We start from the raw sequence: 101,750 nt of genomic DNA on the forward strand, positions 1-101,750 counted from the left end.
CTTGCGACCCTCGTGAAGAACAGGCTTCAAGAGTTTTGCGCACATCAGCACCTTCTGGCACATCGAATGCGATCGTGTAGATTTGGATGCCTGCAGCTTTCGCATTGTTACACGTTTCCAGCATGTGTGCATCCATGACCTGACGATAGGTGTCGAAATCATCCGACGGGTTCGCAATAGCGGTAAATCCTTCAAACAGGCGCTTGCGTAGCGGTGTTTCATAGTCGCCGCCGTTGAAAGCGTGCGAGCCATAGATCGAAGGATTTTTGACAATGTTGTCGTCAACGAATTGCGAATACGGATAATAAGTGTTGTTGCCATCCGTCATCACAACCATGATCTTCTTGTTGTCTGCAACATTGTAATCACGACCTTCAGTCAGCGGCTCGCCAGGTGAAAGCGCGCGCCAGCCCCAAGCAATACCTTGCTGAATGTTGGTTGCACCTTCGGCCTCCATTGCCGAGATCGCTGCTTTGGTTTGGCCATGTTGCGTGCTCAGCTGACGCAGAGGCGTGGTCGTGCAGTAGAAGTTCGGACCGCCTTGCAAACCGGCAACGCTTGGGAAACCACTTTGGTTGTCGTTCACGTCATAAACAGTTGGGTTGTTGAAATATTTCCAAGTCCAACGCTGGCGCTTATATTGGTCGCTCTGACGTCCGGTGTGTTCTGGCGCATATTTAGGCGGATTGTTGCCGCTTGATGGACGCCCACGCTCGTCTTCCAGATAATTGTTAGCATACTCGTCTTCAGTTATGACGGGACCGTTGTTGTCGATCGAGTCACCACCCGTGAAAACGCCGTTGGAATCGTAGTCGCCGTTCCAGCGGTTGGCATAGCCAGCAACCGGGTGATAGGCGCCCCAATATTTGTAACCGTAGTTCGCACGCTGCCAGCGGGGATCGTTCCACTCGTAGCAATAGCTTTGATATGGCCAGTTGTACCATCGCAGGCAGTAGATTGTCGTCTGCGAAACATCGACACGCACCTGCTCACGGCGACCAGAATAATCATCCGGCTCGTCCGGCGCAAAAGATGGCACGAACAGAGTATCGGGCTGAGTGTTGCTCGGTGCCTCATCGGTTGTGTGATGCGGATAAGGACGCTGCTCGACACAACCTTGCCAGTTTATGCCCAGGTTGTTGTAGAGTGAGAAGCGGGTAATTTTGTTGCCGCTGCTATCGAAATAGATACCGTTGCTTTTCGTGACATCGTCATTGGAATCCCAATCGAAATGCTCGTGGTGGTAGCTGGCGATACCGTCTTTATCCATCCAAGTTGCGTTGGCGTTAGAAGGACCAACGTTGACCATGCCCGCGAACGGGATGACTGCAAATTGGACCGGCTTGGGCACAGATTGCTGGCCGACAGTGTCTGCCAATGTATCAACCATGTTGCGCGCAGCGCTTTTTAGCGTGCCGAGCTTACCATCGTCGCCCATCGAACCCGAATTATCGAGCACCAGCGCGATTTCCACCGTGTCGCCGCCGCATTTAACAGTCGCGGACGTCGAAAGGTTTGCATAGCCAGGGTCATCCTGGACGCTGAATACTTTGTGAATTTTATCAAAGAACATCGGGTGACGCAGTGTGGCCGTCGCCGTCACGCCGTTGGATGAGCAATCTCCGTTACCGGTGTTGATCACCACTGATCCCTGCGATCTGGGCAGGTTTGCGATATTCGCTGTGAAGATCTCTTCACCGTGCGACCGCGATTTCGCAGTATCGCCTGTGCGGGTCAGGGTTTTGGCAGCACCAAGAGCTGCGGCATCAACCGCCGCCTGAAATGACTGTTTCGCACGATACAGTTCAGATGCATCCACTGCTACACCCACACCAACCAACATTGGCAAAAGCGCGCCCCCGGTCATCAGTGCCACGTTGGCGCTGGTGTCTTTGAAAAACTTCTTCAACATATCCGTACTCCATTTTCCGCCCCCCTGAACTGCATGCGGAGTCCACGCGCAGTAGGGGTGTTGGATCAGAATATGACGGAAGGGAATTTAGGATGGCTTGAGAATAACGGTTAAATTTTACCTATTATTTCTTTTCTCACGATGCCGTTTTGGCGTGCCGTATTCGTGCAATCGACTTGGCTAAAGCTATACGCCGTCTTTCTTAGCGAACGCTGAACGCTTCTTCGCCGGATTTTAGAAGCGCCGCTTCTTGACTCGCAACAGCCGAGACACTATCTCGCCTCCACCGTTAGCACTCTCCTTTCGTGAGTGCTAAGCGGGTTCCATAAAACCGTTTCTTTGTCGCAGCATTTCGGTGCGGCAAGCCGAGTATAGGATCTAAGAAACATGGCAAAATTGAAATTCCGCCCCCTTCACGATCGCGTTGTAGTGCGCCGCGTTGAAGCGGACACAAAAACAGCTGGTGGCATCATCATTCCCGATTCCGCACAGGAAAAGCCTGCTGAAGGCGAAATCGTCTCCGTTGGCTCCGGTGCCCGCGATGAGGCTGGCAAGCTGGTCCCACTGGACGTTAAAGCTGGTGACCGCGTTCTGTTTGGCAAGTGGTCGGGCACAGAAGTGAAGATTGGCGGCGAAGACCTGCTGATTATGAAAGAGTCCGACATCATGGGCGTCATTGGCTAAGCCAGCACACGTTTTCGTCGATTTAATATTTCGCGCTTTGTTTCATCCAAATGAAACAGCGCATTTCAGGAGTTAGTCAAAATGGCTGCTAAAGAAGTAAAATTTGGTTCGGACGCCCGTTCGTCCATGCTGCGCGGCGTCGATATCCTCGCCAACGCAGTAAAAGTAACGCTTGGCCCAAAAGGCCGTAACGTCGTTCTCGACAAATCCTTTGGTGCACCGCGCATCACTAAAGACGGTGTTTCCGTTGCCAAAGAAATCGAGCTTGAAGACAAGTTTGAAAACATGGGCGCACAGATGGTGCGTGAAGTTGCTTCCAAGACCAACGATCTGGCCGGTGACGGCACGACGACTGCTACGGTTCTGGCTCAAGCAATCGTTCGCGAAGGCGCGAAAGCCGTTGCTGCTGGCATGAACCCGATGGATCTGAAGCGCGGCATCGACGCTGCTGTTGAAGAAGTTGTCGCAACGCTGAAAAAATCTGCCAAGAAAATCAAGACGACTGACGAAGTTGCCCAGGTTGGTACGATTTCCGCAAACGGTGAAGCCGAAATCGGCAACCGCATTGCAGAAGCCATGCAGCGCGTCGGCAACGAAGGCGTCATCACGGTTGAAGAAGCCAAGTCGCTGGAATCGTCGCTGGAAGTCGTTGAAGGCATGCAGTTCGACCGCGGTTACCTGTCACCCTACTTCGTGACAAATCCGGAAAAAATGATGTGCGAGTTGGAAGACCCATACATCCTGCTGCACGAGAAAAAGCTGTCGTCCCTGCAAGACATGCTGCCAATTCTCGAAGCTGTTGTGAAATCCGGCCGTCCGCTGCTTATTATTGCCGAAGACATCGAAGGCGAAGCGCTTGCGACCCTCGTGGTCAACAAACTGCGCGGTGGCTTGAAAGTTTCAGCTGTCAAAGCACCGGGCTTCGGCGATCGCCGCAAAGCGATGCTTGAAGACATTGCTGTGTTGACCGGCGGTCAAGTGATCTCCGAAGAGCTTGGCATCAAGCTCGACTCAGTCACGCTCGACATGCTCGGCACTGCCAAGAAAGTCTCAATCTCCAAGGAAGAAACGACTGTTGTCGATGGCGCCGGTAAGAAAAAAGACGTTCAGGGCCGCGTTGCTCAAATCAAGCAGCAGATTGAAGAGACAACTTCCGATTACGACCGTGAGAAGCTTCAAGAGCGTCTGGCGAAACTCGCTGGCGGCGTTGCTGTCATCTCCATTGGTGGTGCAACGGAAGTCGAAGTGAAAGAAAAGAAAGACCGCGTCGACGATGCGCTGAACGCTACGCGTGCAGCCGTTGAAGAAGGCATCGTTCCCGGAGGTGGCATCGCGCTGCTTCGTGCTTCAAACAACATGAAGACAACCGGTGAAAATGCAGATCAGGCTGCCGGTGTTGCTATCGTCAAACGCGCCCTTCAGTCGCCAATCCGCCAAATCGCGGAAAATGCTGGTGACGAAGGCTCCGTGGTTGTCGGCAAAGTGCTGGAAAGCAAAAAAGACACCTTCGGCTACAATGCCGCAACCGGTGAATTTGGCGACATGATTGCGATGGGTATCATTGACCCGGTGAAAGTGGTTCGCCACGCACTGCAAGACGCAGCCTCCATCGCATCGCTGCTGATCACGACCGAAGCCATGGTTGCCGAAGCTCCGCAGGAAGCTGCCCCAGCGGGCGGCGGCATGCCAGACATGGGTGGCATGGGCGGTATGGGCGGCATGATGTAAGCACGCCGTTCAGTTCGCTGAATGAATTGAAGGCCGGTGGGGGAACTCACCGGCCTTTTTCTTTGATCAAACCGGTCAAGGATTGGAACGAAAGCAGGACTGTCTCGTTGTCTCTGTGAATGTCGAAAACGATGTTCTCTGAAACAAGGAGAAATAAGATGGCTAATACAGATCAAGCAAAAGGCGCCTTCGACAAGGCCATTGGCAAGGTCAAGGAAGTTGCCGGCGAATTGACCGATAACAAAAAGCTCGAAACCGAGGGCAAGGCCCAACAGGTGAAGGGCGAAGCCAAAGAGACAAAAGGCGATATTAAAGACGCCGTCTAAGGGCTGGACCCACACCTGCAAACTGATTTTCGACCACAAGGCCGGAGCAAGCGCTCCGGCCTTTTTGGTTGTTTGGTAGGCAAATTCGCATAAAGTCTGACGATGATTGGATGCACGTTTTGTGAAATCGCCTCGGGCACCGCAAAAGCTTGGAGGGTTTATGAAGATGAGAAGGTCGTCGCCTTTTTCAACAAAGGCTCTGTTGCCGAATTTCACACGCTTGTAATTCCAAAACGCCATTCGACAGATATTTTCGATACTGATATCAATGACTTTCAGGCAGTTAGCGAGGTAATTCATCGTATTTGTCGGCACTATAAGTCGAACCTTGGTATCAGTTCGGTACAGATTATATGCAGCAATGGTGCAGAAGCTAAGCAAGATATGTTCCACATGCACTTTCACATTGTTCCACGCCGCAAAGACGATGGCCAAGATGTTTGTTGGACACCCGACAGAACCGTTAATCAGCGTTTTGACGAGTTGCTAGAAAGGGCGCGTTTGCCCTACGCGGGTGAATAGCGACATTTTGCGTAGTTCGTCCTTGCATGCGATTGGATAGCGTTATTTCATGAGTATGAAAGCCGAAAACGTCCTCAACTTCCCCCGCCCTGCCATATGCGAGCCCTGCGCGCATCGGTTGACGGTGGAGTTTAACGGCGTTGTGATTGCCGACACTACGGGCGGCTACCGCGCGTTGGAGACGTATCATCCGCCGACCTATTACCTGCCGATGGAAGACATCAAAGCCGAGCATCTCGTCAAAAATTCCCGCCGTTCGCTGTGCGAATGGAAGGGGCAGGCTTCGTATTTCGATATCGTGGTGGGCGACAAAAGGGCCGATGGCGCAGCGTGGACCTATGCGAAGCCCACGCCACCATTCGCACCGATTGAAGGTAAGGTCGCATTCTACGCCGAACCGATGGAGCGCTGCACTGTGGGCGGCGTGGATGTGATCCCACAGCCGGGGAATTTCTACGGCGGTTGGCTGACGCCGAACATTGAAGGACCAGTTAAAGGCGCTCCGGGCACAACCCATTGGTGAACTCCCCTGTGTAGCCGTCATTCCGGAATTTGCGTAGCAAATATCCGGAATCCAGATTCGAACCTGAAATCAGACATTGAGAACCGACTATAGAGCCGCACAGCGCTGGGTACCGGGTTCCGCTTTGCGGCCCCGGAATGACGGCATGAGAGTAGCGCGATCAAACAGACTGCAATGCAGCGATGATTTCGTCAGCGGCATTCCGGCTCACCTTGCCCCAAACAGCCCTTTTGCTTTCGACCAAATTCGCCTCACTCTTCAAAATCACGCCATCGCTTAAAATCTTCAAATGGTTCGCGCGGATCGTGCTGCCGGTGGACGTAATATCGACGATTACGTCCGCGCTGCCAGCGGCTGGAGCGCCTTCGGTTGCGCCGAGGCTTTCTACAATACGATAAACGCCGATGCCGTGAGTGCGGAAATGGTGTTGGGTGAGTTGCCAATATTTCGTGGCGATGCGCAGCCGACGCCCGATGCGCGAGCGGTATTGAGCGGCAACGTCGTCCAGATCGGCCATCGTGTCCACGTCGATCCAAGCCTCCGGCACCGCGACCACAACATCCGCATGGCCGAAACCCAGCTTCACGGGGAAGCCGAACGCATCGTCCGCATTGGCGAGCGTTTCGCGAGCCAAGTCTTCCCCAGTAACACCCATGTGGATGGAACCATTGGCGAGTTCACGAGCGATCTCCGAAGCTGACAGGAACGACACGTCGATATTGGAACGCCCCTTCATGCTGGCTTGATACGATCGTGCATCAGTCGATGGCTCGATAACGAGACCAGCGCCGGCAAAACGCACCAGCGTTGCTTCCTTCAGGCGGCCCTTGGAGGGTATGGCGATGTGCAAATTCATGCGCCTTCTCCTATGGCTTTTTCCAACCTGTCGAGCGTGATCGAAAAACCTACGGCAGGCACGGGTCCGGCAGCGCCCAACAGCGAGCACAGGCGATCATAACGCCCGCCGCCAGCGACGCTTTCGCCGCTCGCATTTACCTCAAACAAAATGCCCGTGTAATATTCCAGCTTGCGGCCAAACGAGGCGCGGTAGGTGTGGGCAGCGAGATCAAGCCCCTGCCCTTCCAGCCCTTCGAGCCGAGCTTTGAAATCATCCAGCGCTTTGCCAAAATTCAATTCGTGCTGTGCCGCGAATTCTGCCAGCGCATCAGTTGCGCCGTTGAGGGGCGCCTCAAGACGCAGGAAGGCACGCAGCTTTTCCGCGCGTTCTGAAGCCAGTTGAAAATGCGCAGCGCGGGCTTTTTCGATCATCCGCGCCACGATATCGCCTGGACTGCGGCCAGAGCGGGGCGATAGCCCTCCCGCTTCCATCCGGCTCATAACCGCGGCTTCGAGGCCCGTCACATCCTCTGATGCCGCCATTCTAGCGATGGCCGGGTCTGCGTGGTCTTGCGCCGTTCGCGCCGCGCCTGCCACTTCGTCGATCACCCGCTCCAAGGCGTCAGCGGCGCCGAAATTACGCTCCAGTCTGGAAACTAAAGCAGCAGGCATGTCGAGAGCGTGGACGAGTTCGGCAAACAAGGTTTGATCGCCGAGCGTCAGGTTGGGCGCTTGCATGCCAGCGGCATTGAGCGCGTTCATCATGTCCATAATGCTGGCGACATCGGCGGTGATTTTGTCAGTATTGCCGAGGTCTTCCAGCCCCACCTGCTTGAATTCCACTCCACTCTCGCGCCCTTGGCGAAAGACCGTGCCACCATAGGCGTAGCGGCCGGGCTGGGACGCGTAATGAAGACAGATAGGAATCGTGAACTCCGGCCGCAGGCATTGCAGTGCACCATCGGCGCTTTCGGTGATGAACATGCGGCGGCGCAGGTCCTCACCCGCCGTCTCCAGAAATGGATCGGCCGATTGCAGGATCGGCAGGTCGGCCACGTGGTCAGCTTTGGCCGCGAGGTGAGTGAGCAGATTATCAAGCACGAAACTGTCTCATCACGCTTCGCGGTCAGCTTTTTGGCGGGCGAGGATTTCGGTGACTTTGGCAACGAGGTCGGCGCGGTCGATTTCCTGCTGCGCGGGGCGCATGGCACGCCATTCTTCGTTGTCGGTGATTTCCTCAGCCATGCGGGCGCCTTCGATCAAATCCTTGATCTGCACCTTGCCGTTGGCGCGTTCCTCGCTGCCCGCAATGACGGCGATGGGCGAGCCGCGACGGTCGGCATATTGCAGTTGCTTGCCGAATTGCTTGGGGTTGCCCTGATACATCTCCGAGCGAATGCCGGCGTTGCGTAGCTCTTGAACCATCTTTTGATAATCCGCGAGCGCCTCGGTATCCCGGTCCATCACGCAGACGACCACGGGAGCGACAGTCTCAGACGCTTCCAGCTTGCCGAGGTTCTTCAGCGCCGTCATCAGGCGCGACACGCCGATAGAAAAGCCGGTGGCGGGGATGTCTTGGCCCGTAAAGCGTTTGACAAGGCCGTCATAACGTCCCCCGCCAGCGACGGAACCGAAAACGACCTCCTCGCCTTTTTCGTTGGTGACGGGGAAGGTCAGTTCGCACTCGTAGACAGCGCCAGTGTAGTATTCGAGGCCACGGACGCATGTTACGTCAGGGCGGATTTTCAGTGCTGAATAACCTCCAGAATTGCAAAGCTGTATGATTTCAATGAGTTCGCGAATGCCTTGACGGAATTTTCGATTTACCGCGAATTTGTTAAACTCAAGCGAGTTCAAATATTTAATTGATGCATCTCTGTTTGTCGCTTCACTATCAACAAAGATTCGTTTCATCCAATTCCATTCGTCGAGATCTGACGGTTCAATTATTGCGTCTTCCTCGTTGTCGACAAAGTCAGATAGGTCGTCCGGTTCAAAATTTTCAACGTATTCTTCGTAGGTCTTACTCTCATGTATCGCTAAATTATCTGGCAGCAATAGGAATGCAAAACTCTGATCTTTCAATAAACTCAGCAAGAGCTCCGTTTGCTTCGCATCTAATCCAGCGCCCTTCGTAAAATCTCCACTTTCATCCACTCGTCCGTCCATAAGAAGTCGTTTCACTCCAGTCAGGCCGACTCGATCAAATTTATCGAGAGAGCGCAAAACTGTTAAGCGCGAAGATACGTACTGTTCCCCAGCCAAACCAATCGCGTCCAAAATTCCATCAAGAACTTTTCGGCTGTTCACCCTAACTAGAAATTGCCCTTCCAACCCCAGCGCCTCCATCGTGTCCGCCATCATCATGCACATTTCGGCGTCTGCTGATGGTCCTGGTGCGCCCACCGTATCTGCATCGAACTGCATGAACTGGCGGAATCTTCCCGGCCCCGGTTTTTCATTCCGAAACACCCACCCTGCCCGATACGTCCGATAGGGCGTTTGCAATTCGTTGATGTTTTGCGCGAAGTGGCGAGCCAGAGGTGCGGTCAGGTCGTAGCGCAGGCTCATCCATTGTTCGTCGTCGTCTTGCAGGCTGAAGACGCCCGCGTTGGGGCGGTCGGTGTCGGGCAGGAATTTGCCGAGCGCATCGGTGTATTCGAACATCGGCGTTTCAACGGGGTCGAAGCCGTAGCGCTCATAGACTTCCTTGATCTTCGCCATCATCGCATCGGTGGCGCGGATGTCTTCCGGTGAACGGTCAACAAAACCGCGCGGCTGGCGGGCTTTCAGGCGGTGGGGTTTTTTCTTTTTGTCGGCCATGGTCGGTCTCGGAAATGTGGAAATGGCAAGAGAGGCGGTCGGGTCAAATGCCTGATCCGGTGAAACGTCTCGCGTGTGTGAGAAGGCGCAAGGGGCCGTCGTTTCCGATCAGGTGCCGGAATGTCGATGGCTGGAATGGTGCGCTGTAAAGTTCATGCAGGCTGTTTAGGCGCAAGTGGTGCGAGGGGCAAGAGGTGCGTTCAGCGCTTGTCCAGTTTGTAACGCAGCGCCATGGCGATGCAGTGGGTGAGCGCAGGATTGGCGAGGTCATCATCGGGCGAAATAACGATAGCGCGGTTGGCCTCAAAGGTGAGTTCGTCTTCGTAGAGTTCACGAAAGCGCTGCACCAAATTTGTGTGACAGATGAACATCAAGCCAAACGTGTCATCCCTGTTCTGCTGGATACGGACGGACGAGCCGACATTTGCCTTTTTTGGGGTAAAGCTCGGTTGGGCCCATTTCACGCTCTCGGCCAACTGCCCCACATCTGGTGTGGCAGCTGCGGTTTCGAGGATCAGTTTGCGGAGTTGCTTTTCCATCGGTTATGGCCTTTCAAATTCGGCGCGTGCTTGCTCAACAGTCTCGCGGCAATGGCAGCCATCCAGGTGGTCGTTGACGATGCCCATCGCCTGCATGAAGGCGTAGCAGGTGGTGGGGCCGACGAAGGACCAGCCGCGCTTCTTCAGTTCCTTTGACAGCGCGGTTGAGGCTTCGGTTTTGCCTAAGGCCATCATTTCCGACTGGCTGAACACTCTGGGGCGGTTTTGCTGCGCGGCCTCTTCCCAAGACCAGAACCACTTGCCCAGCGAGCCTTCTTCGCGCTCCATCTCAATCGCGCGTTTGGCATTGTTGATGGTGGAAACGATCTTGCCCCGATGGCGGATAATACCTGCGTCCTGCACAAGCCGCTCCACGTCATCTTCTCTAAAGGCTGCTACTTTATGGAAATCGAACCCTGCAAAGGCGGCACGGAAGTTTTCGCGCTTGCGCAAAATAGTCAGCCAAGAAAGGCCAGACTGAAATCCTTCCAGGCAAATTTTTTCGAACAATCGGAAGTCGTCGTGCTGGGGCATTCCCCATTCGGTGTCGTGGTATATCACATAGTCGGGCTTGTCTTCTGGCCAGAAACAGCGTGCCTTACCATCTGCGCCTTTGATCAAACCTGCTGGCAATTCCTGCGCCATCACTGAAACCTCCGCTATCATTGCGGCACTATTCGGACACGAGCCATTAGGGTTTGGCAAATGGTTGGCTGTGGATAGACTGTTCGTTCGCACTCCAGATTTTGGGGTCAATCACGGCGCATGACGTAAATGACACAAAGTTCAATGGCCTTTACCCGGTCCCCTTGCCATAAAGCCGCGCGAATCGCGCTATAGCGAAACCACAGTTTGCCTGACCGTTTCAGGCCACCCGCTTCAGGAGACGTTCAGACACAACCATGGCCCGCTCCGCCCGCCCCCGAACGGCTGCCCGCTTTGCAGCACTGGCCCTTGGCTGCGCCCTCGCGCTTACGCCAATGGCGGCTCAAGCCTATACGGATAGCGAAGTGATAGACGGATTTAAGAAGACGGTGTTTGGCTCTGAATATCCGGGCCTGTTCTCAACCGGGTCTTACGTGCGCAAGTTCAATGGAACAGTGCGAATGCATGTGTCATCCTTTTCGCCTTCGTTAAAGGCCGAGGTGGAACGGTTTGCCAGATCACTCAACGGACTGATTTCCGGGTTGCGTTTGCGCATCGTGAATGATCCCGAACGGGCGAATTTTCGCGTCTTCGTCACCACCAAAGCCAATTACGAGACCACCGTTCAACGCAGTGTCTATGGCAACCGCACAGCCGCCGTGCGCGGCAAATGTATGGTGCGTTCAAAATTCACCCGCAACGGGATCAGCCGTTCAGACGCGGTGATTGTGGGTGACGACAGCCGTTCGCTGTTTCGACGCTGTATGACGGAAGAAATCCTGCAAGGCTTGGGACCACTTAATGACGACCCGTCGCTCATCCATTCGATGTTCAACGATCGGTCACGCTACACCGCTTTTCGGCGCTTTGATCGGCTGATCTTGAACATGCTTTATGACAGGCGCATCGAAAACGGCATGTCGGTTTCGCAGGCAGCAGAACTGCTGCCCCGCGTTTTGCGCGATGTTCGGCGCAACATCAGACAGCGTTAACCAAACGCCTTAAACGCCCCTTTACCAAACCAGAAGGTAAACGGACCGTTTCACCGATAAATCGAACTTGATTCACCATTCAGTCGCCCTTCCCGTTCAATTGTGAAGGTCGGCGGGCTGGGGCGCTTTTGCGTTGGCTCCGCTTCAAACGAAGACGAGTGTAGTGAGTACGTCTGACATGAAAACAATAGTTAAAGCGGCTGCCTTTGCAGCAGCCTTCGCAATGCTGCCCTTTGGAGCGCATAGCGATGCCGAAGCGGGCTCGCGGGTGACGGTTGGTTCCAACCTGTCTTCGCCGTGGGTGCTGCAATTCAAACCAAAGAAACGCGTTGCAACACCCGAAGCGCTGGCTCGCATACGCGCCGCACGCCAAGGCAATCGCCAAGTGCGCCGCGTTTCGCGCTCAACAGTGCGGGCAACAGCGCCGCGTGCGACGGGCTCTGTACGCCGACAAACAGCCTTGCGTTCGTCAATTCCCACTTTGCCAGACAGTGAATTGATGCCGCAGATCGTCAACTATTATGGTGAGGATAAGCCCGGCACGATCATTGTTAACACTCCAGAGCGTCGTCTCTATCTGGTGATGGAAGGTGGCAAAGCCCGCCGCTATGCAATTGGTGTTGGCAAACCCGGCTTTGAATGGGCAGGCGTTCATAAAGTAACGCGCAAGGCCGAGTGGCCGGATTGGCGTCCTCCGCAGTCCATGATTAAGCGCGAACGCGCGAAGGGTCGCGAATTGCCGGCCTTTATGCCGGGTGGCCCGGAAAACCCAATGGGCGCGCGGGCGTTGTATTTGGGTTCGACGATCTACCGTATCCATGGTACGAATCAGGACTGGAGCATCGGGAAAGCCGTCTCTTCCGGCTGCATCCGCATGCGCAATCAAGACGTGATGGACCTATATGACAGGGTGCCTCGCGGCTCGAAAGTGCGCGTGATTTAGCGTCATTCATCGGAGCTTTGCCGACAAAAGGCCACTTGCTACACGGCAAGTGGCCTTTTTCTTGTCCGCATAGGGGCTGGATCATTTTTGCACCATTGTAAGAAAAACGTGATCAACTGCCCCCCGTTAACGATTGCTTTGCCATTGCAACCTTTTTATCGTTACCAGACGCACTATTGAATGAGGGAATAATCATGCTGCGAAATATCGCAACGGCATTGGCTTTCGCTTTCACCATCGCCTTGGGCTTTTCGCTTTTTGGCACGGCTGAAAGCCAAGCGCGTGAGCCGGGCGCAAATATCTACGACCACACAACAGGCAAGTGGGTAAAAAAGCGCAAAATCTATCGCAACAGAGCGCCCGCGGCGAAATTTCGTCGCCGCACAGTCTCAATCACGACCAACGAGCCCGTCGGCACAATCATTGTCGATACGAAATCAAAGTATCTCTATCACGTCACTTCCAAACGCCGCGCTGTGCGTTATGGAATCGGCGTAGGCCGCGAGGGATTTGAATGGCGCGGCCAGACGAAACTTGCTCGCAAAGCCAAGTGGCCATCATGGACACCACCCAAAGAGATGATCGAGCGTGAATGGCGTGAGAACAAGCGCCGCGTTAGCTTCATGAAAGGCGGACCAAAAAACCCGCTCGGTGCTCGTGCGCTTTATCTGCATTGGCCCAAGGGTGGCGATACCGGCTACCGCATCCACGGCACAAACGAGCCTTGGTCAATTGGCCTGAGCATGTCATCCGGCTGCATTCGCATGCTGAACAAAGACGTTGAGCATCTCTACAACAACGTGAAACTTGGCTCCAAGGTCGTGGTTATTGGCCCTGATGGCAAAGATCGCCGCAAGTTCTACCGCGAAGGTTTCAACCCGTTGCGGGCAATCTTTTCGCGCGGCACATAAGCGCCAGCGTCAAATTTCGATAAAAAAAGGCCCGCGAAATCCAGTTTCGCGGGCCTTTTTTTGTTTGTGCCTTGAACCAGCAGCTACCGCTCAGCGCAGCTCTTGCGGCATTGCTCCGCCATAAGCCCAGTTGAGCAATTTCACTGTGTGAACGGTTGGTATTTTTGTTCCGTTACCGATCTGAGTAAGACAGCCAATATTGCCTGCAGCAATAACCTGCGGCTGCGTGCGCTCTATGTTGGCAACCTTGCGGGTCCGCAATTGATTGGCGATGTCAGACTGCATGATGTTGTAAGTGCCTGCTGAACCGCAGCACAGATGGCCTTCCGCTGGCTCGCGCACGGTGAACCCAGCTTTGGTCAGCAATTCCTTCGGCAGTGTCTTCACCTTCTGTCCGTGCTGAAGCGAACAGGCTGAGTGATATGCCACGACCATGCCCGGTTTGTGATGCGGCTCTGGCAGATCGAGAGTTGCGAGATATTCCGTCACATCCTTGGTTAGTGCAGAAACACGTGCAGCCTTGTCCGCATAATCGGGATCAAGGCGGAGCATATGGCCGTAGTCCTTGATCGTCGTGCCACAGCCGGACGTTGTAATGACGATGGCATCAAGCCCACCGTTTTCTATTTCGCGGGTCCAGACATCGACCAAATGATGGGCCGCATCCAGCGCCTGATCTTCCTTACCCATGTGATGCACGAGCGAGCCGCAACACGCCTCGCCTTCTGGCAACACAACCTCAACGCCGAGACGGTTGAGCAATTCAATGGTCGTTTTGTTGATGTTCGCGTCCAATACAGGCTGGGCGCAGCCTGTCAAAATAGCGACCCGACCACGCTTTTCCTTCGCCGGGGCGAAGGTGCCGGGCGATGTTTCTGGGGCAGGCCCGGAGACTTTCGACGGAGCCAAGCGCAGCATTGCGCCAAATGGCTTGAACGCTTCCACTTTCTCAAACAGTGGTGCGAGAGGCTTGCCATACTTTGCGGCCGTTAGTGCAAAGCGGAACCGCGCGGGATAGGGCAGAACCATCGCGAGGATGGCGCGGGTGAGCCTGTTCATCGGCGGGCGCTTGTAAGTCTTTTCAATATGAACGCGGGCATGGTCAACCAAGTGCATGTAGTTGACGCCCGAAGGACAAGTGCTCATGCAAGCGAGACAGGAAAGACAGCGGTCAATATGGGTAACGACCTGCTTATCCGCTGGCCTGTCGTTTTCCAGCATGTCCTTGATCAGATAGATGCGCCCGCGCGGACTGTCCAACTCATTGCCAAGCGTCACATAGGTGGGGCAAGTCGCCGTGCAGAAACCGCAATGGACGCAGTTTCGCAGGATGGAGTCCGCTTCTTGGATTGCGGGATCGGCCAGTTGCGCGATGGAGAAATTGGTTTGCATCAGCCCATTCTCCCCGGATTCAAAATACCGTGTGGATCAAAATTTTCGCGATAACGCTTAGACAAAGCGGCCAGCGCTTTTGGCTGTGGCTCGAACACGTCGACGCTTTGGCGCGTTGCGGCATCGGCGCGAATGAGTGTGGCGTGGCCGCCGCCATTGCGCGAAACGGCTAGCCGCACGGCTTCTGCCTGCGCGTCACCGCCGATCACATTGAGCCAGATCAAGCCGCCCTGCCAATCGTAGAACGCGCTGCAATCGATGCCGGATTTCAGATCAGCAACAATGCGGTGTCCTTCTGTGGGCGTGCAGGAAATTCGCCATACGGTGCTGGTTTGGTCGTCAGCAAACGGCAAGCAATCGCGCAAAGCTGCCCAGCGTTTGCGGGAACCGGCTTCTGTGATTTGTTCGTGTTTGCCAAAATCGCTCAACAGCTTGGATAGATTGGCGATGCGGTATTCGACTGATGGTTTAAAACCTTCTAGGCGAAAACACGTCGCGGCTTTGTCGCCGTCAACGCCAGCAGGCAGATGCGCTGCGCCGGAGACTTCGGCATTCGACCCCATGGCCAAGGCCATGGCTGCGGCAGCTTTGGCATCGTCCAAACCTTCCAGCACGAGTGTTTTTTCCGTCTCGGCGCGGGGCAGCACTTTCATGGTAATGTCGGTAAGCACGGCGAGCGTTCCCCACGCGCCGGTGACACCTTTGGAGAGGTCGTAGCCCGTCACGTTCTTCACAACACGACCGCCGGACTTAAACACTTCGCCGCGGCCAGAGACGGCGCTGATGCCCAGAATATGGTCGCGGGCAGAGCCCGACTTGAGGCGGCGGGGACCGGCAAAATTGGTGTTTACCAGTCCACCCAAAGTGCCCTGCCCCGGCTTCTGACCGAGCAGCGGCCCAAGGTCGACCGGCTCGAACTGAAATTCCTGATTGGCATCATCCAACAGCTTGTCGATTTCCGCCAAAGGCGTGCCAGCGCGGGCGGAAAGAACCAATTCTTCCGGCTCGAACAACGTCACGCCAGTGAGCGCAGAGAGATCAAGCGTGTGGGCCGTCTGCGTCGGCTTACCGAGCGCGCGCTTTGTGCCTTGGCCAATTATTTCAATTGGCGTTTCCTCGCCTGCAGCCCATTTGACTGCGGCGAGAACGTCATCAGCCGTTTTAGGGTGTAGATCAGTGCTGGTCATCAATCAGAATCTCGGCAGATCGGGGAAAGGCACTTGGCCTTTATGAACGTGCATCCGACCAAGTTCTGCGCAGCGGTGCAGTTGCGGGAACATCTTGCCGGGGTTGAGCAGGTGATCAGGGTCGAACGCGCATTTGACGCGCTGCTGCTGCTCCAGATCCGCTTCGGTGAACATGGACGGCATGAGATCGCGTTTCTCGACGCCCACGCCGTGTTCACCGGTCAGCACACCGCCAACTTCGACGCAGAGACGCAGAATATCGGCACCAAACTCTTCGGTCTTTTCCAATTCGCCGGGCACGTTTGCATCATACAAAATTAGCGGATGCAGATTGCCATCACCCGCGTGGAACACGTTCGCCACGCGCAGATTGTAGTGGTCGGACAATTCACGCATCCGCGCCAGAACAACCGGCAACTGACGGCGCGGGATCGTGCCGTCCATGCAATAATAATCTGGCGAGATGCGGCCCACTGCGGGGAAAGCCGCCTTGCGGCCAGCCCAGAACGTGTTGCGTTCGTCTTCGGATTGCGAGACGCGCAGAGTGGTGGATTTGTTGCGCTTGGCAATCTCTTCCACACGACCAATCAGATAATCGACCTCCGCTTCCGGTCCGTCGAGTTCGACGATCAGCAGCGCCTCCACGTCCAGCGGATAACCGGCATGGACGAAGTCTTCCGCAGCATGGATGGCAGGCTTGTCCATCATCTCCATACCGCCGGGAATGATGCCCTCTGAGATAATTTCGGCCACGCATTGGCCAGCATCTTCGCTGGTTGGAAAGCCGATTAGCAATGCGCGGGCCGTCTCCGGCTTTTGCAGAATGCGAACGGTCACTTCGGTGACGACGCCGAGCAGGCCTTCGGAGCCAGTGATCACGCCCAACAGGTCGTAGCCCTCGGACTCAAGGTGTTTGCCGCCGATACGCATGATTTCGCCGTCAATGGTGACAAGTTCAACACCGATGACGTTGTTGGAGGTGAGACCGTATTTGAGGCAATGTACGCCGCCGGAATTTTCTGCCACATTGCCGCCGATGGAACAGGCGATCTGCGAGGATGGGTCTGGCGCATAGTAAAATCCGCGCTCTTGCACGGCATGGGTGATGCCAAGATTGGTCACGCCCGGCTGCACCACGGCGCAGCGGTTGTCATAGTCAATTTCGAGGATTCTGTTAAAGCGGCTCATGACCAGCAGCACAGCATCACCCAGCGGCAACGCGCCGCCTGACAAGGAAGTGCCGGAACCACGTGGCACCACGCGAATGCCCTGTTCTCCGCAGTAGCGCATCACGTCTGCCACCTGTTGCACCGTCTCCGGCAGCACCACCACGAAGGGCAGCGTCTTGTAAGCGGTGAGGCCGTCGGATTCGAACACACGCATGGAGTTTTCGTCCGCTATGACACCCTCGCCGGGCACGATATCGCGCAGGGCATCGACGATTTCGGCACGGCGCGAAAGCGTCTTTGTATCGAGTTCTGGCATGACTAGGCCGGACATGGCGGGCTCCTCCTCCAATTGGTAAAAAATGTTTACCAGTCAATTCACTTCATTCACAAGACCAACTGGACAAATAATTTGACCAGTGAACAACCTCGCTTCAAAGTCACTGAGAACAAAACTCGCATATAGCGCACGCAATTCCCATGGTTTTCACACCAATCGAACAAAACCGAACGTCGCAGGAGGTTGAGGCCCAGATTGAGATGCTGGTGCTCGAAGGCGTTTTGCGCGGCGGCGACAAACTGCCGGGTGAACGGGAATTGTCAAAATCGTTGAACGTCTCGCGCCCGATTCTGCGGCAGGCCATTGCGGCGCTGGCAGATAAGGGCTTGCTGGTCACCCGTCACGGCGAAGCAACCCTGGTAGCGGATGTGATCGGCACAATCTTCGCCGCACCCGTCGCCAAGCTCATTGGCGAGAACGTTAAAGCCAAGATGGACTATCTCGAGTATCGACGCGAAATCGAAGGGTTGGCGGCCGCTATGGCCGCGCAGCGGGCGACGGAAGCTGATCGCACGCTTCTAACGCGGATTGCAAATGATATGCGGGCCGCTCATGCGGCAAAGGACGCAGCTCTGGAAGCGCGCATTGACGTTGAGTTCCACAACGCCATTGTCGATGCGGCCCATAACATCGTGCTGCTGCACACCCTACGTTCTTGCTACCGGCTGCTATCGGAAGACGTGTTTTTCAACCGTCAGGTTCTCTATGACCGCGGCGGAATGCGCCGCAAATTGCTTGACCAGCACATCGCCATTTACGATGCGATTATGGCGCGGGATGCCAATGCCGCGACCGAGACCGCGCGGGCGCATATCGTTTTTGTGATCGAGGTGCAGGAAGAGTTACAGAAATCCCGCACCCGCGATGTGGTGTCTGAAAAGCGGCTGGAAGCGCGGGGTTGAGCCTTATCGGTTCGAGCGCACTTCCTCAAAGTCCAACAGATTGTGCCGACCAACTTTGGTGATGTCCGTCTCGCCACACAGGGCCATTGTTGTGTCCAACTCGCTTTGAACAAGCTCCAGCGCCTTGGTTACACCCGCCTCGCCCATCGCGCCAAGGCCATAGATATAGGCGCGGCCGATATAGGTGGACTTTGCGCCAAGTGCGATGGCTTTAAACACGTCTTGCCCGGTGCGGATGCCGCTGTCCATGTGGACTTCAACACGGTCGCCCACGGCGTCGATGATGCGCGCCAGCATGTCGATTGGTGCCGCGGCGCCGTCAAGCTGTCGTCCGCCATGGTTGGAAACGATGATCGCATCTGCGCCCATGTCGGCTGCGATTTTCGCGTCTTCTACATCATTGATGCCTTTGAGAATCAGCTTGCGGTCCCAACGGGCCTTGATCCAGTCAATCGAAGACCAATCCAGCGATTGGTCGAACTGGCTCTGCGTCCACGATGAAAGGCTCGACATATCGTCAACGCCCTTGGCGTGGCCGACGATGTTACCGAATGTGCGATTTTGCGTGCCCAGCATGCCCATGCACCAGCGCGGTTTCATGGCAAGATTGATCATGTTGGCAATGGTCGGCTTTGGTGGAGCGGACAGGCCATTTTTCACGTCCTTGTGGCGCTGACCCAAAATTTGCAGATCAAGCGTCAGCACCAACGCTTCGCAATTGGCGTCATAGGCACGCTTGATGAGTGCTTCGATGAAGCCACGGTCGCGCATGACGTAAAGCTGGAACCAGAACGGCTTGGTGGTTGCTTTCGCCACCTCCTCGATTGAGCAAATACTCATGGTGGACAGCGTAAACGGCACGCCGAACTTCTCCGCCGCCCGTGCTGCTGCGATCTCGCCATCGGCGTGTTGCATGCCTGTCAGGCCAACGGGAGCGAGTGCCACGGGCATCGCCACTTCGCGGCCAATCATCTCGCTCTTCAACGTGCGGTTATCGATGTTCACGGCAACCCGTTGGCGCAGTTTGTATTTCTCGAATGCGCTTGTGTTGTCGCGATAGGTGCCTTCGGTATAGGCGCCAGAATCCGCATAATCGTAAAACATGCGCGGTACGCGGCGGCGGGCGAGAGCCTGAAGATCGGCGTTACAGGTGATGGTCACGGTGGCGGGCTCCTAGAGATAACGGTCATTGCGCAAAACCATCTTGTGCCTGCGCAATTGTCGTGGTTCCCTTTGGCTATGCCAATTGCCTTAGGTAAATCAAGACTGCCCGATGGGATGCGCCTCTATGCCGTGGGGGATGTTCACGGTTGTCTGAAGCAATTGAACAGGGTGATTGCCGCCATTGAGGCCGACCGAGAGAAACGGCCTGCGCCGAAATCGGGCATCATCTTTCTCGGCGATTATCTCGACCGAGGGCCGGAATCGAAGGGCGTGGTCACACGGCTCATTCATCTTATGGCGCGCGACAAAAGTGTTCTGTGTCTTGCGGGAAATCATGATCTGGCGCTGCAAAAGTTTCTCGATTTTCCGCTGGATACAGGCGAGAATTATTTCAGCAATGGCGGAGCTTCCACTTTGCGGTCGTACGGTGTGCGCGTGCCGCGTCCGCCCTTCACCAAGCGCGAAGTGAAAGAAATCGTTGCTTATGCGCAGCAATTGATCCCCGTTAATCACCTCCATTTTTTCGCAACGCTGCCGCACGGCGCAGAGTATGGCGACTATTTCTTCTGCCATGCAGGTATCCGCCCCGGGGTGGCGCTCGACAAACAATCGCCGGAAGACCTGATGTGGATCCGACGCGATTTTCTTGACTACAAAAAACCTCTTGAAAAGGTGGTTGTCCACGGCCACACGCCCCGTGACGATGTGGAATTTCACAAAAACCGAATTTCGGTCGACACACGTTGCTTTGCCAGCGGCAAACTGTCGTGCGTGGTGTTGGAAGGCAAAGACTACCGCGTATTGAAAACGCTATGAGGCGGCACAGCCCATTGCAAAACCGGGTGATGCCAACAGGCGACATCGTCGCAATCCCCATGCGTGGCACCATGCTGGGCAATCGCGGTGGACGGTTGCACGATCCTGACACAAAAGAGCTGCATAAGACGCGTCGCTGGGCCAGTAAGCAGTGGATTTGCTGTGAGACGTCGTTCAACGGCCGCCAACGCGAAGTGATGGGTCACAGCTACACAGAGTTATTTTTTCTAGATGAAGTGACCGCTTTTGCAGCTGGCCACCGTCCCTGTTTTGAGTGTCGCCGCAAGGCTTTCCTTGCGTTTGCAGCGGCTGTTGCACGGGCGAATGGCTTGGCAGAACGGATGACTGCACCCGCAATGGACACGGTGCTTCATGCCGAGCGCTTACAAGGGCGCGTCAAGCGCACTCACGCATTGGCTTGGGGTAATCTGCCCGACGGCGCTGCTGTTTTGTTTAAGAACAGGACGTTGATGAAAAATAAGGGGCAGGCTCTGGAATGGTGGGCGGATGGTTATCGATCGCACGGATTGGACATCGACGAGCTCGTCCAGCAACCAGTAGAGTGCCTCACGCCGCCGCTGATGCTTAGCGCTCTAGCACATGGTTACCCACCGCGTTGGCACGTTTCAGCGGACACCGCCTAAAAGACGAAACCCCGACGCGCAGGGATGGGGTGGGGCGCATCGGGGTCTCGGTTGTTCCGCTAGAGATCAAAACCGCGGAAGATGTGTAGGATGTGCGTTACGAAAACACCGCATCAAATTCTGGCTCGGGCATGTCGGTTATCTGGTCTCTTGGCGGCTCCATGTCGATCAGCACGCCTTCGTCGCCTTGGGTTGGCTGAGGAAGGAAGTCGCCAGGTTGCACGTCTTGGGGACCACCATCATCGTTGTTTGAGCCAACGAACACGATGACGTCGCCGTTTTCATTGAACAGATCGTCGTCGGACAGTTCGCCGCTGCCAGCCGTTCCTTCTTTCCAGTCTATCCGGGCCTGCTGAAGCTCTTCACGGGCTTCGCGCAATTCCGCGCGGGCTTCACGAACAGCCTCACGGGCTTCCTGAATTGCTTCACGGGCTTCGCGAACTGCTTCACGGTCGCCGTCAGCACGGGCCTGTTGGAGGACTTCACGGATGGCGAAGACTTCTTCACGCGCTTCCTGCACTTTTTCGCGGGCCTCATCGCGGGCGTCGCGGAATTCTTTTATGTATTCTTCACGTTCGGCGCGGATCTCTTCGCGGATTTCCTTGCGGGCTTCGCGGATTTCGCGAACCGCATCGCGGTCGCCTTCCATGCGGGCTGCCAGCAACTGAAAAGTCGCGTTAATGTAGTTGTTCAACAGGTCGGCGCTTGCGCTCAGGTTGTTGTCGAATATCTTGTTCATTCGGTCGATGATGTTCATTTGGTTCCTGCTCCTCGTTTAAGGTTTTGGCTCTAACAGGATCTTGGTGCCCCGCTGTCAGCTTTCCGAAACCTACAGAAAAAACTGATCTTGTCTTGCTGGAACCACTGGAATGCCAAACCGTTTGTGAAGCCGGGCCGCGCTGTTTTTGCTCAACTTTTCAATAAATTGAAGGTGTCCACCGCGAGCGATCTGCGAGACATCACAAGGCTGCTTAGTGCTTGAGCGGTCGCCGTGGGATTTGGGCAAAATTCTGGTTTCAATTCAATCAAACTTGACCCAAATTGCCCCAATGCCACGCTATGATTTTTCCGCCCAGAGACTGTTCCTCGACACCCCGCTTATGACGGGTAGCCTTTGCGAGTTGGACCGCAATCAAGCCAACTACCTGCTTAATGTACTTCGGCTGAAAGATGGCTCAGGAGTTCTTGTGTTCAACGGGCGCGATGGCGAATGGCAGACGCGCGTTGTCGTAGAAGGGCGCAAGAAGGCTCATCTGGAGTGCATAGAACAAGCTCGTGCGCAAACAGCGGCTGGCGATCTCGTCTATCTGTTCGCCCCGCTGAAACAGGCGCGGCTGGATTACATGATACAAAAGGCTGTGGAGATGGGCGCCAGCCACATCGTGCCTGTGCTGACCCAATACACTCAGGTGCGAAAGGTGAACGCAGAGCGGATGCGATCCAACGCCATAGAGGCGGCAGAACAATGCGGCGTGCTTTCGATACCCACATTTGCAGAACCGGCAGACCTTGCCACTGCCATTGATGCTTTGGAGAGCGATCGCACCATTATCTTTTGCGACGAGGGTGAGGCAAGTCAAAATCCGCTGCCCGCTTTGCAAGCTATCGAGCGTGGCCCGCTTGCCGTTCTGATTGGCCCGGAAGGCGGTTTCAGTGAAGATGAACGCACAATGCTGCGCGAACGCGCTAATGTTGTTCCTATACCGCTCGGGCCGCGTGTACTGCGTGCAGACACCGCTGCGGTGGCGGCTTTGGCGCTCGTGCAAGCCGTGCTTGGCGATTGGAAGTAAAAGTTTTGGCTTGCCCTCGCGGCGTTGTGAGGTTTAGCGATGGGGCAACAGACAAACGCTAGAGCATCTTTCGCATGGCTCGTGATACAACCGACACCACCCCGCTTGAGACCCGCGATCAACTGATCGGCACCATGTCTGGTGGCTGCAAGCCCAAAGAAGCCTGGCGGATCGGCACCGAACACGAGAAGTTTGGCTTCTACACGAAGGATTTCTCGCCAGTGCCCTACGAGGGCGAAAACGGCATTCGTGCGCTGCTGGAAGGCATGCAGGAAAAGACCGGTTGGGAGCCAATCGTAGACGCAGGCAATATTATCGGCCTCGCCTCCACCGACGGCAGCGGCGCGATTTCGCTGGAACCGGGCGGGCAATTCGAGCTTTCCGGCGGCCCTTTGGAGACAGTTCACCAGACCTGCCGCGAATCCAACCGTCACCTTTCGCAGGTGCGCGAAGTGGCGGAACCAATGGGCATGGGCTTCCTCGGCGTTGGCGGTTCGCCTAAGTGGACCTACGACGAGACACCGAAGATGCCAAAATCACGCTACGACATCATGCGCGCCTATATGCCGAAGGTCGGCAGCGGCGGCCTTGATATGATGCACCGAACTTGCACCATTCAGGTCAATCTCGACTTCTCTTCCGAAGACGACATGCGCCGCAAGATGAATGTCTCGACGCGCTTGCAGCCGGTTGCTTCGGCTTTGTTCGCTTCATCCCCCTTCACGGACGGCAAGCCAAACGGCTTGCTTTCATGGCGCTCGGACATCTGGCGCGACACGGACAACGACCGCGCAGGACTGCACGACTTCATGATGGCGGATGTTTTCTCATTCGAAGCATATGCAGACTGGGCACTGGACCGGCCGATGTATTTCGTTTTGCGCGACGGCAAATACCACGACTGCACCCATGTCACCTTCAGACAATTTATGGACGGCGCGTTAAAGGATGAATTGTCCGACCCTGTCGCGAACATGGGCGACTGGACGAACCATCTGGGCACGTTGTTTCCCGATGTTCGGCTGAAGTCCTTTCTGGAAATGCGCGGCGCGGATGGTGGTCCGTGGCGGCGCATTTGCGCCCTGCCCGCTTTGTGGGTTGGCCTGCTCTACGACGAAGCCGCCCTGGATGCCGCTGAAGTGCTAGCGCGCGAACTTACTGTCCAAGACGTTCGCGCCATGCGCGAGGCCGTTCCTGCGCAGGCTCTGGCTGCGCCCGCAGGCAAGAGGACGGTCGGCGAACTCGCTAAAGACGTGCTTTCCGTCTCCCGCGCCGGACTGAACGCCCGTGGCAAGCTGAATTCAGAAGGCGGAACCGAAGCCCACTTTCTAGCCCCACTCGATGAAGTGATCGCCTTGGGCGAAACGCAGGCGGAACGGATGCTGACGCAATATGCAAGCTCTTGGGACGGCGAGATAGATCACATATTTGAAGAATGGGCTTATTGATCGCTTGCTTGTAACGGTTTGGACCATACGCCAATTCGTGCAGTCTTGCGGCAATCACGATTGCGCTAGTGTTCACAAAATTGCCCATGTTGTTCTCTCACTTGGGCGAAAGTAACCGCCCCCGGATAGGAGCCCTGCAATGACCTTTGACCTGTTGACCCGTCGTAAAGTTCTTACCCTTGGCGGCGGCATTGTTGCCGCTGGCGCAACGGGCATCATCGTGCCTGCCACCGCCAAGGGAATTGACCCAACACCTTCGATGCGCGGCGGGGCCAACAATTACCGCCCCGGCGCCCCAATTGTGGAGCGCATCGGCAAGGGTGGGTTTTTAATGACAGGCACCGTGCGCCGAGCGGGTGATGGCGCTCGTTTGGGTGGCCAACGCATTCAGGTTTGGGCGCATACTGTAGAGGGCTACGAAAGCGATCCCGAGAGCCATGGCGCAACGCTTACCAAACAAGACGGTACTTTTGCTCTGGATATGCCGCAGATTGTGCCCGCCTTCGGACAGGCACATGCGCATTTGGCGTATGATAGTGAAGAGTTCGAGACGGTGTTTCTGCGCCCAGTCATGGCCAGCTCGAAAGACACGACGCTGCATGCCGACTTTGTGTTGAAACCGGTCTGATTTCCAGTCTGATGCCAAGATGAGCCGATACAAAACGGCGGTGGTTTGGGCAGCGCTGTTGGCGGCGATTATCGTTCCTATGGCACTGTCTGCCTTGAGCCCCCAATTAGCTTGGCGTGGCCCTGCCTACATCGTTGCAGGTTTTGCCGGCGTTTTGGGTCTTGCATTGCTGCTGCTTCAACCTTTGCTCGCAGGCAGATTTCTTCCCGGCCTTTCGCCGCTGCGCACACGCTATTTCCACCGAATCGTTGGGAGCCTGCTGGTGTTTGCAGTGGTAGTGCACGTCGGTGGCCTATGGGTCACCACGGCGCCGGACGTAATCGACGCGCTCCTGTTTCGCTCGCCCACGCCATTCTCGGTATGGGGCGTTGTTGCGATGTGGGCGGTCTTCGCGGCTGCCTTGCTGGCAGCGACTAGAAAGCGCATCCGGTTGCGATGGAGCACTTGGCGGCTGTCGCACGCAGGGCTGGCTTTGGTCACGGTGGTAGGCACGGTGGTTCACGCCATGCTGATCGAAGGGACAATGGAGCTGATTTCCAAGACAGTGCTGTGCGGCTTGGTTTTGATCGCAACCGGCGTGTTGCTCTTTAGTCTATGGAAGAAGGGAACGCGAAAGATCGTCTGAATGGATCCTCTTCATGCGCAACCGCCCGATGCCCGTCTTCATCTCTTAGAAAGCATTCATTTGCCATTGGAAAAACCGTCGCTGGTCACTTTTTCGCGCGCCTCTTTTTGCGCCCGTGATACAAGACTAGCCATGAGTGATGAGACAACAACCAATGCGCTGGAAGTTTCGGTGTCCGAATTGTCGGGCAAGTTGAAACGTACGGTTGAAGACACGTTCGGCAATGTTCGGGTGCGTGGGGAAATCTCTGGGTTTCGCGGCCCACACTCTTCCGGTCATTCGTATTTCTCGCTGAAAGATGAGAGGGCCCGCATCGACGCGATCATCTGGCGCGGTCAGGCGGCGAAGCTGAAGCATCTGCCTGAAGAAGGACTGGAGGTCATCGCATCCGGCAAACTGACCACCTATCCGGGCCAATCAAAGTATCAGATCGTGATCGACGCGCTGGAGCCGGCGGGTGCAGGCGCGTTGATGGCTCTGTTGGAGGAACGGCGGCGCAAATTGCAGTCCGAAGGGCTGTTTGCCGAAGAGCGCAAGCAGTTGCTGCCCTATATGCCAATGGTGATCGGCGTAGTGACATCGCCAACAGGTGCCGTAATCCGCGATATTCTGCACCGGCTGGCGGACCGTTTTCCCGTCCACGTGATCGTCTGGCCCGTTCGGGTTCAGGGTGAGACTTGTGGGCGCGAGGTTGCCAATGCGGTCACGCAACTCAACACATTCGGCGAGAGCAACGCCCTGCCCCGCCCGGACGTCATTATCGTGGCGCGTGGTGGGGGGTCTTTGGAAGACCTTTGGGGATTTAACGACGAAGAAGCCGTGCGGGCTGTAGCCGATTCGATGATCCCAGTGATCTCTGCCGTCGGTCACGAGACCGACTGGACGCTGATCGATCATGCAGCGGACTGGCGTGCACCAACGCCGACTGCAGCGGCAGAACGCGCCGTGCCCGTGCGTGCGGAGCTGGAAGCCCTCGTTGCCGATCTGGGCGCACGGATGCGCGGTGCCATGAGCCGCCGGATGGAAGTGGAGCGCAATGCAGTTCGCGCAGCTGCACGAGGGCTCACCAGTCCCGATATGTTGCTCGCTATGCCGCGTCGTCGGTTTGACGAAGCTGCCAGCCGTCTTGATTCAGGTCTCATGCGACGGGTGGAACGCGCACAAGACCGGTTTGGGTATGCTAGCAGCCGTATCATGCCAGATGTACTGAAACGACACTTGGACACCAGCCGCGAACGTTATTTCCGAGCGGCGAGCGACCATTCGCGCAGCCTTCAACGGGCTGTTGAGCGCTCAAAAGCGAGGTTCTTGCCGATTTCTGCACAAGTGCGACCCACATCCCTTCTGGCGCTGATGGAACGCTCGTCAAGCCGCCTTGCCCAGTCTGATCGATCGCTATCGCGTCTCTTGCCACAGGCGCTATCGGCGCGGGCGGATCGGTTGGCAAAGTCGGCTCGGCTGTTGGAAACACTATCCTACAAGGCTGTTCTTGCCCGTGGCTATGCGGTGGTGCGCGATGAAAACAACGTTCCGATCATGAGTTCAGCGGCTGTCAAAAGCGGTTCGGCCCTGCAGATCGAAATGAATGACGGAACGGTAAACGCTGTCTCTACGGGTTTGGAAAAAGTCTCATCATCATCCGCTAAGCCTGCCGAAAAGAACGTACATAGCGGTAAAACAGATGGGCAAGGCAGCCTGTTTTAGCGCATTTTTGGCACGCAATTAGATCATGAAAACCCATGTTTCATGGGCAATTGAACGGTCTGATCAACCAATCATTCACACATTGTAAGTAACTTTCTCTCGAAGAAACGTGCCGGGTTGCACGACGAAACGGGCGAAGGTCGAGATTATGGCTATCACAGCGAAAACAACTATCGTGAAAAAGGCATCTCAGGCAAAGAAGGTGTCCATCGAAAAAACAAGCCTCACACCGACAATCGACGATTTGCAGTTCACCTCGCGGCATGACCTTGAACGCGAAGTTGCCGAACTGCGCAATCTCGTAAAAGAAATGAAGCTCGGTAAGACGGTAGACGATGTTTCTGGTCTTGCTAACCGCGGCAACTTCCTCGATCAGGCCAATGCAGAATTTTCCCGCGCTCGTCGCTACGGTCATGAACTCACACTCGTTGTGACGGACATTTTGAACCTGCAGCGCCACGGCGAAGAGCACGGCGACACGGCACCAGATCAAATCATCATGGCTGTGGCGCAAATGTGCCTCTCCTCCAGCCGTTATGGGGTGGATGTTCTGGGCCGAATTACTGAAAACCAGATTGCAATCATGTTGCCGGAAACTCCACTGGCTGGCGGCTTGCAATTTATGTCGCGCATGCGCCGCGTGGTCACTGAGACCCCAATCATGCTGGACAACGGTTCGCAGGTGAAGCCGGGCATTAAGGTTTCTGCTGACATGCTGCGCCCTGAGGACGACAGCTTCATGGATCTCTTCCAGCGCACATGGAAGCGCACAAAGAAGAACCCTGCGACGAAAAAATCTGCCGTCGCTTAGAACGATCCGACTCTTTGGGAAATGGTACGGCTGGACCGATTCGAACGGTCGACCTCTGGATCCACACTCCAGCGCTCTAACCAACTGAGCTACAGCCGCACATGCCTATCGTAGGCGGTGTTGGAATAGGACCAAATTGCCCCCCTTGCAAGACCCGGCCTGCCCTAATTCGGCAGGCCGTTTTGCTTTTTATGCCGATTAACCGTGAAAGCCACATTGTTAGGCCAAGAGGTGCGTAATGCTGGATAAATCGGGCCACTCGCGGTATTAACAAAGCGTTAACAACAGTCGGGCTGGAATTGATGATCGCGCTTCGCGCCTCGAATTGCTCCAGCTCAAGTAACGACGAGTGATGCGTATGTCGGCAAAGAAAACTTCAGCCAGCGAGTTCATCGCATTGCCCGAGATCAGAAATCATCTCGCGGCGCCCCATGCGAGCGTGCTGTTTTCTGCCGACCTTAACCAGATATTGTGGGCCAACGGCCACGGCGTCGGCCTGATCGGTGCTGCTGGTAAGGTTGATCTCAACAATTCGCCTGCCACCGCGTCTACAATGCGCCAGATCGCCGGTGCAGTAGAAAAGCTGGAAGACGTGGACCGTGCCAGCGCGGCCATGCGCATCCGTGCCGGGTTCAAAACCAAATTGCTGCCGTTCACCGTGCGGATGCTCGATCTACCAAAGACTAAAGCTCAGGGCGTTTTGCTGGTGACGGATGCGCTGTCCAACCGCCGCATCAACGCAAACGAAACGGCGCAGGCCACGGTGAAATCGCTGGACGGTGCGGTTCACGCCAGCGTCGTGTTTGACGACAAGGGAACCATTCTTGCTGCATCGGATAATTACGATGGGTTAAAATTAACCGACAGCCTGCTGGCGAATCTCGCGCCGGAGCTTTCCGCCAATGGAGGCGCAGCGATTACGCGGCCTATCAAATCCAAGACGATGGCATATCCCGGAGACGCCTCACGGCTGCTTGAAAAGCCAGAGTTGAACCTTTTAACGCTCGGTGCGCCAACCAAACTTGCTGTTCCCAAAAACAAGCCGGTAGCCAAGAAGGCAAAATCAACATCGCAAAAATCTGCGGCGCCAAAAGCAAAAGCCGTCGCTGAACCAAAGAAAGAAGCACCCGCACCAGAAGCGCCAAAGGTAGGTGCGTTTTCTTCCAAGCGCGTCAAGCCGGGCGAGAGCGGGCCGGGCAAATGGTACTATAAGCAGACGCCGGCAGAGCCTGCGATTGAGACTGTCGACAAGCCCGAACCAGCTAAAAAGTCCGAACCAAAAAAGGCAGCTACACTCGGTAAGAAAAGCCTTCCGAAGGCAGAGCGGGAAAAAGTGGTCCCGCCAAAGCCTGCGGAAGAAAAGCCAAAGGCACCTGTTCCAACAAAGAGTGAAGAGACCGCCAAGCGTTCATCCTCGCGCACATTTGTGCAGAAGATTGAGAAAAAAGCCCCCCCTTCGCCGCAGCCAGAAACGGCGGAGGTTGAACAGAAGCCTAAGGAGAAACCCCGCTTCGGTTTGGTGCAGGATGTCGATAACAGCGATGTTCCAAACCTCGACAGTGAGCAAGCTATACCTTCAACATCACTCTCCAGCGTTGCAGATATGGACGATGGGAGCGACGCTTTCCGTTTCACGACCTCGGCTCGCCCCATCCGCTTTGTCTGGTCGACAGACGCCGAACAACGGTTCACGTCCGTCTCACGTGAATTGGGGCAGACGGTTGGACCCGGCTTCAGCGAGCTTGAGGGAAAAAGCTGGCGCCAGGTGAGCAATCAATATGCGATTGCCCAGCAGAACGAAATCGCTGCATTGTTGGATAAGGGTGAAACCTGGTCTGGGAAGACCGTCCTTTGGCCCATCGAGGGTAGCGATTTGCGCGTTCCAATCGACCTTGCTGGCCTGCCCACCCACGACCGTGAGCGCAAGTTTGCAGGCTTCAACGGTTTTGGAATTATCCGAACAGCCGATGCAATGGTCTATGTGCCGGAAAGTGAAACCGAAACGAAAGAAGAAGCTCCCAAATACGGATTACCGAAAGCCACGCAAATGATCGTCCGTGGCAAAGGGTTATCAAGCGATGAGGAGAACGCCTTCAACAAGATTGGTGAAAAGCTGGGTGACGCTAGCGCTATCGGCATTCCAACAGTGGCACCTGACAACAACGCCAAGCGAAACAGTGAAACCGAAAAGCCCGCAAAGCAAACTGAAGAAATAACGCCTTCTGCTTTTGTGGCCCGCAAGGTGCGGACGCCGGAGCATGATGTTGATACATCAATCCTCGCGCGTCTGCCAATTCCTGTTCTGGTTTATCGAGGCGAAGATCTGCTTTTTGCAAACACCAATTTTTTTGCCACTACGAAGTATAACGATCTGCAAGATCTAGCGCGAGCTGGTGGTGTGGATGCGTTGTTTGGAGCCCATGTCTCCACAGTATCGAGCCACGATGCGCGCATTTACGACAAGGACGGCGAGTCTTTACCTGTTGTTCCAAACATTCAGCGCGTACCGTGGGACGAGCACCGCGCTATGCTTTTGACCATGCGCAAGCGCGATCCGGGCCGTGATCGATCTGACAAGGGCAATCCGGATACGCCTGAAAACTCGCATGGACCGGAGGTTCATAAAAGCTCTGGTTCGCGTAGACCTGTTTCGCTGGTAGTTCCTTCCGATCCTGTGCACCCTAAAGCGATCCCCACGGCTTCTGGAGAAACGCCATCGGCTTCAAACGTTGCGAAGCCTCCGCTGCTTAAAACTCCAGCGGGTATCGTCAACAACGTTACCCCGCTTCGTCCGCTTCGCAAGGCGTCCAATGCTGCATTTGGAAACCTTGACGCCAGTGATTTGCGCAACATTCTCGATACGGCTTCTGATGGCGTTATAGTGTTGAGCGAGGAAGGTCGTGTGCAAGCGCTCAATCGCTCTGCGGAGGCATTGTTCGATCTCAATTCTTCTGATGTGGGCGACCGCGAATTCGCAGATATGCTTGCGCCAGAAAGCCGTCAGGTGATGCTGGACTATCTTGAAAGCGTGGGTGCATCTGGCATGGCAAGTGTGCTCAATGATGGCCGGGAAGTTATCGGGCTAACGTCAAAAGGCGGCCTTGTGCCGCTCTTCATGACGATGGGCAAACTGGCGGACGGCAAAGGCCGCTGCGCCGTGCTGCGCGATATCACCCACTGGAAAAAAGTAGAAGAAGAGCTGCTGACTGCCCGCAAGGATGCCGAAGAAGCCAACCGTCAGAAAAGCGAATTTCTCGCAACTGTGAGCCATGAAATTCGAACGCCCCTCAATGCCATTATAGGCTTTTCCGATTTGATGATCAGCGAGAGGCTCGGCCCGATCGAGAACGAACGGTATCGTGGCTATGTGCGCGATATCAAAACATCGGGGAAGCATGTTCTCGATCTCGTAAACGATCTGCTGGATATCACCAAGATTGAAGCCGGTCAGATGGAGATGGAATTTGCATCATGCGACTTGAACACGGTGATCGCTGAAACAGTTGCATTGACCCAGCCGCAGGCAAACAAGAACCGAGTCATCATTCGCACCAGCCTATCAGCCTCCGTCCCTAATATCGTAGCGGACGAACGCAGCTTGAAGCAGATCATTTTGAATCTGGTTTCAAACAGCATCAAATTCACAAAGCCTGGCGGCCAAGTGATCGTTTCCACGGTCTATCAAAACACCGGCGAGGTGGTCTTGCGTGTGCGTGATACTGGCGTGGGCATGAGCCGAGATGACATTGAAGTAGCGATGCAGCCATTTACACAGCTTGCCGCAAAGCCTAACGTACGAAATGAGGGAACGGGGCTTGGCCTGCCGCTAACGAAAGCGATGGTCAACGCCAACCGCGCCACATTTAATATCGAAAGTGAGCCGGACAGCGGAACGTTGGCCGAAGTCATTTTTCCCAGCCAGCGGGTGCTGGCAGATCGCTGAAGGCAATTATCTGAATCAATTGACAAATTTCAGTCTTTGGAACTGTTATAGTTTAGAATTATTCTAAGCTATTGTTTTTATTCTGTTTTTCCTTGACGAGCCATATTTGAAACCATACGCATTGGGTGTGGGCATCGCTCACAACTATGTTCTCCACGGGGCCTTTAACCCCGCAGGCTGAAGGAAACTCAAATGCCAATCACTAAAACCATGCGGGCGGCCACGGCTGCCCTTTCTATGACCACGCTTCTCGGCGCGGTCCCTGCCCTTGCAGACACCGTCAACATCTACACCTATCGTGAACCAAACCTCGTGCAGCCTTTGCTGGACGCTTTCACGGAAAGCACCGGCATCAAAACGCAGGTCTTGTTCGCCAAAAAGGGTCTAGCCCAGCGCATCGCATCAGAGGGCGAGAACACGCCTGCTGATCTGATTATGACGGTCGATATTTCACGCCTGGACAGCGCTGCAAAACTGGGCATAACCCAGCCAATCAAGCTCGATAGTGTAGAGCAAAACATTCCAGCCGAGTTCCGCGATCCGGACGGCCAATGGATTGGCCTTACTCAGCGCGCGCGTATCATTTACGCATCTAAAGAGCGCGTTAAGGAACAGGCCATCACGTATGAAGAATTGGCCGATCCAAAGTGGAAAGGTCGTATTTGCACCCGTTCAGGCCAACACGTTTATACGATTGGTCTGGTATCTTCGATGATCGCGCATCTTGGCGAGGAAAAAGCGCAAGAGTGGCTGACGGCTGTGAAGAACAATCTTGCTCGCAAGCCCACAGGTAACGACCGCGCTCAAGTGAAGGCTATTTACGCTGGCGAGTGTGATATCGCGTTGGGAAACACCTATTACATGGGCAAGATGGAAACGAACGAGAAAGACCCTGAGCAGAAAGAATGGGCCTCTTCCGTGCGCTTGATTTTCCCAAACGCGGAGGGACGCGGAACCCACGTCAATCTTTCTGGTGTCCAGCTCACAAAGCACGCTCCGAATAAGGAAGCAGCTTTGAAGTTGATTGATTTTCTGGTCAGCCCTGAAGCGCAGAAAATTTACGCCAGTTCAAACTTTGAATACCCGCTCAAGCCCGGCGTTGAGCCCGATGCACGGGTGGCTAGCTGGGGCGATTTGAAACCCGACACTTTGCCATTGTCAAAAATCGCTGAACTGCGCAAAGCGGCTTCGGAAATGGTAGACCGCGTCGGTTTCGATGACGGACCTGCCTCCTAGAGCAACCACGCCAAACAAGATGCCGGGTACGACAGCGCCTTCTGCGCTGTCTGCCCGGCTTTTGCTGTTCGGTCTGCTGGCGGTCTCTCTGCTGCCGCTGGCCGCGATGGTATTCATCGCAATACGGGGTGATGTCGATTCTTGGCCACATTTGATCGCCTTCGTTTTGCCGCGCACGATGGTCGATACGGTCTCGCTTCTGATTTTGGTGAGCATCGGCACCACGATTATCGGCATTGGGACGGCGTGGCTGACGGCTCTTTGCGAGTTTCCGTTTCGCCGATTTTTCGCATGGGCTTTGATGCTGCCGTTGGCTGTTCCAGTTTATATCGCAGCCTACAGCATGGTGGAGTTGAGCGACTTTTCAGGACCGCTTCAAACCACTTTCCGCGATGTTATGGGCTATTCCTCACCACGCGATTATTGGTTTCCCGACATGCGCTCGGTTTGGGGCGCAGGATTGATATTCTCGCTGGTTCTTTATCCATATGTCTATCTCTCCGGTCGCGTGACTTTCTCCATGCAGGGCGCTGCTGCGTTGGATGTTGCACGCTCGCTTGGTGCTTCTCCGTTGCGCATGTTTCGCGAAATCGGCGTGCCAATGGCCCGCCCCGCGATCATTGCCGGCGTTTCGCTGGTGTTGATGGAAACGCTCAACGATATTGGAGCGGTTGAATATCTCGGCGTGAAAACGATCACGTTTGCCATTTTCGAAACTTGGCTCAACCGCGACAGCCTGAGCAGCGCGGTGCAATTATCGCTGGTCGCGCTGGTGATCATCGCGCTGTTTATCTGGCTGGAACGCGCGTCTCAGGGCGGACGCTCATACAAAGGCTCCGCGCGAGAGCGCCCACCGGCTCGCATGGCGCTGACGGGTTGGAGGAAATGGGCCGCCTTTGCCGGATGTGCCGCGCCTATCGCGCTTGGCTTGGGTATTCCGCTAACAGTATTGGGCGGCTTCGCGGTGCGGCGCTTTGATGAAATGCTGCAGCCGGAACTTCTCTCCGCTGCGGGCAGTTCCATCATCATGTCACTGCTGACTGCAACCGCCTGCACGGTCATTGCCTTCGGCTTCCTATTGACGTCGCGGATCACCCGCCAACCACAGCTGGCAACGATGGGCCGGTTGGCGACACTTGGCTATGCCGTGCCGGGGACTGTGCTGGCTATCGGCCTGCTGGTTCCGTTGGCAGCCTTTGACAACTGGTTTGACGGTTGGATGCGCACAGTCCTTGGCTTCTCATCGGGCCTTCTACTTTCCGGCACGCTGTTCATTCTCGTTTATGCCTGCACGTTACGCTTTCTCGCGATTGCATGGGGCACAGTGGAAACGGGGTTTGGCCGCGTGAGCGACCGCATTGATATGGCCGCCCGTGGACTTGGGCGCACACCCTGGCAATTGGCGTTTGAAGTTCACGCTCCTATTCTCAAACCTGCGCTCACTGCTGCTTTCCTTTTGGTGTTCGTTGACACGATGAAGGAATTGTCTGCCACGATCCTACTGCGCCCCTTCGGCTTTGAAACGCTAGCAACATTTGTCTATGGCCACGCCTCGCAGGCAGCCGTTGAGGAAGCGGCTTGGGCAGCCTTGCTGATTGTGCTGATTGGTTTAGTGCCTGTGGTAACGCTCGGCAGGTTCTCTCCCGTTGCAGGATCTCGCTGAAACCCAAAAAAAACGCGGACCCGAAGGCCCGCGTGGGAAAAGTTAATTGAGCTGACAGCGAGGTCCGTAGGAAGATTACGTGATCTCTGGGGAAGGTGTGCTGCAATTGTGCGTTACGCCTTCGTTGGTTAAACTATGGGGGTCAAATCTTGTCCATATCTTGCCGGATTACAGACAATTTTAGGAATTCGGCGCCGTTTTGGATAGTGGTAAATTTCCTCGAAAGCTCTTGTTAACCACCCTGATTAGGTTTTGCCCCTTACTGGAGGGCCTTTCCGTTGCGTCATGACAGTTCGGAGAGATTTTCAAACAGTTTTAGCGCTTCCGGGTTGGCTAAAGCCTCTTGGTTCTTAACACTTCTGCCGTGGACAATATCGCGAACAGCAAGCTCCGTGATCTTGCCAGACTTTGTTCGGGGAATATCTGCGACAGCAACAATGACAGCAGGAACGTGGCGCGGGGACGCGCCGTTTCTGATCTTCAGCTTGATCGCAGCCTTCAATTCATCGTCCAGCGTGAAGCCCTGCGCCAGCCGCACAAAAAGCACAACGCGGGTATCGCTTTCCCATTGCTGGCCGATGCACAGCGCTTCCTCTATCTCGGGCATCTGCTCGACTTGATTGTAGATTTCTGCCGTGCCGATGCGCACGCCACCGGGGTTCAACGTGGCGTCGGAGCGGCCATGAATGATCATGCCGCCAGTATCCGTCCATTCAGCAAAATCGCCGTGGCACCATACGTTGTCGTAGCGATCGAAATAGGCCTCGTGATATTTGCGTCCATCGGGATCATTCCAGAACCCAACGGGCATGGAGGGAAACGGCTGCACGCAGACCAATTCGCCCTTCTGCTGTCGCACGTCTCTGCCGTCCTCGTCCCACACTTCCGTGGCCATGCCCAAAACAGGCCCTTGAATTTCACCCGAATAGACGGGCTGCCACGGAACGGCGCCAACGAAACAGGCGGCGATGTCTGTGCCACCCGAGACAGACGCCAGATGCACGTCGCGCTTTATGGCTTCGTAAGCGTATGCGAAGTTTTCTGGCGCAAGAGGCGAGCCGGTGGATGCTATGACCTCCACGTGAGAAAGATCATGAGTGTCAATCGGCCTGCGGCCTTCATTTCGCACCGCGTCAATGAATTTAGCTGATGTGCCGAAGAAAGTAATTTTCTCTTCGCTGACATAGTCGAACACCGCGGCTCCATCGGGATAAAACGGCGAACCATCGTAGAGCATGATTGTTGCTTTCATCACCAGCGCGGAAACCAGCCAATTCCACATCATCCAGCCGCAAGTAGTGAAATAGAAAACACGGTCGCCCTCTTTGATGTTGCAGTGCAGCGCATGTTCCTTGGCGTGCTGCAGCAAAATTCCGCCCTGGCTGTGGACGATACATTTGGGAATTCCGGTCGTGCCGGAAGAAAACAAAATGTAGAGCGGATGATCAAACGGGAGCCGCTCAAAATTCACTTCCTTGGCGGTGAACGGTGCGATGAAAGCATCCAGTGTGCTTGCATTTTGCATTGCCTGCGCCACACTTTCTGCACTGTCCAGATAGTCGATCACAACAGTTTGACGCGCTGTCAGTTGCGGTGCGACAGCAGCAACTTTTTGCGAAACGTCAATGCGCTTGCCGTTGTACCAATAGGCATCGCAGGCGATGAAAAGTGTCGGCTCAATTTGCGAGAAACGGTCCAGCACTCCCTGTTCGCCAAAATCCGGCGAGCAGGATGACCAAATTGCGCCAATGGAGTTGGCCGCCAGCATGCAGGCTAATGTATGCGGATGATTGGGCACCATTGCCGCGATCCGGTCTCCAGCCGTCACGCCAGCATCTGCAAAAGCCTGTTGCAAACGCGAAACGAGGGCGTGGAGTTCGTCCCACGTCATCTCCATGCGCACTTTGTCTTCGCCGCGAAATACGATTGCCCGATCATTGCCCTTTTTGGCGAGCATGTTCTCGGCATAGTTCAGCTTTGCGTCGGGAAAAAACTTTGCACCTGGCATTTTATCGCCATCCATGAGAGTGCGTTCGCCACGCTCACCGCGCAGTTCGCAATAATCCCAAATGGCGGTCCAGAAGGCCTCGGTGGAGCCAATCGACCATGCATGTAGGGCGTCATAGCGGTTAAAAGTTTCGCCCGTGCGTTCAGCGACAAAACGGGCAAAGTCGCTCAATCGGCTCTCGCTCACGCGCTTTGCATCTGGTGTCCACAGAGGCTGGCGTTTGGCTGCGGTCGTGTCGGTCATAGCGCTTTCTTTGCTGTTGCTTTTCATGCAATGCGGACGTTTTCGGTAGCATGCGGTTGGGCGGATGAGAACCTCCGATAAGGAGCACCAATCAATGGGTTTTTCGCATTAACGCAATGGGTGAATATCTGCACAGGGCTGTTCTCAAAACGTGAGCAAAGGCTTACAAGAATCACGGGATGGGCTGCAGCGCAGTTACTTCCGCGGGGCAAGGAAACCATGATGAAACGCATCATCATTGCAGCAGTCGTGATTGTCGCTCTTGTGGCGACCGTCTTTCTAGCGCTGCCGCGCCTGCTTTCCGCTGACACGATCAAAGCCGCCATTGAAAGGGAATTGAGCCGCATTTCCGGCCAATCCGTCTCTCTCAACGGCGAAGCACGCGTCTCGCTGCGCCCTTATTTGGGGTTGAACTACACCAATATCCGCATCGGCGGACCACCAGCCGATGACAGTCTGCTTACGGCCGAAGAACTGCAAGTTCAATTGCAGGCCAGTTCTGTGTTGTTTGGCGATCCGGCGATCAAAAGCCTGCATCTGGTTCGTCCCCATTTCCGCTTTAAGATTGATGAAAAGGGTAAGCCAAACTGGGCGCTGGATACCAGTGCCAAACCAGACCAACCAATCGCCGGGATGGGGCTGGTTTCTATATCAGAAGGTATTGTTAGCTATTCCAATCAACTTAGCGATCGGAAAGAGCAAATCACTGCCATTCGCGGCACGATCAATTGGCCTAAAAGCGGGCAATCGGCGGCAGTTAACGTGGCCGGCATCTGGAACGGCGAAGCATTTGACGCTGAAATAAACGCGCAGCAACCGACCGCCCTTTTGACCCAAGGTATCAGTCGACTGAATGCGACTTTAAGCGCGGCTCCTGTTCAACTCTCCTACGTTGGGAGCATCACGCGCACGTCTGCTACTATGTTCGATGGCGATTTCCAGATAACCGCGCCATCAGCTACCCGGTTCAGCGAGTGGATCAAGCGTCCCCTTCCCGCTGCCGCCTTGATCGAAAGACTGGCGCTGTCTGGCCAACTGACTGGTTCGTTGGATCGGCTGATTTTGTCCAACACCAATGCTCAGATTGGCGAAGCGGTGGGCGAGGGTCGGTTGAGCTTCGAGATTGATGAGAGCCTCATTGCCATCAACGGAACTCTCGCGTTCGACACTATTATCTTACCAACACTGGCGGAACTGGGCCGCCCTGTGGGGCCGAGCGATGTTGCGGGCGCAAGTATTGCACAGGGATTGGCTATGGACGTGCGCCTTTCAGCCAATAGCGCCACAAGCGGTCCTCTGGCGATGCAAAACCTTGCGGCCAGCCTTTTTGTAAAAGATGGCAAGGCGCTTTTTGATGTGGCACAGGCAGAGGCACTAGACGGCCAAGTGGCCGGCACATTTCAACCCCGCACAGATGCAAAACTGGGTTTCAGCAGCGATCTGAAGCTCACCGGCATAGACCTTGAACAGTTGGCAGGACTGTATGGCGAGGGCAAAATTTCCCTGCGGGGGCGGGGTGATGCAAGGTTCAAGCTGGAAAGTGTTGCCCCGACCGCCGATGTGGTTCTGACTCGGCTGAACGGCTCTGGTTCGGTAAGTGGGCAGAACGGCACATTGGTTGGCGTAGATCTTAACGCGATCTCCAGACGGTTGGCAGACCCGGGAACTATCCGCTCAGCGGATGTTTTTGATGGCTCCACCAGCTACGGCTCAATGAACATCGCGTTTTACATCGCCAACGGAATAGCATTTTTCCAGAACACGAAGCTGGAAGTTGATGACATAACCGTAACTCTCAGCGGCCGCAGTGATTTGGAAGAACGCAACCTTGCGCTTCAAGGGCGTATTTTGCAAACACGGGAAGCGGCACAGGGCAGCAGTGTTCCAGCCACAGTATCCATGCCGTTTCTGGTCGGTGGAACAGCCTCATCACCGCTGTTTATCCCCCTGCCCGCCAACATTCAAAATGGCGGGCCGCCCAACGCTATCCCGCAAGCACCATCTACGGAGTGACAACTTTCAACTGCGCTTTTTGCGCAGTTACTGATCCGGATTTGCTCTCAACTTGTGATTTTAGCGCAAACAGCTCACAGTCTCTGGCGAAACCGGAGAGAGACTGCATTCCGATGCTGGTCCACTTTTCCGGATCTTGAGCCGCGACTTCTTCGGACACGAGCGCCGCAGCCTGCAGAGACTTTGTAAGTGATTCGATTCGCTCAACTTCGTTCACTACTGGGCCGATAACCGTGAAAGCCAAGCGATCAGCCACGCCAATATTACCGTAGAGAACTTCACCCACATTGATGCCAACACCGAAAAGAATGGGCATGTCGCCGTTGGCTCTTCGGCGCGCATTAACATCTTCAATCATGGCTTGGCTTTCCTCCAATGCCATCGTTGACATGCGAATTGCCTGCTTGCGACCTTCTTCGTTTTCGAACGGAAAGATAGCCAACACAGCGTCACCAATAAAATCCAGAACTTCGCCACCAAAGCGGGTGGCTGCTCCGGCTGTGCATTCGAAATATTCATTCAGTAAAGCCAGCAAATCAGCGGCAGGCATGGTGTCTGCGAGCTTTGTGGAATCGCGCATATCGGAGTACCAAACCACCGCCTGCACGGTTTCGCCGTCGCCCAGTTTGATGGCACCGTCAAGAACGCGAGAGCCGGCGTAGCGACCGAGGTAGGTCTCGGTCACGCTTTTGGCGATGCGCATGCGTATAGCCATTTTGCAGGCCGCAGCAAAACGGCGCTGGATCTTTTTCAGTGCCGCGAGGTCATCATCAGAAAAGCCGCTTTCACGATCTGATGACCAAGTGACAATAAGCCCACGGGACTGGGCATGCAGTTCAGCGCCGGTGTTTCCCTCAAAGCTGGTCGCAATGATGAGGTAATCTGTAAAGCCCTGCTCTGCCAGATCATCCAAAATTGGAAAATCGAGTAATTTATTTGGGCCCGTCAGATTGCGGCGAAACTCGGTGATGTTGTTCTTCAACATCATTGCCATAGGAGATCGCTTCCACTCTTCGGAAGCATCATCCTGGTGGCGGAATTGCTCGAACTCTATATCGCCATCGAGCCGCCACAGGATTGTTTCTGCCTGAAACAGGGGATGCAGCGTGGGCCATGTTACACGTGCGCGGGAAATCGGCACACCAACAGAACGCAAGCGAAAGCAGACCTGCTCAAACATCACAACAATGTCAGGCTCGGTCAGCGTTTGGTCGATAAGCCATTCGCCGATTTCGTTGATTAAGGTATCTCGGCTCATCAACTCGTTCCCATTGCGCTGGAGTAGATAGTCGGCATTACGCAAACAGGTTTCAAGGTCAGGTGCGCGATTATCAGCTCTCTTTGAAGTTTTGCCGTTTTGAAACGATGCTAGCAGTGAGCACACCGACGGTGACGATAGCTATCAAAATGGTGCAAACGGCGTTGATCTCTGGTGTTACGCCCAAACGGACCTGCGAGAAAATTTTCATGGGCAGCGTTGTCGCGCCGGGACCAGACGTGAAGTTTGCGATCACTAAGTCGTCAAGCGACAAGGTGAAAGCGAGAACCCAACCGGCAAAAACGGCAGGCAGGATGATGGGCAGGGTTACCTGAAAAAAAGCCCGCACAGGTGTTGCGCCCAAGTCTAGTGCCGCCTCTTCCAAAGAGCGATCAAACGACAATAGTCGCGACTGGACGACTACGGCGACGAAGCACATTGAGAATGTGATATGCGCCAGAATGACTGTCACCATGCCGCGTGCCAGATCAACTGCAACGAACAAGAGAAGCAGTGACAGGCCCGTAATAACTTCAGGCATCACCAAGGGCGCAAAAACCATTCCCGAGAACAAAAGCCGTCCCGGAAAGCGCGTGTATCGCACCAGTGCAATGGCAGCCAGCGTGCCTAGAACCGTGGCGACACTGGCCGAAACAATCGCTACGCGGATCGTAACCCATGCGGCATTGATCAAGCCTTCATTGGCAAAGGCGGCTGCATACCATTGGGTCGAAAACCCAGCCCAAACAGTCACAAGTTTCGAGGCGTTGAAGGAGTAAACCACGAGCAGCAAAATCGGGATATAGAGGAAGGCAAAGCCCAAAACGATTGATGTGATGTTGAAACGTGACCACGTATTCATCAGTTCGCCTCACGCGCAATTGCCTGGCTACGCTGGAACCACACGATGGGCAGCACGAGCAAAAGCAACAGAATGATCGCCACAGACGAGGCAACGGGCCAATCCCGGTTTTGGAAGAATTCATTCCAGATCGTTTTACCGATCATCAAGGTCTCGCTGCCGCCCAGCAGTTCGGGAATGACGAATTCACCAACGGCCGGGATGAACACAAGCAAGCTACCGGCGATCAGACCCGGCAAAGCCAGCGGGAAGGTGATGCTCCAAAAAGCACGAAGCGGCGTGCTGCCAAGATCAAGCGCCGCTTCGATGAGAGAACCATCTTGGCGTTCCAAATTTGCGTAGAGCGGCAGCACCATGAACGGCAGATAGGAATAAACGATGCCGATATAGACAGCGATGTTGGTGTTAAGCAGTGTCAAAGGCTCATTGATTACGCCAAGCCAGAGAAGGAACTGATTGAGCAACCCTTCCTTCTTCAGAATGCCGATCCATGCATAAACGCGGATAAGAAAAGACGTCCAGAACGGCAAAATTACAAGCATGACCAAGACGGGGCGCAATCCGCGCGGCGCTTTGGCCATGCCGTAGGCCAGAGGAAAGCCGATAAGCGCGGTGAGAACTGTTGAAACCAGCGCAATCCAGAGGCTGGAAACGTAGCTTTTCCAGTAGAGGGAATCTTGCGTGATGAAGACATAATTTCCGAATGAAAAGCGGTTCCACGCTGCCACAAGACCAGACCAACCATCGGACCAATTCAGCGTTGGCGAGTAAGGCGGGATGGCAATGGCGGGCTCTGAAAGAGACACTTTCGCGACCAGCAGAAAGGGCGCAAGGAAAAACAAGGCGAGCCACAGATACGGAATCCAGATGGTTGACCGCTCACCAATTGCGCGCAGAATTCTCATGATGTGAGCACCAATCCGGCCGCTTTGTCGAAGCTGACCCAGACCCTGTCTTCCCATGTAAGCGGATTGTTTTCAATTTCGCGGTTTAACACTGCGACCTTGGCGAAATCGCCACTCGCCAGCTTTACCTTGTAATATGTTACGTCGCCCAGATAAGCGATGTCCCAAATCTCGCCAGCAAGAGCGTTACCGTTGGGTTTCGGCTTGTTGCGGGAGATGATCATCTTTTGCGGGCGGATGGCGAAAGTGACGTCTTGTCCCTTAGAGACGCTGGTACTGCACTCCACTTGCAGCGTGTCGCCGTGAGCGTTTTCCAGTGTTGCCGCCGCGGCCTTCACGCCAGTAACGCGCATTTCCATCTGGTTGATATCACCCAAGAATCCAGCGACATATCGGCTGTTTGGTCGTTCGTAAATCTCCACTGGCGGAGCGGTTTGCACCAGCTTGCCCTTATCCATCACCGCAATGCGGTCCGCGACCGTCATCGCCTCTTCCTGGTCGTGGGTCACGATCATGAAGGTGATGCCGAGGCGCTCTTGCAGATCAACCAATTCAAATTGAGTCTCTTCCCGCAGCTTGCGGTCGAGCGCACCCAGCGGCTCGTCTAGCAACAGCACGCGGGGTTGTTTGGCTAGTGAACGGGCGAGCGCCACCCGCTGCCTTTGGCCGCCGGAAAGCTGATCGGGCTTACGGTGGCCGAAGTCTTGCATCTTCACCAGCGAAAGCATTTCCGCGACGCGGTCGTCCAGCTCTCCCTGCGGCATGCCCTCTTGCTTCAAGCCAAAACCAATATTCTTCGCCACACTCATATGAGGGAACAGGGCGTAGGATTGGAACATCATGTTGACCGGGCGACGATAAGGCGGCACTTGCGCCAGGCTTTCGCCCGCTAACAGCACATCGCCATCACTGACCGTTTCAAAACCTGCCAACATGCGCATCAGAGTGGTCTTGCCACAACCAGAAGGCCCCAGCAGAGCGAAAAATTCGCGTTCGTATATTGCAAGGTCAAGGTTCTCGACGGCGACCACGTCGCCATAGCGCTTGGTGACGTTTCTAAACTCGATAAAGGGTTTCGCTGCCGGATCATTCCACGGCTGAAACTGGTTGCGAAAACTATTGGCCTTGTCGTGCACTTACAAACCCCGGGCTGCCTAACGCATGGCTTATCAAAGCAGACAAATCGGCAGAATCAAACGGTCATTCAAAAAGAAACGGCGGCCTGCTTTCGCAAGACCGCCGTTAATGTCGGGCAGACCGCACCGGGCGTCTTCTTTCGAAGTCAAACTCCGGCGCGGTCGCCTCCTCCCGAGCTCTGACCGCTCCCTCGGCCTCCGCAGGTTACTGACCAGTTTTCACCCTCGTCCAGGTGCGGGTCAGCGTGCGCTGCGAGCGCGCGTCAAAAGGCGTGGTTGTATACAGCTTGGCCATCGTGGCCTCGTCCGGATAAATCGCAGGATCTTCCAGCACGTCTTTTTCCAGCAGTGGCTTGGACGCCTGATTACCGTTGGCGTAGTAGACGTAGTTGGATGCCTTCGCGATCACCTCTGGACGCATGATGTAGTTGAGGAATTCGTGGGCCTCTTCAACGTTCTTCGCGTCGGCGGGGATTGCCATCTGATCGAACCACATCTGCGCGCCTTCTTGCGGAATGGTATAACCGACTTCGACGCCGGCTTTCGCTTCTGCTGCGCGGTCGCGGGCTTGGAAAACATCACCGGACCAGCCGACAGCTAAGCAAATGTCGCCGTTTGCGAGCGCATTAATATATTCCGATGAATGAAATTTCTGGATGCTTGGCTTTATCTTGGCGAGCAACTCACCAGCAGCTTCAATATCGGCAGCGTCTTTGCTGTCCGGGTTCTTTCCAAGATAGTTCAGTGCAGCCGGAACCATTTCTTCTGGTGCATCCAACATGTGCACGCCACAGTCTGCAAACTTAGCTAGTTTTTCAGGATCGAATATCGTGTCCCAAGACACTGGCACACCGCCTATGCGTTCTTGTGCAGCTTTGATGTTGTATCCAATCGCCGTGGTGCCCCACATGTAATTGATGGAATAGGTTGCGCCCGGATCGTAGACTTCGGTGCGCTTTTGCACTTCATCCCACAGATTTGTTGCATTGGTCAGTTTGGATTTATCGAGCGGCTGGAACACCCCTGCCTTAATTTGGCGGCCCAAAAATGTACCAGAAGGAACAACGATGTCGTAACCTGTGCCACCCGCCAGTAGCTTGGTCTCAAGAATTTCGTTGGAATCAAAAACGTCATACACGACCTTGATGCCCGTTTCCTTGGTGAAGTCGGCCAAGATCGATTCATCTATGTAGTCGGACCAGTTGTAGACGTTGACCACGCGCTCCTGTGCAGAGGCTGAAACAATAATAGCAGCGGTGGCTGCGCAAAGGGTGAACGACTTCAACACTGTCTTCATGCGAGACTCCTGTTTGGTGGAGCGTGTAGGCCGTCTTTACGGAAGCTCCCATCCCGTGGTTGGCAATCTAGGTCAAGGTTTGGCAGCCTTGCAACTGGATTCAATGCCGCAAGCGAGCATTTTTGACGATTTTTAGGCGCAAATTGCATCAAACCAATACAATTTGTCCTTACAGGTAAGTTGCACGTTCGAAAGGGGAAATGTCGCCCGCAAAGCGTAACAGTTCTGCCCTCTTGAGATGGCTAAACGTGGCAGCCATCTCACGACCCAGGGCGCGCTTCACGAAGGCGCTTTTATCGAACAGTTCAAGCGCGGTTTCCGGCGCATTGGGCAGCGCTTCGCCACGGTTCGGCGTTGTCTCATCATAGGCGTTGCCCTCCAGCGCTGCGGGCGGATCGTCACCGGCGTCGAGGCCGTCAATGATGCCTTGCAGCAGGGCCGCCATCAAAAGGTAAGGATTTGCGTCCGCTCCGGCCACACGATGTTCCACACGCTTGGCAGCGTCCGGCGCAGCAGGCAGGCGCAGTGCAACCGAACGGTTGTTGTCCCCCCAGTTGGCACGGGTCGGCGCATAAGAACCGGGCGCCAAGCGACGATAACCGTTGATAGAATTCACAAACAGAGCTGTTGCATCCTGCATGGAAGCCAACAGGCCAGCAACTGCATGATGCTGACGGATTGTGCCTTTGTCGCCGGAAAAGATATTGGTGCCGTCTTTGTCCAAAATGCTGATGTGCACGTGCATTCCGTTGCCAGGCTGCCCTGCAAACGGCTTAGGCATGAACGTGGCGCGCATTCCTGAATCTCGGGCTGTTTCCTGCACAATGCGTTTGAGCATCACAACGTCGTCAGCGGCGCGCAGAACATCAGCGCGATGGTTGAGATTGATTTCAAACTGACCAGGTGCCGCTTCTTTGATGATTGTGTCGATGGGCAAATCTGCCCAGGAGGCTGCGCGGTGGATCGTATCGAACAGACTTGAATGTTCAGACAACGCTTGAAGGTCATACATGAACTGGTTTTCGCCACCCGCAACAGTTTCGCCATCGAGCGGCATGACGTTGCCAGTCTCGTCTTCAACCACCAGATGAAATTCGATTTCGAACGCGGCGACGGCTGTTAGCCCACGCTCGGTGAGGCGTTGGACAGCACGGCGCAAGGATTGACGGCAGCAACTCGCGAAGCGCTCACCATCGGGTGTCCATGTTTCCAGCAACACCTGCGCTCGGCGCTGATCTTGCTCTTGGTCGCTATCGCTGCCCCAAGGGATAACGCTCAGCGTTTCTGGTACAGCGCGGTAGAAGCCGTCGCGATCACCGCTGGAAATGTGCAAGCCGGTTTCGCCCACTTCATTTCCCCATACATCCAGACCATGCAGCGAGAGCGGAAAATTGACGCCTTCACCAAAGGCTTTCTTCAGCGCGCCAACCGGCGCCCATTTACCCCGCGCAATGCCGGAAGGGTCAGTGACGACTAGTTCTACCGTTTCAACGGCGGGATGGGCTTGAAGAAATGCTTTGAGCGTATCGGATGCCATATTGGTTCGGGTTCGCATAAAAACGTTGATCGCATCCATGACGCGCCCTGACCCGTGAAGTCAATTGACTTCGATTCAGGCACAAAAAAACCCGCTTCCGATGTTTCGCGGAAGCGGGTTTTTCAAAGTTTCATTAATCGACCTTACAGCTGAGAAGCGATGCGGGCGATTGTGTGTTGATAGGCGGTCGACTCGTTCCACGAATTCAGCACACGGAAATTTGCGCTGCCCGGTTGGTAGGAGCCGCCTGCGCGCCAGCCTTTCGACTTCAGGAAGTTTGCAGCCGACGCCAAAGCATCGCGCGAATTGCGGATCAGGTCGCGCTTGCCGTCACCGTTGCCGTCTTTGGCGTAACGGAGATAGTTTGCAGCCATGAATTGGGTTTGGCCGAGTTCACCGTGGAACGCTCCGCGCATTTTTGAGCGGGGAATCCAGCCCTTGTCGAGAATTTTCAGTGCAGCAATCAGGTTTGGACGGAAAAGACCGGCGCGACGGCAATTGTGCGAAAGCGAAGCCAGCGAGTTGATCGTGTCAATGTTGCCGGTGAAACCACCAAAGTTGGTTTCTTTACCCCAGATCGTCACCAAGACTTCCTTCTGAACGCCGTATCGTTTTTCGATAGCGTTCAGAAAGCTGCTCATACGCTTCATTTTTGAACGGACGTTCTGCAGGCCACCCATGTTTTTGAGCGACTTCTGGTAGTGTCGGTTGATGTTGGTTTTGCTGCGACCAGCCTTTTTGAAGTAGCGTGCCTGACGCTGATCGAACTTGATAACTTTCGGCAAATATTTTGCGTTTGCCAGCGCTTTCATGCCACGGCTGCCGACGCCAGCAGCTTTTGCCTCGGCCGCAAACTGCTTTTTAAATGTGTTAAACCCGTTGGCGTTGTTGCTGCAGCCAACCGCATAGGCTGGTGCTGCCAGCATGACGGTTGCGATTGCAGCGGCGATGAATGAAGTTCTTTTCACGGGATCCCTCCGAGTTGTCCAAATGTCTTCAGCGGTGAAGCGGCGCTGCGGTTTGGGCAGACAGCGGCTCATTTTAATTGCGTTTGGTGAGAGCGAATCGGGGCACCGATTGCACTTCTTCCCAGCTCTCTCGCTACCATAAATATGGTTAACGAGTGGGTAACAATTACCACAATTATAAAGGTTAGTCAGGACAGTGACGGTAATGTGACCGGCGGTCTTCCGCTAATTCAAGTTAGACCGTATGCGCCAAAACCTTGTACGAGATCGTCCAAACCCAGCGGTTTGGTGATCGGCGGTGCTGCTCGTGCAACACAATCTGAACGCTCACACAACCGACAGGCGGAGCCTACGGGCACCGGCCCTGCGTGACGAATGTCCGGCAGCAACTGGGCGTGGGTGATGCGGCGGGTCGCTATATCTTCGCCGGAAAAGACCACCGTGCCACGCCCTTTGCCCTCCTCCATCGGTTGATTGGCCTGTAGGACTGCCTTGGCGTAGTCATCCTCAATGCCCAATAATACTGCGGTGCGGCGTGGGCGTTCTCCCGCCCCTGCGACAGGTCCATCAAGCGTTCGGCAAATGGTCAGAAATACATCTCCGTTGGGCATGATTACCCGTTCGGCCAAAATAGCGTCCGGGCTGGAAAAGGCTGCATGGATTGCCAGTTTCGGGCAGTTTCCTCCAAAACGAGCGATGGGGAAACCCTTAGCACCAACACGGCGCAGCACTGTGCCCGCCTGATCCACTTCCATCATAAAGAACGGCAATCCTGCACGTTTTCCGGAACTCTTATCTTGCAATGCAACCAGTCTTTGAGCGACTTGCGCGAAACTTGTCTCGAAACGGGCGGTAAGCACGTTCAAATCGTGTTTGACCCGCTCGGCCGTTTGCAGGAAACGCTCGTAGGGCATCAGCACTGCAAGAGCGGCGTAGCGGGAAAGTTCCATCCGCGCCAGGCGCTTTGCTTCGTCGCCTGTGATCTTCAATAGCTCGATTTCTTCGTCCAAAACCGCACTTTCGCGGCGCAAAACGAGTTCTTGCGCCAGCAATTCGGCCCTGTCCGCCCGTGGAAGGCGCTCCGACAGGAACAAGCGACCGGAATGACGATCATAGCGTTTGCGCCAGACGGGCATGGTTTCAACGGGCAACACTTGAACGGATATCCCGTGGTCGGCCCGCAGCAGAGAATAGAGCGCGGCCATACGACCCGAATGGGCTTTCAGCGCTTCGGTTATCCGCTCTGCTGCGCGTTCGAGGGCGGGAAAGCACCACGGAGCGTTTTCGAAGGCGCTTCGGACGACATCAACAGGCAGTTGGCTTTCCTGCGGCCCAACCACCTGCCCGGTCTCACCCATCAAGTTTGAAAGATCCGACAGCCGTGTCTGTTGCTCGCGGTAAGCGCGGTAAAGTTTGACGATTGCAGCACTTGCATTCGGTGCACCATCGGAGATTTCAAGCAACTCGGTGTCTCCTGGCAGTTCACCTTCAAGCAGAGGATCGGAGAACACCTCCTTCAACGCGCTGACCGAGCCGGTATCGCTGGATGGTTGCAGGGCTTCAACGTCGATTTTGTAGGTGCTGACGAGTTTGAGCACCAATTGCGCCGTTAGTGGCCTTTGGTTGCGTTCGATCAGGTTCAGATAACTGGGGGAAATGCCTAGCTCGGCCGCCATCGCGGTTTGGGTTAGATCCAACCCGTTGCGAATGCGGCGCACGCGGGGGCCTGCAAAGATTTTGGTTTCAGCCATGAAATTCAGCTCGCCAAGTGGCGCTTTTACAAATCCCGATCACAACAGCTCAAGATTATTACTTTTTTGACAAAATGACAAATCCAAATTGTCATGATTGGCACAATGCGACCCCAATTCCGCAGGAAACACGCATTTTTGCGAGACTTCCGCGATTACGCTGGTCAATGTCACGGCACAGCACGGGTTATGACTTTTGTGACATGCCCAAACTGCCGGCGCCAAATGTCGGAAACGCAAAACACAAGGAGACTGCCATGAGCGATCTGGAAACACCGATCAAAAAAGCCAAACAGCGGGCCGCTGAGATGTCGAATGAACGCGCATCGTCAGTCAACGCCGATCAGGAAACCGCAATCCGCCAATTGGCGAACGATCTGCACCGCTTGAACCATGCCGTAATGAAAGCCGTTGATGCTGGCGTCAGCGTCGAACTCGTGCGTTCCGCACGCCATCATGGCGGCGAGGGCAATTGGGGCGACCTGATGGTGCCGGTCATCGTTAAAGGCTAATTGCGCCCACGAGCGAGCAACTTTAAGAGGCCGGGTCAACGATCCGGCCTTTTTGTTTAACCTGTTTGGCGAGGGGTCAGGCTGGCAGATACGCCCGCAATACCGCGCCATTGGCGGAAGACGTGTGAAATCGGCGTCGACTCGCTGTGATGATCGGAGAAAACATCGCGGTCTTTGCCCGGCAATTGGTGTTCCGGCAACGTTTCAAAACGCAGGCGCATTGGCGTCAGCAAACCTTCGCCGAAAGCTATCGCTTCACGGTTTGCCAACGACGACAGGAAGGAAATCGTGCTGCGCGAGGCATTCGAGATCGCCTTGCGCATGAGCATCTGGTCCTGCTCGTTCGACAGGCGCAGCGAGAAGACCGTGCTGCACTGGGAGAGAATGGTTGCATCGAGCTCAGCGGGACGCTGGGAAATAATCGCGATGAAGGAACCGTATTTCCGGCCTTCTTTCGCGATGCGGGCGATGGCGCGGCGTGACGGTTCGAAGCCGGATTTTCCCTCTGGGATATAACGGTGAGCCTCTTCGCAAACCATGAGCGATTTCATCATGCCTTGACCTGCGATGCACAGTTCAAACGACAGGCGACACAAAACGGAAGCCAACACGTTCACCACTTCGCTGGGCAGACCAGCCATCATTAAGATGGTGAGGTTATGGCGGCGATTGTGAATGTTGAAGAAGGAATCGATCACTTCTTCTGCGCGGTCAGTGATTGTTTTATCACGGAACATAAAGCGATAGCGCGGGTCGTTGCTTTGGGCGACAACGCGGGACTTTAGCGACTTCAAAACGAGGCGCTGGAAGCGGGCTTCCAACAAGCCGATTTCCTCGTCAATGATCGCGAGAAGATCGGAGATGCGGTAGGGTAGCGGCGTGTCTGCTGTCAACATCGAAGCGCTGTCAGAGCGCAACGAAAGGCGCTCTTCGCCTTCGCGGAAGCGCTGTTTGGCTTCGGGAATGATCTCGCGCAACACCGAGACTTCCTCTTCTTCCACGGGCTTGCCGCGAAAAAGCACTTCGGCGAATTCTTCCAGCTGGAACATCCAAAAAGGCAGCGAAAGGTTGTCTTGGTCGATGGTGGTCGCTTCGGGAAACGCGGTCGCGTATTCGTTGTGCGGATCAAGGATAACCGTGCGCAAATCCGGAACGGAAGTGACGCATTTGCGCAGCAAAAGCGACACGGCCGACGACTTGCCGCAACCTGTGGAGCCCAGAACGGCGAAGTGCTTTGAAAGCATGGCCTCAATGTCGATGTGAGCAGGAATCGTATGCTCTTGCGCCAAGTGACCAACCGTGACGGACAAACGTCCAGATGCAGCGTAAAGCGAAGCTAATTCGGCGGCAAAAATGGACTTTGCAACAGTGCCAATCGGCGGATAAGAGGAAATCCCCTTGTGGAATTTACGCGAGCCATCTGGCTGCAAACGCACCTCACCTTGAAGTTCCACCTCAACGCGCAGTCTCGATTCGCCCTCGGAATTGCGAAATTCTGACAGCCGATGCACGAGGCCAACAACTTTGTTGTTTTCGACCGCCAGCGTGATCATCTGACCAACAGTCACGGCAGAAGAATCGTCTTCGGGGCGGGTTTCAACCACAGCCTCGACACCGTCACAGGTAACAAGAACGCCAATGGCGATGAGGTCTGCTTCGTTGGGCGGCGTGACATGCGTTGCTACAGCGACTGGGTCCGGTTCGGTCGCCGCTTGGGGCACGGAAACAGGCTGAGTAACAGGCTGAGAAACAGACTGGGGCGCGGCTGGGACTTGTTCGCTCAACGCTGACATCGCCATCGCCTGCTGCTCGTGCACAGGATTTGGTTGTTGGGGTGCAGCGGCAGGTGCCGCTGGGATCATCTGAGAATGTGGTGCAGGGGCTGCTGGCGATTGAGTCGCAGGAGCAGGAGCTTGCGGGGTTGCCTCGATTGGCGCTGCTTGCGGTTGAGGCTGCATGGGCGCTTCGCGGGGCAAAGATTGCTCGCCCATCAGCACACGGGCCATGTGGCTTTGCTGCGATGCTCCACCTGGTGCAGGTGGAAGACGCTGCGGTTGAGGGCGCGATGCAGCAGATTTGGGCGCCTGCTCGGTGGCAGCACGCTGTTGAGCTTCCGTCGCCGCAGCAATGCGGCGCATGAGTGCGTCTTTGTTCATTCTGTTTCCGTGCCCCGGGTGTCTAGCATTTAAAGTAGCCCGATTGGTGTAAACAAACCGTATTCAAGAGCGTGAAGAGTGTTTGCTTTGAGATGGCGTTTTCATCTGGTAGGAGGCTGAAAAGGCCCAATGAAAGCGCGTTTGGCATGACCGGAATTCAAAAAGACAATCTGCAACAAAGCCTCTCCGCGCGCGGAGTGGCGGACGCTTTGGATGCGAAACTCTGGCTCGGTGACAAGGGCATCGAGGACATAGAATGCATCACGCCTGATATTGCAGGTGTGCCGCGTGGCAAAATGATGCCGTCTCCGAAGTTTCTAGGGTCTACTGCCCTGGCGTTTCCAACTTCGGTTTTCATGCAGACAATTTCCGGCGAATACCCTGAAGAGAGTGATACTTTCGAATATCCCGCCACCGATGGTGATTTGCGCTTGCAGCCGGATCTTTCCACCCTTTCCCGCGTTCCGTGGGAAACCGACCCAACGGCACAAGTAATCTGCGATATCGTCAGCCATACGGGTGCAACCATAGACTATGGCCCCCGTTCGGTCTTGAAGCGGGTTGTAGCCGCCTATGCTGACAAAGGCTGGAAACCGGTTATTGCACCCGAAATGGAGTTCTACTTGGTGCAGGCGGAAGGCGATCCGAACCAACCCCTGCAAGCGCCGATTGGCCGTTCTGGCCGCAGGCTCGGCGGTGGATCGTCCTATTCAATTGCCAGTATTAACGAATTCGACGATCTTATCGACGACATCTACGACTTTTCCGAAGCGCAGGGCTTGGAAATCGAAACGCTGATCCACGAAGAGGGCGCGGGGCAGCTGGAGATAAACCTCAACCACGGCGACCCGTTGGAACTGGCAGATCAGGTGTTCATGTTCAAACGAACAATCCGCGAGGCGGCGTTGAAGCACGGCATGTATGCGACTTTCATGGCAAAGCCCATTCAGTCTCAACCCGGATCAGCGATGCACATTCACCAATCGGTGGTGGATTTGGAGAGCGGCAAGAACATCTTTTCCAACGCCGAAGGCAAGGAATCCGAGCTGTTTCACAGCTTCATCGGTGGCCTGCAACGCTATCTGCCCAATACGTTGGTGATGATGGCACCCTACGTGAACTCCTATCGACGGTTGACCACCGGCGGCTCGGCTCCGGTTAACGTTCAATGGGGTTATGACAACCGCACCACGGGACTGCGTGTGCCAACATCGGAACCGGAAGCCAGACGGGTGGAAAACCGCATTCCTTCTTCGGATACCAACCCCTATCTCGCCATCGCCGGTTCGCTTGCCGCTGGATATTTGGGGATGGTGGGAGGGCTGAAACCCGAACCGGCGGTCACGACCACGGCCAATGAAGGACAGATCGACCTGCCGCGCGGGCTTTTGGAAGCCGTTCAATTGCTGGAAGATGAGGAAGCATTGGTACCACTATTGGGTAGTGATTTTATCTCCGTTTATGCAGCAATAAAAAAGCAAGAATTCGAGACTTTCATGCGCGTGATTTCGCCGTGGGAGCGCGAATATCTGCTGATGAACGCCTAGAGCGCCCACAGCATGAGCGATGCGTATCAATCCCCCGTTTCGCCAGGCGTTTCCTGGTATGAAGCGACAGTCGGAGACCGGCCCACTTACCCCACGCTGGATGGTGATAAAACTTGCGATGTGGTGATCGTGGGTGGCGGTTTTTGCGGGCTTTCCGCAGCCTATCATCTGGCAAAAGCGGGTAGTTCCGTCGTGTTGTTGGAACAGCACCGCTTGGGAGATGGCGCGTCTGGACGCAATGGCGGGCAGATGGGAACGGGACAGCGGGCTTCTGTTCTAGAGATGGAGCAGGCATTCGGGTTCGAGCGAGCCAAAGCGCTGTTTGACATGGCTGAAGATGCAAAAACCAATCTGTTTGAGACAGCCAAGGCGGGTAACTTCGAGTTCGACTATCAACCCGGCCAACTGACCCCAATGCACAAGAAGCGCTACGAGGCGGAAGCGCGTGAAGAGGTCGAGGCTCTGAACGGCCGCTTTGGCTATGGCGCGGTCGACTGGCTAGACCAACGCGAGATGGCGCAGGCTCTTGGCAGCGATCACTATGTTGGCGGAGGATTGCGGGACGTAGGCACCGGTCACATTCACCCGATGAAATACCTCGTCGGTTTGGGCAAGACAGCGGCGCAGACAGGTGCGGAGATTTTCGAGACTACGCGCGCGCTGGCCTTCAATAGTGTGCAAGGAAAAATTGAGGTGAGAACTGCCAGCGGCACAGTTCGGGCCGAACGTTGCCTGATGGCATTGAATGGACACCATAATGACGTCCACCCTGCCCTTTCATCGAAGATTATGCCGATACAAAGCTTCATCGGCACTACAGCGCCGCTGGGCCACAATTCACCAGTATTGCCGGGCGGTGAGGCAGCAGATGACAGCCGGTTTGTGGTACGCTATTTCCGCAAAACGATTGACAATCGGTTGCTGTTTGGCGGGCGTGAGGCTTATGGCAAGGCTACGCCCGGCGATATTCGCCGTACGATCAACAAGCAAATTGCCGAAATTTATCCGATGCTGGACGGGGTGGAATTGACCCACGCTTGGGGCGGCAATGTCGCCATCACCATGCCACGCCAGCCCTACGTCCGTGAACTGGAACCCGGCCTTTGGGCAGCGGGCGGCTTTTCGGGCCACGGGGTGATGTTGTCGAATTATACCGGCCGGATGATTGCGGAAAACTGGTTGGGCAAGAGCGAGCAGATTGACCTTTTGCGCGAACTCAAAATTCCGTCCTTTCCCGGTGGCAAGTGGCTGCGCAATCCGCTGAAAGTGCTAGCGCTGACGTGGTATGCGATGGTCGACAGGGTCTAACCCGTGTTGACGCGGCTCATGTCGCCGTCAGCCCATTTCATCACTTTCGGATTCATGATGCGGAACCAGAGCGGCGGTATACCTGCCAGCCAAAAAGAGCCCGGATAGCCGGACGGCAGGCGCGGCAATTCATCGAAATTACGAAGTGACTGGTATGGCCGCAACGGGTTGGCGTGATGATCGCTATGACGTTGCAGATGAAACAGCATAAGGTTTGAAACGATGTGGTTGGTGTTCCACGAATGGTGCGGTGCGCAAGGTTCGTAACGCCCGTTCTCCATGCGCTGACGTTTAAGCCCGTAATGCTCGACATAGTTGGCTTGGGTAAGCGCATACCAACCCGACAAGCTGCAAATGATGATGAACGGAATGACATGAAAGCCGAAAGCGATGACCAACGCCACCGCCGCTAAAAGCCAAATCGCATAGCCTTGTAAAATGTCGTTGCGCCAATGCCAGAAGGACAACCCGCGACGCTCAAGTCGTTTGGTTTCATTGGCCCAACCCCGAGCCAGAGCTCCGGGCAGTTCACGCCGGGCGAAGGCATAGATGGATTCGTTGAAGCGCGATGAGGCACAGTCTTCAGGTGTTGCAACATGAGTGTGGTGGCCGCGATTGTGTTCGATGCAAAAATGGCCGTAACCGGACACAGCGCAGGCAAATTTTGCCATCCATTGATCGAGCCGCCCTTGTTTATGACCCAATTCGTGGCCAACCGTCAGCGCCGTTCCATTGATCTGTCCCACACTCAGCGCGAGAAACAGCATGGCCCAAAGCGGTATATCCTGCGTGCCCACGAGCCAAGCTGGAACCAGAAAGCCCAACCAAAAGAGCGGTACGGCGGCGTAAAGCAGATAACGGTAGTAATTGTCTTCCGCCATTTGTTCGAGAATTTCATGTGGCGGGTTGTGTTCATCCTCGCCAAAAATCCAATCAAGAACGGGGATCGCAATGTAAGCGTAAAAAAACGCAAATGTGAGCGCTAAAGGATGCTGGCCAGTGGCAAAATACAGCCAGACAGAAAGGACCGGAGACAACGGCACAGTGAGTGCTAGCAGCCAAAGATATCGCTTCGTATCGCGATACTCGATGCGCTCGCCAGTTTTGGTTTCCGTTACAAACAACATGGTTTTTAGCTTAGCCGTTTCACGATGACATTGCCAACGGAATACCCCGCGCCGAACGAACAAATAATGCCGATTCCATTCTCGGGAAAGTCTTCATGGTTCTTTGCAAATGCGATGATAGAGCCGGCCGAAGACGTGTTGGCGTAGTCCTGCAAGATATTGGGCTGTTCATGCGGTTCAGGCGTACGACCCAGCACCTTTTTGCCGATGAAATCGTTCATGCTTTTGTTGGCTTGGTGGAGCCACAGGCGATCAAGCGACTTTGGGTCAATGCCCTCATCTTCACAGTGATCGCGGATCAATCCAGACACGATGGGCAACACTTCTTTAAAAACCTTGCGTCCGTTTTGCATGAACTGCATGTCGCGGCGATCTTCCGTGCCGCTGGGGCGGGATCGGCGCAAAAAACCATTGTTGTTTCGGATATTGTTTGAAAATTGCGTCAGGCAACGGGTGGAGAGAACTTCAAACAAGGTATGGGAAACCGCCTGCTCCTTTTCTTCCAAAACTACGGCTGTGCAAACATCACCAAAAATAAAATGACAATCGCGGTCACGCCATTCCAGATGGCCGGAACAGATCTCAGGGTTGACCATCAAAATGCAATTGGCTGAGCCGGAGCGGATCATATCCGACGCCGCCTGAATGCCGAATGTGGCTGAGGAACAGGCGACATTCATATCAAAACCGAAGCCTTGAATGCCCAGCGCCTCTTGGATTTCGATAGCGATAGCCGGATAGGCCCGCTCGTGGTTTGAAGCGGCGCAGATCACCGCATCGACTTCAGACGGCGCCTTGCCAGCACGAGCCAGCGCTTCGGTCGCGGCCTCGATTGCCATCTCGGTCATGATGCCGTGTTCTTCATCGTCTCTCTGGCGAAGCTGTGGATGCATCATATCGGGATTGAGAATGCCCGATTTGTTCATCACATGGCGGCGTTCGATTCCGGAGGCGTTGAATATGAATTCGGCGCTGGAATGGGGTATTGGGTCGCGGTGGCCTCCCGCAATCTCCTCGGCATGTTCGGCGTTCTGCTTGTCGGCATAGGCATTGAATGCCTCGACCAGTTCATCGTTGGTGATAACTTCCTGCGGCGTAAAGACACCGGCACCGCTGATAACTACTGAACGCATAATCTATTCCAACCCCTTGTGTGGTAGCCAAAACTAGAGCCAAGTTGGGGCGATAACAAGCCGGAGTGAAAGTCCTTATGAGCGGGAAAAACACGAAATCCCTCGCCACGCATTTTGCCCAAGCTGGAGGGGCGATAGACCCGACGACCGGCGCTGTCGTGCCGCCCATTCACAACGCGACGACCTTTGTGCGCGATGAAAATTACGAGCCGTTCAGCCCCGACCACATCTATTCGCGCGATCAAAACGATCTGTATCGGTTGGCTGAAAGTCTGTTGTGCGAGGCGGAACACGCGCAAGCTGGCTTGCTGCTGCCTTCAGGCATGGCGGCTGTGGCAACGCTGGTTCGCACCGTGCCAAACCGGGGTCGCATCGTTTTGCAATCCGGCATCTACTGGGCAGCGACCAAATTCGTGCGCGAATTTTGTGCGCGTCGTCAGGTGGAATTGGTGGAGGTTGATTGCGCCGATCAAGCCGCTTTTCGCGAGGTTTTGGAAGGCCAAAAGGCTGATCTGGTTTGGATTGAAACACCGTCTAACCCCTATTTGAAAACGGTTGATGTCGCTGCAAGCGCAAAGCTGGCCCATGCAGCCGGTGCGGTGCTGGCCGTCGATTCAACCGCGGCCACTCCGATCCTTCAACAGCCGCTGGATTTGGGTGCAGACATTGTGATGCATTCTGCGACTAAAGGCATCAACGGTCATAGCGATGTTCTTGCGGGCTTTGTCGCCTGCCGGGATGCGTCTCACCCCATTTGGGAACTCTTGAAGACAGACCGCGCGGGCGCGGGCGCTGTTATCGGTTCGTTCGAAGCATGGTTGTTGGTGCGCGGCATGCGCACGCTGCCGTTGCGGGTGGAGCGAATGAGCGAGAACGCGCTTGCGGTGGCTGAAGCCATGCACGCTCATTCTGGGATAGACTCCGTGCTCTATCCCGGTCTGCCCAGCGACCCTGGCCATGTGCTCGCCAAAGAGCAGATGAGTGGAGGCTTTGGCTCGTTGCTTTCCATCCGCGTGAAGGGCGGTCGCGAAGCGGCGCTGAAAGCCGTTGGCAAGATGCAGGTGTTCAAGCGCGCAACGTCGCTCGGCGGGGTTGAAAGTCTGGTCGAACACCGTCACACGATTGAAAACACTGTGCCGGACGATTTGCTGCGGCTGTCGGTTGGCATTGAGAGCGCCGATGATTTGATTGGCGATCTCGTGCAAGCACTGGGCTAACTAGACGCAACGCCCGCCATCAACCTCCAGCGCCACGCCAGTGATGAAGTTGGCCTCATCGCTGGCAAGATAAAGAGCGGCATTGGCCATGTCTTGCGGGTCACACATGCGGCCCATCGGGATGACGCTTTTGAACGCTTCGCGCTTCTCCGGCGTGTCACCGCCAATGAAGTCATCCATCATGGCAGTGGGGCTCACGACAGGGCACAGCGAATTGACGCGGATGTTCAGCGGCGCAACCTCAACCGCCATGCATTTGCAGGCATTGATGACCCAGGCCTTTGACGCGTTGTACCAAACCAGACCAGGGCGCGGGCGCAGACCGGCAGTGGACGCGGTAGCGATGATGTTGCCGCCGCCCTGCTTTTCCATCTGCGGGATAACCACTTTGGAGGCGTGAAACAGCGCTTTCATGTTCACATCCGTTAGACGGTCAAATGTGTCTTCATCAACGCTCAGGAGCGATTGGTTCCGGTGGGTATAGCCAGCGTTCAAAACGAAAATATCGCATGCGCCAAAGGTATTCACGGCCGCCTCGATCATCCGTTTATTATCTTCCAGTGAGGCAACATCCACCTGCACTGCCAGTGCAGCATCGCCGATGTCGGATGCACACTTCTGAGCGGCATCCATGTTCGTGTCGGCAATGATGACCTTTGCTCCCTCGGCTGCAAACCGTTTGGCCATCGCTTCGCCAAAACCGGCACCAGCGCCGGTGATAACCGCAACTTTTCCCTCCAGCCGCATGGACCTAACCTCCCTTACGTTTTCAACTTGCCAATCCTGTTGAAGCCGCCAGAGTATGGCAAGCCTTCTTCTCAACCGTGCTTTGTTTTCATGTCCCAGCCCTGCTTCATCCGCCCTGCGACGGCAGCTGATGTTCCATTTCTTCAAGCCTGTGCGCAAAGCGCCTACGAGATTTATATTGCTGCTATCGGCCAGAAGCCCGCGCCGATGGTGTTTAATTTTGAGGCGCATTTGGCAGACCACACCATCGAAGTCATCGAGCAAACCGGTGGTGTTGCAGGCTACATGGTTTGGAACCTCATGGATAAATGCCTATTTCTCGATTCCATCGCTATCTTGCCGTCCCACCAAGGCAAAGGCTTGGCATCACAGGCCATGAGGCATCTGGAGGCGCAGGCCAAGGCTAATGGCAAGGCTGCGATTGAGCTTTACACCAATGAGAAAATGACCGGGAACCTAACGCTCTATCCGCATTTGGGATTTGTCGAAACCGACCGCCGGCAAGAAGATGGGTTCAATCGCGTTTTCTTCCGCAAGTGTCTTTGACTCGGTTGAACATTTACAACGCTAATTTAATCGATTAAATTTCTGACACGCCTCTGTGAAAGAATTTGCCTGTGACCCGTCAGATTATTCCTGTTGCCCCCTTTGACTATGTGCTGTTCGGCGGCACGGGTGATCTTGCACAGCGTAAATTATTGCCTGCTCTCTACCATCGAGACCTTGACGGCCAACTGCCCGACGCAGCACGCCTGATCGGGGCCTCTCGCGCTGAATTTGATGCTGACGGCTATCAGGCCTTTGCCCGCGAAGCACTAGAGCAGCACGTGCCAGCCACGCTCTTGGAAGCAGAATGTCTGGAGCGGTTCCTCGCCCGGCTAGACTACGTTGCCATCGACGCTATGTCAGATGACGGATGGAATGATTTGAAATCCATGCTCGATGCACGCGACGATGGGCGCATCCGCGCTTACTATCTCGCTGTCGGGCCACGCCTGTTTGGTCCGATCGCCGAAAGGCTCGACAAGTTTGATTTGATCGACGAGCGAACAAGGCTTGTAATTGAAAAACCTCTCGGTCACGACTTGGATTCCGCAATTGCACTCAACAATGCGGTGGGCGCCCATTTTCGGGAAGATCAGGTTTTCCGCATCGACCATTATCTTGGCAAGGAAACGGTCCAAAACCTTCTGGCACTGCGCTTTGCCAATGTGATGTTCGAGCCACTCTGGAACGCGGCTCACATTGACCATGTTCAGATCACAGTTGCTGAAACAGTCGGTGTCGGCGACAGGGCCGGCTACTACAACCGCTCCGGCGCGATGCGCGACATGGTGCAGAACCATCTGCTGCAATTACTCTGCCTTGTGGCAATGGAACCGCCTGCTTCGGGCGAAGCGGATTCGATCCGCGATGAAAAACTGAAAGTGCTTCGCTCTTTAAGGCCGATCACAGGAGAGAACATCGAAGCAACTACCGTGCGCGCTCAATACAAAGCCGGTGCCGGGCCTGATGGCAAAGTAGATGGCTTTCTCGATGAGTTGGGCGAGGCAAGCGATACGGAGACCTTTGTCTCGCTAAAGGCTGAAATCGACAATTGGCGCTGGGCGGGCGTGCCGTTTTACATGCGCACGGGCAAGCGCATGGCGATGCGCATGTCTGAAATCGTCATCCAGTTTCGAAGTGTTCCCCATTCGGTATTTGGTTCCGGCGCAGGTGCGCCCGTTGCGAACCAATTGGTGTTGCGTTTGCAGCCTGATGAGTTCGTCAAGCAATGGATCATGATCAAAGACCCCGGACCTGGCGGGATGCGGTTGAAACACGTTCCGCTGGATATGAGTTTCGCAGAGAATTTCGACGAGCGCGCGCCGGATGCTTATGAACGCCTGCTTCTTGATGTAATCCGCGGCAACCAGACCCTGTTCATGCGCCGCGACGAAGTAGAGGCCGCATGGCGCTGGATTGATCCGATCTTTGAAGCCTGGGAAGACCGTTCCCAAGCCGTGCGCAGCTATACCGCAGGAACTTGGGGGCCGAGCCAATCAATTGCTATGATTGAGCGCGATGGGCGAACTTGGAATGACGGCGATGCTTGAGTCCACGATGGTTGATATGGAAATTTTCGACAGTCGCGAGAGCCTTGCTGAAAATTTGGCCAAATCCATAGGCGACAGTTTGCGCGAAGCGATTTCCGAACGCGGAGCGGCGAGCATGGCTGTTTCCGGCGGCAGCACGCCAAAGCTGATGTTCCAAGCCTTGTCTCAACAGGATGTCGATTGGTCTCGCGTGACCATCACGCTGGTCGACGACCGCTGTGTTGCTCCCAATCACGATCGCAGCAACGATCGCTTTGTGCGGCTCAACCTGATGCAGAACTGGGCAGCGCAGGCACGTTTTTTGCCGCTTATCGGCGCCAAGGCGGAAGACCTCACCGCGCTTATGCCGTTCAGTATATGCCTGTTAGGCATGGGAACAGACGGCCATACAGCCTCGTTCTTTCCCAGCGGAGATACGCTGGCGCAAGCGACCGACCCAAAACAAGCCGCTCCCATGATCCACCTGAGCGCAAAAGGCGCTGGCGAAGAGCGGGTGACACTCACCCTACCTGCTATCATCAGTGCCAAGCGCTTGATCTTGCATATCGAAGGCGCAGAAAAACGAGCTGTTCTTGATAAGGCGCAAAAGTCTGGTGACGCCAATAAGCTGCCCATCCGCCATGTTTTGCGCGCTAGCAAGACGATTGAGACATATTGGGCCGCGTGAAAGCGGCAGCCAACGCAACAGTCGAGGAATTGAAGCTATGACAGTCAAAGCCATCGAAGATGTGACCAAACGGCTTGTCGAAAGATCCAAGCCAACGCGCGAAATCTATCTCGACCGTGTACGCGCTGCCGCTGATGCTGGGCCGCACCGTTCGTCGCTGACCTGCGGAAATCTCGCCCACGGTTTTGCCGCATGTGCGCCCACTGACAAAGAGCGGCTTAAGGGCGATGTGGTGCCGAACATTGCCATTGTAACCTCTTACAACGACATGTTGTCGGCCCATGCGCCGTTTGCACGTTTCCCCGATCTCATCAAACAAGCCGCCAGTGAGGCGGGTGCTGTGGCGCAAGTTGCAGGTGGTGTTCCCGCCATGTGCGATGGGGTTACCCAAGGCCAGCGTGGCATGGAACTATCGCTGTTTTCGCGCGATGTGATCGCGATGGCGACAGCCATTGCACTGTCGCACAATATGTTTGATGCGGCGATGTATCTAGGCGTTTGCGACAAGATCGTGCCCGGCCTTCTGATCGGCGCACTTACCTTCGGCCATCTACCAGCAGTGTTTGTGCCGGCAGGACCAATGCCAAGTGGCTTGCCCAACAACGAGAAAGTGCGCATCCGGCAGCTTTACGCAGAAGGCAAAGTCGGACGCGAAGAATTGCTGGAAGCAGAGAGCGCATCATACCATTCGCCCGGCACCTGTACATTCTACGGCACAGCAAACTCCAACCAGATGTTGATGGAATTTATGGGGCTTCATCTGCCTGGATCGAGCTTCATTAACCCGGATACGCCGCTGCGCGATCGGCTTACGGCAGAGGCGACGCGCCAAGCGCTGTCCATTACAGCAGGCGGCAACGCGTTCACCCCTGTAGGCGAAATGATCGATGAAAAGAGCATCGTCAACGCCATCATCGGCCTGCATGCTACGGGTGGCTCAACCAACCACGTGTTGCATCTGGTTGCGATTGCAAAGGCGGCTGGAATTTCGCTGACGCTGGAAGACATGTCGGACCTTGCCGATTGCACGCCGTTGATGGCACGGGTCTATCCGAACGGCATGGCAGACGTGAACCATTTCCACGCCGCTGGCGGCCTGCCTTATTTGATCGGCGAATTGCTGCGCGGCGGCCATCTTCATGAGGACGTTTCCACCATTAACGGTCGTGGTCTCTCGCGCATGGCACAGGAGCCAAAACTCGAAGGCGACGGTGTGAAATTCACGCCTGCAAGCGAAGTGCCGGGCAATGATAAGATTGTGGCAAAGTTAGACGCGCCTTTCGCAAAGGACGGTGGCTTGAAAATGGTGAGCGGCAATTTGGGGCGGGCCGTGATCAAGATTTCTGCAGTGAAGAAAGAGCATCACGTGGTGCGCGCACCGGTGCGGGTTTTCGATACACAAAACGGCATCCGCGAAGCGTTTGAGGCTGGAGAGTTGGATCAGGATATGATCGCGGTTTGCCGCTTCCAAGGCCCTCGCGCCAACGGCATGCCAGAACTTCACAAGCTAACGCCTCCACTGGGGGTGTTGCAGGATCGCGGTTACAAGGTTGCACTCATTACCGATGGGCGCATGTCTGGTGCTTCGGGCAAAGTGCCAGCAGCCATCCACCTGTCGCCAGAAGCTGTCGACGGCGGTTCCATCGCCAAACTGCGCGATGGCGACATGGTGTTACTGGACGCGGTCAATGGCATCTTGGAGGCGGAAGTCGATGCTGCAGATTGGGCCGCGCGCGCACCTGTTACACTTGATCTTGCCGACAACGAATATGGTATGGGCACTGAAATCTTCGCCGCATTCCGCCGATCGGTTTCGGCATCGGATGCAGGTGCATCCGTCCTCTAAACTTAACCAGTTTCGCAAGTTACATGGTTCCAGAGCCTTCTCGCGCTTGATTTTGCGCAACCGCAGGCGTTTTCTAGCCTTGTAATGTGCAACCCGATGGCGCCTTCGTTGGGAAGGCACAAGTTGGGGTTAGGGAAGACGGTTTGGAGGCCTATGGACTGACCGCTGAGATGGTTGCTGTTCTGTGCTTGTTGGCGGGAACGGTGTTTCTGTTCGCGTCCGAAATCGTCCGGGTAGACGTTGCGGCAATCCTCATCATGGTCATGCTTGGTCTGTTGGCACAGGTGCCGGCGCTGTCCGGCCTGTCTGATCCTGCAACAATTTTCTCAGGTTTTTCCTCCAACGCAGTCATATCAATTATAGCAGTGATGATCGTAGGCGCGGGGCTCGATAAGACGGGCGTGATGGGCACTGTGGCGCAATGGATATTGCGCGTGGGCGGCAGTTCCGAGCGACGCATCATCCCTCTCATATCTTCCACCGTTGGCCTGATTTCTTCCTTTATGCAGAATGTGGGTGCGGCGGCGCTATTCGTGCCTGTCGTCTCGCGCATTGCCCGGCGCACAGAATTGCCACTAGGGCGGCTGCTCATGCCAATGGGTTTTTGCGCCATACTGGGCGGCACGGTGACGATGGTTGGATCATCACCTCTGATCTTGCTCAACGATCTCATCACAAGCGCCAACGCTGACTTGCCAGCGGAACGCCAGATGGAGACGTTTGGGCTTTTCTCGGTCACGCCGATAGGAATTGCACTCGTTCTTTCCGGCATAGTCTATTTTGTGATCTTCGGACGGTTCGTCTTGCCAACGCGAGAACGGACCGGGCCATCGGCAGCGGAGGAACGCTCCAAATATCTCAACCGACTGTATGGGCTAGATTCAGGCATCATCGAAATCAGTGTTCCTGAAACGTCACCCATAGTTGGCCGCACGTTGATCGATATTCACCATGAGTTCAACATCTACATCATTGCAAAGCATGTGGACCGCAAGACGCATGTTTTTCCCGTGGTGCTCGATGAATTGCAAGCGCCTTCAAAAATCGCGGTGATGGGCGCACCTGCTGCTATCCGCCGTTTTGCAGTTCAGAACGATCTTGAAATCAGCCCACGGCTCGACACGTTTGCTCGCGACCTTGACCCAACGCGAGTGGGCCTTGCGGAGATTGTCGTCCCGCCCGATTCCTCGCTCATAGGGCGGTCGGTGCGGGATGTGCGCTCGCGTGAAACCTATGGCTTCGCGCTTCTGGCGATCTATCGCAACGGCGAGGTTTTAAGCCACATTGAAACGGACGAACACGAACCCTCACCTATCGGTTTCGAGCCTTTGCGATCCGGCGACACGATGTTGGTTCATATCTCATGGCGGTCGCTGAACCGGCTCCAAAACGATCGTGATTTTGTGGTTGTCACCACTGACTATCCCAAGGAAGAACTACGCCCGAAAAAACTTGGCTGGGCGCTGTTTTTCTTTTTGGTCTCGCTGAGCCTCATCATGTTCACCGATATGCTGCTCTCGTTGTGCTTGCTCACAGGTGCGATCGGCATGGTGGTGAGCCGCGTTCTGCGGATTGATGAGGCTTATGAGGCCGTCGGCTGGAACACGGTGTTTCTGCTCGCAGCGCTCATTCCACTTGGCCAAGCGGCTCAATCGACAGGCACCGCTCAATGGATCGCCGACGGTCTCTTGGGGGCGATGGGCGATGTTCCGGTGATTGTTCTGCAAATTGGCGTGGCTCTGATGGCAACGGCGTTTACGCTCATTATGTCTAACGTGGGAGCGACCGTTTTGCTGGTGCCGCTTGCGGTCAACATCGCACTCGCTGGCGGCGGCGACCCCGCCTTGTTTGCGATGACGGTCGCAATCTCGACGTCAAACTCTTTCCTCATTCCCACGCATCAAGTCAACGCACTGATCATGGGTCCGGCAGGCTATAAGGTGAAGGACTTCATGCGGGCCGGTCTTGGCATGACCGTACTCTTCCTGATCGTATCGCTGACGATGTTGAACTTGATCTTCTAGTTGACCCGATAGCCAATTTCGGCTGCGGCATCTGACAGCCATTGCCAGAACGAACGAGCGAAGCTGGTGAAGAGATACAGTTCAAAGCAGTCTTCCGCAGTTCGGTGAATGGTCAGACCAACTTCGTGATGATGGCTTACTTGAACCATGCTGACCGGAAAGCTGTTGATGTGAAAATCGAGCGCGATACCGCTGGCGAGAAGCCAATCGGCTTGTTCCCCTTTAACCGTCACCCTGATGCGGGCATGGGTGAGGTTGGTCACCGAGGCGACTTCTGGCTTGAGTGCTTTTCTAAGCGTGGTTTCAAGTTTTTCGTTGTCGCTCTCAATAAGCCAGCGACCCGGGCCAGTTGGCATGATGGAGCATTCCTTCGCTCGGCTGACCGAACGCCCATCAGCAATTTCAGATTCCAAAGCCTTGCCGATGGCAACTTTGCAAGCATCAAGCGTTTCAGGCCAGCACGCGACTTGCACCAGCGCCGTGCAAATATCTTCCGACAATGTCACACCGGGCGTCGCGGTTAGCGCTCCGTATTCACCGGGCAGCGCAAGTTCAGCAAGCGGGGAGAGGCGTTCAGCCATGCATTTTGCCTCCATCAGGGTCGTACATATGAGGGCTTAGCACTTCCACTGCGACATGGCGGTCTCGAACCGGATTGCTGGCGAACATTGTTTCGCCGTGGCGGTTCTTCCCGTTTTCGAGCAATGCAAGAGCCACATAGGCGTTTAGCACAGGCGAGAAACAAGTGGTTGTCGTGTGGCCTTCGCTCGGCCCCGGGTCATCTTTGCTGCCTTGCACCAGATGAGAACCGCCGCGAATGCGAGCGCCGTCCAGCGATCTGATGGCAACCAATTGCAGGCGGCCTTCTTCGTTCATCGCTTCGCGCTGGGAAAGCACGTTGCCGATAAAATTCTTCTTCTTCGACACCATGCCACCGAGACCGACATCACCTGCTGTAGTGCGTCCATTGATTTCTGGACCAGCGATATGGCCTTTTTCGACACGCAATGTGGTAAGCGCTTCCAGGCCGTAGGGCGTGATGAAGTATTCCTCTCCAGCCTTCATCAACGCATCCCAAAGCACGGCACCGTATGTCGCCCCGCAATAGACTTCGTAAGCCAGTTCACCCGAAAATGAGAGCCGAGCGATCAAAACGGGTATCTCATCAATCACGGCTTCGCGCACACCCATGAAGGGGATACCTTCGTCGGATACATCGCAATTGCTGGTACAAGCCCTGAGAACATCACGGGCCTTTGGTCCGGCCAGCGCTACGCCTGCCCATTGATCGGTAACCGAAGTAAGATGCACTTTCAGATCTGGCCAGTATCGATCCAAGTGCATTTCCAGATGTTCCATCACATGGCCCGCACCAGCGGTGGTGGTGGTCATCAGAAACTGGTTTTCAGACAGCCGCCACGTTGTGCCGTCGTCAAACAAGAAGCCGTCTTCGCGCAGCATCAGGCCATAGCGTGCCTTGCCGACCGGCAGCTTCGCGAAGGCGTTGGAATAAACACGGTTGAGAAATTCCGAGGCATCCGGCCCTTGAATATCGATCTTGCCGAGGGTCGACACATCCACAATGCCAACACTCGCCCGCACAGCTTTTGCTTCGCGGATATAGGCTTGTTCGACGGTTTCTCCCGCACGGTTATAACTCTCAGGCCGCAGCCATAGACCGTTTGGCACCATGCCAGCGCCGTTTGCCACGTGCCAGTCGTGCATGGGCGTCAGACGTTCGGGCTTGAGGTGACCGTAGAGTTCGCCTGCAATTGCCCCGATGGCGGTGGGCGTATAGGGCGGACGGAAACGGGTCGTGCCAACTTCAGGGATCGACACGCCTTGCGCCTGCGCCATGATGGCAAGGCCCGCCATGTTGGACGTCTTGCCCTGATCGGTCGCCATCCCAAGGGTGGTGTAGCGTTTCAGATGCTCGACGGAAACGAACCCCTCGCGGTGAGCCAAGCGCACGTCATCTGCCGTTACATCGTGCTGAAGATCGACGAAAGACTTACCCTTGGCCGCAATTTCCAACACGGGCGACGGAGCGAAGTCTATCGCGTCGCCGTCGATGTTGGGCGTGTCGATATCCTCCGGCGCAATGCCGCAATCTTCCAACGCCTTGATCGCGGCCATTGCGCCAGAATCGAAAGCCGCTTCCAACCCCATACGCCCTGTCATGGCTCCTGCGCCATGCCATCTTTGTGTTGGCTCGCCAGGAAGAAAGGCTTGAATCTCAGAATCCCACAAGGGCTTGCCGCCTTGTTGCGAGGTGAGATGCAAAACGGGCGACCAACCACCTGAAACGGCAAGACAATCGGTGCCATAAGTGGCGATGGCTTCTCCGATCTCGCCGCTTAACTCATTGAACGCAGAGACTTTAATGGATGAAAGAGTTTGCCACCCGCCTGTGGAGACCACGGCGGCTCCTGTGTGCAGTTTGGCGTTGGTGTCTTCGCCAGCAGCGCGGGTGGCCTCGGAAACATCGGCGCGAACGTCAATGATGGCAGCGATCACAACGCCTGCCTTCGCCATGTCACGAGCGGCCAGCCAACCGCTGTCGTTGTTGGTGAAAACGCAAACATTCTGGCCCGGCGCAACGGCATGTTCCAACGTGTAACGGCGTGCGGCATCCGCCAACATCACGCCGGGTCGATCGTTACCGGGAAAAACCATCGGACGTTCAAGCGCGCCGGTAGCGATTACCGCAGATTTTGCCCGTATCATCCATGCGCGCTGCCGCGGGCGGTAGAGGTTGGGTTCCGCATCTGGCGCGTCGCAGCGTTCGATGGCGAGGAACTGGTTGTCATCGAAATGACTTTGCACGGTGGTGCGTGGCAGTAGGGTGACGTTGTTCATTGCTTCCAGCGCGGCAATTTTCGATGCGGCCCAAAGATGGGCCCTGTTGCCGTCGATAAAGTCCGGCGCGGAGAGAAGTGCGCCGCCCAAACGGGGCTGTTGCTCCGCCAAAATGACCCTTGCGCCGGACAGAGCCGCCTTTTCTGCGGCAGCAAGTCCGGCTGCGCCCGATCCAACGACCAGCACATCGCACCACGCATTCATACGACCGTAGTGATCGGGGTCGGCCTCTGCCGCACCCCGGCCAAGGCCAGCTGCGCGACGGATGAATTGCTCGCACAGATACCAGAAATTTGTCGTGCGATTGCCGGCAACTTGTGGCCCCATGAAAGTCTTGTAGTAGAAGCCTGCCGATAGGGCTTTGCCAGCCAACTGGTTTATGGCCAACAGATCAAATTTTGGCGATGGCCAAGCGTTCTGGCTGCTTGCGGTTAGGCCGTCAAACACCTCAACTTCCGTCGCTCGGATGTTCGGCTCGCGGCGTGCGCCTGCTCCGAGGGTTACGAGCGCAGACGGTTCTTCAGAGCCTGCGGAAAAGACCCCGCGTGGGCGATGGTATTTGAACGAACGTCCAACCACAGAAACGCCATTGGCAATAAGAGCTGCTGCAAGCGTGTCACCTTTGCGGGCTTCGTAGAGCTTGCCATCAAAAGTGAACGTCACCGTCTCCGGCGAAAGCGCCGTGCCGATGTCTTGTCGATTGGTGATGCGGAAGCCACTCATTTCGTGGCTCCCTTTTTCAACTGCTCGGCCCATGGGCCAACTGGATCACAGGAGATCACCTCATGGGTCACCGTATTGCGCACCACGCGGACATGGGCGCGGCAACCGCCGGTATGCTGCCACATCTCTTCGTGAAGGCCAGCGGGGTTGTCGCGGTCGTAGACGTAAGCGAGATGGTCTTCGAGACTTTCGTTATCCATCGCAGGACGCGCAATCTTGGCGTCGCCTTTATAGGTAAATTCACGGGCATCGCGGGGGCCGCACCAAGCGCAAGTTAAGATCATCGCCGCCGCTCCCTAATGATACCAAGGGGTCGGACCGGCCCCTTTTTCGTCGATTGGTCGACCTTGCTTGAAGCGTTCCAGCGTGAATGCGGCGTTCAGGTCGTGTTCTTTGTCATCGGCAATCGTGTGGGCGAAACACCAGCCCGAGGCAGGTGTTGCCTTGAAGCCGCCGTAGCACCAGCCGCAGTTGAGATACATGCCTGGCAGCGGGCCTTTGGTGATGATGGGCGAGCCGTCCATCGACATATCCATGATCCCGCCCCATGTGCGCAGCAAGCGCAGGCGGGCGAAATTGGGGAACATGGCGACAAGTTCACTCGTCACTTCCTCCCACACGGGAAGATTGCCGCGCTGGGCATAGGAATTGAAATAGTCGATGTTGCCGCCAAACACCAAACCACCTTTGTCAGACTGGGAAACGTAAAGGTGACCGGAGCCGAAAGTAATGACATTGGGCACGATGGGCTTGATGGATTCTGATACGAATGCCTGAAGGACGGTGGATTCAATTGGCAAATGCGTGACACCCGCCATGTGCATCACTTTGCTGGTTGAGCCAGCCACGGCAACGCCGACCTTTTGAGCACGAATTTCGCCACGGTTGGTCTCCACACCAACAATGGTATCGCCCTGTTTGAGAAAACCCGTCACTTCGCAATTTTCGATAATGTCGACGCCCAATTGGTCAGCACCCCGGGCATAACCCCATGCGACTGCGTCATGGCGGGCATTGCCCGCGTCACGCTGCAACAAGCCGCCTTCAATGGGGAAGCGCGCAGAACCGGAAACGTCCAAACCGGGGTTGAGCTTTGCAACCTGATCGCGGTCCAGTAATTCGGACTTCAGGCCCAACAGACGCATCTGATTGCCGCGCTCGGCATAGGCGTCCATCTGACCGGGCGTGTGGGCTAGGTTCAGCACGCCACGGGGCGAAAACATCACGTTGTAGTTGAGATCATGGGAAAGGCCGCGCCAAAGCTCCATGCTTTTCTCATAGAAATTGGTGTTCGGCGTCAGGCGATAGTTGGAGCGCACGATGGTGGTATTGCGCCCGATATTGCCCGAACCAAGCCAACCTTTTTCAAGCACGGCGACATTGGTGATGCCGTGTACCTTCGCCAGATAGTAGGCCGTAGCCAAACCATGCCCGCCACCGCCAACGATAATCACATCGTAGGCAGCTTTTGGTTCTGGCTTACGCCACGCCGGGGTCCAATTCTTGTTGCCGCGCACGGCGTTTTTCAGAATTGACCAAGCGGAATATCGGGTCATCGGACTCCCTCGATGAAAACGGCTTCTGTTTGCCATTCAACGCTTATCTTTGCTGCAATCAACCTGCGGTTCAAGAGAAAGTCGCGCTGGCGCATATGCGCCGTGCAATGTCGAAATTGTCACTTGCATCAGCACGCTATTCCGAACGAGATGCGACAAACTGACAAGCACACCAAGTGGGCAGGGAGCTAGATAGCTATGAACGACGAAAACAAGCGAATTGACGGAAAAGCGGTTGCGGAAACCGTGGTGCAAAAAGTGAAGGGCGAGACAGAAAAGCTCGTCGCTCAATCGGGCATCGTTCCGGGACTTGCCGTCATTATCGTGGGTGAAGATCCGGCCAGTCAGGTCTATGTCGCATCCAAGGGTAAGAAGGCGAAGGAATGTGGGTTTCATTCCATCCAGCACACTTTGCCCGCCGATACATCAGAGGCGGATGTACTCGCCCACGTGCAAGCGCTGAACGACGATCCCGCAATCCACGGCATATTGGTTCAATTGCCGCTTCCCAAGCACATTGACGAAAACAAGGTCATTCAGACCATTGCGCCGCAAAAAGACGTCGATGGATTTCATTATATGAACGTTGGCAAGCTCGGTACGGGTGATCTTTCAAGCGCCTTCGTGCCATGCACCCCTGCCGGATCAATGATCCTGTTGCGCAGTGTTTTGGGCGATGATCTCTCAGGGCTCAACGCTGTTGTGGTCGGGCGCTCCAACATTGTTGGCAAGCCGATGGCGAACCTTCTGTTGGGTGCTAATGCAACCGTCACAATCGCCCACAGCCGCACAAAAGATCTTCCTGACTTGGTGCGCAGCGCCGATATCGTTGTTGCCGCTGTTGGTCGCGCCGAAATGGTGAAGGGCGATTGGATTAAGCCGGGTGCAACCGTGATCGATGTAGGCATCAACCGCATCGATGCACCGGAGCGCGGCGAAGGCAAAACGCGGCTGACAGGTGATGTGGACTATGAAGGCGCGCTGGAAAATGCGGCACACATAACGCCGGTTCCCGGCGGTGTTGGACCAATGACCATCGCGCTCTTGATGGCGAACACATTGACGTCAGCTTACCGTCATGCGGAACTCAATCCACCGGCTTTCTAAGGCCGCCATGATCGGGTGAGGCCATGCAAAACTCTGGAAGAGAGACCGGGGAAGCAGCGACGCAAGCACAGCGGACGATTGCATTTTTGATCGTCGACAAGTTTTCCATGCTTTGTTTCTCTGCTGCTATTGACCCCCTACGTTCTGCAAACCGCCTCGCCAAGCGGGACTATTACGTGTGGAAGACCGTATCTGTCGATGGTCGACCGGTGCGCGCTTCCAACGGGATGGAGGTCAACGTTGAGGCTTCCATCGATACGCTTGGCCACTGCGATATCCTATTTATTTGCGCTGGCTACCGCACGCAGGTTGAAGGGCAATCGCATTTATTGGCGAAATTGCGCGAGCGGGCGCGACGTGGTGGCGCCGTGGGCGGGCTCTCCATCGGTTCTCATATTCTGGCGCAAGCCGGATTACTGAACGGCTACAAGTGTACGATCCACTGGGAAAACCGTGCGTCGTTTCAGGATGCATTCCCAGACGTTATTTGCACCGGCAATGTTTATGAAATCGACCGGAACCGCTTCACCTCGGCGGGTGGCACGACATCCATCGACCTGATGCTGCAAATCATCGACGCGGATTTCGGCTCGCGCTTGGCCAACGAAGTGGCAAACCAGTTTCAGCACGAGCGCATTCGCACCAGCCTTGACCGCCAGCGCGTTGGGCCGGAGCGTGACCTGGCAGGCAAATCCGAAAAGCTGCAAAGAGCGGTCGCTATAATGGCAGAAAATCTGGAAGAGCCCATGCCCGCACTGGAAATTGCGCGGCAGGTCGGGCTGTCTTTACGCCAGGTGGAACGCCTTTTTTTGCGACACCTCAACTCAACTCCGGGACGGTATTATATGAGCGTGCGGCTGGAGCGTGCGCGAGAACTGTTGCGCCATTCAAACGCTCCGATTTTGGATGTTGCGCTGTCGACGGGGTTTACCTCGCACTCCTATTTCGCCCAAAGTTACCGCACCCATTTCGGCTGCTCCCCTTCGCAGGAGCGGCGCAACTCTCCTTGAAAGACGCTCCCATGAAACCTCTTGCTGGCATCCGAATTGTTGAAATAGCGTCTATTGGGCCGGGTCCGTTTTGCGCGATGATGCTGGCCGATCATGGGGCCGATATCATTCGCATAGAAAAGCCAGGCGGGCGCGATATCGGCACGTCCCGCTCCGATTCTGACCCACTGTTGCGGGGGCGTCGCAAAGTGGAGCTTGATCTCAAAGATGCAGATGACGTCGAAAAAGCTTTAGCACTAATCGAAAAGGCTGATGGGCTGATCGAAGGGTTTCGCCCAGGAGTGATGGAACGCTTGGGGCTGGGGCCGGAAAAGTGCCACACGATTAATCCTGCGCTTGTGTTCGGGCGCATGACGGGATGGGGGCAAGACGGGCCACTCGCCAAACGCGCCGGACATGACATCAACTATATCGCGCTTACCGGCGCGCTGGATACGGTGGGATCGAAGACTAGCGGGCCAGTTCCTGCGCTCAACCTGATTGGCGATTTTGGCGGCGGCGGCATGTTGCTGGCGTTTGGCATGGTATCCGCCCTGCTGGCTGCCAAAACTTCGCGGAAAGGCAGTGTTGTGGATGCCGCGATGGTGGAGGGTGCCGCGCTGTTGATGACCATGACCTACGGGTTGAAAGCGCAAGGTCTTTGGGATGGTGGGCGATCGGACAATTTACTCGACGGCGGTGCACCGTTTTACGGCACGTATGAAACCAGCGACGGAGGCTGGATGGCGGTTGGTGCAATCGAGGAACCGTTTTGGCAGGAACTGGTTGAGAAGCTGGAACTCAAGTCTGATTTGATTGCCAAGCGCTACGACAAAGCGGTTTGGGAGGAGTTGGGCGGCCAAATTGCGGCACGATTTAAATCTCACACCCGCGCGCATTGGGAGAAAGTGTTTGACGGCAGCGATGCCTGTGTTGCGCCCGTGCTTTCAATGGAAGAAGCACCGCGCGATAGACATGTTGCGACGCGGCAGGCTTTGCGAAAATCTGGCGGCGTGATGCAGCCAGCGCCTGCGCCGCGCTATAACGGGGTTGTGCCAGAACTGCCAGAAACGAATATGAGCCCACAAGACTTTGATGCCGTTCTTAAGGAATGGAACTAACCGCCCTTACGACGAACGCATAGTAGGGTTTTTAAATCCGAAGATCAGCCCGGTGACAATCCGCGCAGACGTTCGCCACGGCGGCGCAGCAATTCGACCGCTGTCAGCAACGCAATCGACATGCAAACCAGAATGGTTGCCACAGCCAGAATGGTGGGGCTGATTTGTTCGCGTAAGCCTGAGAACATTTGGCGCGGAATGGTGCGTTGGCTCACATCTGCCATGAAAATCACGGCGACGACCTCGTCAAGCGAAGTGATAAAGGCGAACAGTGCTCCAGATATCATGCCTGGCAGGATGAGCGGCATGATTACCTTTGTGAAGGTTGTCCAACCGTTCGCACCCAAACCTTGGCTGGCACGGATCAGAGAACGATCAAAGCCCGACAAGGTTGCTGTGACCGTAATGATGACAAACGGAACGCCAAGCGTGGCGTGTGCGAGGGTGAGGCCAAGATAGGTGTTCACCAAGCCGTTTTCGTAGCCGGGCAACACGCCCTTCATCGTCAAACCGTAGAAAAAGAACATGCCAGTTGCTGTAATAACCAATGGCACGATCATGGGCGAAATGAGCAGGCTGGTGATCGCAGAGCGGAACGGCATTTCGGGGCGTGACAGGCCAAGCGCTGCCAGAGTGCCCAGAACGGTTGCAACTATGGTGGACATGATCGCAAGGAAGAAGGAGTTGCGGACAGCGCGTATCCATGTGGCGTTGTTCCACATATCACTCCACCAGCCTTCTGTGCCGTCTGGATTGGTCATGCCAAAACGGAATATGTCCTGATACCAGCGAAGCGAATATGCCGCCGGGTCCAGCGTCATCATGCCTTCGGTGAAAGAGAAATACGGCTCAGCGTTGAACGACAGAGGCACAATGATGAGGATTGGCATGATCAGGAAAATGAAGATCAAGGTGCACAGCGCAAGGAATGCGTATTTGCCAACTTTGTCGAGCGTCGTCGCATAAGGTGGGAGTTCCTTCATTGCGAAATAAGGAATCCCAAAGATGATCAGAAACCCAATCGTTCCACCGATCGACTGCGTGAACGCCAGGAACAATGCAGTTGCGCCAAGCAGCGCTAGAAAACCGGGAGCTTTGAATGTGTCAGACATATCGCGTTACCCGAACTTCAGATTATCAACGCCGACCAGCTTGTTGTAGAGCCAGTAGAAAATCAGCACCACTGTCAGCAAGATCGCTCCCAAAGCTGCGCCAAGCGACCAGTTAAGCGTTTTCTTGATGTGGTCGGCGATAAGGTTGGATATCAGCAAGCCATCACTGCCACCAACAAGAGCGGGCGTAATGTAGTAGCCAATCGCCAGAATGAAGACGAGCAGTGTGCCGGCGGCTATGCCGGGAATTGTCTGTGGGAAGTACACTCGTGTGAACGCATACGTGCCGGTAGCTCCCATAGAACGTGCAGCGCGCATGTAGCTCGGCGGGATGGTTTTCATAACGGAGTATAGCGGCAGTATCATGAATGGCAGCAGAATGTGCACCATCGAAATTACGGTGCCTTGAATATTATAGATCATCTGCACCCGGTTATCGTCAGAAATGAAGCCGAGATAGACGAAGATATTGTTGAGTATGCCTTCCTTCTGCAACATTGCGATCCACGCCGATGTGCGCACCAAAAGCGATGTCCAGAAAGGCAACAGCACGAGGATCATCAGCAAGTTTGACGTGCGTAACGGCAGCGTGGACAGCAGATATGAGACCGGATAAGCGATCAAAAAACACAACAGCGTTATCAGCGCGGAAAGCCAAATGGTTTTCCAGAGAATTGGCAAGTAGATCTGGTAAAGTTCTTCGGCCATGACAATTTCGTTGTCCGCGCCGTATTTGCGGTCTGTCGCAGCTAGGAAGAAAGCCAGTGTGTAATCTTTGGTCACGCGTTGCAGCGTTTGCCATAGGAGTGGGCTGTCCCAACGCTTATCAATCGCCACCAATGCTTCGAAATACGGGCCTTCGGTGATTTTGTCCGCGCGGCGCGCAGTCTTCGTGAAAAGGCTGCGCGAGCCCGGTATTTCATAGTTGACGCGGGTGGCGAGGTTGCCAACCGTTTTACCAACTTCGCGGTTTTTGCGAGCGGCGGCCAAATCTTTGACAAAGACTTCCATAATGTCTTCGCCCGGAATGCCCTGCCCGTCCCACGTTTCAATAACTTGGGCGAAATTCGGCATTACGTCGGAGCCGGTCGGATTGTGAAAGCCGCGCATCAGCATCTGACCGATGGGCAACACAAAGCTGACCAACAAAAACAGAACCAGTGGAACTGTCAGCAGAAATGCCTTGAGCTTCATGCGGCGTGTGGTTTTGGCAAGTTTGGCTTTCAGCGGCGTGCCGTCAAAAGCCAACAGCCGCCCCTGCTCATCCACGAGAGAGGTTGAATTGCCGGTGTTGCCTCGGCCAAATGCGGATTCGATGGCGGCATCGCTCATCGGCTGTTCACTCCCCTTGCCAAATGTACTGTTGAGCGTGATCGCCACAGCATCTTGTTTGGCAGTGTGTTCACTGACGTTTCAATCGGCGTCGTGCCTTAGCGGCGCGGATTGAAACGGCAACAGGAATGCGGAGCGCGGGATAAACCGCGCTCCGCGAAAGGTTCGGAAACCTGTTACTGAGCCAACCAAGCGTTGAAACGCTCGGTGAGTTGGTCAGAGTTGTCCGCCCAGAACTCAAAGTTGTTCTGAACAGCGTTTGTCAGATTGTCCGGGTTCGTTGGCATCTGTGGACCCATGTCGATGTCTGCGCTGTAGTATTTGCCGACGAGCGGCGAAGACGACATGCGGGCAGGACCGTATGAGATGTAAGAAGCCTGTGCAGCGAGCTGCTCTGTGGACGTGGAGAACTTCAGGAAGTCCATTGCGGTGTCTTTGTTTTTGGCACCTTTGGGGATGACCCAGAGATCCAAATCCCAAACCTGACCGTCCCAAACGATTTCAAACGGCTTACCTTCGCCAGCAACAGCGTTGAAGATGCGGCCGTTGTAAGCCGTTGTCATAGCAACTTCGCCATCGGCCAGAAGCTGTGGCGGTTGTGCGCCAGCTTCCCACCACACGACCTGATCTTTGATCGTGTCAAGTTTGGCGAAAGCGCGGTCGATACCTTCTGGTGTGGCCAGAACTGAATAGACGTCTTTGGCTGGCACGCCATCAGCAATAAGAGCGAACTCCAGGTTCACTTTGGCGCCTTTGCGAAGGCCACGCTTGCCGGGGAACTTCTGCAGGTCGAAGAAGTCTGCCATGGTCTTTGGACCTTCAGGCATTTTCGACTTGTCGTAGGCGAAGATTGTTGACCACACGATGTTTGCAACGGCGCAATCATAAAGGGTGCCGGGAAGGAAGTCTTCCGTGGCAGGCTTGCCGTTTGCACCCGGAGGCAATTGCGAATGATCGATAGTTTCCAGCAAACCTTCATCGCAAGCGCGGATGGCATCGGACAGTTCAACGTCCACGATGTCCCACGTTACGTTGCCGGCTTCGACCTGAGCTTTAATCTCGGCGATGCCGCCGTTGTAGTCTTCAGAGTTGATCTTGACACCGGTCTTTTCGATATACGGCTTGTGATAAGCTTCAACCTGAGACTTGGTGTAAGCGCCGCCCCATGACACGACAGTCAGTTCTTTAGCGTGCGAACCGGCATAAGCCGATGTTGCACCAAGAACCAATGCAGCGCCTACAGCAGTGCTGGTAAGAAGTTTGGTGAATTTCATTTCGTTTCTCCCTGTTGAAATGATTGGCGTTTAGGGGAGCCAACCGTTTACGGCGCAATGCTTTCGCATAGGCCGGATTGTGAAGCCTTTAGCTGATTGGATCGAGGGCTCTACAGTCCTCGGCTTTCCATCCAACTTTGACTTTTTTGCCTTCCGCGAGAGGCTTATTCCCCGCGCTGTTAGGCACTTTGACGATAAATTCGTCGTTACCAGCAACTTCCATCCGCGTGCGGATATGGTCGCCGAGATAAATCAGTTCCTTGATCACACCCGTCAGGATGTTGGGCACCGATCCTGCCTTAGGTTCGATTTCGACACGTTCCGGCCGGAGCGAAAGCGTGGTGCGAGAGCCGTTTGAGCCAATGTTCACCGCTGCTGCTGTGACCATGCCACCGCCATCGAGTTCAACTTTGGCGATGCCTTTTTTCGACTCTTTGATGGTTCCATTCAGCTTATTGTTTTCGCCTATGAACTGCGCAACGAAAGAGTTTTCCGGACGTTCGTAGAGTTCATCTGGCGTCGACAATTGCTGGATTACGCCGTCTTCAAACACCGCAATCCGATCCGACATAGTTAGTGCTTCTGATTGGTCGTGCGTGACGTAGACAACTGTAACACCGAGATTTTCATGGATGTGCTTGATCTCGTATTGCATCTGTTCGCGCAATTGCTTGTCGAGTGCGCCGAGTGGTTCGTCCATCAAGATGAGCGCGGGATCGAAAACCAGCGCACGAGCCACGGCGACACGTTGCTGCTGACCGCCGGATAATTGTGCGGGGCGGCGACCACCCATTTCGGGCAGCTCCACCATATCGAGTGCGCGTTGAACGCGCTCCTCGATTTCTGCACGGCCCATTTTACGAACCTTAAGCGGAAAGGCCAGATTTTCGGCCACCGACATATGAGGAAACAAGGCGTAGTTTTGGAAAACCATCCCGATGCCGCGTTTGTTGGGAGGCACACTGTTGATGGATTCGCCGTTGAGGTAGATCTCGCCGTGGGTTGCAGGTTCGAAACCGGCGAGCATCATAAGTGATGTGGTTTTACCGGAGCCAGATGGGCCCAACATGGTAAGGAATTCGCCGCGTGGGATATCAAGATTCAAGTCTTTTACGACGAGAATTTCGCCGTCATAGCTTTTTTGAACGTTTTCGAAACGGACGAATCCGCCTGAGTCAGAACCCTGCGATACACTACCAGACGCTTGCTGCTCGGCTGCCAAACTCAAATCGGCGCTTCCTTATAATTTGCCTGCTCCAAGCGAACTAAAGCGCTGAGCCGACTGTCCTCACCATTCCAAAACGAAACAAATACAAAAGTTAGCCAGCCGTCAACAGTCCAAACCGCTTTGGATTGTCGCGACTGCGTCCTAGCGGTGGCCATGAGCGTGGAAGATGAAACCCAGGAAATTCAACAGGACTTGCGCCGCCAGCGTGGCAGTGGAGCCTGTGTGATCGTATTCAGGTGCGACCTCCACCAAATCAATGCCAACAATAGTGTTGCGCTTGGCGAGCCCTTGCAGGAATTCGAGCACTTCGTAGTAGACAAAGCCGCCATGGCTTGGCGTCCCGGTGCCCGGTGCAATGGAGGGGTCAAAACCATCTATGTCTATGGTGACGTAAACCCGCACACCTTCTGGCACACGTTCGATCATTTTCTTCACGCCCTGCGCTCTGAATTGTCGGACGGATTGGATGTCGGAGCCCATAGCACGCGCTGCTTCATAGCCCTCTTTGGCGGTAGATGAGACGTTGCGGATGCCAAATTGTGACAGGCCCGTGACGTAGTCTTTTTCCGCCGCACGCCGCATTGGGTTTCCGTGACCGTTGCGAACGCCGTGGCGTTCATCGACGAAATCAAGATGTGCATCGATCTGCACGAGATGAAACGGCTTCTCATCACTAAAGGCGTTGATACACGGAATGTTGACCGAATGATCACCACCCATGACCACGGGAAGAGCGCCAGCCGCCAGCGCTTTGCGAACGCCCAATTCAATGTTCGCGTGGCTTTTTTCGGTATTGGTGTGAATGATATCGGCATCGCCCATATCCACGATTTTGACACTCTCGGGCAGATAGGTCGCGTCGTCCTCATGGTCATAGGCACCCGCATGGCCAAACGAGAACAGGGTCGAGGCCTCCCGAATCGCGCGTGGTCCAAAGCGAGCGCCGGCGCGGAACTGTGTGCCGAAATCAAAAGGCGCGCCGAGCACTGCAACATCAGCTTTAAGGTTATCCCAATCTGCGCAAATGTCGTTTTTGCCGAATGTGGCTATGCCAACAAAAGGGAGGTTCAACCTGCCTGCTTCATATCCATGATCCGCCATATCAACGCTTCCCTTCTTGATTGTTCTCGGCCCCGCGCCCTAGACTCACGGGTAACATCGCCGCCGGGAAAACTGAACGATGAAAATGACGAGCATATTGTTGTTGGTTACGAATATTGACCGATAGGATATTCGACCAACGCAGCCTGATCGCCTCGCTCGACGATGCAGCCCGCCAAGATTTGCAGAGCCGCAACGACCGCGCGGGGCTGATTCGGCTAGCGGCGCATGTGCTGCTGCTGGCAGCTTCCGGCACGTGGATCATGGCCTCTTGGCCGCTCTGGCAGGGTATGCTGTTTTTGCACGGTGTCATGCTGGTTTTTCTGTTTACAGCGCAGCACGAGGCAACCCACGGAACCGCCTTTGCGAGCGAGTGGCTGAACACGTGGGTTGCCCGTGTTGCCGGCGTCGTTCTGATCGTACCACCATTGTGGTTTCGTTATTTTCACTTCGCCCATCACCGCCACACGCAAGACCCGGATAACGACCCGGAGCTGGAGGGCGGAAAGCCGGAGACGCTTGCGCAATACGTGTTTCATGTGAGCGGGCTGCCGCTGTGGTGGGCGATGATCAAAGTCACTCTCGGCAACGCAACCAATCGGACCATGTCAGCCTACGTGCCGGAGAAAGCGACCGGGCGTATTCGGTTGGAAGCGAGAGTAATGCTGACGCTTTATGCGTCGCTGGCGTTGGCAAGCTTTTTTGTCTCGTCAACCGCGTTGCTGTGGCTGTGGGTCATTCCTGCCATTTTGGGCCAGCCAGTCTTGCGGCTTTATCTGCTGGCCGAACACGGACGCTGTCCGATGGTGGCGAATATGCTGGAGAATTCGCGCACAACGCTGACAAATTCAGCCATTCGCTTTATCGCGTGGAACATGCCCTATCACGCTGAACACCACGCCATGCCAACTGTGCCTTTCCACAAGCTGCCGAAACTGCACGAGATTGCACAATCCCATTTGGGTTCAGTGTCGCAGGGCTATGGCGAGTTTCACAAAGACTATGTGGACGGGCTTAAGACCGCTAAGCGCTAACGCAGTATCCAGTTGGACGGGCGCAGTTTCCAGCGGCGATGGTCAGAGGGTTGTTCGCGCGATTTCTGAAAGTTCAGTGCAACTTGTGTCGTGCGCAGCTTTGGCACCTTTGGCTTGGCCGCCAGCGCTTTTGTTTTTGGCGGCACCGTGACGATGGCATCGGGTGGCGCCATATCAGCCAGCGCCTGCTCGATAAGTTGTCGCGACTGCTGTTGAGTATATCGCCAGACAGGCGAATTCGCGGCGATAACCTGCGGGGGACGTGGAGGCGCAGAAGCCTTGGTCACAGTCGGCGTATCCGGCTGTGTTGTCGCGACAACAACTGGGGTGTCTTCGACCGGCGCAACTGGCACGGTGTCTGGCCCGACCATGTGCACGACCTTGTAACCTTCGTCTTTAAGCGTGCGCAGCAGGCGAGGAAGCATTTTCGCGGTGCGATGCTGAATATCGTGCATCAAGATGATGCCTTTTCCCTCACGGCGCAGGATCCGCATGATGCGGTTGTGAACCTCGTCCGGTCCAACCCTTTTCCAGTCGAGGCTGTCGATATTGGCATCAAATGCGATCAGGCCTTTTCTCGCAACAATTCGATCCGTGGCTTTGTTACGCGCCAAATATGGGTAGCGGAAGAACGGGACGCGTGGTGCACCATCGTACACGCCGTAGGCCGCCTTCTCGACGTCGGCCATACCTGTCTCGATATGCTGACGCGCCTGCGATATTGAATATTTGGGGAGCCTCTCGTGACCCTGTGTGTGGTGCGCCAGAGTATGACCGTGGGCGACGATGCGCTTTGTCAGCTTCGGGTTGCCACGGGCCATATTTCCGACCGCAAAGAAAGTTGCCTTCACGCATTCGTCTTGAAGCGTGTCGAGAATGCTCTGCGTCGTACCTTTACGCGGGCCATCGTCAAACGTGAGGATAACTTCCTTGGCACGAAGACCAAGGCGTTTTTCGTGGCCGACGAAACGCTTGTGATCGGCAGGATCGAGCGTGATGATGCGATGGGTACCCAGCGCGTCCGGTTTACAGGCGGCTATCGCGGCACTTGAGAAAGAGCACAGCAAGGTCGTGGCGATGGTGGCGGCCAAACGGGCCGAAAAAGGCTTACGCAAAACAAATACACCCGGAACGCAAAACAAAAGGGCTCACCGCAAACACAAGCGATGCACTGAAATTGGTAAATGAGAATGGTTAAGCGGCGGTGAACTGCTGCCAAGCCGCCCAATCCACTTGCCACGCCGCACCCTTCGTCTTACCAGTGGCTCAAGATTTTGTGCGAGGGGCGCGCCCTGCCCCGCATCGACGGAAATGACACGCCATCATGACCGACTCCCTGAAAATGGCAGCTCTGGATCAAACCGATCTGACGGTCTTATCGGCCTTGGCGCAGGACTCGCTGACGAAGCTGGATCAGGTGGAATACGATTCCAAGCGCGGACGAGTTACGCTGACACTCAACCGCTATGTCTGGGAAAAGAAAGGCGCGCTGCGCCGTTTTTTCGCTCCCAAAGAACGCCGCCTTTCAGCGCTCAACATTGACCGCGTGACAGCAGCACGTCGCAAAGGCATGGAAGCTGCGGCCACCGGCGGCGTACTTTCTCTGCTGGCGATAACCTTTTCGGATAGCGGTGAAGATCACAGTCCATCGGGAACCATTACGCTTACCTTCGCCGGAAACGCGGCGCTGGCGCTTGATGTGGAATGCATCGAAGCGCAACTGACCGATGTTGGTGGGGTATGGGAGGCAAGCCGCCGTCCACGCCACGCTGGCGATGGCCTGGAGACGGGAGAAGCTGGTTGAGCGCCGATACTCCAAATGCGCCTGAAAACGCCTGTCTGGTCGATGTGGTTCTCGACGAGACAACGATCGGCCGTGCAAATGCAGACATTGAACACGAACGCGCTGTGGCGATTTTCGACCTCATCGAGCAAAATTCATTTTGGCCCGTGGGCCATGTGATCGAGGGCGATGCCAAACCACACTACAAGCTAACGCTAAGCGTTGTTGAACAACGGTTGGTCTTCGCTATTCGCGATTTGGACGACAATGACATTTCAACCCACATTTTGTCGCTGACACCGTTTCGGCGGATCGTGAAAGACTATTATCAAATTTGCGAAAGCTATTACGAGGCGATTCGATCTGCGACACCCAGCCAGATTGAATCCATCGATATGGCCCGACGCGGTCTCCACAACGAAGGCTCCGAGACTTTGCAGGACAGGCTTGCGGGTAAGATCGTCATTGATTTCGATACGGCACGGCGTTTGTTCACGCTGATCTGCGTTTTGCACTGGCGGGGCTAGCGGAGGATGAGCGACCAGAGCAAAAACCTTCCAGCATCCGTGCTGCTTATGTGCAATCACAACGTCATACGATCCACGATGGCAGAAGCTCTGATGCGCAAAAAGTTTGGCGAACGCGTCTTCGCCGACAGCGCAGGCATCCGAACAGGAACTGTAGACCCCTTTGTGACCGCCGTTTTGGCTGAGTTGGACATGGACATGGCAGATCATGTGCCAAAGGCTCTGGAAGAACTGGACGACACGTGGTTTGACCTTGTGATCGCTTTCTCGCGCGAAGCCCATGAGGCTGTGCAGGAGACCAAACTGCTGGAATTCGGCGAAGTTCTTTTCTGGCCGGCTGACGACCCAACAGTAGTGCAAGGTTCGCGCGATCAGATGCTAGCCGCATATCGTGCAGTCCGTGATCAGATATCAAAACGGATTGACGAGCATTTTGCACCAACCGCCTAAACGGCGCGATTAACCGCTTGATGCTAGCGCTTCAGCAAAACACTAGCATTTGACCGCCTTTTATCCCATATGGGGCGCGGCGGAGTTGGATTTAATATTCCTGCTGCCCGCGCCAATGGCGCGATTAAGACCAAATTGAAGGAAAAGTGCCCCGTATGGCAAAAGAAGAAGTTCTGGAATTTCCAGGCACCGTGAGCGAATTGCTCCCCAACGCGACGTTCCGGGTGAAACTGGAAAACGATCATGAAATCATCGCCCACACAGCTGGTCGCATGCGCAAGAACCGTATTCGCGTTCTCGCGGGCGACAAAGTGCTGGTGGAAATGACTCCCTACGACCTGACCAAAGGCCGTATCACCTATCGCTTCAAATAGGCGAACGCGGCCTAAGCCGCGCCGCCGAAGTGCTGATTTTGCAAAATCTGTCCGTTTATCGCCCGATACTGTTCTGGTTTGCGAAAACTTGATGTAATGACAGCGCACCAACAGATGCGCTTCCGGGTCGTAACCAGATGGCAACACGCCCTAAACTCATTCTCGCCTCAGGCTCGCCAAGACGTCTTGCGCTTTTGCAGCAAGCCGGGCTTGAGCCTGATTTGCTTACGCCTGTTGATGCCGACGAAACGCCGCTGAAATCTGAAGCTCCGCGCTCGCTCGCTAAACGCTTAGCGCGCGAAAAGGCAGAGCTCGCAGTGCAAAAGATGGAGCGGTCCGGCGATCTGGAAGGTAGCTATATTTTGGCTGCTGACACAGTAGTGGCCTCCGGCCGCCGCATATTGCCAAAGGCAGAGATGCTCGACGAGGCTTCGATGTGCCTGCGGCTTCTGTCTGGCCGCGCTCACCGTGTTTACACCGGGCTAACGCTGGTCACGCCAAAAGGCGCCATGCGGCATCGGCTCGTTGAAACGCGTGTACGCTTCAAAAAGCTCTCTAAGGACGAACTGGAATCCTATCTCGCTTCGGGAGAATGGCGCGGCAAAGCCGGCGGCTATGCCATCCAAGGCATTGCGGGTTCGTTCGTGGTTAAGCTTATCGGTTCTTATACCAACGTTGTGGGCCTGCCGCTCTATGAAACGGTCACGATGTTACAGGGTGAAGGCTACGCCACCCACCACAATTGGCTCAACACCGGCATCTGATACTTCGCGACGGCCTATGACTGATTCCAAAAAAGCTACCGCAGCCACAGTAACGCCCTTGCGAAAGGCTGTCCCCTGCCCCCAATGCGAACGGCCGAGCCAGCGCGGCACCTATCCCTTTTGCTCCAAGCGATGCGCAGACCTTGATCTGGGTGAATGGTTGAGCGGTGGCTACACAATTTCCGGCTCTGGAGACGAGCAGTCTTCCGACGGCGAATGAAGTGCAAGGCCCGTTTATTGGAACCAAAAATTCAATCCACCAACAAACCGCATGATGGGCGCGAAAACGCGCTGGACAGCCCAAACGCAAATGCTATAACGCGCTGGCTTCAATGGGCGACACCCAGCCTTTGAGGCAGATGGCAGGTAAATTCGTTTCCCTGTCGTGCCCGGGTAGCTCAGGGGTAGAGCAGCGGATTGAAAATCCGCGTGTCGGTGGTTCGATTCCGCCCCCGGGCACCATCATTTTTCTGTCTTCATCAAGCCTTCGCTTTATGGCCTTCGACTGAAAAGCGAACAAAAAACAACTGACGCTAACGAGAATCAGTCCGCATCACCTAAGCCGTGCCGAACCATCCAAGGGTTAGTATTGTCAGCGCGATGTAGCGGCAGGTTTTCGAAATCGCGACCAACACCAGAAAGATCGAGAACCGTTCGCGCAGAACACCTGCGGCGACTGTGATCGGGTCCCCAATGAACGGCGCCCATGCGAGCAACAAGGACCATCGGCCATAATGGCGATACCAGTCTTTCGCTTTCTCCAAAGCGGCTGCGCGAACGGGGAACCACTTGCGGTCACTGAACGTCTCGACCCAACGGCCCAACCAGTAATTGACCACCGAACCCAACGTGTTGCCCACGCTGGCGACCACGACCAGCGCAACGACCGAATAGCGATCACTGGCGAGCATGCCCACCAACACCGCTTCTGACTGTGCAGGAAAAAGCGTTGCAGCGACGAAGGCGGCAAGGAAGAGCGCGAGATAAGCTGCAAAATCTGACATGGCTGGTTGGTTTGAGCGAATGCGCCGGGTGGTTCTGTTGTTTCAATGACTGTCGGCCTTGTATTGGTCAATCGGCTCGATGCCGCAGCAGTGTAGCGGGCCGTTGGCGCATCGATGGCGGTGTGCGATTGTTGAGGTCTGATGCAACGCGCAAACGGACAGACCAACATGCAGATGATCACTGATGAGAGTGTGGGAAACGCGTTGAACTGGAGCAAGGTTGTTGCGGCAATAGAGGCTGGCCATCAACTGCCAAAAGCGCTGATTAGCGATCAGTTTGTTAACCGTACACCCGACACTTTGCTCAGCCGCGCTGCATGGATCGACGGGTTGGGTTTTGGGGTGAAATCGGTTTCGGTATTTCCCGAGAATGCTGGCAAAGACATGCCAACAATTCACGGTGCGATGTTGGTTTTTGAAGACGTTCATGGGCAACTTGAAGCGATCATTGACAGCGGCTTGATCACCAATTGGAAAACGGCAGCGGACTCCGTGTTGGGTGCAAAGCTGCTCGCTCGGCCAGATAGCGAGAGCCTACTGATTATCGGCGCGGGAAGCGTTGCTGCAAAACTGGTAGATGCCTACCGCGAAGTGCTGCCAAATCTGACAAAGATCAAAATCTGGAACAGGACACGGCAACGGGCGCAGGATCTAGCGAAAGCGTGCAGTCAACGAGGCATTGCCGTGGAAGTGGCCGAAGATCTGGAAGTCGCGTGCGGACGGGCTGACGTCATTTCATGCGCCACTATGAGCACTCAACCGATGCTTATGGGAAAATGGGTCAAGCCGGGAACACACGTCGATCTTATCGGCGCGTTCAAAGCGGATATGCGGGAGGCGGATGATGCGCTCTTGCTGAAAGCAAGGCTGTTCGTAGACAGCTTTGACACGACGCTGCACCACATTGGCGAGTTGAAAATTCCTTTGGAGGCTGGCGTTATATCACAGGAAGACGTCTTGGCGGATCTTTATCAATTGGTCGGCGCTCAAGCGAAGCGCGAGACAGCCAATGACATCACGGTTTTCAAAAACGGTGGCGGCGCCCATTTGGATTTAATGACAGCGCGCTGCATCATTGACTGCATCACGCCATAGCGGCTTGGCGTTTTTTGCTCTGTGCGGCGTGATAGACCAACAGCAATGTTGCGGCCAAAATAGCTGATGCAAAAATCAGCGTCGTCCCAGACATGATGAAAGCTGCCAGTGCCAGACGCAACACACGCTCCCATTTGGTAAGCGCGCTGCGATCAAAACCGCTGAGCGCACTCGCCAGCAAATAGAGCGCCAGTGCAAGTTTGCACAGCAAAACAGCCAGAGCGCCAAAGTAAATCTGTCCGTCATAACCGGGAAGATAGCTCACTGCGCCCACAGCGGACGCGGGATCAATCTGAGCGGCCTCAATGAGCAATATCTCCGGATACATCGCAAAGACGAATGGAATAACAAACATCACGATGCCCGAGCGCACGGCAGAAAATCCGGTTGCCATCGGTTCAGCCTTCGTGATCGTTGCCGCCGCAAAAGCGGCTATTGCAACCGGCGGAGTAATCGCCGAGGCAACTGCGAAATAGAAGATAAACATATGAGCGGTGAAGATCGATAGGCCCAAGCCTGCCAATACAGGACCCATGAGCAACGCCACATTTATATAGGCTGGCACGGCTGGCATACCCATGCCGAGCAGAACCGCCAAAGCCATCGTTGTGAACAGTGCTAGGAACTGGAAGAACAGTGAGCCCCCACCGCCCAAATCGAACGAACGCAGCCAGCCCAGAACATCGAGCGCGATGAAGTCGGACAAGCCTGTAAGCTTGAGACAGAAGTCGATAATCGAGACTGCAAGGAACATCAGGTAAAGCGTGGAAATCAATATGCCAGAATCGGAAAAAGCGGTGAGCAATTTGGTCGGCTTTTCGCGCATGCCTTTGTCCAGGAAAAGCAGCCCACACAGTAAAACAACGGCCCACCAACCAGCGCTGCCCGCATCACCGACAGAGTTTTGCACGACCTGCAAAATCCAAGGCAGGTCTGTCGCCAAGCAGGCGCCGTTTGAAACAGATGTTTGAACGCCGAAGAGCGAAGCGATAAAGCCGCAACCCACAGCCTCTTTCGGCGTCAACAACAGCACCAGTATCAGCGCGATAGGGGCGAAGATCATCACGAGATTCAGCTTGTCGGCGCGTGACAACATCATGTCCTCGGTCAATTCGCCGATGGCTTCAATATTCTGTTTGCGTGATTGAAAAATGGCTGAGAGGAACAAACACAAGAAATAGGCAACAGCGGGAATGATGGCTGCGATGATGACCTCGCGATAGGGAACACCGGTTAATGCCGCCAAAATGAAGGCCGCAACCCCCATGACGGGCGGCATGATGGAGCCGCCGGATGAAGCCGCCGCTTCCATACCGCCTGCAAAAACCTTGGAAAAACCGCGTTTGATCATCATCGGAATGGTAAGAACGCCGGTGGACAAGACATTGACCACCGGTCCACCGGAAATCGTACCGAACATGGCAGACGAAACGATGGCCGCGTGTGCGGGGCCACCGCGCAGATTGCGCGTCCAGCGGAAGGCCAACTTGATCAGCGAACGTCCGCCGGCAGATTGGCCGAACAGTCCGCCGAGGACGATATAGGGGAATACCGTGTTGAGAATGATGTCCATGAACCGGCCCAAAAGGCCGGACGCATTGTTGACCAGCGCATCGTGCAGGCGCGGCCTGCCGTCGGACAGCAGACGCGGTTCGCCACCGATCTTAGTCATGAAATATTTGTTGATGTCGTCAGGGCCGTGGAAGTACCATACGAGAATTGTGATGACCGTATAGGCGGCAACAGCGATAGCCACGATCACGAGCGGCAGTCCCCAGACCTTCACGTTGTAAGCAAGGAAAACCAAAACCGACAGCCCGATGATGGCGACAAGCCACCCGCCGGTCGTGTTGATGCATTGGGGGTCTTCGACTGTATCCGGTACGGGGAGGCCGTAAAGCTCAGCAAATTCCCGCTCTTCCGCAAGGCTGCGGGCGATCAGTTCCGCCCGCTCACCTGTGATCTGGTCAATCAAGCAAACCGCTTCGATTTCGACCATATAGGTAAGAGCGATGGAGAAAGCAGCGATGACCAGCGCAGCGTCAAGCAGCAAGCCAAGCTTACCCTTTGTCGGCGAGCGGCCTTTGTATTCGCGCCACACCGAGTGCTGCAGCGCAACGATCAGCATCATCACGCCAAAGACGATGGGGTAGAAAGTTTCGTAGGGATATTTACGGAGCGTAAATTCGTTCCATCCGGTCAGGCTGACACCGATTTCATCAAGACCGGGAATACCGGGCATGGAATTAAGCAGGCCGACGATCACCAGCGCGAGGGCAAGCCAATAGACGATCTTTTGGCCAAGATCGGCTGGAACGGTTTGCTCCACTTGTGCTGATGATGCCTCGTTCGCCATCGTTTGCCCCACCCTTCAGGACGCCAATGAGCGACCGACTTTATTGAAAAGTCAGCCGCCCAAATCGCTTCGCGTCAAATGGCCTTAACCGGCGGGCTTGGCGCAATCTTCGATTTTGAAACCGGCTTCTTCCCATGCGGCAACAGCGCCAGCGTGGTATTTCAGCGGATTGGGACCGCACATGCCTGACTTGACGATATCGACAACCCCATAACCGGCTTGAGCGGCGAAAGGCGCTTTCGCTTTCAAACGATCCAGCGTCTCGATGTGAGCCTTGGTCAGTGCCTTGGCGAGTTCAAACGGCATATTCTTGTTGACGATGTCGCCGCCAATCGTTGCCAACCCACGGAAGGTGTCGTCTTCGGAAATCACGGTCACGCCATTGGGCTGCACAGCTTCCGACAACTTGATTTCAAACGGTGCAGAGCCAGGAGCGCGAAGATATTTCTGAAATGGCTCTGAGTTCCATTTTTCGATTGGCACTGACCACATGGTCATATTGCCCGACGAGACTGCTTGCGTGATTCGGCTGTCTGGGAACAAAACCGGCAGAACCACAGCGTCGGCAGAACCATCCATGATGGTTTTGGTCGCTTGGCCCCAGTTGGTTTGAACGCCCTTGTAGCCGTCACCCTCCTTGATGCCTGAAACGAGCTGAAGGATGGAGCGTGCGTTGGTGAGAGCGCCGCCGCGAGGCGGGCCGTTGTAGATGGTTTTGCCTTCCAGATCGTCCCAGCCTTTAAGACCTTTGGAATCGTAGGCATACAGCGTGAAAATTCCCAGCGTCACAGGATAGAGCGCACGCAGGTTTGACGCGAGTTCCGCGCCCTTCTCTGCGCCCAGCTTAGAATAAGGGCCGCGGCCTTTAGCCAGTAGGAATGGCAAAATGTAGGGCGTTCCGGCAATGTCAGTTTTGCCCTCAGCAACGCTTTGAATCGAGTTGGTCAGTGTCTGGCCATCTGAAACCTGGATGTTGGCAATGCCGCGTTCAGCAGCGATCTCGGCCAGATGCACCATCGACAAGTTAATGGAACCGCCTGGTGAGGCCGTTTCTCCGGTTAGGTTTTCAGCAGCTTTGACGGAGCTTGTTGCCATGAGCGCGGCAAAGCCTGCCGCCATGATTGATTTGGCGAGTTTCATATGTGTTCCTCCACTTACGCGCAGCCTCCCGAGCAACGCTTCGGCGAAAGGTTCGCACGGTTTGGCGGAGGTTTCCACGGGGCGAGGCAACTTTTTTGTGCAACGCCCCGGGGCATTAATCGTAACGCAAGTCCTGCGCTTTGCCGCGAAAAACAATGTAGGAGAGCGCGGTGTAGGCAAGGATAGTGGGCAGCACAAACATCGTCCCGATCAGAATGATGAACAAGCTCTCCGGCGCGCTTGCAGCTTCATACAGCGTGATCTTTTCCGGCACGACATAGGGATAGAACGAATAGGCCAGCCCAGCGAAAGCCAGCGCAAACAATGCAGTGGCGCAAATGAAGGGCACGTGACGCCAACGGTCCGCCTCGTCCGGCAAGTGTTTCAGCGCGATGAACAGCATTGCAACCAGCGCGATCGACATAATTGGCAAGGGCGCGAGAAAGAATACTTCAGGGAACGTGAACCATTTGTCGAAGATTCGGGGGCTGACGAGCGGGCTTGCAGCGGATACGGCGATCAGGCCGCCGATGATGCCGAAAAGCCCCAATTGCGCCCAGCGCACCGCTTTGGCCTGCAACTTGTTTTCTGTCTTGATGATGAGCCAAGCCGCGCCGATGAATGCGTAGCCTGCCGTGAGGCAAACCGCTGTGATGCTGGCAAACAAGATGTTGGGCCATGTCCATTCAAGGCCGACGATATACAAGCCCAACATAAAGCCCTGAGACAGCGAGGTCATCAAGGAACCAGCAAAGAAGGCGCGGTCCCATAAGTGCTTGCGTTTCACGCGTGCCTTGGCGCGGAACTCGAATGCCACACCACGAAGGATGAGCCCTATCAGCATGATGGCCACTGGTAGATACAGCGCGGTTAGAATCGCGCCATGTGCCATCGGGAAAGCCACAAGCAACAAACCTGTTGCAAGCACCAGCCACGTTTCGTTGGCGTCCCAGAACGGACCGATGGAAGCGATCATACGGTCGCGCTGATGGTCTTGCGCCAGCGGAGAAAGCACGCCGACACCAAGATCAAAGCCATCCAGCACCACGTAGATGAGGATCGACGTGCCCATCAACGCAGCGAAAGCAAGAGGCAGCCAAATTGCAGGATCGCCGAAAAGGTTCATCCGCTCTACTCCGCCGGAACCAGCGCCGGACCGGCAGCGCCAGAGGATGGTGTCATTGGCTGCAGGGATTCTCCTCGGGAGGCCTTAGCGGCCAGGTGGAACAGCACTCCGACGTAGGCGGCGATCAGCAATGCGTAGACCGTGAGGTATGCAATCAGTGTCGACAGCACCATCCCAGCAGGCACGTCTGCTACGGCTTCGGCGGTGGTCATCACACCCTGCACAAGCCATGGCTGGCGACCGATTTCAGTGGTGTACCAACCCGCCAAAGTAGCCAACCAGCCTGAGAAGCTCATCGCAAGGAAGGAATACAGAATTGGCTTGTTGAAGGCGTCACTACCACGCCTCCACATAAAGAAGGCTGCAAACCAAGAGAGCGCCAACATTGCCATTCCGGTGCCAACCATCACGCGGAACCCCCAGAAGACCGGCGCCACGGGTGGATGCATGCGGGTGCCGTCTTCAGCGATAAAATCGTTGAGGCCCGGCACGACCCCTTCGGCGGAGTGCTTGAGGATAAGGCTCGCGCCATTAGGTATGGAAATCTCGTAGTCGTTGCGGCGCTCTTTCTCGTTCGGCAAGGCGAACAAAACCAGCGGCACGTTTCCGCGTGTTTCCCAATTGCCCTCCATCGCCGCAACTTTTTGCGGCTGGTGTTCCAGCGTGTTGAGGCCGTGCAGATCGCCCACTAGGATTTGAACGGGGATCAGCAAAGCCGCCATTACCACGCCCGTGCGCAGAGCATATTTCACCGAGCGGTCAAAATCGCCGCGCAATCGACGATAGGCTGACAAACCCGCGATAAGGAAAGCGACAGTGAGGCCTGACGCAAGCATCATGTGGGTGAAGCGGTAAGGCATGGACGGATTGAAAACGATGGCTGCCCAGTCGGTCGCGTGGGCCACGCCGTCTCGCATTTCAAAGCCTGCAGGCGTGTGCATCCACGAATTGAGCACAATGATCCAAAACGTGCTCATTGTGGTTCCAATAGCCACTAGGCACGTTGCAGTGGTGTGAAGCCATCCAGGAACGCGAGAAAAACCGAACAGCATGATACCAAGGAACACGGCCTCCAAAAAGAACGCCGTCATGATTTCATAGGCCAAGAGAGGCCCGGCGATGTTGCCGACTTTTTCCATAAAGCCAGGCCAATTGGTGCCGAACTGAAAGCTCATCGTGATGCCGGAAACGACACCCATGGCGAAAGACAGAGCAAAGACCTTCACCCAGAAGCGATAGGCGTCCATCCAGCCTTCATCGCCCGTTTTGTTATAACGCAGCTTGAAGAAAAGCAGCACCCAGCCCAGCGCGATGGTGATCGTCGGAAACAGGATGTGGAACGAGATGTTCGCTCCGAATTGGATGCGCGACAGAATTAGTGTGTCCATCGTTATGCGCCCTTCTTGTTACGGCCAAGCGGGATGATTTTGCCCGTCTTTCCGATGATATTCTGCAGTTTCGAGCCGAGTTTCAGCAGTTGAACCAAGCGCTCCGTTTCCAGCTTGTTCATGTCGTCATACCAGCCGGTGAGAAGCTCAATCAGCTCATGCAGTTCTTCAATCTTTGCGTGCGCGTGCGCATCCGCTTTGCCGGTGGGGCGCTGCATCTGCAATTCGCGCAACTTGGACAGCGTAGGATCGATTTCGCGTTGCTTTCTTTGGTCAACCAGAGTGCGAACGATCTCCCAAAGATCATCCGGGGTTGTGAAATAATCGCGGCGATCTCCGGTGATATGTTTGAGACGCACAAGCTGCCACGCTTGAAGCTCTTTCAATCCCATCGAAACGTTGGAGCGCGACACTCCAAGTGCTTCAACGATCTCGTCAGCATTCAACGCATCTTCGCTCAAAAACAGAACCGCATAGATCTGCCCTACCGTGCGGTTGATGCCCCAGCGCGAGCCCATCTCGCCAAAATGAAGGACGAATTCCTGTTGCAGATTTGAGAGCATCTCGACGCCTTCACTAATTTCAGTATTTTCTGAAATTTATGTAGAGAGCGTTCGTAAACAGTTCCACAAAGATCGGAAGGGTGTGCGTCTTTGACGCTGTTTTGAAGATTTAAAGAGTGCCGGACCACCGCATCTGGCGCGGCTTCTGGACCACTTGTACAGCGGCAATAGCACTTTCGTTCGTCTCGAAGTTATGAGGTCTTGGCTTCTCATGCCCCCTGCGACCGAGGTCGGATGAACGCGCTTCAGAGCGCCCAAACTGAATAGGCTTCAAGCCCTGGTCCTTGAAGGATTTCTCCTTCTTCTTTTTGATTTTGAAGGGCTTGCGTTCATCGCGCTCGCGGCTGTCGCTTTTCTTTTCGTTTTTCGGGGACTTTTCGTTCGTCGGGGCCGCGGATTTTCCCTCGACAACGTCCTCCAACCAATCTTCCAGACGGTCCTTGGCTTTGGACTTGATTGAAAAAAGCTTGCGCTTTTTCGATTTCAGCTTTTTTGCTTTGTCCGAAAATAGGTCTTCGGCATCGTCCAGAAGGTCTTCAAAAAGATCGGTGATTTTCATCAGGAAATGCCGACAGAATCGGTCCTGTTCAAGATTGGGTAGCTTGGCTCAGAGACGTGCGAGCGGGTTTGCTCTTCGCTTTTGGGCGGGCTTTGATCAATGGGGATGGATCCCCATCATCTTCGATGTTGAATTTCCATGTGCCATAAAGCAATCCTAGAATAAGGGGGGATGCAAGAAGAACGACTACAAATTCCAGAAATGTCATGGGACTAGGGCTCCTATACCTTGTCGTCGCGTTGTGTCCCTTATTTGGTGGTTTATCGTGATAGAAGCCAATTGAAATATTCCACCCATACGATAGATAGTCGCTATCAAAATCGCGGATCTAGTTTTCATGCCTTCGCTTCGTCAGTTGGAATATTTGGTCGCTCTATCGCAAGAGCTTCATTTCCGCCGCGCTGCGGAAAAGGTCAATGTTACGCAGCCAACGCTTTCGGCCCAACTGCAGGAGTTGGAAAAGCGGTTGGGTGCCTCTCTAATCGAACGCGGGTCGGGCAAGGTGTTGCTCACGCCGCTCGGCCGCGAGATTGCTGAACGATCCCAGAAAATTTTGGCGCAGGTTCAGGATATCCGCGATTTGGCACGCTCTTCTGCACATGGCTTTCGCGGAACCGTGCGGCTGGGTGTGCCACCGACGCTGGGGCCCTATTTGCTGCCACATATCGTGCCGCGCCTGCACAGCCAGCATCCGGATCTGAAACTCTATGTGCGAGAGGGAAAGCCGCGCGATTTGTTGAGTGATCTTATGGGTGGCGATCACGATCTCGCTGTCGTCCCCCTGCCCGTTACAAGCACTGACATTACAGTTCGGTCTGTGTTTCGCGAGCCGCTAAAGCTGGTCGCAGCCCCCGGCCATCCGCTTGCAGTGCGAGGCAATGCTACTCGAAGCGATTTGGCGGGTGAGAAAATTCTTGCAATGGAGCCAGGGCATCATTTGCACGATCAGGTAGCGCATTTGTGTGAGCAATGCGGTGCTGAATTGTTGCGCGACTACGAAGGCACAAGTCTTGATACCCTGCGGCTGATGGTGGGTATGGGCGTTGGCCTCGCCTTTTTGCCAGCACTTTACGTGCGTTCCGAAGTCGGAACGCGAGGTGAAATGGAAGTGGTTGACTTGAAAGGTCCAGCGCTCAGCCGTCAGATTGCGATCGTCTGGCGTGCAACAACAGTTCATGCGCCTCTGTTTGAAGCCGTCACAGAACTGGTGCGTAATACCGTGCGCAATCATCTGAAAGAACTTATTCTGCTGGATTGATAGAGCAGTTCTATAGGCAATTGTTGATTAATCGATTGGCACTGAGAGAGGTTTGCCTCCAGTTGAGCGTCAGAGGGTTGCATATGCGAACCCACAGCCCTTACGGAGCAATTTCAATGAAACATCTCGGCATGAAGCTTGCCTTCTCTGCTCTGCTCATCGCGTCTCTAGCAACAGGCGCCAAAGCCAGCGACAGCGAGCGCAGCGCTTTCAAACCAGCAAAGGTGGAGGGCGTGGTTGAGGGTGTCGGACTGCTGTTCGATACACCCCGCACGCCGCTGCGCATTATTCTTCCGCAGGTTGTGACAGTCAGCTAATAATTAGAAAAAAGGGGCGCTTCGGGCGCCCCTTTTTAGTGATAAGGTCAGCTGGCATCGTCTAAGGCACCGCGCAGTTGCGGCCTCAGTTCTCTTTTGGACTCAGCTTCTTTGTCAACCGCCTGCTCACGCTCTTTCATCGTGCCCAGCATGTTGTTCAGCGCTTCGGTATTGCGACCAGTCACCGACATTTTCTCATCCAGCGGCATTTCGCATGTTTCACCAGATGGAGGCACTTCCTTAGCCAGAGTGCTCAGCATATCGCTAAAGGAACCCCGCGCACCCTCTGTCGAGAGAGCGGCAGCTGCGCTGAGTGCAAGCGGTTGAATTTCGCCGGATGGTCCGTGGATTCGGACCGCGCGTGAAATCAACTCGCCAGATTCCATTTCAGCAGACACTTTCAGTTCAAGATCGAGGATGTTGGCTGGCCGCTCGGCCACGATAAAGCCATCCCGGATAATGCGTATCCATTCCGGCACCGGGCTGCCATCCAGCATTTCCACCAGATAGCGTTTGACCATTCCTTCACGCTCAGGATCGAACGTGTTGTTTACATCGATGAACAGAACCCGTTCGCGCACATAGGTCTCAATCACCAACTGGCCTTCGCGGCTGCTGGAATTGATTGCATCATCGGCGTCAGAACCATCATCCTTGTAGTCAAAGCGCACTGAGAAGCCTGTCAGTCCTTCAACAGCCCAGGAATTGCCATCCTCACGAGACATCGGATCTACGGAGAGATCGATGGAACGCAGCTCTTCGATACCATCGACCGCTTTGAGCACTTCAGGATCGGCAGGTTTGGCCGACATGACGGAGTCTAGCGATGCGGCACGGTTGACGGCATCACTTACAATGCCCTCCACAGGCGAGAGGTTGGACGTGCCGTTAAGGTCTTGGAACTCGTTGATTGCCTCCACAATAAACGGCGGTGTGGCATTATTTCGCGTCGGCATATCCGGCACGATTTCGCGCGGAGTGTCAGCCGGGTTATCTGTGCGATCAATGAAATCTGAGCGTACCTGAATGTTGATCGTAACCGTGGTTGTGGCGATACCGCCTTCGCCATCATCTGCAATCAAATCAAACACGTATGGACCATTCGCCTGCGCACCAATCGGCACGGCAATTCTCATCTCGCCTGTCGAAGGATCAATGGCCACCCAGTCGGGACGATCTGGCGCGGAGAACGTAAGCGTGTCCCCATCAGGATCGTCAAACAGCGTGCCCGCAGGCAGAGTGTAAGCCTGATCTTCGAAGAGCGTTTCCACAATCGGACGCACAACGACCGGCGGCGGGTTGGTGACGTTGATCTCAAACGTGGTCGACAGCTCAGGGTTGATACCATCGGTCGCGGTCACTGTGACCGTGTAAGGCCCGCTCTGGCTCGCATTTGGTGGCAGCGTTCCGGTCACGATACCAGTTGCCGGATCAAGAGCCAGGCTTGGTGGCAACCCGACAGCCGTATAGGTCAACGGCGTGTCAGGGTCGTCAAAACCAGGTGTCAGATCAAGCGTGACAGTTTCCCCATCGACCAAATCAACTGGTGGCAATGGCACGCCCAATTGCGGAACATCGTCCACCGGCAACACAGTTATATCCACCACGACAGCGCTGCTTGCACCACCCGGATCGGAGATCATGACAATGAAGCTGTCAAAACCGTTGAAGTCTGGCACAGGCGTGTAGGTCCACGAGCCATTCGGCAGAACCACCACATCGCCATTTGGCGGAGGCGTCAGCAGCGTGGCCGTCGCGATGTCGCCTTCGGGGTCAATCATCACAATGCCGCCACCGATAGGCGTGTCTTCCAGGGTCGTCGCTGGAGGCGCAATACCGCGTGGTGGATCGTTCACCTCATTGACCAAGACCGTCACCGTCGCCATCTCGGAGACGCCGTTTACGGTCACGGTGTAGGTGAACGAATCCGTACCACTGAATTCGGGATCTGGTGTGTAGACAACTTCACCTTGTGCTGTGAAGAAGACCGAACCATTGAAGCCCTGAGTTACAGCTGTAACGACGGGAGTGCCTTCGAAATCATCCGCACCCGGTCCACCAAGACCGCCATCAGTGTTCTCACCCGTGATGACGTTGATCGTGATCGGCACATCCTCATCTGTGGTGACGGTGTCGTCAGCGATGTCTGGACCAGGAGTGATTATGACAGTCTGCTGAACTGTGACCCTCACACCATTGCCATCATCGATGATAATGTCGAACGTGTCCGTGCCGTTCCAATCAGCATTGGGCGCATAGGTCCAAGTGCCATCAGGATTGATCGTTGCAACACCGTTGAGCGGAGAGGCTCCGAGCGAAATATCCAACGCATCACCATCGGCATCCAGTGCTTGAACGTCACCAGTTACGGTAGAATCTTCAATGTCGGTTTGTGGTGGTGCAGCGAATGTTGGCAGATCATTGATCGGCGTCACCGAGAATGTGATCGTGTTCGCCACCGGATCGGTATTGATGCCACCATTTGCCGTGCCGCCATCATCGATCAGAACAAAATCGAATGACGCGTAATTGTCGCCCGGCGTCGTATCGTTGTTTGCATTGGGCTCCGGTGTGAACACAAGCTGCGAAAGCTGCCCGGGCAAGATCATTTGATCCAGCGTTACGGGCGTTCCAGCAAGCGTCAGCGCACCGTTATCGGGCAGGCTCGCAATCATGATCCGTTGCAACGCATTTGCTGGGTTGTCGTCCACATCGCTGAAGCCAAAGTCGCCAAGCGTGAATGTGTGAACGTTGTCTTCCGCCAGTATGATGGTGTTATCCGCACCGGCTGGCGCGTCGTTCACCGGCGTAACAGATAGCGCAACAGTGGTATCAACCGTGCCGCCATCGCTGTCGGACACGGTGTAGAGCAGGCTATCAACCGGTCCGGCATAATTCGCCGTTGGCACGAAAGTGAGCGTTTGAAGCTCTGCAGACGTCAACACATCATTTGCTGCAAGTGTGGTTGGCGTTCCATTTCCGTTCGGCTGGAACGTGATCTCGCCTTGAGCAACATCAGGAACCTGGGTCACCGTAATGGCCAAATCGGCGTCGGCGTCTTCAACATCGGTTGGCGGCGCCAGGTTTAGATCGAGCGCCGTGTCCTCCAGCGTCGTTAACGTCTCATCAGTGCTTTCCGGCGCGTCGTTGACGGGCACCAGTGTGATCATGATGGAACCGTTTGAGCCAGCGTCCGACAGGTTGTCGTCGTCGGTAACCGTGTAGGTGATCGTGTCGACCAGACCGTCATAATCAGCAACCGGCGCAAATGACAGCGTCGCGAACTCGGTAACCGTCAGCGCATCGCCCAAAGCCAGCGTCTGCGTGGCACCGCCAGCATCCGTATAGCTCACCGTGCCCTGCGTTGTGGCGTTCGGCACCTGCGTGATGGTCACCGTCAGATCAGCCGTTGCATCGTCCACATCGCTCGGCAGCGTCGGGTTCAGCGCGACTGGCGTGTCTTCGTTCGTCGTCACCGCATCGTCATTGGCATCCGGCGCGTCGTTGATCGGAACAATCGTGATATCAACCGTGCCGAGCGAACCCGCATCAGCCGCAAGCTCGTCGTCCTGCGCCGTGTAGCTCAGCGAGGTGACCGGACCGGTGTAGTTTGTTGCAGGCGTGAAGCTGGCGCTCGCCAGTTCCGTCAGCGTCAGCGTATCACCCGGCGCAAGCGTCACATCAGCGCCACCAGCGTCCGGCGTGTACGTGATCGTGCCTTCACCAGCCAACGGAGCTTGCGTGATGATCACACTCAGATCAGCGGGAACGTCATCCACATCGCTCGGCAAGGTGATGTTCAGCGGTGTGACCGTGTCTTCATCAGCGGCAACCACATCATTGAACGCATCCGGCGCGTCGTTGACGGGCACCAGTGTGATCATGATGGAACCGTTTGAGCCAGCGTCCGACAGGTTGTCGTCGTCGGTAACCGTGTAGGTGATCGTGTCGACCAGACCGTCGTAATCAGCAACCGGCGCAAATGACAGCGTCGCGAACTCGGTAACCGTCAGCGCATCGCCCAAAGCCAGCGTCTGCGTGGCACCGCCAGCATCCGTATAGCTCACCGTGCCCTGCGTTGTGCCGTTCGGCACCTGCGTGATGGTCACCGTCAGATCAGCCGTTGCATCGTCCACATCGCTCGGCAGCGTCGGGTTCAGCGCGACTGGCGTGTCTTCGTTCGTCGTCACCGCATCGTCATTGGCATCCGGCGCGTCGTTGATCGGAACAATCGTGATATCGACCGTGCCGAGCGAACCAGCATCAGCCGCAAACTCGTCGTCCTGCGCCGTGTAGCTCAGCGAGGTGACAGGACCGGTGTAGTTTGTTGCAGGCGTGAAGCTGGCGCTCGCCAGTTCCGTCAGCGTCAGCGTATCACCCGGCGCAAGCGTCACATCAGCGCCACCACCGTCCGGCGTGTACGTGATCGTGCCTTCACCAGCCAACGGAGCTTGCGTGATGATCACGCTCAGATCGGCTGGAACGTCATCAACATCGCTCGGCAAGGTGATGTTCAGCGGTGTGACCGTATCTTCATCAGCGGCAACCACATCATTGAACGCATCCGGCGCGTCGTTGACGGGCACAAGTGTGATCATGATGGAGCCGTTTGAGCCAGCGTCCGACAGGTTGTCGTCGTCGGTAACCGTGTAGGTGATCGTGTCGACCAGACCGTCATAATCAGCAACCGGCGCAAATGACAGCGTCGCGAACTCGGTAACCGTCAGCGCATCGCCCAAAGCCAGCGTCTGCGTGGCACCGCCAGCATCCGTATAGCTCACCGTGCCCTGCGTTGTGCCGTTCGGCACCTGCGTGATGGTCACCGTCAGATCAGCCGTTGCATCGTCCACATCGCTCGGCAGCGTCGGGTTCAGCGCGACTGGCGTGTCTTCGTTCGTCGTCACCGCATCGTCGTTCGCATCCGGCGCGTCGTTGATCGGAACAATCGTGATATCGACCGTGCCGAGCGAACCCGCATCAGCCGCAAGCTCGTCGTCCTGCGCCGTGTAGCTCAGCGAGGTGACAGGACCGGTGTAGTTTGTTGCAGGCGTGAAGCTGGCACTCGCCAGTTCCGTCAGCGTCAGCGTATCACCCGGCGCAAGCGTCACATCAGCGCCACCAGCATCCGGCGTGTACGTGATCGTGCCTTCACCAGCCAGCGGAGCTTGCGTAATGATCACGCTCAGATCAGCGGGAACGTCATCAACATCGCTCGGCAAGGTGATGTTCAGCGGTGTGACCGTATCTTCATCAGCGGCAACCACATCATTGAACGCATCCGGCGCGTCGTTGACGGGCACCAGTGTGATCATGATGGAGCCGTTTGAGCCAGCGTCCGACAGGTTGTCGTCGTCGGTAACCGTGTAGGTGATCGTGTCGACCAGACCGTCATAATCAGCAACCGGCGCAAATGACAGCGTCGCGAACTCGGTAACCGTCAGCGCATCGCCCAAAGCCAGCGTCTGCGTGGCACCGCCAGCATCCGTATAGCTCACCGTGCCCTGCGTTGTGCCGTTCGGCACCTGCGTGATGGTCACCGTCAGATCAGCCGTTGCATCGTCCACATCGCTCGGCAGCGTCGGGTTCAGCGCGACTGGCGTGTCTTCGTTCGTCGTCACCGCATCGTCGTTCGCATCCGGCGCGTCGTTGATCGGCACAATCGTGATATCGACCGTGCCGAGCGAACCCGCATCAGCCGCAAGCTCGTCGTCCTGCGCCGTGTAGCTCAGCGAGGTGACAGGACCGGTGTAGTTTGTTGCAGGCGTGAAGCTGGCACTCGCCAGTTCCGTCAGCGTCAGCGTATCACCTGGCGCAAGCGTCACATCAGCACCACCAGCGTCCGGCGTGTACGTGATCGTGCCTTCACCAGCCAGCGGAGCTTGCGTGATGATCACGCTCAGATCGGCTGGCACGTCATCCACATCCGTCGGCAAGGTGATGTTCAGCGGCGTGGCACCATCCTCATCAACGTCTCTTGCATCACTTGCCGCATCCGGGGCGTCGTTGACGGGGGTGACTGTGATGGCGACGGAGCCTGTGTCGCTTGCGCCCCCGTCGTCGGAGACGGTGTAGGCGAAGGATGTGGCTGTGCCGTTGAAGTCGGTGGCAGGCGTAAACAGGGTGGTCGCCAGCTCTGCGACCGAGATCGTATCGCCAAGCGCCAGCGTCACCGCCGCACCACCGCCGTCCGGCGTGTAGCTGATCGTGCCCTGGGTCGTGGCGTTCGGCAATTGATCGACCGTCACCGTCAGAACCGTGGTCAGATCATCAACATCACCCGGCAGCGTCGGGTTCAGCGCAACCGCAACCTCTTCAGGCGTCGTCACGGCATCATCATTGGCCACAGGCGCGTCGTTAACCGCAACCATCAGGATCGTCACCGTCCCGTTGGAGCCGAGATCCGAAAGG

At 55.4% G+C, this 101,750-nt stretch carries 85 protein-coding genes and 2 tRNA genes (1 of these 87 cut by a window edge); 44 read left to right on the plus strand and 43 right to left on the minus strand.

What is annotated here, in order from left to right:
- Nucleotides 1-1,912, minus strand: the 5' portion of a protein-coding gene (locus ACFQ14_RS06985; RefSeq protein ID WP_377211977.1) for a pilus assembly protein TadG-related protein. 98 nt of this gene lie to the left of the window's left edge; only the first 1,912 of its 2,010 coding nucleotides appear in the window; the start codon lies at nucleotides 1,910-1,912; the stop codon falls past the left edge of the window.
- A gap of 387 nt (nucleotides 1,913-2,299) precedes the next feature.
- On the opposite strand from ACFQ14_RS06985, the gene ACFQ14_RS06990 reads away from it, so the two are divergent.
- The 5 genes from ACFQ14_RS06990 (at nucleotide 2,300) to ACFQ14_RS07010 (ending at nucleotide 5,695) form a co-directional block, all read left to right on the plus strand.
- Nucleotides 2,300-2,596, plus strand: a complete 297-nt coding sequence (locus ACFQ14_RS06990; protein WP_377211978.1) for a co-chaperone GroES — start codon at nucleotides 2,300-2,302, stop codon at nucleotides 2,594-2,596.
- A gap of 81 nt (nucleotides 2,597-2,677) precedes the next feature.
- Nucleotides 2,678-4,324, plus strand: a complete 1,647-nt coding sequence (groL, locus tag ACFQ14_RS06995) for a chaperonin GroEL (RefSeq protein WP_377211979.1) — start codon at nucleotides 2,678-2,680, stop codon at nucleotides 4,322-4,324.
- Nucleotides 4,325-4,482: 158 nt separating this feature from the next.
- Complete coding sequence (locus tag ACFQ14_RS07000) at nucleotides 4,483-4,650, plus strand: CsbD family protein (RefSeq protein ID WP_377211980.1); 168 nt, start codon at nucleotides 4,483-4,485, stop codon at nucleotides 4,648-4,650.
- Between the two features lie 102 nt (nucleotides 4,651-4,752).
- Complete coding sequence (locus ACFQ14_RS07005) at nucleotides 4,753-5,172, plus strand: HIT family protein (RefSeq protein WP_377211981.1); 420 nt, start codon at nucleotides 4,753-4,755, stop codon at nucleotides 5,170-5,172.
- A gap of 49 nt (nucleotides 5,173-5,221) precedes the next feature.
- Nucleotides 5,222-5,695, plus strand: a complete 474-nt coding sequence (locus tag ACFQ14_RS07010; RefSeq protein ID WP_377211982.1) for a DUF427 domain-containing protein — start codon at nucleotides 5,222-5,224, stop codon at nucleotides 5,693-5,695.
- Nucleotides 5,696-5,855: 160 nt separating this feature from the next.
- On the opposite strand, the gene hisG is transcribed toward ACFQ14_RS07010, so the two are convergent.
- The 5 genes from hisG to ACFQ14_RS07035 form a co-directional block, all read right to left on the minus strand.
- Nucleotides 5,856-6,551 (minus strand): ATP phosphoribosyltransferase, encoded by a 696-nt coding sequence (hisG, locus tag ACFQ14_RS07015; RefSeq protein WP_377211983.1) that lies wholly within the window; start codon nucleotides 6,549-6,551, stop codon nucleotides 5,856-5,858.
- Complete coding sequence (locus ACFQ14_RS07020; RefSeq protein WP_377211984.1) at nucleotides 6,548-7,633, minus strand: ATP phosphoribosyltransferase regulatory subunit; 1,086 nt, start codon at nucleotides 7,631-7,633, stop codon at nucleotides 6,548-6,550. Before ACFQ14_RS07020 ends, hisG begins: the two co-directional genes overlap by 4 nt.
- A 12-nt stretch (nucleotides 7,634-7,645) precedes the next feature.
- On the minus strand, nucleotides 7,646-9,355 hold the full coding sequence (locus ACFQ14_RS07025) for a histidine--tRNA ligase (RefSeq protein WP_377211985.1): 1,710 nt from the start codon (nucleotides 9,353-9,355) through the stop codon (nucleotides 7,646-7,648).
- A 200-nt stretch (nucleotides 9,356-9,555) separates the two neighbouring features.
- The gene (locus ACFQ14_RS07030) at nucleotides 9,556-9,894 is read right to left on the minus strand and encodes a DUF1801 domain-containing protein (protein ID WP_377211986.1); all 339 of its coding nucleotides are present in this window, start codon (nucleotides 9,892-9,894) and stop codon (nucleotides 9,556-9,558) included.
- 3 nt (nucleotides 9,895-9,897) lie between these two features.
- Nucleotides 9,898-10,539: a DNA-3-methyladenine glycosylase I gene (locus ACFQ14_RS07035; protein WP_377211987.1), complete on the minus strand. Its 642-nt coding sequence runs from the start codon at nucleotides 10,537-10,539 to the stop codon at nucleotides 9,898-9,900.
- Nucleotides 10,540-10,796: 257 nt separating this feature from the next.
- Between ACFQ14_RS07035 and ACFQ14_RS07040 the strand changes: the two genes are divergently transcribed.
- The 3 genes from ACFQ14_RS07040 (at nucleotide 10,797) to ACFQ14_RS07050 (ending at nucleotide 13,385) form a co-directional block, all read left to right on the plus strand.
- Nucleotides 10,797-11,531, plus strand: coding sequence for a DUF2927 domain-containing protein (locus ACFQ14_RS07040; protein WP_377211988.1), 735 nt, complete (start codon nucleotides 10,797-10,799; stop codon nucleotides 11,529-11,531).
- Nucleotides 11,532-11,709: 178 nt separating this feature from the next.
- On the plus strand, nucleotides 11,710-12,474 hold the full coding sequence (locus tag ACFQ14_RS07045) for a L,D-transpeptidase (protein WP_377211989.1): 765 nt from the start codon (nucleotides 11,710-11,712) through the stop codon (nucleotides 12,472-12,474).
- Between the two features lie 194 nt (nucleotides 12,475-12,668).
- Nucleotides 12,669-13,385 carry a L,D-transpeptidase gene (locus ACFQ14_RS07050; RefSeq protein WP_377211990.1) on the plus strand — a complete coding sequence of 239 codons (717 nt, stop codon included), beginning with the start codon at nucleotides 12,669-12,671 and terminating at the stop codon, nucleotides 13,383-13,385.
- Nucleotides 13,386-13,475: 90 nt separating this feature from the next.
- Here ACFQ14_RS07050 and glcF read toward each other — a convergent pair whose 3' ends face one another.
- From glcF to ACFQ14_RS07065, 3 genes are read right to left on the minus strand one after another with little or no spacing between them, the layout of a single operon-like run.
- Nucleotides 13,476-14,777, minus strand: coding sequence for a glycolate oxidase subunit GlcF (glcF, locus tag ACFQ14_RS07055; protein ID WP_377211991.1), 1,302 nt, complete (start codon nucleotides 14,775-14,777; stop codon nucleotides 13,476-13,478).
- Entirely contained in the window at nucleotides 14,777-15,964 is a 1,188-nt protein-coding gene (locus ACFQ14_RS07060) for an FAD-binding protein (protein WP_377211992.1), read from the minus strand. The genes glcF and ACFQ14_RS07060 overlap by 1 nt, the downstream gene beginning before the upstream one ends.
- A gap of 3 nt (nucleotides 15,965-15,967) precedes the next feature.
- Nucleotides 15,968-17,464 carry an FAD-linked oxidase C-terminal domain-containing protein gene (locus ACFQ14_RS07065; RefSeq protein WP_377211993.1) on the minus strand — a complete coding sequence of 499 codons (1,497 nt, stop codon included), beginning with the start codon at nucleotides 17,462-17,464 and terminating at the stop codon, nucleotides 15,968-15,970.
- 146 nt (nucleotides 17,465-17,610) lie between these two features.
- Here ACFQ14_RS07065 and ACFQ14_RS07070 point away from each other — a divergent pair, with 146 nt between their 5' ends.
- Nucleotides 17,611-18,372: an FCD domain-containing protein gene (locus ACFQ14_RS07070; RefSeq protein ID WP_377211994.1), complete on the plus strand. Its 762-nt coding sequence runs from the start codon at nucleotides 17,611-17,613 to the stop codon at nucleotides 18,370-18,372.
- 3 nt (nucleotides 18,373-18,375) lie between these two features.
- Here the strand turns inward: ACFQ14_RS07070 and ACFQ14_RS07075 are convergent, their stop codons facing one another.
- Complete coding sequence (locus ACFQ14_RS07075) at nucleotides 18,376-19,533, minus strand: alpha-hydroxy acid oxidase (RefSeq protein ID WP_377211995.1); 1,158 nt, start codon at nucleotides 19,531-19,533, stop codon at nucleotides 18,376-18,378.
- 78 nt (nucleotides 19,534-19,611) lie between these two features.
- Here ACFQ14_RS07075 and ACFQ14_RS07080 point away from each other — a divergent pair, with 78 nt between their 5' ends.
- Complete coding sequence (locus ACFQ14_RS07080; RefSeq protein WP_377211996.1) at nucleotides 19,612-20,352, plus strand: metallophosphoesterase family protein; 741 nt, start codon at nucleotides 19,612-19,614, stop codon at nucleotides 20,350-20,352.
- Between the two features lie 29 nt (nucleotides 20,353-20,381).
- Nucleotides 20,382-20,996: a hypothetical protein gene (locus ACFQ14_RS07085; protein WP_377211997.1), complete on the plus strand. Its 615-nt coding sequence runs from the start codon at nucleotides 20,382-20,384 to the stop codon at nucleotides 20,994-20,996.
- Nucleotides 20,997-21,093: 97 nt separating this feature from the next.
- Here ACFQ14_RS07085 and ACFQ14_RS07090 read toward each other — a convergent pair whose 3' ends face one another.
- A complete protein-coding gene (locus ACFQ14_RS07090) occupies nucleotides 21,094-21,753 on the minus strand; it encodes a hypothetical protein (protein ID WP_377211998.1) in 660 nt (219 codons plus the stop codon).
- A 292-nt stretch (nucleotides 21,754-22,045) separates the two neighbouring features.
- Between ACFQ14_RS07090 and ACFQ14_RS07095 the strand changes: the two genes are divergently transcribed.
- From ACFQ14_RS07095 to ACFQ14_RS07120, 6 genes are all read left to right on the plus strand, one after another.
- Nucleotides 22,046-22,786 (plus strand): 16S rRNA (uracil(1498)-N(3))-methyltransferase, encoded by a 741-nt coding sequence (locus ACFQ14_RS07095; RefSeq protein ID WP_377211999.1) that lies wholly within the window; start codon nucleotides 22,046-22,048, stop codon nucleotides 22,784-22,786.
- Nucleotides 22,787-22,860: 74 nt separating this feature from the next.
- A complete protein-coding gene (locus ACFQ14_RS07100) occupies nucleotides 22,861-24,234 on the plus strand; it encodes a glutamate--cysteine ligase (RefSeq protein WP_377212000.1) in 1,374 nt (457 codons plus the stop codon).
- Between the two features lie 139 nt (nucleotides 24,235-24,373).
- Entirely contained in the window at nucleotides 24,374-24,862 is a 489-nt protein-coding gene (locus ACFQ14_RS07105) for a twin-arginine translocation pathway signal (protein ID WP_377212001.1), read from the plus strand.
- 19 nt (nucleotides 24,863-24,881) lie between these two features.
- A complete protein-coding gene (locus tag ACFQ14_RS07110; protein ID WP_377212002.1) occupies nucleotides 24,882-25,487 on the plus strand; it encodes a ferric reductase-like transmembrane domain-containing protein in 606 nt (201 codons plus the stop codon).
- 132 nt (nucleotides 25,488-25,619) lie between these two features.
- Nucleotides 25,620-27,191, plus strand: coding sequence for an exodeoxyribonuclease VII large subunit (gene xseA / locus ACFQ14_RS07115; RefSeq protein ID WP_377212003.1), 1,572 nt, complete (start codon nucleotides 25,620-25,622; stop codon nucleotides 27,189-27,191).
- Between the two features lie 202 nt (nucleotides 27,192-27,393).
- Nucleotides 27,394-28,002, plus strand: coding sequence for a GGDEF domain-containing protein (locus ACFQ14_RS07120; protein ID WP_377212004.1), 609 nt, complete (start codon nucleotides 27,394-27,396; stop codon nucleotides 28,000-28,002).
- Nucleotides 28,003-28,024: 22 nt separating this feature from the next.
- Here the strand turns inward: ACFQ14_RS07120 and ACFQ14_RS07125 are convergent.
- Nucleotides 28,025-28,101 (minus strand) — tRNA-His (locus ACFQ14_RS07125).
- 259 nt (nucleotides 28,102-28,360) lie between these two features.
- On the opposite strand from ACFQ14_RS07125, the gene ACFQ14_RS07130 reads away from it, so the two are divergent.
- The 3 genes from ACFQ14_RS07130 (at nucleotide 28,361) to ACFQ14_RS07140 (ending at nucleotide 34,844) form a co-directional block, all read left to right on the plus strand.
- Entirely contained in the window at nucleotides 28,361-31,945 is a 3,585-nt protein-coding gene (locus ACFQ14_RS07130; protein ID WP_377212005.1) for an ATP-binding protein, read from the plus strand.
- A gap of 192 nt (nucleotides 31,946-32,137) precedes the next feature.
- Nucleotides 32,138-33,181 carry a Fe(3+) ABC transporter substrate-binding protein gene (locus ACFQ14_RS07135; RefSeq protein WP_377212006.1) on the plus strand — a complete coding sequence of 348 codons (1,044 nt, stop codon included), beginning with the start codon at nucleotides 32,138-32,140 and terminating at the stop codon, nucleotides 33,179-33,181.
- On the plus strand, nucleotides 33,162-34,844 hold the full coding sequence (locus ACFQ14_RS07140) for an ABC transporter permease (protein WP_377212007.1): 1,683 nt from the start codon (nucleotides 33,162-33,164) through the stop codon (nucleotides 34,842-34,844). The genes ACFQ14_RS07135 and ACFQ14_RS07140 overlap by 20 nt, the downstream gene beginning before the upstream one ends.
- 283 nt (nucleotides 34,845-35,127) lie before the next feature.
- On the opposite strand, the gene ACFQ14_RS07145 is transcribed toward ACFQ14_RS07140, so the two are convergent.
- A complete protein-coding gene (locus ACFQ14_RS07145; protein WP_377212008.1) occupies nucleotides 35,128-37,095 on the minus strand; it encodes an acetoacetate--CoA ligase in 1,968 nt (655 codons plus the stop codon).
- 222 nt (nucleotides 37,096-37,317) lie between these two features.
- Between ACFQ14_RS07145 and ACFQ14_RS07150 the strand changes: the two genes are divergently transcribed.
- Nucleotides 37,318-39,108, plus strand: coding sequence for an AsmA family protein (locus tag ACFQ14_RS07150; RefSeq protein WP_449301295.1), 1,791 nt, complete (start codon nucleotides 37,318-37,320; stop codon nucleotides 39,106-39,108).
- Here the strand turns inward: ACFQ14_RS07150 and ACFQ14_RS07155 are convergent.
- The 8 genes from ACFQ14_RS07155 to ACFQ14_RS07190 all read right to left on the minus strand — a co-directional run bounded on the left by ACFQ14_RS07155 (nucleotide 39,098) and on the right by ACFQ14_RS07190 (nucleotide 48,822).
- A complete protein-coding gene (locus tag ACFQ14_RS07155; RefSeq protein WP_377212009.1) occupies nucleotides 39,098-40,366 on the minus strand; it encodes an adenylate/guanylate cyclase domain-containing protein in 1,269 nt (422 codons plus the stop codon). The genes ACFQ14_RS07150 and ACFQ14_RS07155 overlap by 11 nt on opposite strands.
- Nucleotides 40,367-40,439: 73 nt before the next feature.
- Nucleotides 40,440-41,228, minus strand: coding sequence for an ABC transporter permease (locus ACFQ14_RS07160; protein ID WP_377212010.1), 789 nt, complete (start codon nucleotides 41,226-41,228; stop codon nucleotides 40,440-40,442).
- The gene (locus ACFQ14_RS07165; protein ID WP_377212011.1) at nucleotides 41,228-42,133 is read right to left on the minus strand and encodes an ABC transporter permease subunit; all 906 of its coding nucleotides are present in this window, start codon (nucleotides 42,131-42,133) and stop codon (nucleotides 41,228-41,230) included. Before ACFQ14_RS07165 ends, ACFQ14_RS07160 begins: the two co-directional genes overlap by 1 nt.
- Nucleotides 42,130-43,269 (minus strand): ABC transporter ATP-binding protein, encoded by a 1,140-nt coding sequence (locus ACFQ14_RS07170; RefSeq protein WP_377212012.1) that lies wholly within the window; start codon nucleotides 43,267-43,269, stop codon nucleotides 42,130-42,132. The genes ACFQ14_RS07165 and ACFQ14_RS07170 overlap by 4 nt, the downstream gene beginning before the upstream one ends.
- Before the next feature lie 205 nt (nucleotides 43,270-43,474).
- The gene (locus ACFQ14_RS07175; RefSeq protein ID WP_377212013.1) at nucleotides 43,475-44,566 is read right to left on the minus strand and encodes a polyamine ABC transporter substrate-binding protein; all 1,092 of its coding nucleotides are present in this window, start codon (nucleotides 44,564-44,566) and stop codon (nucleotides 43,475-43,477) included.
- A 169-nt stretch (nucleotides 44,567-44,735) separates the two neighbouring features.
- Nucleotides 44,736-46,142, minus strand: coding sequence for a glutamine synthetase family protein (locus ACFQ14_RS07180; RefSeq protein WP_377212014.1), 1,407 nt, complete (start codon nucleotides 46,140-46,142; stop codon nucleotides 44,736-44,738).
- Between the two features lie 104 nt (nucleotides 46,143-46,246).
- The gene (locus tag ACFQ14_RS07185; RefSeq protein WP_377212015.1) at nucleotides 46,247-47,071 is read right to left on the minus strand and encodes a lytic murein transglycosylase; all 825 of its coding nucleotides are present in this window, start codon (nucleotides 47,069-47,071) and stop codon (nucleotides 46,247-46,249) included.
- Between the two features lie 230 nt (nucleotides 47,072-47,301).
- Nucleotides 47,302-48,822, minus strand: coding sequence for a helix-turn-helix domain-containing protein (locus ACFQ14_RS07190; protein WP_377212016.1), 1,521 nt, complete (start codon nucleotides 48,820-48,822; stop codon nucleotides 47,302-47,304).
- A gap of 308 nt (nucleotides 48,823-49,130) precedes the next feature.
- Here ACFQ14_RS07190 and ACFQ14_RS07195 point away from each other — a divergent pair, with 308 nt between their 5' ends.
- Entirely contained in the window at nucleotides 49,131-49,334 is a 204-nt protein-coding gene (locus ACFQ14_RS07195) for an SMc00767 family acetate metabolism repressor (protein ID WP_377212091.1), read from the plus strand.
- A gap of 56 nt (nucleotides 49,335-49,390) precedes the next feature.
- Here ACFQ14_RS07195 and ACFQ14_RS07200 read toward each other — a convergent pair whose 3' ends face one another.
- Nucleotides 49,391-51,490 carry an ATP-binding protein gene (locus ACFQ14_RS07200; protein WP_377212017.1) on the minus strand — a complete coding sequence of 700 codons (2,100 nt, stop codon included), beginning with the start codon at nucleotides 51,488-51,490 and terminating at the stop codon, nucleotides 49,391-49,393.
- A 146-nt stretch (nucleotides 51,491-51,636) separates the two neighbouring features.
- Between ACFQ14_RS07200 and ACFQ14_RS07205 the strand changes: the two genes are divergently transcribed.
- Together ACFQ14_RS07205 and ACFQ14_RS07210 are read left to right on the plus strand one after the other, a co-directional pair.
- A complete protein-coding gene (locus tag ACFQ14_RS07205) occupies nucleotides 51,637-53,037 on the plus strand; it encodes a glutamine synthetase family protein (RefSeq protein ID WP_377212018.1) in 1,401 nt (466 codons plus the stop codon).
- A gap of 12 nt (nucleotides 53,038-53,049) precedes the next feature.
- On the plus strand, nucleotides 53,050-54,345 hold the full coding sequence (locus ACFQ14_RS07210; protein WP_377212019.1) for an NAD(P)/FAD-dependent oxidoreductase: 1,296 nt from the start codon (nucleotides 53,050-53,052) through the stop codon (nucleotides 54,343-54,345).
- Here the strand turns inward: ACFQ14_RS07210 and ACFQ14_RS07215 are convergent.
- Both ACFQ14_RS07215 and ACFQ14_RS07220 read right to left on the minus strand, forming a co-directional pair.
- Nucleotides 54,342-55,472: an alkane 1-monooxygenase gene (locus ACFQ14_RS07215; protein ID WP_377212020.1), complete on the minus strand. Its 1,131-nt coding sequence runs from the start codon at nucleotides 55,470-55,472 to the stop codon at nucleotides 54,342-54,344. The two genes, ACFQ14_RS07210 and ACFQ14_RS07215, sit on opposite strands and share 4 nt — an antisense overlap.
- 5 nt (nucleotides 55,473-55,477) lie before the next feature.
- Entirely contained in the window at nucleotides 55,478-56,605 is a 1,128-nt protein-coding gene (locus ACFQ14_RS07220) for a beta-ketoacyl-ACP synthase III (protein ID WP_377212021.1), read from the minus strand.
- A gap of 77 nt (nucleotides 56,606-56,682) precedes the next feature.
- Between ACFQ14_RS07220 and ACFQ14_RS07225 the strand changes: the two genes are divergently transcribed.
- Nucleotides 56,683-57,822: a trans-sulfuration enzyme family protein gene (locus ACFQ14_RS07225; RefSeq protein WP_377212022.1), complete on the plus strand. Its 1,140-nt coding sequence runs from the start codon at nucleotides 56,683-56,685 to the stop codon at nucleotides 57,820-57,822.
- Here ACFQ14_RS07225 and ACFQ14_RS07230 read toward each other — a convergent pair whose 3' ends face one another.
- The gene (locus ACFQ14_RS07230) at nucleotides 57,823-58,569 is read right to left on the minus strand and encodes a glucose 1-dehydrogenase (protein WP_377212023.1); all 747 of its coding nucleotides are present in this window, start codon (nucleotides 58,567-58,569) and stop codon (nucleotides 57,823-57,825) included.
- A gap of 90 nt (nucleotides 58,570-58,659) precedes the next feature.
- On the opposite strand from ACFQ14_RS07230, the gene ACFQ14_RS07235 reads away from it, so the two are divergent.
- The 5 genes from ACFQ14_RS07235 to ACFQ14_RS07255 all read left to right on the plus strand — a co-directional run bounded on the left by ACFQ14_RS07235 (nucleotide 58,660) and on the right by ACFQ14_RS07255 (nucleotide 65,202).
- Nucleotides 58,660-59,115 carry a GNAT family N-acetyltransferase gene (locus ACFQ14_RS07235; RefSeq protein WP_377212024.1) on the plus strand — a complete coding sequence of 152 codons (456 nt, stop codon included), beginning with the start codon at nucleotides 58,660-58,662 and terminating at the stop codon, nucleotides 59,113-59,115.
- Nucleotides 59,116-59,186: 71 nt separating this feature from the next.
- Complete coding sequence (zwf, locus tag ACFQ14_RS07240) at nucleotides 59,187-60,665, plus strand: glucose-6-phosphate dehydrogenase (protein WP_377212025.1); 1,479 nt, start codon at nucleotides 59,187-59,189, stop codon at nucleotides 60,663-60,665.
- The gene (gene pgl, locus ACFQ14_RS07245) at nucleotides 60,649-61,332 is read left to right on the plus strand and encodes a 6-phosphogluconolactonase (RefSeq protein WP_377212026.1); all 684 of its coding nucleotides are present in this window, start codon (nucleotides 60,649-60,651) and stop codon (nucleotides 61,330-61,332) included. Before zwf ends, pgl begins: the two co-directional genes overlap by 17 nt.
- A 37-nt stretch (nucleotides 61,333-61,369) precedes the next feature.
- Nucleotides 61,370-63,178: a phosphogluconate dehydratase gene (gene edd / locus ACFQ14_RS07250; RefSeq protein WP_377212027.1), complete on the plus strand. Its 1,809-nt coding sequence runs from the start codon at nucleotides 61,370-61,372 to the stop codon at nucleotides 63,176-63,178.
- A gap of 143 nt (nucleotides 63,179-63,321) precedes the next feature.
- Entirely contained in the window at nucleotides 63,322-65,202 is a 1,881-nt protein-coding gene (locus ACFQ14_RS07255; RefSeq protein ID WP_377212028.1) for an SLC13 family permease, read from the plus strand.
- On the opposite strand, the gene ACFQ14_RS07260 is transcribed toward ACFQ14_RS07255, so the two are convergent.
- Genes ACFQ14_RS07260 through ACFQ14_RS07275 form a run of 4 tightly spaced genes read right to left on the minus strand, consistent with a single transcriptional unit; the run spans nucleotide 65,199 to nucleotide 70,340 of the window.
- On the minus strand, nucleotides 65,199-65,783 hold the full coding sequence (locus ACFQ14_RS07260; protein ID WP_377212029.1) for a sarcosine oxidase subunit gamma: 585 nt from the start codon (nucleotides 65,781-65,783) through the stop codon (nucleotides 65,199-65,201). The two genes, ACFQ14_RS07255 and ACFQ14_RS07260, sit on opposite strands and share 4 nt — an antisense overlap.
- The gene (locus tag ACFQ14_RS07265) at nucleotides 65,776-68,784 is read right to left on the minus strand and encodes a sarcosine oxidase subunit alpha family protein (RefSeq protein ID WP_377212030.1); all 3,009 of its coding nucleotides are present in this window, start codon (nucleotides 68,782-68,784) and stop codon (nucleotides 65,776-65,778) included. The genes ACFQ14_RS07260 and ACFQ14_RS07265 overlap by 8 nt, the downstream gene beginning before the upstream one ends.
- A complete protein-coding gene (locus tag ACFQ14_RS07270) occupies nucleotides 68,781-69,068 on the minus strand; it encodes a sarcosine oxidase subunit delta (RefSeq protein ID WP_377212031.1) in 288 nt (95 codons plus the stop codon). The genes ACFQ14_RS07265 and ACFQ14_RS07270 overlap by 4 nt, the downstream gene beginning before the upstream one ends.
- Nucleotides 69,069-69,080: 12 nt before the next feature.
- On the minus strand, nucleotides 69,081-70,340 hold the full coding sequence (locus ACFQ14_RS07275; protein WP_377212032.1) for a sarcosine oxidase subunit beta family protein: 1,260 nt from the start codon (nucleotides 70,338-70,340) through the stop codon (nucleotides 69,081-69,083).
- Between the two features lie 198 nt (nucleotides 70,341-70,538).
- Here ACFQ14_RS07275 and folD point away from each other — a divergent pair, with 198 nt between their 5' ends.
- Genes folD through ACFQ14_RS07290 form a run of 3 tightly spaced genes read left to right on the plus strand, consistent with a single transcriptional unit; the run spans nucleotide 70,539 to nucleotide 73,557 of the window.
- The gene (folD, locus tag ACFQ14_RS07280) at nucleotides 70,539-71,447 is read left to right on the plus strand and encodes a bifunctional methylenetetrahydrofolate dehydrogenase/methenyltetrahydrofolate cyclohydrolase FolD (protein WP_377212033.1); all 909 of its coding nucleotides are present in this window, start codon (nucleotides 70,539-70,541) and stop codon (nucleotides 71,445-71,447) included.
- A 23-nt stretch (nucleotides 71,448-71,470) separates the two neighbouring features.
- Nucleotides 71,471-72,457, plus strand: a complete 987-nt coding sequence (locus ACFQ14_RS07285; RefSeq protein ID WP_377212034.1) for a GlxA family transcriptional regulator — start codon at nucleotides 71,471-71,473, stop codon at nucleotides 72,455-72,457.
- 11 nt (nucleotides 72,458-72,468) lie between these two features.
- Complete coding sequence (locus tag ACFQ14_RS07290) at nucleotides 72,469-73,557, plus strand: CaiB/BaiF CoA transferase family protein (RefSeq protein ID WP_377212035.1); 1,089 nt, start codon at nucleotides 72,469-72,471, stop codon at nucleotides 73,555-73,557.
- Nucleotides 73,558-73,601: 44 nt separating this feature from the next.
- Here the strand turns inward: ACFQ14_RS07290 and ACFQ14_RS07295 are convergent, their stop codons facing one another.
- From ACFQ14_RS07295 to speB, 5 genes are all read right to left on the minus strand, one after another.
- Nucleotides 73,602-74,540 (minus strand): ABC transporter permease, encoded by a 939-nt coding sequence (locus tag ACFQ14_RS07295; protein WP_449301298.1) that lies wholly within the window; start codon nucleotides 74,538-74,540, stop codon nucleotides 73,602-73,604.
- Nucleotides 74,541-74,675: 135 nt separating this feature from the next.
- Nucleotides 74,676-76,001, minus strand: coding sequence for an ABC transporter permease (locus tag ACFQ14_RS07300; protein WP_377212037.1), 1,326 nt, complete (start codon nucleotides 75,999-76,001; stop codon nucleotides 74,676-74,678).
- Between the two features lie 176 nt (nucleotides 76,002-76,177).
- Nucleotides 76,178-77,275 carry an ABC transporter substrate-binding protein gene (locus tag ACFQ14_RS07305; RefSeq protein WP_377212038.1) on the minus strand — a complete coding sequence of 366 codons (1,098 nt, stop codon included), beginning with the start codon at nucleotides 77,273-77,275 and terminating at the stop codon, nucleotides 76,178-76,180.
- Between the two features lie 88 nt (nucleotides 77,276-77,363).
- Complete coding sequence (locus ACFQ14_RS07310; RefSeq protein ID WP_377212092.1) at nucleotides 77,364-78,497, minus strand: ABC transporter ATP-binding protein; 1,134 nt, start codon at nucleotides 78,495-78,497, stop codon at nucleotides 77,364-77,366.
- Between the two features lie 147 nt (nucleotides 78,498-78,644).
- The gene (gene speB / locus ACFQ14_RS07315) at nucleotides 78,645-79,604 is read right to left on the minus strand and encodes an agmatinase (RefSeq protein ID WP_377212039.1); all 960 of its coding nucleotides are present in this window, start codon (nucleotides 79,602-79,604) and stop codon (nucleotides 78,645-78,647) included.
- Nucleotides 79,605-79,720: 116 nt separating this feature from the next.
- Between speB and ACFQ14_RS07320 the strand changes: the two genes are divergently transcribed.
- A complete protein-coding gene (locus tag ACFQ14_RS07320) occupies nucleotides 79,721-80,638 on the plus strand; it encodes a fatty acid desaturase (protein ID WP_377212040.1) in 918 nt (305 codons plus the stop codon).
- Here the strand turns inward: ACFQ14_RS07320 and ACFQ14_RS07325 are convergent.
- A complete protein-coding gene (locus ACFQ14_RS07325) occupies nucleotides 80,635-81,753 on the minus strand; it encodes a polysaccharide deacetylase family protein (protein ID WP_377212041.1) in 1,119 nt (372 codons plus the stop codon). The genes ACFQ14_RS07320 and ACFQ14_RS07325 overlap by 4 nt on opposite strands.
- Before the next feature lie 209 nt (nucleotides 81,754-81,962).
- Between ACFQ14_RS07325 and ACFQ14_RS07330 the strand changes: the two genes are divergently transcribed.
- From ACFQ14_RS07330 to ACFQ14_RS07360, 7 genes are all read left to right on the plus strand, one after another.
- Nucleotides 81,963-82,442: a DUF2948 family protein gene (locus ACFQ14_RS07330; protein WP_377212042.1), complete on the plus strand. Its 480-nt coding sequence runs from the start codon at nucleotides 81,963-81,965 to the stop codon at nucleotides 82,440-82,442.
- A complete protein-coding gene (locus ACFQ14_RS07335; RefSeq protein ID WP_377212043.1) occupies nucleotides 82,439-82,948 on the plus strand; it encodes a UPF0262 family protein in 510 nt (169 codons plus the stop codon). The genes ACFQ14_RS07330 and ACFQ14_RS07335 overlap by 4 nt, the downstream gene beginning before the upstream one ends.
- A gap of 6 nt (nucleotides 82,949-82,954) precedes the next feature.
- Nucleotides 82,955-83,398, plus strand: coding sequence for an arsenate reductase/protein-tyrosine-phosphatase family protein (locus ACFQ14_RS07340; RefSeq protein ID WP_377212044.1), 444 nt, complete (start codon nucleotides 82,955-82,957; stop codon nucleotides 83,396-83,398).
- Between the two features lie 155 nt (nucleotides 83,399-83,553).
- Nucleotides 83,554-83,772, plus strand: coding sequence for a translation initiation factor IF-1 (infA, locus tag ACFQ14_RS07345; RefSeq protein WP_377212045.1), 219 nt, complete (start codon nucleotides 83,554-83,556; stop codon nucleotides 83,770-83,772).
- Between the two features lie 137 nt (nucleotides 83,773-83,909).
- Nucleotides 83,910-84,536 carry a Maf-like protein gene (locus ACFQ14_RS07350; protein WP_377212046.1) on the plus strand — a complete coding sequence of 209 codons (627 nt, stop codon included), beginning with the start codon at nucleotides 83,910-83,912 and terminating at the stop codon, nucleotides 84,534-84,536.
- Nucleotides 84,537-84,552: 16 nt separating this feature from the next.
- Nucleotides 84,553-84,756, plus strand: coding sequence for a DNA gyrase inhibitor YacG (gene yacG, locus ACFQ14_RS07355; RefSeq protein WP_377212047.1), 204 nt, complete (start codon nucleotides 84,553-84,555; stop codon nucleotides 84,754-84,756).
- A gap of 167 nt (nucleotides 84,757-84,923) precedes the next feature.
- Nucleotides 84,924-84,998, plus strand: a tRNA-Phe gene (locus tag ACFQ14_RS07360).
- A 95-nt stretch (nucleotides 84,999-85,093) separates the two neighbouring features.
- Here the strand turns inward: ACFQ14_RS07360 and ACFQ14_RS07365 are convergent.
- Nucleotides 85,094-85,540 carry a YqaA family protein gene (locus ACFQ14_RS07365; RefSeq protein ID WP_377212048.1) on the minus strand — a complete coding sequence of 149 codons (447 nt, stop codon included), beginning with the start codon at nucleotides 85,538-85,540 and terminating at the stop codon, nucleotides 85,094-85,096.
- Between the two features lie 141 nt (nucleotides 85,541-85,681).
- On the opposite strand from ACFQ14_RS07365, the gene ACFQ14_RS07370 reads away from it, so the two are divergent.
- Nucleotides 85,682-86,635 (plus strand): ornithine cyclodeaminase family protein, encoded by a 954-nt coding sequence (locus ACFQ14_RS07370; RefSeq protein ID WP_377212049.1) that lies wholly within the window; start codon nucleotides 85,682-85,684, stop codon nucleotides 86,633-86,635.
- Here ACFQ14_RS07370 and ACFQ14_RS07375 read toward each other — a convergent pair.
- The 6 genes from ACFQ14_RS07375 to ACFQ14_RS07400 all read right to left on the minus strand — a co-directional run bounded on the left by ACFQ14_RS07375 (nucleotide 86,625) and on the right by ACFQ14_RS07400 (nucleotide 93,767).
- Nucleotides 86,625-88,991, minus strand: a complete 2,367-nt coding sequence (locus tag ACFQ14_RS07375; protein WP_377212050.1) for a TRAP transporter fused permease subunit — start codon at nucleotides 88,989-88,991, stop codon at nucleotides 86,625-86,627. The genes ACFQ14_RS07370 and ACFQ14_RS07375 overlap by 11 nt on opposite strands.
- 84 nt (nucleotides 88,992-89,075) lie before the next feature.
- On the minus strand, nucleotides 89,076-90,131 hold the full coding sequence (locus ACFQ14_RS07380) for a TAXI family TRAP transporter solute-binding subunit (protein WP_377212051.1): 1,056 nt from the start codon (nucleotides 90,129-90,131) through the stop codon (nucleotides 89,076-89,078).
- A gap of 115 nt (nucleotides 90,132-90,246) precedes the next feature.
- Nucleotides 90,247-91,257, minus strand: coding sequence for a cytochrome d ubiquinol oxidase subunit II (locus tag ACFQ14_RS07385; RefSeq protein WP_377212052.1), 1,011 nt, complete (start codon nucleotides 91,255-91,257; stop codon nucleotides 90,247-90,249).
- Nucleotides 91,258-91,262: 5 nt separating this feature from the next.
- The gene (locus ACFQ14_RS07390; RefSeq protein ID WP_377212053.1) at nucleotides 91,263-92,645 is read right to left on the minus strand and encodes a cytochrome ubiquinol oxidase subunit I; all 1,383 of its coding nucleotides are present in this window, start codon (nucleotides 92,643-92,645) and stop codon (nucleotides 91,263-91,265) included.
- A 2-nt stretch (nucleotides 92,646-92,647) separates the two neighbouring features.
- Nucleotides 92,648-93,208, minus strand: a complete 561-nt coding sequence (locus tag ACFQ14_RS07395) for a GbsR/MarR family transcriptional regulator (protein WP_377212054.1) — start codon at nucleotides 93,206-93,208, stop codon at nucleotides 92,648-92,650.
- Between the two features lie 109 nt (nucleotides 93,209-93,317).
- The gene (locus ACFQ14_RS07400) at nucleotides 93,318-93,767 is read right to left on the minus strand and encodes a hypothetical protein (protein WP_377212055.1); all 450 of its coding nucleotides are present in this window, start codon (nucleotides 93,765-93,767) and stop codon (nucleotides 93,318-93,320) included.
- A 337-nt stretch (nucleotides 93,768-94,104) separates the two neighbouring features.
- Here ACFQ14_RS07400 and ACFQ14_RS07405 point away from each other — a divergent pair, with 337 nt between their 5' ends.
- Both ACFQ14_RS07405 and ACFQ14_RS07410 read left to right on the plus strand, forming a co-directional pair.
- Complete coding sequence (locus ACFQ14_RS07405; RefSeq protein WP_377212056.1) at nucleotides 94,105-95,025, plus strand: hydrogen peroxide-inducible genes activator; 921 nt, start codon at nucleotides 94,105-94,107, stop codon at nucleotides 95,023-95,025.
- Between the two features lie 116 nt (nucleotides 95,026-95,141).
- Entirely contained in the window at nucleotides 95,142-95,342 is a 201-nt protein-coding gene (locus ACFQ14_RS07410) for a hypothetical protein (RefSeq protein ID WP_377212057.1), read from the plus strand.
- 47 nt (nucleotides 95,343-95,389) lie between these two features.
- Here the strand turns inward: ACFQ14_RS07410 and ACFQ14_RS07415 are convergent, their stop codons facing one another.
- On the minus strand, nucleotides 95,390-101,722 hold the full coding sequence (locus tag ACFQ14_RS07415; protein WP_377212058.1) for an Ig-like domain-containing protein: 6,333 nt from the start codon (nucleotides 101,720-101,722) through the stop codon (nucleotides 95,390-95,392).
- Nucleotides 101,723-101,750: the final 28 nt, after the last annotated feature.

Source organism: Pseudahrensia aquimaris, assembly GCF_042676045.1.
In the GTDB taxonomy this organism is placed as follows: Bacteria; Pseudomonadota; Alphaproteobacteria; order Rhizobiales; family Rhizobiaceae; genus Pseudahrensia; species Pseudahrensia aquimaris.

Coding starts and splice junctions, on each gene's coding strand:
- ACFQ14_RS06990 (WP_377211978.1), top strand. CDS start 2,300: ATGGCAAAATTGAAATTCCGCCCCCTTCACGATCGCGTTGTAGTGCGC.
- groL (WP_377211979.1), top strand. CDS start 2,678: ATGGCTGCTAAAGAAGTAAAATTTGGTTCGGACGCCCGTTCGTCCATG.
- ACFQ14_RS07000 (WP_377211980.1), top strand. CDS start 4,483: ATGGCTAATACAGATCAAGCAAAAGGCGCCTTCGACAAGGCCATTGGC.
- ACFQ14_RS07005 (WP_377211981.1), top strand. CDS start 4,753: ATGATTGGATGCACGTTTTGTGAAATCGCCTCGGGCACCGCAAAAGCT.
- ACFQ14_RS07010 (WP_377211982.1), top strand. CDS start 5,222: ATGAGTATGAAAGCCGAAAACGTCCTCAACTTCCCCCGCCCTGCCATA.
- hisG (WP_377211983.1), bottom strand. CDS start 6,551: ATGAATTTGCACATCGCCATACCCTCCAAGGGCCGCCTGAAGGAAGCA.
- ACFQ14_RS07025 (WP_377211985.1), bottom strand. CDS start 9,355: ATGGCCGACAAAAAGAAAAAACCCCACCGCCTGAAAGCCCGCCAGCCG.
- ACFQ14_RS07030 (WP_377211986.1), bottom strand. CDS start 9,894: ATGGAAAAGCAACTCCGCAAACTGATCCTCGAAACCGCAGCTGCCACA.
- ACFQ14_RS07035 (WP_377211987.1), bottom strand. CDS start 10,539: ATGGCGCAGGAATTGCCAGCAGGTTTGATCAAAGGCGCAGATGGTAAG.
- ACFQ14_RS07040 (WP_377211988.1), top strand. CDS start 10,797: ATGGCCCGCTCCGCCCGCCCCCGAACGGCTGCCCGCTTTGCAGCACTG.
- ACFQ14_RS07045 (WP_377211989.1), top strand. CDS start 11,710: ATGAAAACAATAGTTAAAGCGGCTGCCTTTGCAGCAGCCTTCGCAATG.
- ACFQ14_RS07050 (WP_377211990.1), top strand. CDS start 12,669: ATGCTGCGAAATATCGCAACGGCATTGGCTTTCGCTTTCACCATCGCC.
- glcF (WP_377211991.1), bottom strand. CDS start 14,777: ATGCAAACCAATTTCTCCATCGCGCAACTGGCCGATCCCGCAATCCAA.
- ACFQ14_RS07060 (WP_377211992.1), bottom strand. CDS start 15,964: ATGACCAGCACTGATCTACACCCTAAAACGGCTGATGACGTTCTCGCC.
- ACFQ14_RS07065 (WP_377211993.1), bottom strand. CDS start 17,464: ATGTCCGGCCTAGTCATGCCAGAACTCGATACAAAGACGCTTTCGCGC.
- ACFQ14_RS07070 (WP_377211994.1), top strand. CDS start 17,611: ATGGTTTTCACACCAATCGAACAAAACCGAACGTCGCAGGAGGTTGAG.
- ACFQ14_RS07080 (WP_377211996.1), top strand. CDS start 19,612: ATGCCAATTGCCTTAGGTAAATCAAGACTGCCCGATGGGATGCGCCTC.
- ACFQ14_RS07085 (WP_377211997.1), top strand. CDS start 20,382: ATGCCAACAGGCGACATCGTCGCAATCCCCATGCGTGGCACCATGCTG.
- ACFQ14_RS07090 (WP_377211998.1), bottom strand. CDS start 21,753: ATGAACATCATCGACCGAATGAACAAGATATTCGACAACAACCTGAGC.
- ACFQ14_RS07095 (WP_377211999.1), top strand. CDS start 22,046: ATGCCACGCTATGATTTTTCCGCCCAGAGACTGTTCCTCGACACCCCG.
- ACFQ14_RS07100 (WP_377212000.1), top strand. CDS start 22,861: ATGGCTCGTGATACAACCGACACCACCCCGCTTGAGACCCGCGATCAA.
- ACFQ14_RS07105 (WP_377212001.1), top strand. CDS start 24,374: ATGACCTTTGACCTGTTGACCCGTCGTAAAGTTCTTACCCTTGGCGGC.
- ACFQ14_RS07110 (WP_377212002.1), top strand. CDS start 24,882: ATGAGCCGATACAAAACGGCGGTGGTTTGGGCAGCGCTGTTGGCGGCG.
- xseA (WP_377212003.1), top strand. CDS start 25,620: ATGAGTGATGAGACAACAACCAATGCGCTGGAAGTTTCGGTGTCCGAA.
- ACFQ14_RS07130 (WP_377212005.1), top strand. CDS start 28,361: ATGTCGGCAAAGAAAACTTCAGCCAGCGAGTTCATCGCATTGCCCGAG.
- ACFQ14_RS07135 (WP_377212006.1), top strand. CDS start 32,138: ATGCCAATCACTAAAACCATGCGGGCGGCCACGGCTGCCCTTTCTATG.
- ACFQ14_RS07140 (WP_377212007.1), top strand. CDS start 33,162: ATGACGGACCTGCCTCCTAGAGCAACCACGCCAAACAAGATGCCGGGT.
- ACFQ14_RS07145 (WP_377212008.1), bottom strand. CDS start 37,095: ATGACCGACACGACCGCAGCCAAACGCCAGCCTCTGTGGACACCAGAT.
- ACFQ14_RS07150 (WP_449301295.1), top strand. CDS start 37,318: ATGAAACGCATCATCATTGCAGCAGTCGTGATTGTCGCTCTTGTGGCG.
- ACFQ14_RS07155 (WP_377212009.1), bottom strand. CDS start 40,366: ATGAGCCGAGATACCTTAATCAACGAAATCGGCGAATGGCTTATCGAC.
- ACFQ14_RS07160 (WP_377212010.1), bottom strand. CDS start 41,228: ATGAATACGTGGTCACGTTTCAACATCACATCAATCGTTTTGGGCTTT.
- ACFQ14_RS07165 (WP_377212011.1), bottom strand. CDS start 42,133: ATGAGAATTCTGCGCGCAATTGGTGAGCGGTCAACCATCTGGATTCCG.
- ACFQ14_RS07175 (WP_377212013.1), bottom strand. CDS start 44,566: ATGAAGACAGTGTTGAAGTCGTTCACCCTTTGCGCAGCCACCGCTGCT.
- ACFQ14_RS07180 (WP_377212014.1), bottom strand. CDS start 46,142: ATGGATGCGATCAACGTTTTTATGCGAACCCGAACCAATATGGCATCC.
- ACFQ14_RS07190 (WP_377212016.1), bottom strand. CDS start 48,822: ATGGCTGAAACCAAAATCTTTGCAGGCCCCCGCGTGCGCCGCATTCGC.
- ACFQ14_RS07195 (WP_377212091.1), top strand. CDS start 49,131: ATGTCGAATGAACGCGCATCGTCAGTCAACGCCGATCAGGAAACCGCA.
- ACFQ14_RS07200 (WP_377212017.1), bottom strand. CDS start 51,490: ATGAACAAAGACGCACTCATGCGCCGCATTGCTGCGGCGACGGAAGCT.
- ACFQ14_RS07205 (WP_377212018.1), top strand. CDS start 51,637: ATGACCGGAATTCAAAAAGACAATCTGCAACAAAGCCTCTCCGCGCGC.
- ACFQ14_RS07210 (WP_377212019.1), top strand. CDS start 53,050: ATGAGCGATGCGTATCAATCCCCCGTTTCGCCAGGCGTTTCCTGGTAT.
- ACFQ14_RS07215 (WP_377212020.1), bottom strand. CDS start 55,472: ATGTTGTTTGTAACGGAAACCAAAACTGGCGAGCGCATCGAGTATCGC.
- ACFQ14_RS07220 (WP_377212021.1), bottom strand. CDS start 56,605: ATGCGTTCAGTAGTTATCAGCGGTGCCGGTGTCTTTACGCCGCAGGAA.
- ACFQ14_RS07225 (WP_377212022.1), top strand. CDS start 56,683: ATGAGCGGGAAAAACACGAAATCCCTCGCCACGCATTTTGCCCAAGCT.
- ACFQ14_RS07230 (WP_377212023.1), bottom strand. CDS start 58,569: ATGCGGCTGGAGGGAAAAGTTGCGGTTATCACCGGCGCTGGTGCCGGT.
- ACFQ14_RS07235 (WP_377212024.1), top strand. CDS start 58,660: ATGTCCCAGCCCTGCTTCATCCGCCCTGCGACGGCAGCTGATGTTCCA.
- pgl (WP_377212026.1), top strand. CDS start 60,649: ATGACGGCGATGCTTGAGTCCACGATGGTTGATATGGAAATTTTCGAC.
- edd (WP_377212027.1), top strand. CDS start 61,370: ATGACAGTCAAAGCCATCGAAGATGTGACCAAACGGCTTGTCGAAAGA.
- ACFQ14_RS07260 (WP_377212029.1), bottom strand. CDS start 65,783: ATGGCTGAACGCCTCTCCCCGCTTGCTGAACTTGCGCTGCCCGGTGAA.
- ACFQ14_RS07265 (WP_377212030.1), bottom strand. CDS start 68,784: ATGAGTGGCTTCCGCATCACCAATCGACAAGACATCGGCACGGCGCTT.
- ACFQ14_RS07270 (WP_377212031.1), bottom strand. CDS start 69,068: ATGATCTTAACTTGCGCTTGGTGCGGCCCCCGCGATGCCCGTGAATTT.
- ACFQ14_RS07275 (WP_377212032.1), bottom strand. CDS start 70,340: ATGACCCGATATTCCGCTTGGTCAATTCTGAAAAACGCCGTGCGCGGC.
- folD (WP_377212033.1), top strand. CDS start 70,539: ATGAACGACGAAAACAAGCGAATTGACGGAAAAGCGGTTGCGGAAACC.
- ACFQ14_RS07285 (WP_377212034.1), top strand. CDS start 71,471: ATGCAAAACTCTGGAAGAGAGACCGGGGAAGCAGCGACGCAAGCACAG.
- ACFQ14_RS07290 (WP_377212035.1), top strand. CDS start 72,469: ATGAAACCTCTTGCTGGCATCCGAATTGTTGAAATAGCGTCTATTGGG.
- ACFQ14_RS07295 (WP_449301298.1), bottom strand. CDS start 74,540: ATGAAGGAACTCCCACCTTATGCGACGACGCTCGACAAAGTTGGCAAA.
- ACFQ14_RS07300 (WP_377212037.1), bottom strand. CDS start 76,001: ATGAGCGATGCCGCCATCGAATCCGCATTTGGCCGAGGCAACACCGGC.
- ACFQ14_RS07305 (WP_377212038.1), bottom strand. CDS start 77,275: ATGAAATTCACCAAACTTCTTACCAGCACTGCTGTAGGCGCTGCATTG.
- speB (WP_377212039.1), bottom strand. CDS start 79,604: ATGGCGGATCATGGATATGAAGCAGGCAGGTTGAACCTCCCTTTTGTT.
- ACFQ14_RS07330 (WP_377212042.1), top strand. CDS start 81,963: ATGACCGACTCCCTGAAAATGGCAGCTCTGGATCAAACCGATCTGACG.
- ACFQ14_RS07340 (WP_377212044.1), top strand. CDS start 82,955: ATGAGCGACCAGAGCAAAAACCTTCCAGCATCCGTGCTGCTTATGTGC.
- infA (WP_377212045.1), top strand. CDS start 83,554: ATGGCAAAAGAAGAAGTTCTGGAATTTCCAGGCACCGTGAGCGAATTG.
- ACFQ14_RS07350 (WP_377212046.1), top strand. CDS start 83,910: ATGGCAACACGCCCTAAACTCATTCTCGCCTCAGGCTCGCCAAGACGT.
- yacG (WP_377212047.1), top strand. CDS start 84,553: ATGACTGATTCCAAAAAAGCTACCGCAGCCACAGTAACGCCCTTGCGA.
- ACFQ14_RS07365 (WP_377212048.1), bottom strand. CDS start 85,540: ATGTCAGATTTTGCAGCTTATCTCGCGCTCTTCCTTGCCGCCTTCGTC.
- ACFQ14_RS07370 (WP_377212049.1), top strand. CDS start 85,682: ATGCAACGCGCAAACGGACAGACCAACATGCAGATGATCACTGATGAG.
- ACFQ14_RS07375 (WP_377212050.1), bottom strand. CDS start 88,991: ATGGCGAACGAGGCATCATCAGCACAAGTGGAGCAAACCGTTCCAGCC.
- ACFQ14_RS07380 (WP_377212051.1), bottom strand. CDS start 90,131: ATGAAACTCGCCAAATCAATCATGGCGGCAGGCTTTGCCGCGCTCATG.
- ACFQ14_RS07385 (WP_377212052.1), bottom strand. CDS start 91,257: ATGAACCTTTTCGGCGATCCTGCAATTTGGCTGCCTCTTGCTTTCGCT.
- ACFQ14_RS07390 (WP_377212053.1), bottom strand. CDS start 92,645: ATGGACACACTAATTCTGTCGCGCATCCAATTCGGAGCGAACATCTCG.
- ACFQ14_RS07395 (WP_377212054.1), bottom strand. CDS start 93,208: ATGCTCTCAAATCTGCAACAGGAATTCGTCCTTCATTTTGGCGAGATG.
- ACFQ14_RS07400 (WP_377212055.1), bottom strand. CDS start 93,767: ATGAAAATCACCGATCTTTTTGAAGACCTTCTGGACGATGCCGAAGAC.
- ACFQ14_RS07405 (WP_377212056.1), top strand. CDS start 94,105: ATGCCTTCGCTTCGTCAGTTGGAATATTTGGTCGCTCTATCGCAAGAG.
- ACFQ14_RS07410 (WP_377212057.1), top strand. CDS start 95,142: ATGAAACATCTCGGCATGAAGCTTGCCTTCTCTGCTCTGCTCATCGCG.